The following is a 115,343-nucleotide window of genomic DNA, read 5'->3' as shown; positions in this document are numbered from 1 at the left end:
GCTTCGGCAAGCTTCTTGGCCCGCTCGAGCCGCTCCCAGTTGGCATCGCTATAGAACACACGGACCAGATCTGCGTTGTCCCGCACCTCGGGAGTGAATCGCCCCGTGAAAAATCCTCTGGCCTGCGACGACCAGGACAATAGCGGGAATTGCTCGGCTTCATGCCATGCGCATGTCTCTGCATCCGCAGATACGCAGCCTTTCCAGAAAGGCTCATTCGGTTTCGCAAGGCTCAAATTCGGACTGCTGAAGGAGAAGCCGACGAGTCCGTTCGCTTCCGCATATTGATTTGCCTCCCGGATCCGTTCCCAGGTCCAGTTGGACACGCCGATCGCTTTCACGGTTCCGGATTCGATATATTCGTTGAGCGCCTCCACTACCTCGCCAGCCGGAACATTCGGATCGTCGCGATGCAGTGCGTACAGATCGATATAGTCGGTCTGCAGCCGCTGCAGGCTGTCGGTGATGTCATTCTTGATATCCTTCCGGGTCACGCGCGGTCCGTTCTGGTCGTGGTGAGCGCCCTTGGTCAGAATAACAAGCTGCTCCCGGTTGCCACGCTCCTGCATATAACGACCGATCACTTCCTCGCTTTGGCCGCCGCAATAAATATGGGCCGTATCGATCGAATTGCCACCGATGGCCAGAAATGCGTCCAGATTGGCAGCTGCCCGCTCGTAGGAATCATGGTAGAAGTAGTCCGATCCTTTCATCAGCACGGAGACGGGTTTGTTCAATCCCTTGATTGAAATATACTTCATGTTCATACCTCCTTTAAAAATGTCACAGTACGATTCTTGACCGCTCATGGGCGGATTTCAGACATGCGTCAATGACCCTCATATTACGGACGGCATCTTCTGTTGTGTATCGGAGCGGCTTGCCGTCCAGTACCGCTTCGGCGATACGGTCACCCTGCTCGCTGTATGCGTTGGCGGAAGGAACCTCGATTTCCTTCCGGCCTTCACCGGTCGTCAAGAAGAAATTGGCCCCGTTCTCGGGCAGGCTGTATGCATACGGCACCTCGATTAGCCCTTCGGTCCCCACGATTTCAAGCGGATTACGGTAGGCGGCCCACATGCCGCAGTCAAAGGTCAGCGATACGGCACCTTCAAATTCGACCAGTCCGGATGCCATCATGTCGACATGATCATGCTCCGGCGAGAAGAAGGCCTGGACGGTAACGGCTTCAGGCTCTTTATCGAGCAAAATCCGGGCTGCGTTAATCGGGTAACAGCCGACGTCATAAATGGAACCGCCGCCCCAGTCCTTACGGAACCGGACGTTGCCTTGGTTGGCCGAGCTGTTAAAGGTGAAGGCGCTGCGGATGCCTCGGATCTCGCCGATCGCTCCGGATGCGATATATTCCTTCAAGATATCGTACCGCGGGTGGTAACGGTACATGAACGCTTCGGCCAGAATCACGCCGGCCTTCGCTGCGGCATCAGCCATCTCGGCGGCTTCGGCCTCCGTCAGCGCGATCGGCTTCTCGCAGAGCACATGCTTTCCGGCTTCGGCCGCTCGGATGCTCCATTCTTTATGTAAATGGTTAGGAAGGGGAATGTAGACCGCATCAATGTTAGGATCCTCGAGCAGGGCTTCATAGCTTCCATACGAGATATTTATGTTAAGCTCTTCGGCGAGTTGCCTTGCTTTATCCTCCTGCCGGCTCGCGATGGCTGCAACTTCATTGCGACGGGATTGCTGGAGTCCGGGAATGACCGCACGCTTGGCGATGCTGGCGCAGCCCAAAATGCCCCACCGTAGTTTCTTGCTCATCTTCATCAGTTCCTCCTTCGTTACTTGAGTAAGATTATATTGCGATTATAAGAGAGAATAATTAAAATTAATATAATATTATTTTGTATTGGATTAAAACAATATTGTCATCGAGGAGACCTAGGAATGAAACGCCAAATCCACTTGCTGACCCTGCCGGAGATGCCGTTCTTCTGCTTTCCCGAATCGGTGGGCATTTACCGGGAGGAGCCGGAGCACTCGGTTACGCGGGCTGCCGGGGCACTGAACAATTTCAACATTCATTACGTCGCTTCCGGTACGGGGTATGTGGAAATCGATCAGCAAGTGCATACGCTGGGGCCCGGCGAAGCCGTCCTGTATTTCCCCATGCAGGCACAGCGTTATTACAGCAGCGAAGATGACCCATGGGACGTCCGCTGGTTCCATTTTTACGGGAGCGGGCTGCAAAATTATTTGATCGAACGGGAATTTCATCGCAGTCCGCTGTGGAGTGTCCGTCAGCCTGCTGCATTTGAGGAGGCGCATGAAACGCTGTTAAAGGAGGCGGAGAGGCATCGGATGCTGAACCCGGCCCAGCTGTCGACGCTAACCTATTCGCTGCTGACGGTCTTCGTGGAGCAGGCATCCGCGCTCTCTGACCATAAATCCAGCAACTCGGGCAGCCGTATTCTCGAATTGCTGCCGATCATTCAGCAGGAAGCCGCCAAGCCGTTTATACTGGAGGAATGGGCATCAAGGATCGGGGTAAGCACCTATTACTTCTGTAAGCTCTTTCGAAACGTCATGGAAATGACGCCGATGGAATTCGTCACCAGGTGCCGCCTGCAAATGGCCAAGCAATGGCTGCTGGAACACAAGGACAAGACGATCGGACAAATTGCCGTTGAGGCTGGATATCCGAGCGTCAGCTACTTTAATAAGCGGTTTATGGAGCATGAAGGGATGACGCCGTCTTCCTACCGGCGCTTGCACGGAGGATAGTCTGGTCGTCCTGTTCCCACGTACGGGAACGAGCCCGACTTAGGTCCAGGTTCTAATCACTTCTAGAGTCGGTTTTGGCTTTGGTTTAACCGGATTACAATGGAGTTAACGAGGGATTTGACGAAATCCTGACCGATGATCAAGTTAAACGGGGGAAAGACCAATGTCCGATACAAAGAACTTATATATATTGCTAACCGATACGGGAACGATGTTTACGAGGCTGATCAAGCGAATTACGGCTGCGCCGTATAACCACGCTTCCATTGCATTGGATGGCCAGCTTAATGAGGTGTTCAGCTTCGGCCGGAAATGTGCCGATAATCCTTGGGTGGGAGGCTTTGTGGAGGAAGACGTATATGAAGGAACCTTCAGCCATTTTCCGGGTACGCGATGCGCGTTATTGCGCTTTGAGGTGACTCAGGAGCAATATGATCAGGTCCGCGCGGTGATCCAGCGCTATAAAGACGAGGAGGACGCCTACCGGTATAATCTGATCGGATTGTTCGGTGTTCTAATGAGGCTGGATATTACGAGAGAGCGGTCCTACTTCTGCTCTCAATTCGTTGCCGAGACGTTGCGCCAGAGCGGGATTCGCCTGTGGGACCGTTCGTCCACGCTGGTGACGCCGCATGATTTTCTGCTGCACCCCTCGATGGAGGTAGTGTATGAAGGCATGCTGTACGACTATCCGCTTCTAGATCAGACGAGACTGGCAAGCTTCCATCATCCGCTTCAATCGGCGGCACAGTAGAAGGCATCCTGAGGTGCTTGGCATACAGTTGGATAGGATAACGATCATCCTCTGCCGTCCGGCAGAGGATGATTTATTGTGGCCGCTACTCTCCAATGGGAGTCGAGCCGATCCTCATTCGAATCGTGTCCATACTTTCCTATTGAAGTTGTGTCGATACTTTTCAAGCTTGATTCGTCACTAGCCCATAGACAGGGATGCCGTTATTTGATGTGACCATTAGCCTGCCGGATTATCGTTTCGATCCGCTGTTCGTGTTGGAAAACGCTCTTCTTCTTCGCCAGAATTTGGCCGGAGAGGGTGAGCATCCGTGCCAAGGTATCCGATGTCCGTGACGGATCCTGCGACTTTACGGCGGCTTTAAAGTTCTTCCATTCGGTGTTCAACAGCTTGTTCGGGGTCGAGATCGCACTCTTGTCGCTTTTGATTTTGCTCTTATACGGCTCGATCCCGGATAGCACGGACCGCACTTTGGCCGCCTTGCCGGTACGTTCCTTCTTGGCTGCCGTCAGCGCCGCTTGCTTCTGCTTGATATCCTGCCTCCCAATATTCACCAGCAGCTTCATGCTGTTAGCCTGCGTCTGCAGCATCTTGGATAACGTCTTGTCCTTCAATTTCTTGGCTGCCGCAACCTGCCTGTTTAGCGCCGTGTAGCTGTCGAATAAAGGCTGATATTTACGCTTCGCCGCATTCAGCTGTTCCTCCAGATTGCGGATCTTGTCTTTATCCAGATCGCTGATCCTTCTGCGCACTTCCGAAGCCTTGGCTTCGTTGGCATAATGCAGCGAAGCGATTTTATCATCCCATTCCATGGTCTCTTTCCGTTCGGCTTTAAACGTATCATACTGCTTGAGCAGCCTGGTACCGCCCGACCCGCCGGCACGGCCTGCGGTTTCGCTTAGCTGATGGTTGATCGCATCCGTGAATTCGATCGCTGCGGCCGCGGCCTCCCGGACCGGCACTAGACCAATTATCAATTGCATCGCAAGATAGATCATGAACATTTTCTTCATCATGACAGTAATGCCCCTTCCATCCATTGGATTCGTTCCGAAAAGCCGCTCGTAAGCTCATACGAAGTCCGGGTAACAACGCAAAAAAGCACCCGGGCAGCAGGCGTCAATGCCTGGCTTACGGGTGCTTCCTTCGTAAGAATCCAGAATTAGTTTAGTAAAATATACAATATATAACCTATATTTGTCAATCATGTCTATGGTAAATTCTTTAAAAAGTTTAAGCGAGTCGAATCTTTGACAGAATCGCTGCCCATGCTTCCGTATCGCCTTCCCACGTCCTGCCTTTCGGGATGCGAACAAGCCTGGCATCTTCAGCGAACGAAGGCAGCTCCACGATGTCCGAGTCTTCTCCATGAAGAATAAATAGCATGGAAATATGGGGATTGGCATACGTTTCATGGATGGAGGCATAGATGGCTTCGGCATCCTGCTGATGTTGAATGATCCGCACGAGAAGAACGCTTTGGCCGGATGCCAGGCAATCATTAAACCGTGCGATTCTTCGATCCAGCCGTTCCCGAAATTCGGCATAGTCGTGTAGCGGCGGCTGGTCGGGCGTATTTTTAAAATCGTGAAATGACAAACAGGTTGACTGCCGATCGCGCACATAGTAGGTGTTTACGGATTTGCCGTAGATCTCCAAATGCTCGAGCTGCATAAAGCCTTCAAGCCGTCTGCGGATCATGCCGCAAAAATCGGCGGTCGATGCGAAATTGAACCAATCCCAGGGACCTGCCTGACGCCGCAGACCGTTTCGCTTGAGCTGAGCGGCAACCTGGCAGTTATGCCCTAGGCTGAAAATTGCCTCGTACCGGTACGGTTGTGTCTCCATTTCGAAGACCTCCCTTCCAATCTATCATTTCTTATTCTATGTTGATTGATAGAAAGGGTAAGGGCGCAGGAGAATTACAAGGAGCGCTTTAACCTCCTTAACCAACCGTCACAGGTAATTGTTTCGGTAAGCGGATGCGGACCGTTTCGGGCAATCTTCTTTCATTTCCGGCATTTGCATTATTGTGATAGCGGGAAGCTCCCATATACGGCGGTTTACGGTCTATTACTATGGAGCCGGCTCATTGACAGGAGTAGAGGTCAGGTGATATTCTCCAATCAAACACGGGGTTTATCCGGGAAGACAACGAAACGATCCGAATCTGCCCCCTTGCCGCGGGCCCTGCTCCGGCTTGTGAGGTCGGTTACGGCGGCAGCGAATATACCGTTAACCAGAAGCTCTTCACTTACGAAGAGTTTTTTTCATGGCGGAAGAACCGTGTACTACAGCGAAAAGAATGTGATGACAGATGTTGGTTCGACTACGAACCCGAATGAACGGTTTACTACAAAATCATTTTTCCGGAGAGTCGATGGACTACCGGCAAATCTTTGCACTCATGCTTCCGATTCTGATCGACCAGGCTTTTATCATCGGCCTTAACTTGGTCAACACGGCGATGATCAGTTCCTCGGGAGTGGCGGCGGTCAGTGCCGTCAACATGGTCGATGCGCTGAATATTTTTCTGATCAACGTATTCGTAGCGGTGGCTACCGGAGGTACGGTCGTGGTCGCACAGTATAAAGGCAGCGGCAATGGGCAGATGGTGTCCAGGGCTTCTGCGGCTACGGTCACCTCGGTGACGTTTATTGCACTAGCGATCGCGCTGCTTATCATCGGGCTGCATAATCCGATACTCCAGCTTCTGTTCGGCTCCGCTTCGCCGGAGGTATTGGAGAGTGCCCGGATCTACCTGATCGGCAGCGGAACATCCTTTCTAGGAATTGCGGTCGTACAGGCGGTATGCGGAGCGCTCAGGGGCATCGGAAAGACGCGGGCCTCGCTTGCGCTGTCGCTGATTATGAATCTGCTGTATGTGGTGCTGAATATTTTATTTATTACGCTGCTGCATATGGGGGTCTTCGGCATGACCCTGGCCATTAACATTGCCCGTTTTGCGGGCGCGGCCTGCGCGCTGTATTATTTATTCAAGGTCGACGCAACGCTGCATATCCGGCTGAAGGACTTGTTTCATTTTCCATTGTCGATGCTTCGCAAAATCATGTTTATCGGCCTTCCGTTCGCGGCAGAGCAGATGTTCTTCAACGGGGGAAAGCTGCTGACGCAGGTGTTTATCGTAAGCTTAGGCACCTATGCGATCGCTACGAATGCGATCGGCGGATCACTCGCGATGCTGACGCAAATACCCGCGAGCGCCTTGTCGCTGACGATCGTAACGGTAGTCGGCCAATGTATCGGCCGGGGGGATATTGCGGATGCCCGGAAGTTCATCCGGTCATTTCTATGGCTGGGTGCCATCTCTCTGGCGGTAATGGGACTTATCCTGATCCCGCTGTTCAATCCGCTCGTCGGATTGTTTAATCCGCCGCAGGAAATCGTGCATGAACTGTTCGTTGTCATGCTGATCAACGTGATCATTCAGGTCCCGCTGTGGTCGATCAGCTTCATACTCCCCTCCGCACTCCGGGCGGCGGGAGATTCACGGTTTACTTCCATTACCTCCATGATGACCATGTGGCTGTTTCGGGTCATCCTCGGTTACATCATGGGGATCGTGCTCGGCTGGGGCATTCTCGGCGTCTGGCTCGCCATGAACTGCGAGTGGGGCGTGCGGGGCGCGCTCTTCCTATGGCGGTTCCGCGGCAAAAAGTGGTATGCGCATAAACTGATTTAGCTATCATCCCTATATGAGCTAAGCCCCTATCGCGGGGCTTTTTTTATTTCTTCGGCTGACCTGGATCATTTTTCTAACTTGACTATATACCCGGTGGGGTATATATTATAAGCGTGCCACATCCGTATTCTTAGGCTTAATCCTTGAATTTGGATGGAATAAACCGAGGAGGTATGAGGGTGAGATACGATGATCAGATGAAGAACCGGGTAAAACGGATCGAAGGCCAGCTCCGCGGCATTCTGAGGATGATGGAGGAAGGGAAGGATTGCAGGGAAGTCATTACGCAGCTATCGGCGACGCGCGCAGCGATGGACCGGGCGATCGGCGTCATCGTCAGCGCCAACCTCGTGGACTGCGTCAAAGAGGCTGTGGAGAAAGGCCGGGATACGGAGCAGCTAGTGGTTGAAGCGGTGAATCTGCTCGTCCAGAGCAGATAACGTCACAGGCTATCTAAAAGGGCATTTGACCCAGGGATCAGAATTCGCAAAGGGTTGATGTCCATTTGTTTTATCATATTATATACCCATGGGGGTATAAATTAAATGGTTGAAACTACGAAGGAGGAATTTTGGAATGCGTGCTGATCAAGTATTGGATGCCAAAGGCTTGGCATGCCCAATGCCAATCGTTAAAACGAAGAAGGCAATGAAAGACATGGAGCAGGGACAAGTGCTCGAGATTCATGCTACTGATCCGGGCGTGAAGAGCGATTTGACGGCCTGGGCCCAATCGATGGGGAACGAACTGCTCGAGCACCGTGAGGAGGACGGCGTGTTGAAGTTTTGGATCCGCAAAGGATGATTTTTGTATCAATAAATATACCCATAGGGGTAGAAGATCACATAAAAAGGAGGAAGAGATATCGTGATCGAACAGAAGCGAACGACCATTATCTTATTCAGTGGGGATTATGATAAAGCGATGGCGGCCTACATCATTGCTAATGGCGCGGCTGCGTATGACCATGAAGTGACCATCTTTCACACCTTTTGGGGGCTGAACGCCCTGCGGAAGGATGAGGATGTGCTGCTGCCTAAGAAAAAAGGGTTCATGGAGAAAATGTTTGCCAAAATGATGCCGAGAGGCGCCAACAAAATGGGGCTGTCGAAAATGAATTTTGCCGGCATGGGACCTAAAATGATAAAGGATGTCATCAAAAAGCACAATGCGGTTCCGCTGCCGCAGCTGATCGAGATGGCGCAGGAGCAGGATGTCAAGCTGGTTGCTTGCACGATGACGATGGATCTTCTCGGCCTGCAGGCGGAAGAGCTGATGGACGGGATCGAATACGCGGGAGTGGCAGCCTATTTGGGAGATGCCCAGGATGGGAATGTAAATTTGTTTATTTAATGAATTAGGTTCCGTGGCAATTGCGAAAGTGTTCTGAGAATTAAAGCCGTTTTTCTCTAATGAAATAAGATGCATATTAACATTTTTTTATTCGAAATTATACCCCTAAGGGTATATGAAAATCCGAATGGAGGCTAGATCTTTAATGACTACAATACAATCCGATGCGAAGCTGGACGCGAAGGGGCTGGCATGTCCAATGCCGATCGTACGTACGAAGAAAGCGATGAAGGATCTCCAAGCTGGCCAGGTGCTCGAGGTCGAGGCGACGGATCCGGGATCCAAGGCCGATTTGAAAGCCTGGGCGGAAAGCGCCGGGCATCAGTATTTGGGCACGATGGAGGAAAATGGCGTACTGCAGCATTATCTTCGCAAATCGTCCGAGGAGGAAGGAGGAGAGCTCATGTATTCCAATGTGTGCGAACCTGCTGAACTGCAGAAAATGCTGGATTCCGGCGAGTCCGTTGTCGTCTTGGACGTGAGGGAGGCAGCCGAATATGCTTTCCGACACATTCCAAGCGCGGTTTCGATTCCGCTCGGAGAGCTGGAGTACCATTTAGGCGAGCTGAACAAGGATGACAGGATCTATGTAATCTGCCGGTCGGGCGCCCGCAGCGACTTGGCTTCAAAAAAGCTTGCAGACAGCGGCTTTACGCATGTCGTTAATGTCGTACCCGGCATGAGCAGCTGGAGCGGGCAGACGGCCGGCTTGGACAATGGGCAGATGAAGTAACCGGTATAAGTGACGGGAATGGTAGCTCGCACCTCGGTATTCAAAAACGATAGAGGAACTTGATGAATAACCAAACCTAACAATAGAGAGGAAGATACAGGATGGCAATTAGAGCTATGCTTCCGCAGGAAGCGGCAGAGAAGGCAATTCGCAAGAAGCCGTTATTCATTCTTGATGTTCGCAACCCCGCCGATTTTGCAGATTGGAAGATCGAGGGCGAACGATTCAAGCATCTCAACATTCCGTATTACGAGCTGATCGACGGGGTGGAGGAAATATTGGAGCAACTTCCGGCAGAAGAAGAGATTGTGGTCGTTTGCGCCAAGGAAGGCTCGTCCGTTATGGTCGCCGAATTGCTGGCCGAGCAGGGACGGAACGCTGCTTACTTGAAGGGAGGCATGAAAGGATGGAGCGAGCTTCTCATGCCGCTTAAAATCGGAGATTTGAAGGAAGGCGGCGAATTGTACCAGTTCGTTCGGATCGGCAAAGGGTGCCTGTCGTACATGTTGGTGTCCGGCCATGAAGCCGCTTTGTTCGACGCGACACGGATGACCGAGGTATATACTGATTTCGCTGCAAAAATGAATGTGCAGATCAAGCACGTCTTGGATACGCATCTGCATGCCGATCATATTTCGGGCGGGCGAGCCATCGCCGAGGCTGCAGGCGCAAAGTACTGGCTGCCTGCAAAGGACGCCGGAGAGGCGGCATTCAAGTATGAGCCGCTCGAAGACGGAGACGAGATTCTGCTTGGGAGCAGCGTGATCCGGATCGAAGCGCTCCATACCCCTGGTCATACGGCTGGTTCTACCTCATTCCTAATCGATGATCAATATTTGCTGACCGGAGATATCCTGTTCATCGATTCGATCGGCCGTCCGGACCTTGCTGGACATGCGGAGGATTGGGCGGGAGATTTGAGGAAGACGCTGTACTCCATATATAAGGAGCTGTCCGGGGAGCTAGTCGTGCTGCCGGCTCACTTCATGATCATGGACGAGCTGAACGCGGATGGGACTGTAGCGAAGAAGCTTGGCGAGCTGTTTGAAGAAAACCATGGTCTGAACATCCGGGATGAGGAGGAATTCAGATTGCTGGTCACGAAGAGCCTGCCGCAGCAGCCGAACGCCTACTTGGAGATCCGGCAGACCAATATGGGAATGATGCAGCCGAATGCGGAGCAGCAGCGGGACATGGAGATTGGGCCGAACCGATGCGCGGTTCGGTAATAAGGGCATGGAAATATGACCGTGTAAACGGTCATGCCTGATTGCAAAAGCGAAAAGGGAACCGGATGACGGTTCCCTTTTTTAAAGAATCAAGGGGGCAAGAACATGGAATGGACTGTAACTTACATCTTGGCGATATTCCTTATCGGTTTTATCGGTTCCTATATTTCGGGCATGGTAGGCATCGGCGGTTCCATCATCAAATACCCGATGCTGCTGTATATTCCGCCATTATTCGGCTTTGCGGCATTCACGGCGCACGAAGTATCCGGCATTAGTGCTGTACAGGTGTTTTTTGCCACGATCGGGGGCGTGTGGGCTTACCGGAAGGGCGGGTATTTGAATAAAACCTTAATCTTGTATATGGGTTCGGCGATTTTACTTGGCAGCCTAATTGGAGGCTTCGGTTCCAACCTTATGAGCGAAAGTTTCATCAATATCATGTACGGCATATTGGCATTGCTTGCTGCCGTCATGATGCTGATCCCCAAGAGGGGAGTGGACGAAATTCCGCTGGATCAGGTGACGTTCAACAAATGGCTTGCAGCCGGACTGGCCCTTGCGGTCGGTATCGGCGCAGGGATCGTCGGGGCGGCAGGCGCGTTTTTGCTCGTGCCGTTGATGCTGGTCGTCCTGAAAATTCCGACGCGGATGACGATTGCCACTTCGCTCGCAATCACCTTCATCTCCTCCATCGGGTCAACGGCAGGCAAGCTTGCGACAGGGCAGGTCGATTACGGCCCGGCCGCCATTATGGTCATTGCCAGCCTGATCGCTTCCCCGCTTGGCGCTTCCGCCGGAAAGCGAATGAATACGCGTGTGCTGCAGTTGATCTTGGCCATTCTCATTTTGGCGACAGCTATTAAAATTTGGCTCGATATATTGTAGCTCCGCTGTATCTTAGTATAATGGCAATAACGGATTTACCGCTGAGGAGGGCGAGCTAAATGACCCGATGCAGCTGCAGGGTTTGCTCCTAATTTGGATATGATGGGGGCAGTCCTTCATTGAAGCGGCAAGATGAGAGCGATGGAATCCGAATAAGAAGGCGGGTGGCAGGAGATGAATCCGTGGAACGAGCGTTTCCAAGGAGAGGAATATGTATACGGAACGGAGCCGAACGCTTTTGTGGTCGACATGCAGAACCGGCTTTCATTAACCGGCCAGACACTTGCGATTGCAGAAGGGGAAGGTCGAAATGCGGTATATCTGGCCGAGCAAGGTCACGATGTAACCGTGTGGGATTACGCAGAAGCGGGGCTGAACAAAGCGAATAAGCTTGCGAAGGAGAAGGGCGTTAAGATTGCTGCCCGTCTTCAGGATCTGGAGGATGCGGCGTGGACGCCGGATCAATGGGATCAGATCGTGTGCATATTCGGACATTTTCCGAAGGCGCTGCGCCTGCGAACCCTTCGCGGCGTTAAAGAAGCGGTGAAGCCGGGGGGGTATTTCATAACCGAAGTGTATTCGATGAACCAGATTCCGTATCAAAGCGGCGGTCCACAGGAGATGGACATGCTGTATGAGCCGGAGGATTTTTTGCGGAGCTTTGCGGATTGGAGAATCATTCATTTTTTTATGGGAGAGGTTCATCGCAGCGAAGGAGCGCTGCATCAAGGCTTGTCCCATGTCATTCAATTTGCCGGGCAGAAGCCTGCTTTCACGTAAGCACCGGAGGAAAGGAATGTGAAGGGTGTTTTCAAAGATTAGGCAAGAACCTCATGTGATGATTGAACGTTTGATCCAACAGTTTTGGCCGGAGTGGGTCGGGACGGTCAGTCAAGGCGCGGGCGGCTGGAACAATACGACGCGTTTCATCCATCAAGCAGACCGCGGCTGCGTGCTGCGTATCTATAACACCCACCGCGACAAAGACAAAATCGAATTCGAGCTTGCCGTGCTGGAGTCACTGCGGCAGAGCAAGCTCTCCTTTGACACGCCGATGCCGATCCCCTCGGCAGCAGGGGAACGGATCGTGCAGCTCCCGGACGGAAGCCAACGATATGCGGTGGTGTTTGGATTCCTTGAAGGAGAGCGACCGGAAGGGAACAGCCTCCAAGCGGCTTATTCCTTCGGGGAGAAGACGGGAGAGCTATTGAAAGCATTGGGGCGGATTGACATACCCCGTCCTCCCGCATACCGGCCGTATTATGAACTGCTCCAGTCCTATCCCGCTTGCACGAGGGAAACGATCGAGGCGTTCTGTTTGCAGCCGGAACCGGCATTTCGCGATCTGCACCAGGAGCTTCTGCGGTTACTTGATGCGTACGACGACATCTGCGGCAGACTCGGAGAGCTGAGGAAGCTCCCGCAGCAGCTGGTCCACGGGGACCTCAATTTCTCCAATTTGCTGGTCGATCCCCGTCAGCCCGAGAAGGTTACGGCGCTGCTGGACTTTGAATTTTGCACCCGGGATGTCCGGGTGATGGAGCCGGCGGTGGCGATCTCCGGATTCCTTGGATTCGAGGAGGAGCGGGAGGCCATCAGCCGATTCTGCCAAGGATTCGGGAGCCGGATCCGCTTGAGTCCGGAAGAGATCGAGGCGATCCCGGTGTTAATCCGGCTGCGTATGGTGGATGTATTTCTCCACTTCATGAGCCGGTACCATGAAGGCACGGATAGTGCCGCGGTGCTGCAAGAGCAGGTCCCGATGCTGGCGTCAGGCTTGAGGCAGCTTACGGACAGCATGGCGTGGATCCGGGAAGCTGCGGGGAGGTTTCTGCATTGATTGCTTGAAGACAGGATTTACAGATGCAGGTCCTTCCAGTGTATTCCGCGGGAACGCTATTCAAGACGCGATCCGGAAAGCTCTCCCTCATACACCAGCATTCATTTGCATCCGGGAGCTTCGCTGCGTATGCGCACTGATTGGGCTGCCGGCAAATCGGACAGGTCGTCTGATCGACGCCAGCCTCGTCTTTCGGCTCGACAGGTTTAGTATCCATTGAATAGGAGCACCTCGATTCATGGTTCATCATTCTTAAGCGTATTCGGATACGGCCACGTTGTCCAGTAAGATCTCTGGTATGCGAACCATCACAATAACCCGGCCCTTTACCATGGAAGAGCCGGGTTTCTTAGCATTTCGTCGGTCGGCAGAAGACAAAAGCGTTACGAGAGCCGCTGGGGGAGGGCGTTATTTTTTCAACAAATTGATATGATCCAAATCCGTGCTGCTGTTAAAGATGAACTCCAGCTTGTACGCACCCCGATGATAAGTGAGCTTGGTCTGCGTGATACCGCCGTTCTTGAACGTCGTGGTGGACGCTGGGGCATACCAGTTCTGCTTCAGCATCTTCATCGTAATGCCGCCGATATTCGTTTGCCGTTCCACATTCGTGCCGAAATAACGAATCTCCCGAATCTTGTTCAGCTTATATGAAATTGCGTAACCGGGATTACCCATATTCGCGCTATATAGATCAAAATCATCTGCATGCTTGCGCGAAATGGAAGGTTCTCCGATCGTGTTGATCACGTCCTGACGGGTGCTCTTGCCAACGGTCAGTCGGCCGACCACGCCGGGAAACTGGCCTTTCAAAGCGGGTTTATAGAAGCTGTTCAGCGTCTTTAACGCTTCCTTGGCTGCATAGCTGTCGGCAGCGGCTGCCTCGGTGTGCCCGGCTGCCTCGGCATGTGGCGCGGAAAAAACGGCCGGAGTGAATCCAAGCCCCGCCAAACCGACGGTCCCTGCCACCGTAAGCGCGATGACGGCTTTTGAAATACGCTGTTCGTTGTTCATGATGTATCCTCTCCTTGTAACATGACATTACCACAAGTGATCTTCTTTAAACAAAATCTATGTTTATCGTAGTGGAAGAGAGGAGGGATTGGGTTACGAATCCATGAAAATGAAATTTCAGAATTGTGACCAATGGATAAGGGAGTAAACATAGGTATCGTAGGACTTCCCGTTCTGATGGATGTACTTCCGAAGGAGGCCTTCCTTCTCAAAGCCTAAACGGTTGAGCAAGGCATGGGAAGCTTCGTTGTCGATCAATGCGCTTCCGTTTCGAGGATCGGAAACATGACTAACCTCCCGTTATAAAAAACTGCCGCTCCGCTAAAGAGCGAAGGGCAGTTTGGGTTGAATGAATGTTAAGGCTATGCTATTGCTGCACGATGGCGATAATTTCGTCTTCCAGCTCCAGTCTGACCTGTTCGCTGTATGCACGAATGTTATATTCGGAGTGCAGATAACGGAGGATGGCTTCGATCAGGTTCGCTTCGATCAAATACTGCGTTCTTCCGTTTACCCATACTTCCGCCGTATATCCGGTATCCTCATCCCAGCTCAGCTCAAGCGACACGTCCGTCGGTTTCACGCCTCTGCGCTCCGCCTGATGCAGGCAGACCGCATTGACGATTTCGTCCATGCTAAGAATCATGGCTTAGTACCTATTGTTGTTATTGTTGTAACGGTCATCATCATTACGATGATGCTCGACAGCCGGCTTGCGGCGGTTTCTCACGGCGCGTACAACCATCATGATCACCATGATGAGCGCCCAAATCGCAATGAGGTTGATCAGCAAGCCCATAATCTCGCCCATGAAGCCCATGCCTGCGAACATGCTGCCGAACAGGAGCCCTGCCAGACCGCCGATCATCAGGCCTTTCATCAAGCTGCCGCCGCTGAAGAATCCGCGGTTTGCTGTATTTCCTGCAGTAGTCCCGGATTTATTCGAGTTGCTCGTGCTGTTGGATTGCTGCACGTTGCTATCGTTCTTTTTCGGGGTGTTCGAGTAGGACTTCGTTCCGGATTTGAAGCCGCCTCTGCGGGCATCCACGGAATCGACCGGCGCGAGCGCTACAAAGAACAGGGTAAACGCAACTAGAATCGTAAGTACTTTTTTCATCTTGTACTGTCGTACCTCCCGGTAATTAAAATTAGAGAATAATTCGTAATACGGACGGGTCACGATAAGGTTTCAAAAAATTATTCACCATGCTTCGCTGCCGCTGTACGCTGATGCTCCTTCAGCAAGCCAAGCACCCAGTCGCACCATTTCAGCTCCGTTTCGGCCATCATCAGGCCTTTGGTTGCCAAAATGTAATTGCTGAACGCTTTGCTTCCGATTTCCCGGGTATCCTCGGGGATCCCGGCCAGAATCTGCTCGAAGTAACGCTTCTTCTCTAAATAACTGCTTCTGCGGTCCTCGTAGATATCAATCGCGATGCCGATCTCGGTTAGCCACAGGCAGAAGGTGCGCAGAGAAAGCTCATCCTTGGTGACGGCAGGCGCAATGGGCTGGTACATCCATTCGCGCAGCTTTTGCATGCCTTTCTCCGTAATCGCATAAATCTTTTTGTCCGGTTTGTCGGTCTGCTGAACCCAATGCGAGGATAGCAGCTGCTTCTCTTCCATACTGGCAAGCAGAGGATAGATTTGACTGTGCTTGGCCTGCCAAAACGGTTGGATCCGAAGCATGAGGTCATACCCCGACGACTCTCTTCTGGCGAGCAACCCTAACAAGCCGTATGACAACGTATTCATGGACATAACTCCCTTTGAAACGCATATCGTGGACACAAGGCAATGATGTTCATTGACTAGGGGTCCGATTGATAAAAAGTGTACACTGAAACTGTATGGTTTGACAACAGGGGAGAGGGGTTACGTGATGGTTTTTGGTAAAATTGTGACTAAAAAAGCACAAACGCAGCATGCGTTTGTGCTTGGAATTGACTTTTATTGCTTTATTTGCCTTCGTAACCATCGACAACAAGATCCAAAGCCCCGGTGTTCGGGTCGATGACCATGCCGTGTACCGCCACGCTTTTTGGCAGCAGCGGGTGGTTCTTGATAAGACTAACGGTGTTCCGCACGCCCTCGGTTACGTTATCGAAGCCGCGAAGCCATTTCGTGAGCCGAATGCCTGAATTTTCAAGGGTGGAGAGTACTTCGTCCGAAATGCCGCGCTCCTTCATATGGGAGATCATGACGTCAGCATCCAGCGCAGCCATACCGCAGTCATGGTGACCGACGATGATCACTTCCTCAGCTTGAAGCTCATACAGCGCGACCAGCACGCTTCGCATGACGCTGCCGAATGGCTGGGAGATGATGGCACCGGCGTTCTTTATGATTTTGACATCGCCGTTCTTGAAATTCATTGCTTTCGGAAGCAGTTCAACCAGTCTTGTATCCATACAGGTTACAACGACGAGCTTCTTATCAGGGAAGCGGTCGGTCAGGTAAGGCTCATACTCTTTCTTCTCTACAAAGCTGCGGTTATGCTCCAGAATGCGGTCCAAATGTTTTTCCATAGGGTATCTCTCCTTCTGTATCTAAGAGTTAGGTTTAAACACGGGTGTCGGTTGCTATGATATTTGTTCCATACGTCTGATTGCGGCTTGTGAGACGAAAACTAGCGGTGCCGGCGTGCAAGTCCAGCTTAAGCTCTTCCTCGAAAAAAACCTCCTGCTTGCCATGGATGACCAGAGGGATCGAGGCGTTTGTTTGAATCACGGTATCGCCGTCGGCAGCACCGTCCACGACCTGCAGTCCCGGGACGCCGTTAACGGCACATCCGCAGCCCTCGGTATCATAGATCAGTCTCACGGCCCCAGGCCTGCTCCCGAGCATTTCCTTCAGCTTCAGGTCGGCCTCAGGGGATAGTTGGATGATCACGGTTCTAGGCCTCCCTCTATGCAGCATCTGATTTTGCTGTTTCTGAAAGTTGATTATATACCTAGCAGAACGTATCATCAATAGAGTAGTTATGAATCCAATCCAAAAAAATTTAAAAGAGCAGGTGAGCTGATTATGGAAGTGCAGGTATCTCAGCAATGGGAGCAGTTTCAGCAATTGGTACGCAAAATCATGAGCTATTATGAAGCGCTCGGGGTCCTTCATTGGGATCTGCGGACAGGCGCCCCGCGCAAAGGCACGGACATCCGCTCGGAGACGATTGGCATATTATCGACGGAAGCTTTTAAACTGCAGGTCTCGGAGAAGATGGGACAGTTTCTGCAGTTTTTTGCGGATCCGAAGCACGAGGGGCAGCTGGACGAACGCCAACGCCGCATGGTAGCAGAGATACGCAAGCTCTATGAGCAGAACAAATCGATTCCGCCGGAACGCTTTAAGGAGTACTCCATTCTTGCCTCACAGTCGGAGACGAAGTGGGAGGAAGCCAAGAAGAACAGCGATTTCGCCGGATTCGAACCATACTTAACGAAGATCGTGGCATTCAAGCAGGAGTTTATCGACTATTGGGGAGTGAAAAGCACCCGATATGACACGCTTCTGGATATGTATGAGCCGGATTTGACGGTGGAGAAAGTGGACGCGATCTTTGACCGGCTTAAAGCTCGGCTTGTGCCGCTTGTGCATGCGGTTTCGGAATCGTCCTTCAAACCGGAGACCGGCTTTCTGAAGCAGCTGTTCGATATCGGCCAGCAGGATAAATTCAGCAGGTTCCTGCTTGGGCAGATGGGATATGACTTTGAGGCCGGCCGGCTTGATGAGAGCGTCCATCCGTTCGCTACCGGACTCAATCCCGGCGATGTCCGGATCACGACCCATTATTTGCAGGATGACGTTCTAAGCGCGGTGTTCAGCTCCCTGCATGAAGGCGGTCACGCCTTGTACGAGCAAAACATCGACAAGAGCTTGGCGGGCACGCCGCTGTCTTCAGGGGCATCGATGGGCATCCACGAGTCCCAGTCGCGCTTATGGGAAAACATGATCGGTCGCAGCCGGCCGTTCTGGCGCCGATACTTCGGCGATCTTCAGCAGCATTTCCCTGAACAGCTGAAGGATGTTTCGTTGGAGGATTTCTATCTGGCCGTCAATAAAGTCGAGAACTCCCTGATCCGGATCGAGGCCGATGAGCTGACTTATAATCTCCATATCATTATCCGTTATGAGATCGAGAAGCAGCTCTTTAACGAAGGGCTTTCCGTGAAGGAGCTTCCGGAAGTATGGAATTCGAAGTACAAGGAGTATCTTGGCATCATGCCTCCGAATGACGGACTCGGCGTCCTTCAGGATGTGCATTGGTCCGGCGGGGATTTCGGTTATTTCGCTTCGTACTCGCTCGGCAATATGTACGCAGCGCAAATGCTGCATACGCTCCGCAAGGAAATGCCGAATCTCGATGAGCTGATCGAGCAAGGAAATTTGGCGCCGATCAAGGAATGGCTGACGGAGAAAGTCTACCGGTTTGGAAAAACGGAGACCCCTTCGGAAATTATTTTGCGTGTAACCGGTGAAGAACTGAATCCGGACTACTTGGCCGACTATTTGGAGGCAAAATATAAAGAGATTTATAAGCTTTAATCTCATCATAAACAAGAAGCCGTATCACGGTTCCCGAAGAAATGAGCGTTGACGGTACGGTACGGATGAATTGAATGAAGCATGATAAGAAGCGGCGGTGCATAGGGATGATGTCCCAGCACCGCCGTTTTTTTTATGGTGAAAGAGCACGATTGCGGTCCTTCCACCTCTATGATGGCTAGTTAACCATTGGGCGAGTGGGTGCATATGCTGAAATGAAACGGTAGGTTAAGGGAATGGAGGGGTAGCATGAAGCGTCGAATATGGCGGGCGCTGGCGGCAAGCCTGCTGCTTGTGTGTGCCGCAGCGCTGGCAGGATGCGGAGGCGGCAGCGGCTCGGCAACGAAGGTCAAGGTGGGCGAAGTCACGCGCTCGATTTTCTATGCTCCGCAGTATGTCGCACTGGAGAAAGGTTTTTTCAAGGAAGAGGGGCTTGATGTCGAGCTGCAGACGACTCCCGGCGGCGATAAAACGATGACGGCGCTCCTGTCGGGGGCCATCGACGTTGCGCTTGTCGGGTCGGAAACTTCCATTTATGTGTATCAGCAGGGCTCGGAGGATCCGGTGATCAACTTCGGGCAGGTGACGCAGACGGACGGCACGTTTCTCATGGCGCGGAACGAAGGCGGCGAATTTGATTGGGATCAGCTGAAGGGGAGCGTGTTCCTCGGCCAGCGCAAAGGCGGGATGCCGCAGATGGCCGGAGAATTTACGCTGAAGAAAAAAGGCATCGATCCCCATGCCGATCTGGAGCTGATTCAGAATATTGATTTTGCAAACATCGCCTCGGCTTATGCCTCGGGGACAGGGGAATACGTGCAGCTGTTTGAGCCGCAAGCCTCGATATTCGAGAAAGAAGGGCGCGGCAAGGTGGTGGCATCCTTCGGCGTCGAGAGCGGAAACTTGCCGTACACCGTGTTCATGACCAAGCAAAGCTACATCGATAACCATGAGGCTACAGTGCAAAAATTTACGAATGCTCTATATAAAGCCCAGCAGTGGGTGGACGCAAACAGTCCGGAGGACATCGCCGATGCAATCATGCCGTATTTCAAGGACAGCGACCGGGATATCGTCGTCTCGTCTGTGAAGCGTTATAAGGAGCAGGGCAGCTTTGCGACGGATCCGATCGTGGATGAAGCCGAATGGAACAATCTGCTTGACGTCATGGAACAGGCGGGGGAGCTGAAGGAGCGGGTCGCACCTGACAAAATCGTCAACAACAACTTTGCTGAGAAGGCCAAACAGGCAAAGTAGCGTTTCATCTCCCATCCATGGAATGAAAGGAGAGTGCACCATGGTACCGGTAGTAGAACTGAACGATATCACGCATGTATACGTGACGGATCGGGAAGCCTCTCTGGCTGTGGAAGGAATTGATTTGAGCGTCGAGCCGGGCGAGTTCGTCAGCTTGGTCGGGCCGAGCGGCTGCGGCAAGACAACGATATTGTCCGTCATTGCCGGTCTGCTCCAGCCTACGAAAGGAACGGCGATCGTCAACGGCAAGCAGGTCAGCGGCCCGTCGCCGGAAGTCGGCTATATGCTTCAGCAGGATTACTTATTCCCGTGGCGGACCATCATGGACAACGCCTTGATCGGATTGGAATTGACGGAGCGTCTGAATCCGGACAGCCGGAGCGAGGTGCAAAGCCTGCTGAAGGAGATGGGGCTTGCGGGCAGCGGTCCATTGTACCCGGCCCAGCTGTCGGGAGGCATGAGACAGCGGGTAGCCCTGGTGCGTACGCTGGCGACGGATCCGGGGCTGCTGCTGCTCGACGAGCCTTTCTCCGCGCTGGATTATCAGACCAAGCTGCAGCTGGAGGACCTGATTGTCGAGACGCTGAGGGAGCGGGGAAAAACCGCGATCCTGGTAACCCATGACTTGTCCGAAGCGATCGCCATGAGCGACCGGGTCGTCCTGCTGAACCGCAATCCGGGACGCATTCACCGCATGTTCGCAGTGCCGGAGAACATAAGGGCTGTACAGCCGTTTTATGCCCGCAAGGAACCGGGGTTTAATGAATTATTTCATGAAATATGGGGCGAAATGCAGCGAATCGGGAAGGAGTGAAGCCATTGACAACCAATCGAGAGCGGAAAGAGCCGGCTTCTTCTTCAAACCGCTGGCTCCAGGATATTTATGATAAGCATAGGAGGAAAAAGCGCAGCATCCAGAGCCGGGTGCTCACCGTCCAGCTCAGCTTGCTGCTCCTGTTCTTCGCGTGGTGGGAGGCGGCGGGCAGAATGAAGTGGATCGATGTCCTCCTCTTCAGTTATCCAACCAAAATCTTCTCGAATATTTGGGATAACATCGTGACCGGGGAGCTGTGGGGTCATCTGGGGATTACCGTCGGAGAGACCGTTGTCGGATTTCTTCTCGGGACCCTGGTCGGCACCCTGCTTGCGGTCATCATCTGGTGGTCGCCTTTCTTGAACAAGGTGCTCGATCCTTACATGGTTGTATTCAACAGTATGCCGAAGGTGGCGCTGGGGCCGATATTCATCGTCATGTTTGGCGCGGGATTTACGGCGATTGTCGTGACGACGCTGTCGATCACGGTGATTGTGACGACACTCGTTGTATACAACAGCTTTAATGAGGTGGACTCCAATCTGATCAAGGTTGTCCGCACCTTCGGCGGCACGAAGCGGCAAGTATTCCAGCGCGTCATTCTGCCTGCTTCCTATCCGGCTATCGTATCGACCTTGAAGGTAAATGTGGGCATGGCCTGGGTTGGCGTGATCGTAGGAGAGTTCCTGGTTGCGAAATCCGGGCTTGGATATTTGATTATGTACGGATTTCAGGTATTCAACTTCACGCTCGTGCTGTCGAGTCTCCTCATTATTGCAGTCGTGGCAACGGCGATGTACCAAATCGTCGTATATATTGAAAGAAAGCTGCTGGCCCACAGGTAGCATCACGTTCAAAGACTCGCTTCCACGGCAGAGGCTGAAGCCGGTTGTGAATGACATGAAAATAAGCTAGGATGGAACAAGATTGAACTTGATTATCCACGCTTGGGGGCTTTTGATTTTCATGGGATTTCGTGTCATTAAAACCGCTGTGGCAAGTCTGCTTGCCATCCTAATAACCGATGCTTTCAATATACCGGGGGCTACGTCCGCCGGTCTTCTTGCGATCCTTGGCGTCGACGTCACCCGCAAGCGCAGCGTTATCTCCATCTCGTCGCGTTTCTTTGCGTCGCTGCTGGGGCTGGCGCTGGCTTGTATTTTATTCTATCTGCTCGGGTTCCATTATTGGGTACTCGCGCTATACATACTGCTCGCCTTTCCTCTCATATCGAGGGCGAATTTCAAGGAAGGCATCGTCACCAGCTCGGTTGTTGTGTTCCGGGTGTTCCAGGGAGAAGAGATTGCGCCGGACATTATGCTCACTCAGGTTGCGCTGCTCGTGATCGGCCTCGGCTCCGCAATGCTTGTGAATCTGGTGTACATGCCCAATAGCGAAGGAACCATGATGGACATCCGGCGTAAGGTGGACGGGCTGTTTTCCGTGATCTTCAGTCATTTCTCCCTGACTTTAAGAGATCCGGAGCATATCTGGGACGGAAAGGAAATGATCGAGGCCAACCGTCAGATCGACCGGGGGATTGAGGAGGCGAAACGGGCATCGGAGAACCAGATGATCCATCCGGACGGAGCGTGGAACATCTATTTTTATATGAGAAAGGAACAGATGGAGAATATCCAGAGCATGATGCATCAAATCTCTCAGGTATACGAGAGGCTGCCGCACGGGATTCTCGCTGCCGAGGTATTCGAGCAATTAAGCAAGGATGTCATATCCGAGGGATATACCGGCAAATCGGAAGCTTTGCTTAATGAGCTGGAGGAACGTTTCAAGAAGATGGAGCTGCCGGCCACGAGGGAGGAGTTCGAGGTCCGGTCGGCGATTCTCCAGCTGTGCCGCGAGCTTGCTTATTACTTGAATATTTCAAAGAAATACAAGGCCCCTACGGCCAAAAAACCGCAGAAGCATGCGGGTTCCGCAGGCTGAATGCGATAATTCTGAACGTTTCTTTCAATTTTTTTGGCATCATCCGAATTTATTTGGACCACTTCATTCAACATTCGCCCATGTCGTGCATACACATGTATGGAATGAGTGTAAGGAGGAGGTTCGAAGATGTCATTGAGTCATAAACACCAATGTAGAGAAATCATCACGAAGGCGATCTGCGGCAAGGGTCGTAAGTTCTCTACCGTAACACATACCGTGACTCCGCCTAATAATCCGACCAGTATTTTGGGGGCTTGGATTATAAACCATCAATACGAGGCGGTTGCCGCCGGAGACGGAATTGAGGTTATTGGTACTTACGATGTGAACATCTGGTATTCCTATGACAAAAATTCGCAGACCGACGTGGCTAAAGAGACGGTATCTTATGTAGAGCGCGTACCTCTCTCCTATCTGGATCCGAAGCATCGTGCTTCAACGGTTGAAGTGTCGGCGGAAGCGACACAGGAGCCGAGTTGTGTGGAAGCTAGCGTATCCTCCAATGGCACGAGTGTCATTCTACGGGTAGAGAGAGAGTTCGCGGTAGAGCTTGTTGCCGAGACGAAGGTGGTCGTCAAAGTGTGCAGCCACCATCACGGCGACTATGAAGACAAAGAGTTCGACTACGTCCTGGGAGACGGAGACGACGATTACGAAGACCTGGACTATGAAGGTCTGGAAGATGAATTGTAAGTTAACCCTCCATCAGGGAAGCTTATAATCCAGCATATGCGGTGAAAGCAGCTTTGCGGAGGGCGGATGCCCTCTTTTTTATTTTATTTTTGAGGGGGCCGGCTAATATGGCGCTGACCATGGGAACAGCAGGGGAACAACGCGGATTTGCCGTTCTTGACGGCTCTGCTGCAGCGCGCGCTGCGGCTAGATTGTCGAGAGCCGGCATACCGTGCCGGCTTACCGCAAGGCCCGAGCCGGCAGCCGGCTATGCGGCCAGATACTCGGTGCGCGTACGGGAGCTGACGGCCGAATGGATAAGGCATGATCAGACCGGAGGCGGCAGCACGCGCCATGAGCCGGAGCATGGCAGCGGAGGATATGCCGACGGCCTTCACCGGAGGCTGGAGAAGGCTGCCGTGCGTTCGCTGTACACATTGGGTGCCGAGGAAGGGGAAGTCGTTATCGCGGCTCGGCCCGGCCGCAGATATGTAGTGGAGGAAATTCGGCTCCATGGATCTCCCGGCGGGGCCGTTATGAGCGCCAAGGCTGCTCCAGCAGGACGGTACGATCGCCGGAGCTTGGGAGGTACGGAGGCGGGAGAGGGGAATCTGCTGCTCGGAATGGACCCCGAATTTATTCTGATGAAGGATAACGGGGAGATCGTCCACGCATCGGAGTTTATGCAGCGCGGGGGTCTGGCCGGTAGTGATGCCGTACGGTTTCGCGGAGAAGTCATTTACCCGCTGGCAGAGCTGCGGCCTGATCCCAAGGCGCAGCCGAAGGAGCTGATTCGCGAGCTGCAGCGGGCGATGCGTGAAGCGTATGCCCTCATAACGGACCGGACGCTGTCGTGGCGGGCGGGGGCATTGCCTTATAGGGATTTTCCGCTCGGCGGCCATATCCACTTCAGCGGCGTGCCGCTGAATATATCGCTTCTACAAGTGCTCGATAATTATTTGGCACTGCCACTGGCTCTACTGGAAGACCCGCAGGGACGGCAGCGCAGGCCGCGCTACGGATTTCTGGGCGATTTTCGCCGCCAGCCGTACGGCGGATTCGAATACCGGACGCTCCCCAGCTTCCTGATCTCGCCCTTCGTGACCAAGTTTTCGCTAGCGAACGCATACTTGGCGGCCAAATACAGCGACCTGCTGCCTGCCAGGCCGCTGAATGCCGAGCGGTACCACCGCGCGTACTATGAAGGCGACAAGGCCGTGCTCAGGGAATGTGTTCCCGGCTGGCACCGGGATCTGTCAGCGCTGCCGGAATACCCGCAGTTTGCCTTCGAAATCGAAAAGGCGCTGTCGTATATCGAAAGCGGCCGGACGTGGGATGAGAGCAGGGATATCCGGCCGCTTTGGAATATTCCTTCGATGCCGTGAGACAAAGGATGCATTTCTGTTATAATAGAGTTCAGCTATAAACGGCATGGAGGTAAGTCATGGCTAAATATACGCCGATGATCGAGCAATATTTGAAAGTGAAGGAACAAGCGCAGGATGCGTTTCTTTTTTTCCGTCTGGGCGATTTCTATGAAATGTTTTTTGATGATGCGATTTTGGCTGCCAAGGAGCTGGAAATTACGCTGACCGGCCGCGAGGGCGGAGGCGCCGAGAAGATTCCGATGTGCGGCGTGCCTTATCATTCGGCAGAAGGCTATATTCAGCGTTTGATCGAAAAAGGCTACAAAGTGGCTATATGCGAGCAGATGGAGGATGCATCCGTCACGAAGGGCATGGTCCGCCGGGAGATCGTCCGGGTCGTCACGCCGGGAACGATCATGGAAGGCAAGGCGGTTAGCGATAAATCCAACAACTATATGGTGTGTGTAACGGAGGCGGGAGGTCTTCTGTCTCTTGCCGCATGCGATCTGTCGACCGGGGAGCTGTACGTCACCTCGGTGCCATTCTCCGAGGAATGGCTGAGGGATGAGATTAATATTTACGAGCCGTCCGAAATTATCGGGGATGCCAAGCTGCTGGAGATCATTGCTTCCCAGGCGCTTCCCGGCAGCCGCAACGTGGTGCATACGGCATGGGAACGCCGGGAGGACGGTCTGGTCAAATCGCAATTCGGCGAGGCTGCCTGGGCCCGTCTTGAGGAGGAGCGAAGAGCGTGCATCTCTCTCTTGATCTCGTACCTAAGCGAAACCCAGAAGCGTTCGCTCGGCCAGCTGACCCAGATCGATTCCTATGAACCGGGGCAATTCATGGTTCTCGATCCGTTCACCAGACGCAATCTGGAGCTGGTCGAAACGGTGCGGGAGCGGTCGAAGAAAGGCTCGCTGCTGTGGCTTCTGGATCAAACCGAGACGTCGATGGGAGCGAGGCTGCTGCGCCGCTGGATCGATAAGCCGCTCTTGTCCCGTGCGCGGATCGAGGAGCGGCTAGAGGCTGTTGAGCATCTGTACAACCAGTACATACTGCGTGAAGATTTGCGGATGGCGCTGAAGGAAATTTATGATCTCGAGCGTTTGGTAGGCCGGATCGCATTCGGCAGCGCCAACGGCCGCGATCTGAATGCGCTGAAGCTGTCGCTGCGGCAAGTCCCGGCGCTGAAGGAGCTGTGTGCGCAGTCAACCTCCAGTACGCTTCGCCGATTGGCGGAGGAGACCGATACATGCGAGGAATTGTATCAGCTTATCGAGGATGCCATCGTGGATGAACCGCCGGTTTCGGTGCGGGACGGGGGAATCATTAAGCCCGGTTACCATGAGCGGCTCGACGAGCTGCGGGAAGCGAGCACGAACGGCAAACGCTGGATCGCGGAGCTTGAAGCGAGGGAGCGCGCCGCAACGGGGATTAAGTCGCTTAAGATCGGCTACAACAAAGTGTTTGGCTATTATATTGAGGTCACGAAATCCAATTTGTCCTCATTGCCGGAAGGCCGGTATGAGCGCAAGCAGACGCTGGCGAATGCCGAGCGGTTCGTCACGCCTGAGCTTAAGGAGAAGGAAGGACTGATCCTTGAAGCGCAGGAGAAGATGGTCGATCTCGAATATGCTCTGTTCACCGAGCTGCGGGACAAGCTGAACATGCAGGTGTCCAGATTGCAGAAGCTGGCCGAAAGAATCGCTGAGATGGATGTGTATCAATCGCTGGCTGCGGTCAGTGCGGAGCACCGGTTCGTGAAGCCGGAGCTGAGCGATGGCTATGATTATATCGTCGAAGGCGGACGCCACCCGGTGGTGGAGGCGGTGATGAAGGATTCGGCATTTATCGCCAATGGAACGGAGCTGCGCAAGGAGGGTTCTTCCATCCTGCTGATCACCGGTCCGAACATGGCGGGAAAAAGCACGTATATGCGCCAGGTTGCGCTGCTGTCGATTCTGGCCCAGATCGGCTGCTTCGTGCCGGCGGAGCGCGCCGTCATTCCGCTGGTTGACCGCATCTTTACCCGGATCGGGGCCGCTGACGATCTGATCGGAGGCCAGAGCACCTTCATGGTGGAGATGGCCGATATTCAGGTCATGACCGAGAAGGCGACACCCCGAAGCCTCATCATTATTGACGAGCTGGGACGGGGAACCTCCACGAGCGAGGGGATGGCGATCGCCCAAGCCGTGATCGAATATGTGCATGACCATATCGGCTGTAAGGCGCTTGTGTCGACGCATTTCCATGAGCTGGCCCATCTGCAGGAAAGCCTTAAGGGGCTTAGCAACTATTCGATGGCCGTTCAGGAAAGCGGGGACAAGGTGCATTTTCTGCGCAAGCTGATTCCGGGCGCCGCCGACAGCAGCTACGGCATATACTGCGCACGGCTGGCAGGTCTTCCGGGCAGCATCATCGATCGTGCCTACGGACTGCTGCAGGGCCTGGAGCAGGCTTCCTTGGCCGCTGTCGCTTCCGAGCATGGCGCTGCGCTCCAGCGTATCGAATCAGCACAAGGAGGCACTGTAGGAGGTTATGCCAACACGCGACAGCATGACGTTGTCAGGGAAGCGGTGGAGGCAGCCGAGCCATTGGCGAGGGCAGGATCAGAAAGCCTTGAGAGCCGCGAAAACGGCAGAACCGGAGAGGTGATTCAGCTCTCGATTTTTGACGATGAGGCTGTCAGAGAGCCGCAAAATGCCGCAATCGGCAAGGAGAAAGCGGCTTTTGAGGAGGCAGGCGCCTCCGCTTCGCAGGATCCGTCCGTTCGGGCGCTCATCGAAGCGGTGAAGGGTGCAGACCTGATGAATATGACGCCGCTGCAAGCGATGCAGCTATTAAATGATCTGAAGATGAAGGCGAAGGATATGTAGCGGTGATTAGCCGAATCGCAATCGTAACCAGTCTGCATTGTGATTCAAAGCTGATTTGCATTGTGATTCAAAGCTGATTTGCATTGAGGCTCAAAGTATTAGCAGCTGCACAGAGCTCCATTGTGACCCAAAGCTGTTTTGCAATCTTAGCTACATTGTAGTCACATTGTAGTCACATTCTAGTGAAAGCTGCGCTGTAATTACAGAAGTTTTGTTCACGAAGTAAGTAATGGTAATTGAGCCTGCAGTTTATAAGACGAAATTGCATTTAAATTCAGCAAGGAAACGGAGGTAGGGGATCATGGGAAAAATTCGCGTATTGGACGAGCATATTGCGAACCAGATTGCAGCCGGTGAGGTGGTTGAACGGCCTGCCTCCGTGGTGAAGGAGCTTGTGGAGAACGCGATCGATGCCGGCAGCACGAGAATCGACGTGGCCGTCGAGGAAGGCGGCCTGGACAGCATCCGCGTAACGGATAACGGCTCCGGCATCGATCCCGACGATTGCGAGACCGCCTTCTACCGGCATGCGACGAGCAAGATTGCCGAGGGGCGAGATCTGTTCCAGATCATCAGCCTCGGATTTCGGGGCGAAGCGCTCCCTTCGATCGCGGCGGTGTCCAAGGTGCGCGTCGTGACGTCGAATGAACAGGACGGCCGCGGGCGTAAAATCGAAATCGAGGGCGGCAACCTGCGTGTGAACGAAGAGACCGCTGCGCCTAAAGGGACGGATTTCCTTGTCAGGGAATTGTTTTACAACACGCCGGCAAGGCTGAAATATATGAAGACGATTCAAACGGAGCTGGGCCATATTTCCGATTATATGTACCGCTTGGCGCTGTCGAGACCGGATATCGCGTTCACGCTGCGCCATAACGGCAACACTCTCCTGCAGACGCTCGGAAACGGAGATGCTTTGCAGGTCATCGCGGCCATTTACGGCACGCAATCCGCGAAAGCGATGATGAAAATCGAAGCGGAGAATATGGACTATACTCTTCAGGGGTATATTAGCCGCCCTGATTTTACCAGAGCCAACCGGAACGGCATGTCCTTGATCGTCAATGGACGATATATTCGAAACTACGGTCTGATGCAGGCGGTGCTGAAGGGATACCATACGCTCCTGCCGATCAACCGGTACCCGCTCGTCGTGCTTCAGCTGTCGATGCACCCGTCGCTAATCGACGTAAACGTCCATCCGTCCAAGCTGGAGGTCCGCTTCAGCAAGGAGCCGGAGCTGTTCTCGTTCATAGAAGAAGCGGTTCGGAATGTGCTCCGGCAGGAGATCCTCATTCCGCGCCCGGCTAAGCAAACGATCGGCAAGAGCGATAACGCTTTTATCCAGGAGCAGCTGAATTTTCCTGCTCCATCCTATGGAGCGCCGGCTCGCGGGGAGCGTGCGGAGATCCCTCAAGACGGCTTGGGCGGCAAGCCCCCGGGTGAATCTTCTGGGCGTGAATTCCGGCGGGAGACGGCCCCGAGACCGGATTCGCTGCAAGAATCCGTAACGGGCTCTTCCGGAGACTACAAGGAATGGACTGCACAGCAGCCGCAGATGAGGGAAACGGCTGCGGCGGCCGCGTATCCTTCGAAGCCAAGCTATGAGGACCGTGCGGCGGATCGCAGATCGGCCAATGTGCCGGCCGTCACGAAGGAATGGATGGCGGCGGCATCGGGCCCGGCTCCGGACATTCCGCCGTTTCCGCAGCTAACCTATATCGGGCAGCATCATGGAACCTATATTATCGCGCAAAATGAGACCGGCCTGTATCTGATCGACCAGCACGCGGCTCATGAGCGCATTAACTACGAATACTACTATGAGCAATTCGGCAAGCCTGCGGATGCCTCGCAAGAGCTGCTGCTGCCGATAACGCTGGAGTTCACGCCTTCGGAAACGGAGAAGGTGAAGGAACGCCTGCATTGGTTCGAGAAGGCCGGCGTATACATGGAATTTTTCGGAGGGAACACCTTCCTGGTCCGTTCCCATCCGTTCTGGTTCCCGAAAGGCGATGAGAAAGCGTTGATCGAGGAAATGGCCGAGTGGGTGCTGAACGAGCGGCACATCGATATTGCCAAGCTAAGGGAAGCTTCCTCGATCATGTGCTCCTGCAAAGCCTCGATTAAAGCGAACCAGAAGCTGACCGAGCAGGAGGCCATGACGCTGATCCGGCGTTTGGCCGAATGCCGGCAGCCGTATACCTGCCCGCACGGACGACCGATTGTCGTCTCCTTCTCCCCGTACGATTTGGAGAAAATGTTCAAGCGCGTCATGTAAAAGCAAGGAGGAAATTCATGATTATTACAACTGGAGAAGCGGAAGCGCCTGACATCGTTGAACGCGCCAAGCGCTTAGCCCAGGAAACCGGCTGCCGGTATGTTCCAAGAGGCGGCCAATCGTTAAGAAAGCTGGCCCGCCGGATGGGCGAAGAGGACGTGCTGGTCGTCTTGCACGAGCATGTCCGCTTAAGCGGTCCGGATGGCTCGGTCACGGAGTTTCACCCCAGCATGGGCTTTGTAAGGCTGAAGCGGGTGCTTCGCGGCAAACCGGACCCGATGCTGGAGGCTTCGCGCATGGAGGAGGGCGACTCGGTGCTCGACTGCACGGCAGGGCTGGGCGCGGACGCGCTTGTTTTTTCCGGAAAAGGCGGGCCGAACAGCCGCGTGGTTGCACTGGAGAGCTCCCTGCCGCTGTTCGCGATGCTGAAAGAGGGGCTCAGGACCTATAAGAGCCAGTTCGAGGCGAGTGATCAAGCGATGCGGCGCATTATGGTCAAGCATGGACATCATTTGGAATATTTACGGTCGCTGCCGGACCGAAGCGTCGATATCGTTTATTTTGATCCGATGTTCCGTGATCCGATTACAAGCTCCGACTCGATGAATCCGCTCAGACTCTATGCGAACGGCGAGCCGCTGGATGAGGAAAGCGTGAAGCAGGCGGTCAGAGTGGCCCGCAAAACCGTTGTCATGAAGGAAACGCGGTACAGCGGCGAGTTCGAGCGATTGGGCTTTACGGTCATGCAGCGGGGGCAGTCGAAAACTACGTACGGAGTGATATCCATTGACAGTTGAATCCAAACCGAGATTGCTTGTTCTGATCGGTCCTACAGCCGTCGGCAAAACGAAAATGAGCATCGAGATCGCCAAAGCCTTTAATTGCGAAATTATTTCCGGCGATTCCATGCAGGTATACCGCGGCATGGATATCGGGACCGCCAAAATTACGAAAGACGAGATGGAGGGGGTTCCCCACCACTTGATCGATATCCATGAACCGGATTACCCTTACTCGGTGGCGGAATTTCAGGAGCAGTCCCAGCGCTTGATTACCGAAATTACGGAGCGCGGCAAGCTGCCCTTCATCGTCGGCGGCACAGGGCTTTATGTCGAATCCGTCTGCTACGGCTACCAATTCAGCGAGAGCGGAGCGGATGAGGAATTTCGCAAGGAGCAGTTCCGTTATGCGGATGAATACGGGGCGGAGGCGCTTCACCGGAGGCTTGCGGAAGTGGACCCGGAGAGCGCGGAGCGGCTGCATCCGAACGATCTGCGCCGGGTCGTTCGTGCTTTGGAAGTATTCCATGTGACCGGCATCCCACTTTCGTCCCAGTTGGCCCCTCAGAAGAAGGAGTCTCCGTACCGATTATGCCTGGTCGGTTTGACAATGGACAGGCAAATGCTATATAACCGTATTGAAGAGCGAATCGATCTGATGTTGAAGCAGGGGCTCGTCGAAGAGGTGGCAGCGCTAATGGAGAAAGGGTTCGGCCCCGGGCTTGTTGCGATGCAGGGTCTTGGCTACAAGGAAATCGTTTCGTATCTTCAAGGGGAATGCAGCTATGAGGAAGCGGTGACGCTGCTCAAGCGCGATACCCGCCGGTTTGCGAAGAGGCAGCTATCTTGGTTCCGCCATATGAAGGACATCGAGTGGGTAGACGTCACCGACTCGGGAAATTTTTCTGCGAACTATCAAAAAATCCGTGCTATAATAGCAGGAAAGTTTCACTAATATCTTGAATATATTCTTCAAAACAATCTAATTGAACCATTGGGGGTACGGCTAATGAACAAGTCCATCAACATCCAAGATACGTTCTTGAACCAACTGCGCAAAGAGAACATCCCGGCTACGGTATACCTGACCAACGGCTTTCAGATCCGTGGAACGATCAAGGCTTTTGACAACTTTACCATCGTGATTGACAGCGACGGCCGTCAGCAAATGGTGTACAAGCATGCCATCTCCACGTTCATGCCGCAGCGCAATGTTTCCCTGATGCAGGATAGCAGCAACGATCAATAAAATTCACGGATTTTTGCACGATATGCTTGGGATAATGTCTCTATACCTGGATTTCCCTAATCATCGCTGCAATCATGAGGTCATTAGCGGCCCTGGCTTCTTGGAATGATCGCGTCCTGATTAACTTGAAACTTTTTGGTTTATATTTCGTTTAGTTTATAAGGAGTGCAGAGAGCAACCTGAGAAGGTTGTTCTTTTCTTTCCGAGAGTCTGTAATGTGTACAGAGTTTTGTATCCCGCAAGGGAGCAAGGAGGGGGACAAATGGCTGGAAGAGATAACGAGATGTCCAGGGTGAACAAAAACAAAGATAACCCGAAGGCATCCAAAGGATCCAAATCAGGGTCGAAGAAGAAGAAAAAAGGCAGAGGCAAGCGGATTGCATGGGCTTTGTTTTTTACGGCGGTTATCGCCATATTTTGCGCCCTGGCAGGGTATCTGTTTATCTTGGTCAGCGGCGAGAAGCTTCTGGATCAGAATAAGGATAAACTGACCGCTTACGGTACCTCGAAAGTATATGATCGACAAGGCAATTTAATGGGCGAATTGTCGATCCAGAAGAGCGATCCGGTTGAATACAAGGATATTCCGGAGCAACTGGTTAATGCATTTATAGCAACAGAGGATAGACGATTCTGGGAACATAACGGCGTCGACATTTGGTCGATCGGCCGCGCTGCCGTGAAGGATATTATGGCCCGTTCCATGGTGGAGGGCGGAAGTACGATCACCCAGCAGCTGGCGAAAAATATTTTTCTGACCCGGGACAAAACCTTCTTCCGCAAAGCGACCGAAATGTCGATCGCGCTGGCGCTGGAGCGGAAGCACAGCAAGGAAGAGATCATTGAAATGTATTTGAACCGGATTAACTTCGGCGGACCTTACTACGGCATTAAGGCGGCTTCCGAGCGTTATTTCGGCAAATCGGATCTTAAGGAGCTTGAGTTGTGGGAAATGGCAACGCTGGCCGCCATGCCGAAGGGGCCTTCCCGGTACAACCCGCTGAAAAATCCGGAGCTGTCCAAGGAGCGCCGTGCGGTCGTGCTGACGCTGATGGAGCAGCAGGGCTATATTACGGCCGAAGAGGCCGAGAAGGCGAAGAAAGTCGATTACGACTATACGCCGCCGGAAAGAAAGCAGAAATATACGGCCTTTATCGACTACGTCATGGATGAGGCTGAGGAGAAGTGGGGGCTTACCGAGGACGATTTGAATATCGGTGGCTACCAGATCTATACGACGATGGACGCGAACGCCCAGCAGGCGATGGAGGAAGAATTCAACAATCCGGCCAACTTTGAAGAGAGCCCGGATGAGGAGATCGTTCAAGGCTCCATGGTTATCATTAATCAGGAGAACGGCGGGATCGTGGCGATATCGGGCGGCAGAGAGTATATGCGCGGCGGATTCAACCGTGCGACCGACAGCCGTCGTCAGCCGGGCTCGGCACTGAAGCCGATCGTGTCGTATGCGCCGGCTCTGGAATCCGGCAACTTTACGAAGGATTCCAGGCTGAGCAACAAGAAGCAATGCTTCGGGGATTACTGTCCGAACAATCTGCATGGATACTCCGATACGATCAGCATGCCGGAAGCGATTCAGCGCTCCGAGAACATCCCGGCGGTATGGCTGCTGAACCAGATCGGGGTTAAAACGGGGGTCGAGTTCGCCAAGAGTCTGGGCATCCAGATGACGGAGGCCGACGCGAACCTGTCCCTGGCTCTTGGCGGCATGAATTCCGGAACGAACACGTTCGAGATGGCTCAAGCGTTCAGCGCATTCGCCAATGGCGGCGAGCTGAAGGAAGCATTCGCAATTAAGGAAATACGGAATAATCAAGGCAAAGTCGTGCATGAGAATAAGGGAAGCAAGGGCAAGCGAGTCATGAGCGAGTCGACGGCTTCCCAGATGACGGAAATGATGGAGCGTGTCGTTCAGGACGGAACGGGCCGGAATGCCCGGATCAGCCGTCCGGTTGCCGGTAAAACCGGCACGACGCAAAGCGGCTACGAAGGCATCAGTTCCAACCGTGACGTCTGGTTTGTCGGTTACACGCCGGAACTGACGGCGGCCGTATGGATGGGATACGACAAACCGAACAAGCAGCATCTGCTGAAGCGAAGCAGCTCAATGTCCGCAGCGCTCTGGGGCAAGATTATGGAGAAGGCGGTTCAGTCCTATGAGCCGAAAAACTTCCCGAGCACCGAGCCGGCCCCGCCGGTGGTGGAGACGCCGAAGCTAGAGCCTGTCAGCGGCCTGACCGGATCTTATGACGGCGCGAATCAGACCGTCTATCTGAGCTGGAATGGCGTTCAGGGCAGCGGCATTCAATACCGGATTTACCGCCGGGAAACCTCGGAGAGCGAATTCACGCGGATTCTGAATGCGGTGAACAGCACCTCCACGGATGATATGAGCGCGATGGAGGGGCTGACGTACGAATATTACGTAACGGCCTATGACCCGGCAACGGATCAAGAATCCGAGCGCTCGAACGTGCTGCAGATCGCTGCCGTATCCGAGCTGCCGCCGGATGATCTTGAGCCGGATCCGGGGGATATTGAGGATGTAATTCCGCCGGATGAAGGAGATGCCGGCGATGGCATCGACATACCAAATGGCGAAGACAACGGTAACGGCCAAGATAACGGCAACGGCCAAGGCAATGGAAACGGCCAGGGCAACGGCAATGGTCAAGGCAACGGAAATGGAAACGGTCAAGGCAATGGCCAAGGAAACGGCCATGACAATGGCGGTACCAATCCGCCTGCGGACGGCGGACAGGGCGATGGATCCGGGTCGGATGCGGGTGATGGCACGGGCGGCGAGGATTCGGGAACGATTGAAGGCACCACCGATTCGGGCAACGTCACGACGGTTCCCGGAACCATCGTGGAGCCGGATGTTCCGGCCACCGAGTCTGATCCTAACCAAGTTAGTCCATAATGAACAAAGAAGCCTTCGCGGATAAAGTGATATTATCCCCTTTAAGTAGACAGTGTGTAAAAAGCGCATTAAAGTCTACTTTGGAGGGGATTTTTTCCATGGGCGAAATAAGAAAGACATATGACATCGAATTTAAGCGCAAGGCTGTTGCGATGTTCCTGGAGGAAGGTCTTGGCTACAAGACGGTAGCCAAGACCTTGGGCATCGATGATAGGATGGTTCGAAGATGGGTGGCTCACTACGAGCGAGAAGGAATTGAGGGTCTCAAGGAAAAAAGAGGCACCTCGACGGGTTCGAAGAACGGGAGACCGAAGAAAGCCAAAACATTGGAGGAAGAAGTCCTGCGGCTGCGAGCGGAGAATGCCTTGCTAAAAAAGCTATGGGAACTGCAAAGGGGGCAAGAGCAAAGCGACGTCAAACCTACCAAGCCATCGAAGCGCTAACTAGCAACTTCCCCGTGGCCTTGCTGTGTGAACTGGCAGGTATCGCTCGAAGTAGTTACTACAAATGGGCAGCCAGAAAGAATAATCCAACGCCCAAACAGATCGATGAGCAGGCTCTGAAAGAGAAGATTCTAGAGTGCCATACTCAGCTAAAGGGCATTTACGGATACCCACGGATTCGTGTCTGGCTAAAGAAAACCTTTGGCTTGAACGTCAACCATAAGCGTGTGTACCGGCTGATGAAAGAACTGGGGATTCGTGCGCGTATTAGGCGAAGGAAGCCATACTTTGGCCGTCGGGAGGCAGGGATTACCTCAACCAATGTACTGAATCGGGATTTTAACGCCACGGCACCCAATACGAAATGGGTCACCGATGTGACCTATCTGCCAATCGGCTCTCGCTTTCTGTACCTGTCGGTTATTTTTGACCTGTATAACAACGAGGTGGTTGCCTTTCGGATCGGACGCCACAACAATTTAAAGCTTGTGCTGGAGACCGTACAAGCAGCTGTACATAAACGCAAAGTAGCCAACCTGCTGCTCCACAGCGACCAGGGCTTCCAGTATACTCACAAGGAGTACCATGCTTTTTTGAAGCGTAAGAAAATTAAAGTGAGTATGTCGCGTAAGGGAAACTGCTGGGATAACGCTTGTATCGAGAGCTTCTTTGGACACCTGAAGTCAGAATGTCTTCGACTCGACACTTTCTCGACCGAGGAAGAGCTCGTAAAGGCAATTGAACGATATATCCATTTTTACAACCATGAACGTTTTCAACAAAAACTAAACAACCTTAGTCCGGTTGAGTACCGAACTAGGGTTGCTTATGGCTGCTTTTTTAGGCTGTCTACTTGACAGGGTTAAGTTCAAAGCGAGGGCTTCTTTGTTTTGAGTGTGAAACCTAAATGTGGTAAGCTGGGAATACGATATGGGGAGGAAGAGTTCCATGAAACGTAAATTCGGAGATCGGGCAAATTGGCGCCGTATCACCCGCCGGCACTTCACTTCCCGGTATGTGGATTCCGAGCAATTCACAGGGTACCTGACCTTATACACCATATATGGCCTGAAAGAACCATTATGGAAAACCTATGGCCGCCATACATACCGCATTGCGGACAAAGGCTACTCTTGGCTGCAGTATTATCCGAAGGACAGCCATTATATCGTTACGGCCATGTTTGACGATAAGCGAAACATCGTGCAGTGGTATATCGATATTTGCAAGAAGCAGGGCGTAACCGACCAGGGCGTACCGTGGTTTGATGATTTGTATCTGGACGTTGTGGTCGTCAGCAACGGCGAAGTATTTTTGCTGGATGAGGATGAGCTGGAGGATGCCCTGAACCGCAATGATATTACCCGCGACGACTATCGGTTGGCCAAAGTAACGGCGAAAAGCCTGCTCCGGGCGATCGATGCCCATGAATTCCCCTATTTCATGATGTCTCTGGAGCATCGGCAGCAGCTATTTCATAACGGCGAATTCAGGAGGAAGTCATAATGCGGCAGGAAATAAACGGAGAAGAGCGGGTTATACGTTCCAAGACCGGGAAGAAACTATGGATGAAGAGGGCTCTGTATGCGCTGCTTACCCTCGTTGCGGCTGGCGTATTATGGTCAGGGTATGCGTATTGGAAAATCGAAAGCGCCGTCAGCAATCCGGCTGACAAGGCGGACGTCGGCATCATACTCGGGGCATCCATGTGGGGAGATCAGCCGAGTCCGGGGCTCCGCGAACGGCTTGAGCATGCTCTCACCGAGTATAAGGAAGGGCGGTTTGGCACGTTTATCGTAACCGGCGGACTCGACAAGCCCGGCTATCCTTACACCGAAGCCGAAGGGATGCGCAATTATTTAGTAGCGGCGGGTGTTCCGGAGAGCGACATTTTTTTGGAAAACGAAGCGACCAGCACCTATGAGAATTTGCTGTACAGCCAGGCAATTATGAAAGAGCAGGGATGGAAGACCGCGATCATCATCACGCATGATTATCACGGCACTAGATCGATGGAAGTGGCGGCGACGCTCGGCTATGAGCGGCCAACGGTTTCGCTGACGAAATCTACCGTGCTGCCGATGGCGAAGCATAAATCCAGGGAAGTGCTTGCCTATACGAAATGGACGGCCGATCGGCTTCTGATTGCAGCCGGGCTCCTATGAGGACGAAACTTCTAATAAGCAGGCTGTCAGTAGAATACATTGGAATAGATAGTCAGCCCTTTGGATAAAGAGGTGAGGAGCTATGAACGGGCGAGTAACGGCCGCAAACGGCCGATCTGAAGGACGGCCATCCAGACAGATTAATGTCGTGCTCCGCAGCGCGGAACCTCCGCTTATCAGCAGCGCAGTTCCCGAGCGGGAACCGTCCCCTTCGCCAAACCCTGTTTCCCAGCACAGTCTATTCCAGGAAATACAGAAGGAGCTGGATCAGCTTGTAGGTTTGGATCAAATTAAAGAGCTGGTTTTTGAAATTTATGCCCTGCTTCAGGTGGCCCAGATGAGATCAGAGGCGGGCTTGCTCAGCGGCGGTCATGTATTCCATATGATTTTCAAGGGAAATCCCGGAACTGGCAAAACGACGGTAGCCCGCATCATCGCTAAGCTGTTTCAGAAGATGGGGGTGCTCAATAAGGGGCATCTCGTCGAGGTAGAGCGGGCGGATCTCGTCGGCGAATACATCGGCCATACGGCACAGAAAACGAGAGATTTGGTGAAGAAGGCGCTGGGCGGTATTCTGTTTATCGATGAGGCGTACAGCTTGGCGCGGGGCGGCGAGAAGGATTTCGGCAAGGAAGCGATCGATACGCTGGTAAAAGCGATGGAGGATCACAAGAATCAGTTTGTGCTCATTCTGGCCGGCTACAGCGATGAGATTGATTTTTTTATGAGCACGAATCCCGGCCTGCATTCCCGTTTTCCGATTCAGATGGAATTCCCGGATTATAATTTGGATCAGCTGATCCAAATCTCCGAGCTGATGGCGAAGGAGCGCGATTACATCCTCATGCCCCAGTCGCTCGGGAAGCTCAAGGAGCATCTGCAGAACGAGAAGGAGCAGCGGCTGCATGCGTTCAGCAACGCCCGTTATGTTCGCAATTTGATCGAGAAATCGATCCGCAATCAATCGGTCCGTCTTCTGAATCAGTATGTCACGGGGAACCCCGGAAAGCTGGAGCTGATGACGCTTCGGCCGGAAGACTTTAAATTAAACGGAAAATTACAATGATTTGCCGCGGTTTTTCGGCCATAATGAAGAGGTAACGCAGCATTCGCTTTGAAGGGTTGGTTTAGAAGGGGCGAATGCGGGTTGTATATGTTTTAAGGTACGTTATTGTTCAAAGGAGCTGGATATATGGCAAATATAACACATGATACCTCGACCGAGATTGAAGATAAAGCGATATTGGTGAGCTTGGTGACCGATGCGGTGAAGCGCTCAGGCATCAATCCGGAGCATTCGCTGCAGGAGCTGGTGCAGCTTGCCGAGACGGCAGGCGTGACCGTGCTGGATGTCATCACGCAGAACCGGGAAACGCCGGATTCGAAATGGTTTATCGGTAAAGGAAAAGTAGAGGAGCTGCGCATGGCTGTTGACGGCCTCGGAGCGACTACGGCTATTTTTGACCAGGAGCTTTCAGGGGCCCAGGTTCGTAATCTGGAGGAAGCGCTGGATGTGAAGATCATTGATCGGACCCAGCTGATTCTCGATATTTTTGCACAGCGGGCCAAGACGCGAGAGGGCATCATCCAGGTTGAGCTGGCGCAGCTCACCTATTTGCTGCCGCGTCTGTCGGGTCACGGCAAGAACCTGTCGCGCCTCGGGGCAGGGATCGGGACACGCGGACCGGGTGAAACCAAGCTGGAGACGGACCGCCGGCATATCCGCGACCGGATCAGCGATTTGAAACGCCAGCTGGATGAAGTAACGCGGCATCGCAATCTTCACCGCGAGCGCCGCAAGAAGAGCGGTGCCGTCCAGGTAGCCTTGGTAGGCTATACGAATGCGGGGAAGTCCACCCTGCTGAACCGTCTGACCAATGCCGACGTTTACATTGAGAATCAGCTGTTCGCAACACTCGACCCGACCTCCAGAGTGCTGGAGCTGCCTAGCGGCAAGGAAGTCGTGCTGACGGATACGGTCGGATTCATTCAGAACCTGCCACATGATCTGGTAGCGGCATTCCGCGCAACGCTTGAGGAGGCCAACGAAGCGGACCTGATTCTCCATGTGGTCGATGCGTCCTCCACGATGCGGGAGGAGCAGATGGCGGTCGTCCAATCGATTCTGGAGGACCTCGGAGCAGCGGATAAACCGCAAATTGTCCTGTTCAATAAGAAGGACGCCTGCCAGCCGGAGCAGCTAGAAATGCTGCCTTCCGGAGACGGCTACTTGAAGATCAGCGCTTATGATGACGAAGATTTGACCAGCGTCCGCGAAACGATCCAGGAGCGTTTATCTGGCGGGAACGTGACGTTCCGGATTCCGGCTGACCGGGGCGATTTAAGCTCGGTTGTGTACCGGGTAGGAGATGTCATTGAGCAAACCTTTGACGAGTCCGATATTTTGTACGAGGTGAGGATCAACAAGGCCGATTACGAAAAAATGGGATATCTTCTGGAGGATTATGTCCAGCAATGAGCGGCATAGCGGCAGCGATCGTCTACATGGTTGTTGTCTATAGTCATGGTTGATTGTCTATCGTTAGGCCGCATGCCGGCGGTGAAACCGCGGATGATAGTATGCTTGTTGCGGGATGAAGGACGGATCGTGAAAGTAAGCGAGGCATGAATCAGAATACGAAATCAATTGCAAGTAGAGCCCCAATTCCGGGGCTTTATTTGCGGTTGGGCGGAGTTGGCCGACCCGGATACTCTTAAAAGAAATGGTTGGACCAATGATGGAATCAAGGGGAACCGCGGGTGACAGGGCAGGCCTGTCCGTGCGGCGTTGTAAGGTGGTCCGCTGCCTTATGCCTGAGGAGAGAAGTAGATCATGCAAACGGATCGAGAGGTCAACGGTCGCAACCACCAAGCGAAATATGTTAAGATGTGAGACATGATGTGTTATAGAGGAGAGAGCTGTACGAGATGGTGAAATTTTCGCAAGATTTAATGGATTTAAGCGAGCAGATTGAATGGAACATAGCAGATCGGGTACGTGAGATCGACCGGATCGTAGACTTTAACCAGTGGAAGGTGATCGATGCTTTCCAGAAATACCAGGTGAGCGACTATCACTTCGCGAATTCCACCGGTTATGGATATAATGATCGCGGGCGGGAAGTGCTGGACGAGGTGTATGCGGAAGTGTTCGGGACCGAGTCCGCGCTGGTACGTCCGCATTTTGCTTCCGGGACCCATACGATTTCGGCTGCGTTATTCGGCGTGCTGCGCCCGGGGGATGAGCTGCTGTATATTACCGGACGACCCTACGATACGCTGCATAAGGTCATCGGACAAGCGGGCGACGGCACCGGCTCGCTGCGGGATTTCGGCATCGGGTATGGAGAGGTAGCGCTGACCGAAGAAGGCGGCATCGACTGGGAAGGTGTGGAGAAGGCGATTAAACCGGAGACGAAGGTTATCGGGATTCAACGCTCCAGAGGATATGATTGGCGCTCTTCTTTCACGGTGTCCCAAATTGGCGAGATGGTCAGCCGGCTCAAAGCGATTCGCGAGGATTTGATCGTGTTTGTCGACAACTGTTACGGTGAATTTACGGAAACGATGGAGCCTACCGAGGTTGGCGTGGATTTGATGGCCGGCTCGCTGATCAAAAATCCAGGAGGAGGCATTGCAGAAACCGGAGGGTATATTTGCGGCAAGGAATCCTACGTGGAACTGGCCGCTTACCGCTTGACCGCTCCCGGCATCGGACGCGAAGTGGGGGCTATGCTCGGAACGACGCGCTCGATGTATCAAGGGCTGTTTCTTGCCCCTTCCACGGTTGGACAGGCGGTGAAAGGAAGCCTATATGCAGCGGCTATGTTCGAAGCGGTCGGCTTCATAACCAAGCCAGGCTGGAAAGAGACGCGGACCGACCTGATCCAAGCGGTGTCGTTTACAAGCCCGGAGCATCTGATCGCTTTCGTGCAAGGTATTCAGAGAGCGGCAGCGGTTGACAGTCACGTCGTGCCTGAGCCGTGGGACATGCCGGGTTATGAGCATCCGGTGATTATGGCGGCAGGAACCTTTATTCAAGGAGGAAGCCTGGAGCTGTCCGCAGACGCGCCGATTCGTGAACCCTATATCGGTTATATGCAGGGCGGGCTAACCTATTCTCATGTTAAATACGGGGTACTTATGTCACTTCAACGAATGAAGGATCGCAATCTCTTGTGAGTTATTCTTACATGCGGTTGACGCAGCTGATCAGGAAATGTACAATAAGATCAGAATAGACCACTTGGAAGGTTGATGAGATATGGGTGATGAGATTCGGAGGAATATGGCGTTATTTCCGATTGGCATCGTGATGAAGCTTACGGATTTATCCGCCAGACAAATTCGTTATTATGAACAGCATAATTTGATTGTCCCCGCACGCACATCTGGTAATCAGCGCCTGTTCTCCTTCAATGATGTCGAGCGTCTCCTGGAGATCAAGGCATTGATTGAGAAGGGCGTCAATATCGCCGGCATCAAGCAGGTCATGAACCCTGTCACGAAGGAGTCCGAGGAGGCTACCGTGATCACTGCGGATACGGAAAGCAAACGCCGGGAAATGTCGGAGTCTCAGCTGCGGCGTTTACTGAAGCAGGAATTGATTACCGCTAAAAGACCGGGTCAGGTTTCATTGATTCAAGGGGAGTTATCCCGGTTTTTTAATAAATAAAGAAGCAGTTTAATTCTTGACCAAGCCATTCATGACAAAGGAGAGGGTAAAGTGAGTTATACCAAAGAGGACATACTACGCATTTGCAAAGAGGAAAATGTTCGTTTTATCCGCTTGCAGTTCACGGACTTGCTCGGGACCATTAAGAACGTTGAAATTCCGGTAAGCCAACTGCCTAAAGCGCTTGATAATAAAATGATGTTCGACGGCTCTTCCATCGAAGGTTATGTGCGTATCGAGGAATCCGATATGTATCTGTACCCGGACCTGGATACGTTTATGATTTTCCCATGGGTATCCGAAGATCGCGTTGCCCGTATGATTTGCGACGTGTATCTGCCTGACGGCACACCTTTTCCAGGTGATCCTCGCGGTATACTCAAGCGATGCCTGAAGGAAGCCGAAGAAATGGGCTTCACCTCGATGAATGTCGGCCCAGAGCCGGAGTTCTTCTTGTTCAAGACCGATGAAAAAGGCAATCCGACGATGGAATTGAACGACCAAGGCGGATACTTTGACCTCGCCCCTACAGACCTTGGCGAGAACTGCCGCCGCGATATCGTATTGACCCTGGAAGAGATGGGCTTCGAGATCGAAGCTTCCCACCACGAGGTAGCTCCGGGGCAGCATGAAATCGACTTTAAATATGCAGACGCCGTAAAGGCGGCCGACCAGATTCAAACCTTCAAGCTGGTAGTTAAAACCATTGCCCGCCAGCATGGTCTGATCGCTACGTTTATGCCGAAGCCGCTCTTCGGTGTGAACGGTTCGGGTATGCACTGCAACCAATCGCTGTTCAAAGGCGCGGAGAATGCATTCGTTGACGAGTCGGATGAGCTCGGACTGAGCAAGACGGCGCGGCATTACATGGCCGGTATCCTGAAGCATGCCCGTGCATTCACGGTGATTACGAACCCGACGGTCAACTCGTATAAGCGTCTTGTACCAGGCTATGAAGCTCCTTGCTACGTGGCATGGTCTGCGAGCAACCGCAGCCCGATGATTCGTATTCCGGCTTCCCGCGGACTGAGCACGCGGATTGAGGTTCGTAACCCGGATCCGGCCGCTAACCCGTACCTGGCCCTGGCGGTTATGCTGAAAGCCGGATTAGACGGCATTAAGCGCGAGCTGGCGCTGCCAGCGCCGATTGACCGCAACATTTACGTGATGAGTGAAGAGGAGCGCATCGAGGAAGGCATTCCAAGCTTGCCGGCCGACCTGAAGGAAGCGCTGAATGAGCTGGTCCGCAACGAGGTGATTTGCGAAGCGCTCGGCGACCATGCGCTGGCTCACTTCTACGAGCTGAAAGAAATCGAGTGGGATATGTACCGTACGCAAGTTCACCAATGGGAACGCGATCAGTACATCACCATGTATTAATAGAGGAATCCCTTGCGCCGTATGGCGTGGGGGATTTTTTTGCTTGGGGGCAATTTAATTATTGAGGTTATTTCGAAGGGTGTGCCCCCAAAACACCCCTAGAAAATCTGTTTTCTATGCCTTGTGGCAAATTCAAGCTTGGACGGCATATCCATCCATCTGAGCTCATCAGAACAGGAAAATATTGCTAGAAAATTTGTGAAGATTCTGGGTCGCTCGGAGGATACGGCCTGCACCTGCTAATGACAGTCGTGCTCGCTGCGGGAAGGATAAATTTTTCTTCAATAAAAGGGAACTTTTCGCCCTGAGTTGGACTCTAATTGGATGAGGTGAATCGGTTGGAGTTCGAATACGTCAAGCACATGGCTTCCATGGATACCGACACGTTAGACGCGATCATGGAGCATTACGGCAGTGACATCTGGAATTACGCATACTTTTTGACGGGGCAGCACGCGCTTGCGGACGACATTGCTCAAGAAGTCTTTATCAAAGCTTATTACGGCATACATACCTTTCGCGGACAATCCAGTTTGAAAACTTGGCTGCTTACGATCACGCGGCATACGGCTTTTCGGCACAAGAAGTCATTTTTTCTAAGGCGCGTAACCTTATTGGATCGGATTCAACCGGCAGGGCACAGCATCTCGGCGGAGACGGAGTATCTGGACAGACAATATACGGACGATATCTGGGATATCATCATGGAGCTCCCGGTTAAATTCCGAGAGGTGCTCGTACTGGATCTTCATTATGATATGCCGATTCAACAGATTGCCGAGCTGCTGGGGATTGCGGCCGGAACGGTTAAATCCAGGCTGTATCGGGCTAGGCAAAAAGTACAGAACAAACTGGGGGAGCATCAGATATGAACGAGCATAAACCTGGGTGGTATGAAAGGGCGAAGAATGGGCCGTTTGATGCCGAGTTGTTGCTGCCTGATCTAAAGAGGCGGGTGCATAAGCGTCTGAAGGAGGGGGAGGGCCGGAGTACAAGGACGCTCAAGCGTCGCAGGAATTGGACGGCAGCCATCGCCGGCGTTTTGTTGATTATCGCTATCCTTTGGATGGGGGGAGGAGATCCATTTTCGCCAAAGTCGAAGCCAGAGACGGTTCCGCTGGCGACGGAGGCAGCAAACCGGCAAGCCGGAACGGTTCGTGCGCAAGGGACCGGGCCGGAAGGGAAGCTGCTCGTCGTAGCGGAAGGAAGCGAGGCCGTTCAACGGCTCGGTGCTCCAAGCTGTTTCGGAATTGAAACGGATCTTTCTTTTTCGGGAAGGTATCATGTCATCCACGCAGCTGCAGATGGCAGCGAAACCGAAATCGGAGTGTTGGAAGATCGGACATTTATCCAGCCGAATTCGGAACCGGTTGAAATGATCCGCTTGCCGCTTCAGGATGCGGACGTATTTTTGCTTGCCCCGCAGTATCGGGATTGCCATGCCATCGAAATTTATGCTTTCGCCATGGATCGGGGAACCGGCGAAGCCTTCCCGCTTTCGTTCAAGGAAGGAGTGGGCAGCTTTGTCACTTCCTACTACAAGCCGCTGAGCCAGCCTATGGTAAGAATGAATCGATTGGTGCTGGAATCAACGGAAGGGCCGGGAGGCGAAGGCTCGCCCGATTTTGACGGGGAGCGCGAGTACAGGCTTGATCTCCGGGAGAGAGCCCTTATTCTGGAATGATGTGCAATATATAATGAGCATCCTTCGGGGTGCTTTTTTTAATAACTTTTTTAAACCCGGTTAGCTTTTAGTGCAGATTCCCATGGATATTCAAACTAGAGAACAAAACCCGCATGTGAAACATGCGGTTGATTAAAACGACTAAGAAAATATCGGGATTTGTAACTTTTTTCCTGATCAAAAATCATTGACTCCTTGGATTAGTGTAAGTAAAATCGTATAGTATACAAAGTATATTGAATTAGTCGGATTAATAGATAAGGGGGCATCGAATTTGGCACAAATGATTATCACAGGGTTATTATGCGGTGCTTTACTCGGATTTGTTATGCAGCGGGGTCGCTTTTGTCTGACAGGTGGATTCCGGGACATGTATCTTACAAAAGATAACCGGATGTTCTACGCCTTGCTGATCGCGATCAGCGTACAGAGTATCGGCGTATTCGCATTGATCCAGATGGGACTTATTCAGTTCCAAGCCGGCGAGTTTAACTGGCTGGCTACGATCCTTGGTTCTTTCATATTTGGAATCGGCATTATATTGGCCGGCGGCTGTGCGACAGGAACATGGTATCGGGCAGGGGAAGGGCTTATTGGAAGCTGGATCGCTCTTTTCGGGTACATGGGGATGAGCGCTGTTATGAAATCCGGGGCCCTGTCGCCGGTGAACAACAGCCTCAAAGGAATTTCAACACCAACGAACTCCATTCCGGCCACGTTCGGTTTATCGGTATGGCCATTTATCGCTTTACTTGCTCTGATTACTATTTTTCTTGTCGTCAAGCAGCTGCGCAAGCCAAAAGTGTTTATTCCGTCGCTGCCGCCGAAGCGTAAAGGCCTTAACCATCTATTGTTCGAGAAACGATGGCATCCGTTCGTCACCGCGATTCTCGTCGGATTGGTTGCGCTGTTGGCATGGCCGCTCAGCGAAGCGACAGGCAGAATGTCGGGGCTAGGAATTACCACGCCTTCCGCTAACATTCTTCAGTATCTGGTAACCGGAGATGGCGATAAATATTTGAATTGGGGCGTGTTCCTTGTACTGGGGATATTCCTCGGCTCGTTCATCGCAGCCAAAGGAAGCCGCGAGTTTCGCTTTCGGGCTCCTGATGCCAAGACGGCCGTATCCAGTTTTTCCGGCGGCATTTTGATGGGCTTCGGGGCAAGCTGGGCAGGCGGCTGCTCTATTGGAAACGGTCTGGTCATGACGGCGATGATGACATGGCAAGGATGGGTTTCATTATTCTTCATGATTTTAGGTACGTGGGCAGCTTCTTATTTTGTATATGTGCGACCACGTGCCAGCGCCAAGAAGAAGGCGGCAGTTTATCAAACGACAACGGCTTAGGAGGTTATATTAATGAAACAAAAATTAGCTGTACTTGGAATGGTATGTCCTTTTCCTTTGATAGAAGCGAAAGAAGCGATGGAATCTCTAAAAAGCGGCGACGAACTGGAGATTGATTTTGACTGCACGCAGGCAACGGAAAGCATTCCGCGTTGGGCTGCTGAAGCGGGCCACAAAATTACTAATTTCGTTCAGCTTACGGATGCATCCTGGTCGATTACGGTTCAGAAGAAGTAACGGATCATACTAGGTCGTGACTGAAGTTATCAACGGATAAAAAAATATATATCAAAATGGCCGGTCATTTGTTTGATCGGCCATCCCTATATCAGCCCAACTTGCTAATTTCCTTTCGTCAACGTGGAAATCTCCGCCCGAATAATAAAGCCCGCTCATCCTCTTGTTGAAAGAGGGAGCGGGCTTCTAATGTGTAGATTTTATGCTAGTGAACATCGCGGAACAATCCAATGACTTTGCCGAGGATCGTCACATGATTAAGTCGCAGCGGCTCATAACTAGGGTTCTCCGGCTGCAGCCGGATATGGTCCTTCTCCTTGTAAAAGGTCTTCACCGTTGCTTCGTCCTCTTCGGTCATGGCCACCACAATATCGCCGTTATCGGCGGTCTGCTGTTGACGTACGATCACATAATCGCCGCTGTGGATGCCTGCTTCGATCATACTGTCACCGACGACGGACAACATAAACACCTTGTCGTCCCCGACATAGTGCTGCGGCAGAGGGAAGTAATCTTCGATGTTCTCGGTCGCCGTGATCGGAACACCTGCTGTAACTTTGCCGACCACGGGAACCCGGGCGATGGTGTGGGTAAACAGGTTGCTGCTCTCGGATTCTTCCTGGCCAAGCAGCTCAATGGCTCTTGGCTTCGTAGGGTCGCGGCGGATCAAGCCTTTCTTCTCCAGGCGGTCAAGATGGCCGTGGACCGTTGAACTGGAAGCTAGTCCGACAGCCTCGCCGATTTCCCGGACAGAAGGCGGATAGCCTTTGCTACGAACTTCGTTTCGGATAAACTCTAAGATCGCCAGCTGGCGGCTGGATATTTTCGACATGCCGTATCAACCCCATTTAGTAACGTTTGGGAAAATTATAACATAGAACTGCCGTTCGTACAAACATAAGTTCTAAAATTATTGGAACAAATGTTCGATTGGGTATTGAAACAAACAGGTGTTCGTGTTATTATCGATTTGTAGTTAAGAGAACACTTGTTTGGGGGATGATATTTCATGTTGAAATATAGTACATACCGCAGCATTTATGAGAACATACCGACAGAGACGGATTCCGACTCCGAAGCCTGGATCCATCAGATAAAGTCAAAGATCGTTTCACTTCCATTAACGAAACTGCTGATCATTCTGCTCATCGTTGTATTCGGTTGGACAGGCGCATATTCCGTGTTCGCAGGAGGAACGGAAGAACCCACCGGAGAGAAGCTAGTTATTGTTCAATCGGGTGACTCCTTGTGGAAGATCGCTTCCGTTCATAAGCCAGAGAATGTGGACATACGGGTATATATCGATACCATTCGCAGAAATAACGGGCTGAAGGGTCCGGATATTCAGGCAGGCGACGTATTGTCATTGCCGGTATGGTAAGCGTCCATGCAGGTAACGGCACTCTTAGTCGTTCGGTTTAGATCTTAATATATAGTAGGAAGTGAAATTCGCCATTTCACAGATCGATGAGGTCGTATTTGAAATCTACTATATAATGATTGAATTTGTCGCACTCTTTATGATATAGATCATGACATTCATTCCTTAATATGTTTATATTCGCTGAATGCAAGAGCTTGCAAGGGTGGTCGCCTTGACAAGCTCTTTTTCACATGGTTAAGTTATAATGATATTTGAAATGGAGGAGAAACCATGGACATCGATACTTTGGTAGAACGCATCAATCTATTGGCACGTAAGCAGAAAAGCGAGGGTTTGACCGAAGAGGAAATGAAGGAACGCGCAGAGCTTCGGGAAATCTACCTTAACAATATCCGCAGAAACTTCAGACAGCAGCTGGAATCGATCGAGTGGGTCGATGAGAACGAGCAAAAAGGCGGCCCCCGTCTGAAGCACTAGGTTTTGTCGATACATCCTGAAGGACTCATTAGGGCTTCAAATGATGTTTTATTATCAAGCCGGGATGCTGCATGAACGAAGCACTGCTGCTTCCCGGATATAAATGAGTTGAGTTTAAGAAAACGATGCAGGCAAGGGAGTATATTGCCATAACATCCATTCATTTATTCAACTTTTATAGATAGCACAGGCGATATCAGATTTGGGAGGAACGATATGTCAAGATCTTGGGAACGAAAAGTCAGCAAAAATATGCAACAACTGAACAAAAAACGGAAGAAGCAGGGAATGTCCACCTATCAGGGATCTGCCATTTCCGATACAATGGACGTGTTTAAGGGACGGAAATATGTGCTGCCGATCGTATTGCTTGCCCTTGCGGCTCTTTATGCGCTTCTCGGCTCCGCGGCAGCTAAAGCGACGGGCGATAGCAATGGGGTCCTGAACTGGGTCGGTGTCGGCTTGTACATTCTGCTTGCATTGATGATTTTCCTGCGCAAGCCTTATCTGAAGATCGAACGCGCATCCGTGTCCACCATGAAGTTTAATCGGGAGCGAAGATTGGCCGCTTCGGAGATCGAGAAGATTAAAATTGCTTCTGGCTCTGTCGTCATACAAGGCAAGGGGAAAGCAGGCAACTGGGTGTTTTCGCGTATGATCAATTTGTACGACACTCAGGCGATGGGAGAACGGCTTGAAGAGTTCGCGAAGGCCCATCATATTCCGGTAGAACATCATTAATATATATAGCGCCTAAACGAACAAAGGGAGAGGGAGAACATGCCGATTACTGCCGTATTGTTTGACTTGGATGATACGTTGTTGTGGGATGAACGAAGTGTGGAAGAAGCTTTTGAAGTGACAGCCGAAGCAGGTGCCGCTGCAGCTGGGGTTGATGCCAAGGAGTTGCTGAATGCGGTACGGGAAGAAGCAAGATCGCTGTACGCATCCTATGACACCTTTGCATTTACCCAGATGATCGGGATCAATCCATTCGAAGGGCTGTGGGCGAATTTTACGGCTGGGTCGCAGCCGGAATTCCGGAAATTGCAGGAGCTCGCACCGATGTATCGGAAGGAATCCTGGCGTCGCGGTCTTGCTCGTGTTGGCGTTGAGAATGAAAGCCTTGCCGAAACGCTGGCGGAGCGGTTTGCGTCAGAGCGCAGATCCAGACCCTATGTGTATGAAGAAACATTCGACGTGCTGAAGGAGCTGCAAGGAAAGGTGCAGCTGCTGCTGCTCACAAACGGCAGCCCTGATCTTCAGCAGGAAAAGCTTGATGGTGTTCCCGAGCTGGTTCCTTATTTCGATCACATTGTCATTTCAGGCGACTTCGGCAAAGGCAAGCCGGATGTGTCGATCTTCCAGCATGCGCTTGAACTGCTTGGCGCGAAGCCTGGAGAGGCTGTCATGGTCGGCGATAAGCTGACGACGGATATCAAGGGAGGCAATGCGGCCGGACTGCATACCGTTTGGATTAATCGGGTAGATCGGCCCAAGGATCCGGCCATTGTTCCGGAATTTGAGATTAAGCATCTGTCCGAGCTACACGCCATCCTGGCTGCGCTTTAAAAACGAAAATGTCAATCGATACGTCCGAAGAAGCAAATCGTTAGTGACGAGTACATATGGCACAGCCTGGACGCGGTAATCGCGAATCCGGGCTGTTTTTCTATCGAGATCTTGTCATCACGACCCGTTAAATCCCTGTGAGAAACGTCACACAATTGTAAGCTTCGTGAGATCGAAAAAAAAGGTTCTTGGGATATAATGATGGTGAGCAGATTCTGTAAGATCCGGACCATGGCGTGCAGCATACATAGGCACGATATTGTAAAGAGGTGTAGTGCATGACAAGAAGAAAGATAGCATTGATCGCGGCGATGGTATTGATGGCAGTCGCCCTTGCAGCATGTAACGAAAGTAAGGCCGATATTGATGAAGACACGCTCGCCGAGCCGATTATCGTCGATCTGACGATAAACCCGGAAACGGTTGCAGCAGGGGAGAAGGTTTTTATTGAGGCGAAGGTCACGCAGGCCGGTCAGCCTGTGGAAGACGCGGATTCGGTTGAGATCGAAGTCACCCAGGAAGGCGGAGGCTTGTCGGCAACGGTGCCGATCGAGCATGACCAGGGAGGAATATACAAGCTGGAGAAAACCTTCGACCAGCCTGGGACCTACCGCATCATATCTCATGTAACCGCGAGAGGACAGCATTCCATGCCGCTTAAGGAGCTAACGGTAACGGAATAAACGATCGGAACATTTCAAAAAGGCAGCACCGGTACGCCGTTTTCGGGTCCGTGGGCTGCCTTTTCGTATGGAAGCATTAAAAAGCGTTCATCCATCAAGCGCTGTCGATTATTGGAATTGCGGATCCGCCACCGGTGTAGCAATCCAGCCATTCTCTTCAATAAAGAGACGTACGGCCACAATTTGCTTGTTGTCCATCAGCGTGAAGAAGTGAGGCGTATTTTCCGGAACGGAAATGACATCGCCCGGCTCAAGCTCCACATTGAAATAACCTACGTCCTCGGAGCCTTTGATAATGAAAATACCTTTACCGCCTACAATCGCCCGGATTTCATCCTCGGAGTGCGTGTGTACCTCTTCGAATTTTTGGAGCAGATCCTCAAGATTCGGAGTGGATTCGGAGAGCGTGATGATATCCCAAATTTTGTAGCCGCGTCTAGCAGCCAGGTCACGAATTTCAGGATCGAATGCGTCGAGAATACGCTGCTTATCCTCATCGCTTAGCTGAAATTTCTCTTGAAGATCAGCCGGGAACTTATCCATATTCCAATGCTCGTACAGCACTTCTTGTTTTTTCAGGAATTCACGAACATTTTCTTCCCCGCTAATGCGTTCGTTCGTATTACGAATCACGATTTCTGCCATAGGTCTAACCCTCTTTCTCCAGTTGGTTTAATATGTATTATAGACGCGTCACCGCGTTTTGTCATCTGTAAATCATGAATAATACGCGCTGTGGCGCATATTTCGCCTTTTCTATTGAAAAGGATTCTGATACACTAAGATTTAACGTTTTCCGGGGAGGTTTATGAGTTGAACAAGCCTAGCTTACAGGAAGTACTGAAAGAACGAATATTAATCCTTGACGGTGCCATGGGTACGATGATCCAGCGAGAGGACCTCACGGCTGACGATTTCGGCGGCGCCGAACTGGAAGGATGCAATGAAACACTCGTCATTTACCGGCCGGATGTCATCCAGAACATTCATGAGCAGTATCTGGCTGCAGGTGCCGATTTGATCGAAACCAATACCTTTGGCGCAACGTCGGTTGTGCTGGCGGAATACGATATACCTCAGCTTGCCCGGGAAATCAACTTGGAGGCTGCACGGCTGGCTCGGGCCGCTGCCGATAAATATTCGACGCCCGAGCAGCCGCGTTATGTTGTCGGGGCAATGGGACCTACGACAAAGACGCTGTCCGTAACGGGAGGCGTAACCTTCGCGGAGCTGATCGCAAGCTATGAAGAGCAAGCGATTGCGTTAATCGAGGGCAAGGTGGATGCCCTTCTCCTGGAAACATCGCAGGATACGCTTAATGTGAAGGCAGGCAGCATTGGAATTCGCCAAGCTTTTGAGAAGACGGGCATTACGCTGCCGATCATGATTTCCGGAACGATTGAGCCGATGGGCACCACGCTCGCCGGACAGAATATAGAAGCTTTCTATATATCACTTGAGCACTTAAATCCGATCTCGATCGGTTTGAACTGCGCGACAGGACCGGAGTTCATGCGGGACCATATCCGTTCCCTGTCCGAAATGTCCCGCAGCGCCATCAGCTGCTACCCGAATGCCGGTTTACCGGATGAGAATGGCCAGTATCACGAATCCCCTGAGTCGCTGGCACAAAAAATGGCCGCATTTGCGGAAAAGGGATGGCTGAACATCGCCGGAGGCTGCTGCGGAACGACGCCGGAGCATATTAGCGCGCTTAAAGACGCCATGAGCCGGTTTAACCCGCGCCCGCTGACGGGGACGCATCTGCCGGCGTTGTCGGGCATTGAGCCGGTGTACATTGAGCAGGACAACCGTCCTTATATGGTGGGCGAGCGCACTAACGTGCTGGGCTCCCGCAAATTCAAGCGCTTGATCGTGGAAGGGAAATACGAAGAGGCTTCCGAAATAGCAAGGGCGCAGGTTAAGAACGGTGCGCATATTATCGATATTTGCGTGCAGGATCCCGACCGCGAGGAAGCGGAGGATATGGTTAAATTTTTGGAACTGGTCGCCAAAAAGGTCAAGGTTCCACTCATGATCGATACGACGGATCCGGCGGTCATTGATATCGCGCTGCAATATTCTCAGGGCAAGGCGATTATTAACTCCATTAACCTTGAAGATGGTGAAGAAAAATTCGAAAAGGTCATTCCACTGGTCCATAAATACGGAGCCGCGGTCGTTGTTGGAACGATCGATGAGAAGGGTCAAGCGATTACCCGCGAGGACAAGCTGAAGGTTGCGAAGCGTTCGTATGACCTGCTCGTTCATAAATACGGCGTTTCGCCGGAGGATATTATTTTCGATACGCTGGTATTTCCGGTAGGAACAGGGGATGAGCAGTACATCGGATCCGCGAAGGAGACCATTGAAGGGATTCGGCTTATTAAAGAAGCGATGCCGAAGGTCCATACGATTCTTGGAATCAGCAACGTCTCTTTTGGCTTGCCGGAGGCTGGACGCGAGGTGCTGAACTCGGTATATTTATATGAATGCACCAAGGCAGGTCTTGACTACGCGATTGTCAATACCGAGAAGCTTGAGCGTTATGCGTCGATACCCGAGGAAGAGCGGAAGCTTGCGGAGGATCTGATTTATCGCACCAACGATGAGACGCTGGCGGCATTTGTTGCGGCTTTCCGGGATAAAAAGGTGGAGAAGAAAGAGAAAGTCTCCAATCTAAGCCTGGAGGAGCGCCTTGCTTCCTATGTTGTTGAAGGCTCCAAGGAAGGCTTGATTCCCGATCTCAATGAAGCGCTGAAGAAATACGGACCGCTGGACATTATCAACGGCCCGTTGATGGCGGGAATGACCGAGGTTGGCCGCCTGTTTAACAATAATGAGCTGATCGTAGCCGAGGTGCTCCAAAGCGCTGAAGTTATGAAAGCATCGGTCGCCCATCTCGAGCCTTTTATGGAAAAAAATGAGACGTCGGTCAAAGGGAAGATCATGCTGGCGACGGTGAAGGGCGATGTCCATGACATCGGCAAAAACCTGGTCGAGATCATCCTCTCCAACAATGGTTATGAAATTGTGAATTTGGGTATAAAAGTACCACCGGAGCAAATTATCGAGGCATATCGGCGCGAAAAGCCCGATGCGATCGGGTTGTCCGGACTGCTTGTAAAGTCCGCTCAACAAATGGTCCTAACCGCGCAGGATTTGAAAAACGCTGGCATCGACGTGCCGATCATGGTAGGCGGAGCGGCGTTGACGCGAAAATTCACGAAAACGCGTATTCGTCCCGAATATGACGGCATGGTGCTGTATGCAAAGGACGCGATGGAAGGTCTGGATCTGGCAAACAAGCTGAGCGACCCGCAGCAGCGGGCCGAAATGGCCAAGGATATCGAGGCCGAGATGGAGGCGGATGCCGCCGCCCCGCAGGCCGTTAAGGTTATGCCGAAGCTTTCCCAAGGGCTCCGTTCCAAAATATCAACCGAGGCGCCGGTGTATATCCCGCCGGATATGGAGCGCCATGTGCTCCGCAATTATCCGATATCGCATATTTTGCCGTATATCAACATGCAGATGCTGTTAGGACATCACCTCGGTTTAAAAGGGTCTGTTGAGCAGCTGCTGAAGGCGAATGATCCGAAGGCGGTCTCGCTGAAGGAAACGGTTGACGGAATCCTGAATGAAGCGATCCGATCGGGGATCATTCAAGCGCATGCCATGTACCGCTTCTTCCCGGCACAGGGGAGAGGCAACGACATCATCATCTATGATCCGTCGGATCATTCAAAGATTCTGCATACGTTCACGTTCCCGAGGCAGCAGGTCGAGCCTTATCTATGCTTGGCGGATTTCTTGAAGCCTGTGGACAGCGGCATTATGGACTACGTGGGCTTTCTGGTGGTCACGGCGGGTCATGGTGTCGGCAAGCTGTCCAGCCAATGGAAGGACAAGGGAGATTATCTGCGCTCCCATGCGCTTCAAGCCGTCGCGCTGGAGACAGCCGAGGGGCTTGCCGAGCGGGTCCATCATATGATGCGGGACACGTGGGGCTTCCCGGATCCGGCGGACATGACCATGAAGCAGCGTCTTGGTGCGCGATATCAGGGAATTCGGGTATCGTTTGGGTATCCGGCTTGTCCGGATCTGGAAGATCAAGAGCCGTTGTTCCGCTTAATGCAGCCTGAGGATATCGGCGTGGCGCTGACGGAAGGATTCATGATGGAGCCGGAAGCGTCCGTATCCGCAATGGTATTCAGTCATCCTGAGGCCCATTATTTTAATGTAGATAAAGCTTAACTTGACTATACCGGTGCATCCGGTTCGAAATCCTCCGACCGTTTCGGAGGATTTCTCCGGTTTGCGACCGAAAGGGAGTAGAGAGGGATGGAACTGTATTTTTTGGGAACCAATGCCGGCGTTCCTTCACTCCAGCGCAATGTTACGTCCATTGCCCTGCGTCTCCTTGAGGAACGCAGAAGCTTATGGCTGTTTGATTGCGGGGAAGGAACGCAGCATCAAATATTGAAATCCCCTCTCAAGCTGTCCAAGCTTGAAAAGGTATTCATTACACATATGCATGGGGATCATGTCTTTGGATTGCCCGGATTGCTTTCAAGCCGAGGAGCACAGGGGGTAACCGCACCCCTGACGATCTACGGTCCTCCGGGAATCAAATCGTTCATCGAAACGTCGCTCTCGATCAGCCAATCCCGTGTGCCGTATACAATGGAAATCATCGAGCACACCGGCGGAATTATTTTTGAAGACAAGTACTTCCGCGTGGAGGCCGCAGGGCTTGATCACCGAGCGGACAGCTATGGCTACCGGGTCGTGGAGAAGGATCTGCCCGGAAGCCTCGATCCCAAACGGCTGGAGGCCTATGGTTTGAAGCCGGGTCCGCAATACGGGAAGCTGAAACGAGGCGAAAGCGTAGAGCTAGGGGACGGAAGATGGATTCATCCCGCGGATGTGCTGCTTGCACCCAAGAAGGGTAGAGTTGTGACGATTCTCGGAGATACGCGTCCTTGCCCTGGAGTAGAGGTGCTCGCGAAAGATGCGGACATCCTTGTCCATGAGGCGACCTTTATGGAGGATTTGGCCGAGTTGGCTCATGAGTACTACCATAGTACGGCCAAGCAAGCGGCAGAAGCAGCGGTGCGGGCCGGCGTGAAGTCGCTGTTTTTAACGCATTTCAGCTCAAGGTATAAAGACGTGGAGCATTTGCAGCCGCTGCTGCAAGAAGCGAAGGATGTATTTGAGAATACACGGCTCGCCGAGGATTTCGGCCTGTACCCGGTGCAGCGCAGCACCTAAGCAGGCATTTCCCCAGGAAATGAAGCATTATTTTCCGGGAAAGCGCAGAATATGACAAAGCGATTGCAGAAACGATCAAGCACGGACAGCCTTCGATTTCTTTCGACCGCCCTAGAAGCGGAAGCGAAAAAAACGAAGGCTGGTTTCGTCAAACCCTTGTCGTCTATACATCGTCCATGAGGACGGAAAGGACTCGAACGGAGGATTCCTTGCAACAGGCTGTCCCCTTCTTTACAATGGTACTAGGCTGTTTCAGGATAGCGCGAAGGACAGGACGGAATCCTGCGGGTTCGGCCCAGCTATACATAATCTCATTAAGATTCGAAGAAGCTGACCTTATACGAAATGCCAACGCTTTACGATATGAATCATTCATCGGATGAAAGACAGGAATAAAGAAGGTGCATACATCAATGGAACAACCGAAAGGGATTCTGATTGATTTGGATGGAACCCTATATCATGGAAAGATGCGAATCGAAGGGGCGGATCGACTGATCCTCCGTTTGAAGGAAAGAGGCATTCCGTACTTGTTCGTAACGAATAACTCGTCTAAAACCCCGGAGCAGGTAGCAGCCCATCTTCGGGATATGGGCATACCCGCTTTACCGGAGGAGGTCTGTACCTCATCGCTAGCGGCTGCGAAGCATATTGCGGAGGAGACGCCGGGGGCGAGAGTTGCGATGCTGGGTGAGGAAGGGCTTCGGCAAGCACTGCTCGAGCAGGGGCTTCACATCGTTGAGGAATCGCCGCAGTATGTCGTTCAAGGGATCGATCGTTCGTTTGATTATAACGCGCTTGCCCGGGCCGTTCGCTGGATTCAGGAAGGTGCCGCGTCGGTATTGACCAACCCGGATTTGCTCCTTCCATCCGACGCCGGGCTGATGCCGGGAGCGGGATCGCTTGGAGCGGCCGTGGAAGCGGCGTCCGGTGTGAAGCCGCTGGTCATCGGCAAGCCTTCATCGATTCTGATGAAATTCGCCGCGGATCGTCTCGGGGTTCAGACCGAGGATATTTACGTGGTTGGAGATAATATACGCACGGATATTGCCGCAGGCGTCCACGCCGGATGCAAAACGGTACTTGTGTTAACAGGAATTACGACGGATCAAAATATGCAGTCTCATATCGACGCCGCCGGTGTTTCGCCGGAATATATTTGCCGGGATTTAGATGAAGCGGCCCGGCTGCTGTGTCCGTAGGTAACCTTATTGAATTAGCTGATGATGCTGATGGACGAAAGGGAAGATGAATCATGCCTGAACTGCCGGAAATGGAAAATTACCGAAGATTATTGACTCAGACGATCGTTAATATTCCGATCACGAATGTCGTCGTGAACCGGGAGAAATCGCTCAATGTAACGATGGAGCAATTTACGGAGGCCCTCATGGGAAGCAGGGTTATTTTTGTGGAACGAAGAGGCAAGCATCTCGTGTTTCACCTCAATAATGGTGGCCGTCTGCTGCTGCATCTCATGCTGGGCGGCATGCTGTATTTAGGACGGAAGGATGAGGAGCGCCCATCGCGTTCTACACAGGTTGAGATCACTTTTGGAGACCAGATATTGTATTTCATCGGACTCCGCCTCGGCTATTTGCATTTTCTGACGGCAAGAGAGACCGATGAGGCGCTGAAGCATCTCGGGCCGGAGCTGATGGATCGCCGGATGAACAAAGCTCGCTTTGTCGAGCTGATCGGCAAGCGCCGGGGTGCGCTGAAGAGCACCATGGTCAATCAGCAGGTGATGGCTGGAATCGGCAATTGCTATGCGGACGAAATCGCCTTTGATGCCCGGATTCATCCGCTCTCGAAAATCCAAGACCTGTCTGCAGAGGCGCTGGAGCAGCTGTATGACAGTACGGTTAAGGTGATGACGGAAGCGACGGACGGAGGGGGCTACATGGAAATGCCGTTTCAAGCCGGCGACGCCTTGACCGGATCTTACAATGACAGGTGCAAGGTATATGACCGTGAAGGAGAGCCCTGCGTCCGTTGCGGGACACCGATTATAAAAACGGAGCATACCGGGCGGAAGGTATTCTTCTGTCCGAATTGCCAGCATGAAACCTAAGCTGCGGATCGGAAGCCATGTCAGTACCCGGGGCGGGTTTCTGGCCGCCGCCCAGCATGCCCTTTCCCTGGGATCGCTGTCGTATCAGTATTTTCCGAAAAATCCGCGCAGCCTGCACTTAAAAGCACCTGATTTTACGAATGCCGCTGCATGCGCAAAATTTTGCCGCGAGCAAAATTTGGTCTCGATCGCCCATACGCCGTACCCGACGAACATGGCGACGGGGTTCACGCGCGGTGAAGAGCATTACAGGCTGACGGTGGATTCTCTCAAGAACGACCTGGTAATCGCAGAAGCCTGCGGATCCCTTGGCATCGTCGTTCATTTCGGGCACCTCAAGAGCGATAATCCGCTGGCAGGGTATCAGAATATTATCCAATGCTTGAACGACGTGCTGGCGGATTGGAAGGGACAGACCAAGCTCCTAATTGAGAATCAGGCAGGCGATCATGGTCCCATGGGCATAACGCTGGAGGAGTGCGTGAAGATTAGGCAGCTTGCGAAATACCCTGAAAAAATAGGCTTTTGTCTCGATACCTGCCACTTGTTCGCCGCAGGGGGCTGGGATCCATCCAATACGGAGGAGCTGCTTGCCAGAGGACGCTCGCTGCAGTATTGGGAGCATCTGATTGCAGTGCACCTTAATGATTCAAAATACGGTGCCGGCTCCAGGAAAGACCGCCATGCCCGGATCGGTCAAGGGAAGATCGGTGCGGACGCGCTGAAACAGCTTGCGCTGGCGCCTGAAATTGCCGGCAAGGCACTTGTTCTGGAAAGCGAAAAAGGACCGGACGGTACGCATCGGGAAGATATCGCCACGGTATTGTCCTGGTCTTAAATCAAGGGAGAGTAGGCAATGAAGATCCATCTATATTTGGATGACTGGCGCCCCCATCCGAAAGGATTTGCTTTGGCGCGAAACGGGGAAGAATGTCTGATGATGCTCCGCGAATGTGAAGTGGACGTGCTGTCTCTGGATTATGAGCTGGGACACGATCAGATGAACGGTGGTGACGTGGTGGCGGCCATGATCGCTGAGAAGCTGCGCGCAAAAGAAATATACCTCCATACATCGAGTCCATACGGCCGCCGCAAAATGTACGAAATGCTCTATGAGCATATGCCGGAGGATGTCCGTGTCCATAATGGACCGATGCCGGAAGCGCTGATCCGCGAGATCGCCGAGGGAACGAGATGAAGGCAGTGACGGAGCGGGAATTGCTGGATCGGCTGGAGTGGCTCGAGAGGCTTGCCGGCAGAAAGATGGAAGGCGAGCCGGTCGTAGTCTTTCTGCACACGCCATTCTGCGGTACGTGCGCGGCAGCCCGCAAAATGCTCCATATCGTGGAGCATATTCTCCCGGACGTGGAGATTTTGGAGGCCGATGTCAACTTCCTTCCTGCGGTTGTAAACCGGTATCAGATTCGAAGCGTGCCTGCCTTGATGACGGCCGGCAGCACGCCGAATAAGGAGCCAGAAGTGCTGTACCGGATGGGATCGGTCGAGGATATTTTGAACTTTGTCAGGAGGGTGAAGCCATGATCAAGATGCAGCATGTATCTCTGGTTCGCGGAGAACGCCAAATCCTGCATGATGTTTCGTTGACGGTGCGGCCGGGAGAGCATTGGGTTATTCTGGGGAGGAACGGCTCCGGAAAAACGACGCTCCTCGAGCTGATGACCGGCTATCAGTTTCCCAGCAGCGGTAGGATTGAGGTGCTCGGGAATGTGTATGGTCAATGCGACGTCCGGGAGGTCCGCAAGGAAATCGGCTATATCAGCCAATCGTTAATGGAGAAGCTGACGCTGCATGATCCGGTATGGGAGGTTGTGTCCACAGGCGCCTATGCGTTCTTGCGGTTTTATCAGGAAATCCCGGCAGATGTCCGCGGTAAGGCTTACGCTCTGCTAGAGGAGATGGGCTTTGGACACCTGGCCGAACAGCCGCTTGGCACCTTATCTCAAGGGGAACGGAAAAAGGTGATGCTGGCACGTGCCTTAATGCATGACCCGAAGCTTTTAATTTTGGATGAGCCTTGTGCCGGCCTGGATCTGTACGAGCGCGAGCTAATGCTGGAGGAGATTGGCCGATTAGGAAAACGGGACGTTGCCGTCATTTACGTAACCCATCATATTGAGGAGATTGTCCCGTTATTCACCCATGTAGCGCTAATTAAGGAAGGACGGCTTGAAGGATCCGGCCTGAAGGAAGACGTATTGAACAGCGAACTTATTAAACAAACTTATGATATCGACGCCCGGCTGGAATGGGAAAGCGGTCGTCCCTGGATCAAAGTTATTTCTGGAGGTTAATCCGATTGGACGAATGGAATGTGAATGATGAGCGGGAGCAGCAACAGGATTTCCACAGCAAGCTGGTATGCACGGCGAATCACGGTTTCGCCCCCTATGCCCAAGAGGAGCTGCGCCGGATGTTCGGCAGCTTGAAAAGCTCCGTGTTAATACCCGGCGAAGTATTTCTCGTTACATTGGCAAGATCCGTAGAAGAGGCGGTGAGGATGATTCAATCCCAGCCTCCAATATTTCTGAGGCATCTGTTTCCAGTGAATGTTGAGCTGCCTGCCGGTCAAGCGGAAGAAGCGCTTAACGAGGCGGAGCGGTATTTGCTGAATCGCGATGAGATTGGCAGGAGCCGGGTTGCGATCCAGATCCGGAAGAGTGAAAATAGCTCATGGACGGATAGTCCGGGGGCGTTACGCGATATGCTGCAAAGCCGATTGTCAGCGCTTGAGCTTGAATTTACCGTACAGGAGCCGAAGTGGATCATCTCAATCTTTGCCGATGAAGAAACCTGGTATTTGGGCGTATCGAAACCCGAGGACAATTTGTCCGACTGGAACGGAGGTGCTGTTCGCTTCCAACGCGAGGAGGGTCAGATCTCCAGAGCAAAGTTTAAGCTTCTCGAAGCCGAAAAGCAGTTCGGGATTCCTTTCCGCAGCTTCCGCCGAGCATTGGATATCGGTGCAGCCCCCGGCGGTTGGACCTCGTTTTTACTGGAGCAAGGCTTGGAGGTGACGGCTGTGGATCCGGCGCGCATGCACCCTTCCTTAGAGGGGAACCGGATGCTTCGGGTCATTCATAAAAATGCGGCGGACGTATCCTTTAAGGAGCAGGAGTTCGATCTGTTGGTCTGCGATATGAGCTGGAGTCCGAAGCAAATGGCCAGATTGGTGACAGGCCTGCTGTACAGTCTTCAAACTGGAGGGACGGCCGTCATTACCGTCAAGCTCCTGACCAAGAAGCCAATGGCGCTCATTAAGGAGATTATCGCGGTATTTGAGGAAGCCCGGATGCAGATTCAGGGTGCGAAGCAGCTGTTCCACAACCGGGATGAGATCACGCTCTATATGATTAAGTATTAAAAAAGTCTTTACAAATGAGACCAACCTGGTCTATAATGATTCCAAAATTAACCAAACAACCAAAGGGAAAGCATCCCGTTTCGTATCGATTATCGATACGACGGCGTGCCTTCCCTTTTTTTGTTGCCTATGCAGGGCGAAGGAGTGGACGAAGAATGACGCATGCTTCGAGATTGGTGCACGGCGAAGTGCTGGGCGGACGCTATGCGATTGATCGCGTTATCGGCCAAGGAGGCATGAGCTGTGTATATTTGGCGGAAGATTTGAAGCTCCCAGGAAAACGATGGGCGGTGAAGGAAAGCCAGTCCGAGCCGGCCATGCAGCGCACGGTCGAGGAGGAAGCTCGGCTGCTGGTCAAGCTCAACCATCCCCGCCTGCCGCGGATCGTCGATTTTTTTCGTACTGAAGACACCGGTTGCACCTATTTGGTGATGGATTATATTGACGGTGTAACCTTGGAGAAGTATTTCCGGGAGCGGCGGGCGGATGTCCCGCCCGAGTTTATCATGTCCCTTGCGGATCAGCTGCTGGAAGTCTTGGCTTATTTGCACAGCCATGAGCCGCAGGTCATATTCAGGGACTTAAAGCCATCGAACATTATGTTGACGAGAATGCTGGAGGTCCGATTGATTGACTTCGGGATCGCCCGTAGCTATAAGTCGGCCGGAAGCGAGGATACCGTTAAGCTCGGCACGGTCGGGTTTGCGGCACCGGAGCAGTATGGGGGGAGGCAAAGTGATGCGAGATCAGACTTATACGGTCTAGGCGCATTGCTGCTGTACCTTGCGACTGCAGGCCGATTCAGCGAATGGATCACCGGCGTGGAGCGGCATATTCGGGGAGACTTGCCGAGAGAAATGGTGCCGGTGATCCGAAAGCTGCTGCAGTATGCGCCCGAGCAGCGGTACCAGTCGACAGACGAGGTTCGCAAAGCGTTATTCCGCCAGCGAACGTTTGCGGCCGTTCAGGAGCCCAGCCCGGGGTCTGCAGCCGGAACGCTGGTTGCGGCGGTTCTAGGCGCGTCGCCGGGAGTTGGCACGACGCATACCTGCATCGCACTTGGACATTTCCTGGCAACGAAATACGGTAAAGTCGCAGTCGTAGAGATGAGTGTTAAAGCCAATGCCTTCAGCCGCATTCAGGACATTGCCGAAGGGGGGCAGGGAGGGACTAGCCGAACGTTTGAGCTGAACGGCATAGATTTCTGGCGACAAACCTCCAGGGGCGAAGTGATCCGAGTGCTCGGAGGGTGCTATGAGGCGGTCGTGCTGGACTTGGGAGCCTACCGAGATAGCGAGCGGCTGGAGGAATTTCTTCGCGCGGATTTGCCGATCGTAATCGGCTCGGGGGCGGAGTGGAGGCAGCATGACTTAGTGACCTTGGCCCGGATGCTGTCCAGACATCCTCAGCCGCATCGGATCTACGCGCTGCCGCTTGCAGGTGCGGATTCCGTTCAGCGGGTGAAGCGTGCGCTCGAAACGGAGAAGGTGGTCGGGCTTCCGCTACAGCTGGACCCTTTCGAAATGCTGGAGGATAGCGAGCGTACATACGCCGGAATTTGCCGGGATTTTATACCAACAACCGGGCGGAAACGCAAATTTCTCTTCCGCAAGAAATGACCGGATTATCGAGAAGGAGATGAAGCAATGCCGATAATTAGACGGCGCAGCCGTAAGCTGATCGTAGCCGGACTGGCGGGAGCGGCTGTAATGGGGGCGGTAGGTGGCGGCACCACGATGTATTTTATACAAGACCTGAAGGAGAAGCAGAGTATGGAGCGCTCCAAATACGAGCAGCGGATCACCGAGCTCGAACAGTCCCAGCTGCTGCATTTGAACACGATGAAGACGGCTTGGGTTCCATTGAAGGATATCCCGCCCGGACATCGGATCGAAGCGAAGGACCTAAAGGAGGTTCGCCTTCCAGCCGACGCTGCACCAGCGAATTTAGCGTCGCTTAAGGATGAGGTCGAAGGCAAGGGAGCCAAGATCGGCCTGCTGAAAGGAACACCCATTACCCGATCGATGCTGTTCGAAGAAGCGCCGACGCCGGACGATCTCAGACACCGCGAGATGAAAGCCGTGTACCTGCCGAGCAATTTAATCAAAGGGGACGTTGTTGATATCAGGGTCCAATTCCCGACGGGCCAGGATTACATTGTTTTATCCAAGAAGAAAATTGATAAGCTGCAGACTCCTGCCTTCTGGACGACCTTGAGCGAGCAAGAGATTCTACTTCTATCGAGCGCGCTGGTGGATGCATACCTGCACCAGGCCACCATCTATGCGCTGACTTATGTCGAGCCTGAGCTGCAGGCGAAGGCAATTCCGACCTATCCACCGAATGAGGAGGTGGCGAAGCTGATCGCAAGCGACCCGAATATCGTCCAGAGGGCCGAGAAGCAGCTGGAGACAGCGGTGCGGAGATTACTAGAGGAGGATTTACGCGAAAGGAATACGGAACAGCAGGTTCAAATGAGCGAGATTCATGTTGTACCGGCTTTGGCCGGAACGGCGAGGAGTCCTGATTCCTGGAGCCCAGCAAGCAGCGGCGGGCAGACCACTAGCGACAGGAGCACTGGATCTTTTCCAGCCGGCGGGAGCGAGGAGGTGAATGAGCCTCGTGTCGAGAGGGACGTTGAGGCCGAGCAAATATTGGGAGGCTATGGATTGGAGACTTCCGCAACGACAGCGGCTGAAGGCACCCAAGATGATGAGCTGATATTTTCCGCTCCGTAATCTGGTGGAGTGAACGAGTAAATATGAAGGGGGCAGCATGCGTGAAAAAGTGGATATTTACGGGGATATGCGACAAAAGCGACCTGCTATTGTATATGTGCAAAATACTAGCCCATGGCGACAAAAGGGTTCTGCTTGTGGATGCCGCGCTGGATGCAAAGTATAGGTACTGTATCGGATACCAGCACCCGCAGCTTCCTGTTACGGAGTTCGCCGGGTTCGACGTGGCCGGAGGGTTCGCTACACTTTCCAGTCTTGAGCAACATTTGCTCAATGAGGACGAAAAGGACTACGACTACATCCTTATGGATGTGGAGAGAGCCGATTTTCTACATCCTGGCGATTGGCTGGACGCCGATGCTTGTATCTGGGTTAGCGGATTCGATCTGACGGGTCTGAAGAGAAGCGCGTCTCTGCTGGAGGAATTAAGTGGACAGTGGTCGGATCAAGTCTCCCCCTCGTTTCACCGTGTGTATTTGAATGTGATCGAGGATATGACGGATGAAGCCTATATTGAAGGCTATCTGAATCCGGGCAGGATGGCCTGGCTGGGCCAGCCGGTAAAAATGCCGTGGGACGAGCTGTTCTTTGGCTTGAAAATTCAAAATGAGCATGCGGGGAGATTGGTTCTGAAGCCTCTGTCCAGGCATTACAAGCGCTCCTTGATCGAGCTGATTCTTCAACTGTCCGAATGGGATCGCAGGCATGTGCGACGAGCCATGAGGCATGCGGAGAGGAGACGCGCATGAGTCTAGTTGCTGTTTGGAGTCCGTTGAATGGCGGTACCGGGAGCACAATGCTGGCCGCCGCGCTGCCAATCGTGCTAGCAATGGAATATCAGACGCGAGTCCTGCTGACCCATGGCGGACATGCCGGCGAACGGGTCGAGTTGGCATTTTCCGATCGTAAGGAAATGATGGACAATGCGCTTTCGTTCCACGATAACGGCATGGATGCTCTGGAGCGTCTTAGCACAAGCGGCAGACTGAATCCGGAAAATGTTCGTAATTATTCGGTTCCGCTTATCGCCGGGCGTCTGGATCTGCTGGGTGGGTCCCGGGTATTGAGGACAGACTTAAGTGCGAATGAGCAGGGGGCTACCTTGATGTCGAGGGTTCTGGAGGCATCCCGGCATAGCCATGATGTTACGGTAGCCGACGCAGGCAATGGTGCTCCAGGCGCTGCCGACCGGGCAATCTTAAATGCCGCCGACCTTGTTGTCATCGGTATGAATCAGAACCTGCATCTATTGGAGACGGTTCTTTCCAAGGGAGGATTGCCGGATGAAGTTAAGGAGAAGCCTTGCTTCTACAGCATCGGCCGATATGACCGGGAATGCAGTGCAACCTTGCAGAATATCAAGCGGCGTTTTGGCCTGAAAGGATATGCGGCTGGGGTGCCTTACTGCTCCGGAATGACGGATGCGTGGAATACGAGAAACGTATTAATGTACATGCAGCGCAGCCGCGGAGGATACGGACGAAAAAGATGGAATTCACTGTACTTGGCCATGCAGGGATTGGCACAAGGGATTGCGGAGGAGTGCGGACTCCCAGCCGTTCCGGCGAAAGCGAGGGCTATGCATGCTCTTGGGTAGCGCGATGAATATGGTGTGGATCATCGTTATCCTCCTATTTTTGCTGCTGCTGGTCTATTTGCGGTATCTGGAGAGAAAAGGGGCTCCTTCAGCGGTAGTCCATGACACCGATCCATACTCTATACCGGCGATGACAGCATTCGTGAAAGAAACGCTCCATCAGCTGACCCACAGTCAATTATCCGACCTGGGCTTGCATGAGGAGGAATACCGCCGGAGGTTGAATAAGCGAAGCGAGCTGCGGCGGGCGCTTAAGGGATGCGTAACCGGGGACGTGCTGGATAAAGCCTACGTGAAGGATTTCATGAAGGAGCTGCTCGTGAACAATCTGGGCGTGAACGAAACCAATATCGATCAGGCAATCCCTTTTGAGCACCCAGCCATCCTAACTCCGCAGGACCAGTTTGAGATTATCCTGTATTTGTATAAACAGAATCATGGGCAGGACGCTTTGTCCATGCTGCTCGAGACCTATGATCTTGCACGCCCGCGTGTATTGCCTGGCTATGGCAACGACAGTGTCTATGCCGTCACAGCCGATGATATTGCCTATATCTATGAGTCGGAGCAGCGCCCGCTTCGGTTTCAGGAGAAGCTGGACATTGTGGTGCAGCGTATTTACCAGGAGTATAAGGGCTTTTCCGTCATCGATGAACTCCGGGACCAGCGCATAGACGGGGTCAGCGGAGGGGTCAGCGGCGTACTCGAAGACAGCCGTATGGAAGCATTTCCTTACGGGCACGATGGGTTCGGATGGGGGAGGGGGAACTTGGAACAGGAACAGCAGGCCACCGGCTGTGAAAGCGTCTGGGTGTTCTACCGCGGGATTTCCTTGCATTTATCCTTCCTGTCTTTCGGGAGCATGTTGGAGCTGAAACGGGTCTGCCAAAATATTTATAAATATAACCATCCCGGCCAATTATCGGAGGCAAGCGGGTATAAGGTGAACGAAATGAAGGACGGATCGAGGGTTGTGGTGGTTAGACCTCCTTTTGCAGAATCGTGGGCTTTTTTTGTCCGTAAATTCGATCTGCCCAAAGCCTCGCTGGATCAGCTGATAACAGGAGACGGGTCGGAGCTCGCGGTCGGACTGCTTCAATATTTAATGAAGGGAAGCCGGATCACAGCGATTACAGGTGCGCAAGGCTCCGGCAAAACGACCCTTCTAATGGCAATGGTTGGGCATATCTATGCTACCTACACCCTTCGGGTTCAAGAGATGGCATTTGAGCTTCATTTGCGCAAAATTTACAGCAGACGGAACATTCTCAGCTTTAGGGAAACGGAGCATATAACCGGGCAAGCAGGTCTTGATCTCCAGAAAAAAACGGACGGAACGGTCAATATCCTGGGGGAAGTCGCCAGTGATGAGGTTGCGGCATGGATGATCCAGATGTCGCAGGTAGCCAGCCTATTCACCGTATTTACCCATCATGCCAAGACTTTCAAAGACCTGGTTCAATCTCTTCGCAACTCGCTATTGAAGAGCGGGGTGTTTAGGCAGGAACGAATTGCTGAGGAACAAGTTGCCGGTGTCATAAACTTTGATATTCATCTTAAGCGCGATGCTTTCGGCAATCGATATATCGAACGGATTACCGAGTGCATTCCTCTGGATCGGGGGATTCATCGTAGCGGTCGCCTCACCGCTTCCCTCGATATCGAACAGGAAACGATGGAAGGTCAGCCGGAACCTGAGCTTCAGCTTGATGATGCGGGGGCTTGTTATATATCGCGCAACGTGATCGAGTATCAAAACGGGGCTTACGTACCAGCTGCGCGCTTGACGGATCGCAGCATTCGCGAAATGACCGAGCAGATGCAGTCGGAGGATGCAAGCCGGTTCAGAGCGTTCCTTGCGGCAGGTTGGGGGGAGTCAGTTGGCACTTAAACCTATTTTGATGATTGTGTTCTTGCTGTCGCTGGCCTGCTTCGCAATTGCTTTTGGGATATCGGCTTGGATCAGCCGCAGTAAGCGGCGATCACAGATTGGCCCTTCCAATACAAGCAAGGGCGAAGGCAAAACGCTGCGCGAGTTGTATCGGCAGTGGGCACAGCTTGCCTATCAATACGGGATAAAATTGCCGTTCATCAAATCTTACATCCAGCGCATCCGGCAGCGGATCGTCCTTATCCATCCATATGATGAAATTGCACTTCGCTACGAGACCATGAAGCTGACCTTGGCAATTACAGGAACGATCGGTTTGACGGCGCTGCTGCTTATATGGAGCCGTCCGGATTGGAGCTTTATCGTCATTGTCTTGATGGCTGCGGTCGTTATCAGCAATATGCTGGTTGAAATGTTTATCCTAAGGCTTGAACGGAAACTGTTAGGACAGGCCGTCGAATTGTTTTCTGTCGTCCGCCATCATTACCAGCAGCACGGCATGGTAGAAGAGGCACTGTACGAAGCGGCTGAGAGCGCCGGGCATGAAATCTCCCTGCATGCCAACCGGATCTACAATGCTCTAGTATCGCAAGATCCTGACGACGCGCTTGAGCGTTATTATGAAATTGCTCCGAACCGGTATCTGAAAGCATTTGCCGGGATCTCCCATCTTGTGATGGAGTTCGGAGATCAGGCACGAAAACAAGGCTCGATCTATTTGCAGGGATTGAGCGGATTGTCCAAGGAAATTCAGCTCGATATCTTGAGAAGGGATAAGCTCGACTACCTGATGAAGGGATTGCATGTTATTGCCCTGGCACCGGTTTTTTTTACCAAGCCGATTGAACGTTGGGATAGAAGCAGCTTCCCCTCCATGGATGAATTTTATATGAGCAAGCTCGGCTTTGTGACGAAGATATCCATTTACGTCATTATCGTAATTTCCTATATCCTGCTCCAGAAGCTTCAGCAGCACCGGGAGACGGACTATCGTGCCGGATTGGAACGCCCTTCCTGGGAGGAGCGGTTATATCGAGTTCCTATTGTCAGAGCCCTTGTCCGCATGGCGGCCCCGGGAATCGGGACAAGCATCTTTCACCGCCAGCTGCGCTTATTGAAGGAAAGCAATGCGCGAATCAAATTCGAATGGCTGTATGTGAGGAGATTGATGCTGTTCTTTATGGTTTTCATCCTATCGTTGAGCTTGGCCATTGGTCTGCATGTGCAAGCAAGGCATCATTTGCTCTATACCCCGGTCCCTCCCCATCCATCTTTGTTTGGTCAGATGAACGAAGTGGAGCGCGTTCAAGCAGAGAAGACAGCAGAACAGGATCGGAACGTGATGAGAAGGATAGGCATGTCTCCTGATGCGACCCCTGAACAAGTACGGAATGGGATCAGCCAATCCGGACATACGGGATTATCCGCAGAGCAGATGGATGCCGCGGTGAAGCGCATATTGTCCAAGATTAGCCGATATGAAGGAGAGTATCTAAGATGGTGGGAGCTGCTGTTTTCACTGTGCTTGGGCTGGCTCGCCTATTGCTCGCCGCTGTGGCTGCTGTATTTTCACCGCAAAGTGCGCAATATGGAGATGCGGCATGAAGTATATCAATTCCAGACGGTTATTTCGATCCTTCGCGGAATGGAGCGTATCTCGGTTGAAGGAATCCTCGAATGGATCAACCGTTTTGCTGTCATATTTAAGGTTCCGATCCAGAAATGCCTGCTTCATTATGAGCATGGTGCCCAGATGGCGCTGGAGGAGTTGAAGGAGGACGTATGGTTTCCCGAATTTCAACGATTGGTGGACAAGCTTCTGCTCGCCATGGACAAAGTGCCGATCAAAGACGTGTTTGATGATCTTGAGGGGGAGATGATCTTCAGCTTTGAGCAGCGCAAGCAGCAATATGAGGCCATGATCGACACCAAGGCTGCATGGGCAAGGATGATCGGTTTTACCCCGATGTATGCTCTGATCTTTATGTATCTCGTCATTCCATTAATCGGGATGAGCTTCACCCAGATGGAAGTTTATTATGAACAGATTCAACGGCTTTGAACGAGGGATGGAACGGAGCTCGCAAATGGCTGTCTCAACAAAAGTATAAAAATATGTAAAGAAATGAGGAGAATCAAATGAATAACGCTTCGTCTGCTTTAAAAGTCGCTGCCGGAATTTTTCTGACCATTGCCTTGATCACGATCGTAGTCATCCTGTTTATTTCTGCACAAGAAGCTACCAAAACGGCGCAAAACAACTTCTCGGACATTCAGACCGAGCTGTCGCAAGCCGCATTCACCGTATATGACGGCACGACGATTAGCGGCTCGCAAGTGACAAACGCGCTGCGCAAGTATAAGGATAAAGATCAATTCGGCATATTTATCGCTACTGGCAAGAATAGAGCGGGACAATGGTACGGGAATGTGCTGGATAACAGCGGGATGATTCTGAATCCGGATTCGAGGCAGGGCAATATCAGCTTGACCATGAACGAGAAGAGCGCGGAGTATGTAAATCCAAGCGGGAAGTTTCAGGCGAGTATCGTAAAGGATGATTCCAACGTGATCCGGGGGATCAAATTTATTCAGTAGATTGGGATAGAGGGTGATAGGATTGCGCGAGCAAACGATCCGTGCGATAGAGCTCGCAGCCGGGCTGGGTCTTTTTTTGAGCGCCTGCTTGTATGCCATGACCATGCTGTCCGTACTTGACTCCGGATTGACGGCGGCAGCCGCGATGACGGAGGAGCAAAATGTCGGGGTATCTTCGTTTTCAGCCGTATCTGAATCAATTGAACCATATTTTACGGGCAGTGAGGTGCTGTTTACGCTTCGCGAAGTACAGTCAGGGCAGCTTGAAGCGGTTATAGACGGGTTGCGGTTCGCTCCAGGGACCGAGCTCGAATCGATGGATCTCTCGGTTATCGATTTGGATGGCCGTTATGCGGCGGACTACCACCGGGAAAGCAACGGGGCGGTGGACTTAATTCGGTTTGTTAAAGTGAGGTAGGGCGAAGTGTCGAACTCGGTATCGAAATGGTTTGCAGCTTTTCTCGCACTGCTGCTTTTGTACATCGTCCCTGCAGGGGAGCTGGCCAGAAGGCAGGATGACCTATCTCGGATCGTCGTTTACCAGGCGGTGACCAAATTTGTGGATAGTGTCCGTACGAAAGGGTATATCACGCCGACCATGTATCAGGATTTTCTACAAGAGCTTGCAGCGACAGGCAATGAATATGACGTCCAGATGGAGCATCGCCATAAGAAATACCAGCCGGAGTATGCGGATCCCGCCGACCCGGACACATTTCTTAACCGGTATGTCGTTGTATATGATGCTTACTATCAGGAAGACCTCGCAGCCTATCTGTTTCCGCAGACGGATATGCCAAGGGATGACGAACGGCGGGTGTATCGTCTGACAGCCGGGGACTTGTTTCAAGTCCGGGTACAGAGCCTAAACAGAACGCCGGGGATGCTGATCATGGATGCGTTAACCGGGACGGATTCGAGTGGAAAAGCAGCCATCGTTTTTCCTTACGGAGGGCTTGTGCTTAATGAAGATTACTGACCTGGCGATCGTGTTCACAGCCATATTCTTTCCGCTTCTTCTCATCCTTGGCTTCCGTTACGAAAGCCTGGAGGATATCCGCTATGTTGAAATGAAATATACCGCCGCACTGCGATCCGCTGTGCAGGACGGCAGTACAAATTTAAACAGGAACGAAACCCAGTCTTTCGAAGCAGCCTATGATTCGAAGAAATTCATGCGGGCAGATAAAGATCAGGCAATGAAGGCGTTTGCCCAAACATTGTACATGAATATGGGCATAGAAGACGGCGATTCGGCGTCACAGGCTGCTCTATGGTGGTATATCCCCGCTCTCGTCGTATTGGACTATGACGGGTATTTCATCTACGCCTTACAGAGCTATACCAATGCAACCGGTGAAGAGGAGATGCGCCACCAATGGACTCCGAAGCTGCCGTATGCATGGTCGGATGGCGAGGGCAATAGCGTGCAGTTCACTTTGGATTCGTTTGTTCGCGTCTATGAATCAAGCTCTTCCCGCTGGTACGCCGGGTGGCGGCATGAATTGGCCGGTCAATCGGGCGTGTCCCTGCTCCAGAATGAGGAGACGTTTGAACATATTCGGCGAATCACGATCGTGAACGCCGTTCAGGATCGGCTGGCGTATTACATACAGCGTCATAATGAATCGGCTCTGCGCAACGGCATGACCTACATCTTTACGCTACCCGTCATCTCGCAGGAGGAGTGGGTGAATACGATCGATGATGTCGGCATGCTGGCCTTTGTTCAGGGAATTCCGCTGGGGGATCGCTATTATAACAACTATGCAATTGGCGGGGCAAGACTGGTTAAGTCCCCGGTATATTTCGGTGGTGTTGACGAGCGGGGGCTGAAATATTATTTCCGGGATGACTGTTCGTTTCCTTTCCAGGTAGAAGAGACGTTTTCCCATCCGAAAGAGGCGGCCGCAGCAGGTTATCGAGAGCGGAGCTGCCGTAATCCGGGGGTTCTGGCCCCCTGAAAGTTGTAGTTTCAGGGGAGAGGCTTGGTGTGATACAATAAATTCTTGACTGTGTACTTTTCGCTAACTACCAAGAAAGAATTTCATATTATACAGACAGGAGTTACTATAGCCATGAGTTTATTGACTGTAGAGAACGTATCGCATAACTTCGGGGACAGGACTCTTTTCAAAAATGTGTCCTTCCGCTTGCTGGCTGGAGAGCATGTCGGTCTTGTCGGAGCCAACGGGGTTGGCAAATCGACATTGATGAATATTTTAACCGGACAGCTGTTAAAGGACAGCGGCAAGGTAGAGTGGACGCCAAAGGTGCGCTACGGCTATCTGGACCAGCATACGAAGCTTACGCCGGGCAAGACCGTGCGTGATGTTCTTAAGGATGCGTTTCTTCCTCTGCTAGAGCTGGAGAAGGAAATGATGGAAATTACGAACAAGATGGCTGATGCCTCTCCCGAGGAGCTTGAACTGCTGCTTGAGCAAATGGGCGAGATTCAGGAGCAGCTGGATATGGGGGATTTTTATCTGCTGGACGTGAAGGTAGAAGAGATGGCCAATGGACTGGGCCTGTCTGCCATTGGACTCGACCGCGACGTCGCGACGCTGAGCGGCGGACAGCGGACGAAGGTGCTGCTCGCGAAGCTATTGCTGGAGAAGCCGAATGTGCTTCTGTTAGACGAGCCGACGAACTATTTGGATGTGGAGCATATTGAGTGGCTGACGCAATATTTAAAGCAGTATCCCTATGCTTTCATCCTGATTTCACACGATACGGAATTTATGAATCAAGTCGTGGATGTCATCTATCATTTGGAATTTGCTAAATTGACCCGTTATACCGCCAACTATGAGAAATTTCTCGAGATGGCGGATATTAACAAGAACCAGCATATCGATGCGTACGAGAAGCAGCAGGAGTTTATTAAGAAGCAAGAGGATTTCATACAACGGAACAAAGCCCGGTATTCCACTTCAGGGCGGGCCAAAAGCCGGGAGAAGCAGCTTGAGCGTCTTGAGCGGATTGACCGGCCGGAGGAAGCGGCCAAACCGGTCTTCAATTTCAAAGAAGCTCGTGCCAGCGGCAAAACCGTATTCGAAGGAATCGAGTTTGAGATTGGCTATGACCGCCCACTGCTGCCAAAAATGAGCATGACCATTGAGCGCGGAGAGAAAATTGCGATCGTGGGCTGCAACGGCGTCGGTAAATCGACCCTGCTGAAAACGATTTTGGGCAAGCTTGAGCCTTTCAGCGGCAAAACGTATCAAGGGGATTTCCTGTATCCGGCATATTTCGAGCAGGAGGTGCGCCCAGGCAACTTGACGCCGATCGATGACGTTTGGAACGAGTTCCCGCATTTGAACCAGCACGAGGTACGAGCCCATCTTGCGCGCTGCGGCCTGAAGAATGAGCATATTACCCGTCCGTTAAAGGCGCTCAGCGGCGGCGAGCAGGCCAAGGTGCGTTTGTGCAAGCTGCTGATGCGTGAAAGCAATTGGATATTGTTTGACGAACCGACAAACCACCTGGACGTAGCTGCAAAGGATGAGCTGAAGCGGGCTTTGAAGGAGTATAAGGGAACGATCCTGCTCGTCTCCCACGAGCCGGACTTTTACGAGGATTGGGTCACGAAAATCTGGAACGTCGAGGACTGGTCCAACCAGCAGGCTTAATCACCGCGTTCTTACATGAAACATTCAGGAGCGTAAAATTGCCGATCTTGAGAGGGAAATTCGCAATGGGTGTTTCGCTTGAAGGAAGGACCAGTAGATTAACAATCCATGATTTCAACATAGAAGTAGGCGGTGCTAAGGATCTCGATGTCCCTGCACCGCTTTTTCTTGTTCTCATTATTAATGAGCAAGTGTTTGATCCGATGAAATCGCTGAGATTAATGTGTGATGGATCATGTCGTACCTTCACGCAGTTTGTGATATGCTAAAGTCAATTTAACGAAGAACGGAGGGATCGTGCATGGAAGAGTTGGATCCATGTTGGGGGCTGTCATCATTATGGGGGTTCCGCATTACTAGCCCCTGCCAGACCGTGCGGATATCCCCGCCGAAAGGGGAATGACCTTGGAATCGAATAAGAATGGAAATGATGGAGAGAACGTCCTCCTTTCCGAGGAGAAGTCGGTGGTCCTTCGCGGCGGCGTGGTCTACCGGCCGGCGGGTCCGTGGACACCCAGTATACATGCCTTGCTAAGGCATTTGCGGGCGGCGGGCTTCGAATCGCTGCCGACTGTCATTGGTGCCGGCACCAATGAGGAAGGACAAGAAACGGTAAGCTATATTGAAGGAGAATTCATCCATCCCGGACCTTGGAGCGATGATGCGATCGTGGAGGTAGGCCGAATGGTTCGAAGGCTCCATGATGCTTCGGCTTCATGGAGCCCGGGTCCGCATGCGTTGTGGAAGCCCTGGTTTCTAAGGAGACTCGGGGGATCCAACCTGGTCTACAGCCATGGGGATATTGCACCGTGGAACATGGTAACGAAGGATGGTCTGCCTGCCGCCTTGATCGATTGGGAATACGCGGGGCCGGTCGATCCGCTGGTTGAGCTTGCCCGCGTGTGCTGGCTGTTTCCGCAGCTGCATGACGATGACGTCGCTATGATGAACGGACTGCCTTCACCGGAAGCGCGTGCAAGACAGGTTCGGCTGCTCGTGGACGCTTACGGTCTGGAGCCTGGCGGTAGAGCGGCTTTGCTTGATTTGATCGTTGCCGTCGTCGTCACGGAAACGGCAGAGGAAGCGATTGAAATGAAGGTCACGCCCGATAGTCTGGGGCCTCTTTGGGGGCTGGCTTGGAGAGCGAGAAGCGCAGCCTGGATATTGCGTCATCGCCGTTTGATCGAGCAAGCGTTCGAGTAAGGCGGATAAGCTCGGAACAGTCGAATGGAATCTACGGTTTAGGGATGCTTGAGAAATTGCAGGAGGGGTCTACTTGAACGGTGCGGATGAGAACAACGGAACAGTTCAGAGCAGCAAGGATATAGAGGTGGAGGGCGAAAAAGACAAGGAATATCCGGGTTCGGATCACAGCCAGCGGTATTCAAGGCAGGAACGGTTTGCTCCTTTCGGCAGAGAGGGGCAGAAGCAGCTCCTAGCCAGCCATGTTCTGGTCGTTGGAGCAGGAGCCCTTGGCAGCGCCGTGTCGGAAACGCTCGTTCGTGCGGGTGTGGGACGCGTTACGATCGCCGATCGCGATTATGTGGAGTGGAGCAATCTGCAGCGTCAGCAGCTGTTTACCGAGCAGGATGCCGAGGAACGCCTGCCTAAAGCTATTGCGGCACAAAGGCGCCTTTCCCGGATCAACTCCGGTGTCGAGGTGATCGGGAAGGTAACCGACGTTCGGGCTCAGGAATTAGCGGAGCTTTCCCAAGGTGTTCATGTGATCATGGATGCTACCGATAACTTTGAGACACGGCTGATCATAAACGACATCGCTTATAAACGCGGAATCCCATGGATCTATGGCGGCTGTGTGGGAAGCTCCGGCATGAGCTTTACGTTTTTGCCGGAGGAGACGCCTTGCTTGAACTGCCTGCTCGGTACGATTCCAATGGGCGGCGATACATGCGACGTTCATGGCATTCTTCCACAAGCGGTCCAGATGGTTGCTGCACATCAGACGATGGAGGCGATGAAGCTGCTGGCCGGGCAGCGTCACGTCCTCCGAAAGAAGATGCTTTCTTTTGACGTGTGGCGCAACGAGCGCGTGGAATTCGGTGTGGAGCGGGCAAGGAGAACGGACTGTCCCACTTGCGGCGAGCATCCGGTATATCCGTATTTGTCGGCAGCCAATGTTGAAAAAAGCGAAGTGTTGTGCGGGAGAGATACCGTTCAAATCCGGCCGGCCAGACCGAAGCGGCTCGCCCTTCGACAGCTGGCGGAGCAGCTGAACAGCCTTCGGGAAGGCAACGCGACAGCGACTCCTTATATGGTCATGTATCGGGTTAACGGGCACCGCCTAGTTATTTTTGAAGACGGGCGAACCTTAATACACGGCACATCCGATATAGCCGCAGCCAGAACGCTGTACAATAAATATGTCGGAGGCTAAGGGCCGGCAGGGGTTTGCTTGCAGAAAGGTGCAACAGTCGGGTGTAGTGGCAAGTTTGCTGGCAGAACAGTGGAACAGTCGGATGTGGTGGTAAGCTAGCTTGCGGAACAGTGCAACAGTTGGGTGTAGCGGTAGGTTTGCTTGTGGCGTTTTGGCATATCGCATGTGTTGAGGATACATGTCGTCGCTGCGACCGCATGCAGAACAGTGCAACGGTCGAGTGTAGTGGTCGTGGTAAGTTTGCCTTCAAAAGGGTCAAGAGCCGCGTGTACCAGTAATCTGCTGAATAGAATTGCTGCGCATACGTATCCTAGGCCTATGATTGATAAGGAAGTGGAGTGTTCAAGGTCGTTGGACCTTTGGGCACTCCTTTTTCGTTTTGGGTGAAATTAAAGCCGCCTCAACGCCATGCCATAGAGTAGAGAGCCTGGCAGCATAGCCATTCATGAGTGAAAACGGCGGAAATCAGACATACTTACTGTATGAAGCAGGGAACGAGTGGGAGGAGGAATTGTGGAAATATTGATCCTTATTGCGGCAGATCCATCGGATCGCTCCCGGGCGGTGTCCGGAATGCTTGAAGAGGCGGGATACCAGATCGCATTCGCTCATCATTATTCCGAAGTGGTCTCTGCCATCGAGCGCATGGACCCGGACATTCTGCTAATCGACAGCAAGCTGCCGGGGATGAGCCGGTTTAATCTGGTGGAACGGTTGACGGGGAATGGGAAGGCTGTTCCGATTATGGTGTTAGGGAATGACGGACCGGAAGAGGCGGTGCAAGCACTGGAGGCCGGCGCCCATGATTACATCCCGCAAGAATGGGATCCAAAAGAGATGCTCGCGCGCATCGCGAATTTGCTCCGCATCTTCCAGCCGGTTCAACGCGAAAATAACGAGGCAATCCAGATCGGCGATCTTGCAATCGACCCGTTAAAAAGGAGCGTTGTCCGGGGAGAGGAGCCCGTCGAGCTGACGCAGCGCGAATTCGACCTGCTGCTTTTTTTGGCTAAGCGGGCGGGACAGGTCTGTACACGTGAAGATATTTTGCGGTATGTTTGGGACTATGATTTCCATACCGGAACGAATGTGGTAGATGTATATATTCTCCATTTAAGAGAAAAGGTCGACAAAGGAAGGAAATTAAAACTGCTGCGAACGATTCGGGGCGCAGGCTATAAGCTGATGGCTCAGGATGAGATTGAAGAGACCGCAAAAAACCGCCTTCCTTGATTAGGAAGACGGTCGGTCGCTTGCTATTCAGCTATATTAAAGTACGCGGCGTGCTTTCAGGTAAGTCTTCTTCCAGTTGCCCGAGTTCAGGTTAGAAATCGTAACGCCCGGCTTGCCATAGGTGTGCAGGATTTTACCATTGCCCATGTATACGGCCACATGCGTTACGTTTCTGCCGTTAGCGCGGCTTCCGCTGGAGAAGAATACCAAATCGCCGGCTTTCAGGTTGGACTTGGAAACAGCTTTACCTACTTTGGACTGTGCAGCAGATGTCCGCGGCAGATTTACGCCATACTTCTTAAAGATATGCTTCATGAAAGAAGAGCAGTCAAACACTCTTGTTGTGGATGTGGATGCTCCGAATTTGTAAGGTGTTCCCATATATTGTTTGCCGTAGTTGACGACTTGACTTCCCTTGCTGACGGATGCGGCTTCTACAGGAGCCGGTGGAGCAACGGTAAGCACCGCCCCTACGCCCAAAGTTGCGCTCAAGCTAACGACTACAGCTTTCTTAATCCAATTCTGTCGATTCATGTTGTATAGTACCTCCATGCGTTTTTGTTTTTTGCGATGAACCGAGTATAGCAGATTTGAAACCGACTAAAATGTGGATAATCGGCGCAATCGCTTGGTGCGCATGGAATGAAAGCGAATTATTAAAAAACGATTAAAAGTTACAAAAAATTAAGAAATAGCAGTTGGGCCAAGCTGAAAAATTAAGAAAAACCCTTGCGGGGCAAGGGTTTTATCGATTGTTACGAATGGGTTAAATCCACCGAATAAAGATGACAAAAAAGTAACGATTACTGATCTTTGCTCTGGATGATGAGAAGCAGCCCGCCTTCGATATGCACGATGCCTTTTTCCTGGGACAGCCGGTTGCTGACCCCGAGTGATTGTCCCATGCGAAGCGAAGCGTTATGAAGCGGATATTCAAAGCCTTCCAGTTCGATGCCTGTGACCTCGGTGGTGAGGGGGAGCAGAGAGACGTACTTAAACCCGCGATCCTCCACAACGCAGCTTGAGCCTGTTAAGGTGATGTAATTGTTCTTATCTAATATGGAGCATGGAATGTGGTGCTGCAGCCCGCGGATCAGCATATGGATGTTAGCCAACGTATGATCCAGCCGGGTGCCGCTTGCTCCCATGATCAAGATGGATTCAGGCGACTGTTCGAGCGCCAGGTCAAAGGCAAGTTCGGTATCGGTTAGGTTTTTATCGATCGGATCGCATTCGATGATTTTTCCGCTCATCGCTTGAACCTTCGCCAATTCTTCGGGGGTGATGGAATCGAAATCCCCGACCGACAAATCCGGTTTGATCCCGTGCTCGATTAAAAACAAAGCGCCGCGATCTGCGCCGATAATGAAATCCCCGCTTCGGATCTCCTCTAAAAATTGTGCAGACAACTCCCCTCCGGTAAAGATCAGAGCGCGTGCAGGCAACATGTCATTTCCTCCTTTATTAAGAGAATTGCCATTTCATCTAGTATATAGCAGGATTCATACTTGCACAATTTAATAGGCGTGACTACAATGTAGTAGGTAATTTTTCGCGGAGCGGGGGAATCGGGAATTGTGGACATGCATGTGTTTGATGTATTCAGTATTATTGGGACGATAGCGTTCGCCATGTCCGGAGCCGTTGTGGCAATGGAAGAGGATTATGATATTCTGGGAGTTGTGGTCCTTGGTCTCGTAACCGCCTTCGGCGGAGGCATCATTAGAAACGTGCTGATCGGGGTTCCCGTGACGACCCTGTGGGGCCAAAGCGATCTGATTATACTGGCCTTGATTTCGGTATTTTGCGCGTTCGTGCTTCCTCTCGGATGGCTCCACCATTGGAAGAGAACCGAAGCGTTATTCGATGCGATCGGATTGTCCGCCTTCGCGATTCAAGGGGCGCTCTATGCGACGCAAATGAATCACCCGCTAAGCGCAGTTCTTGTCGCAGCCGTGCTGACAGGAAGCGGGGGCGGCATGGTCCGCGATCTGCTTGCCGGGCGCAAGCCGCTTGTCCTGCGGGACGAGATCTATGCAGTCTGGGCGATGGCGGCAGGAGCGGCCGTCGGTCTCGGCGCTGCGACGACGACGTGGCAGTTGTTGACGTTGTTCGTGGTCGTCATTGTATTCCGAATGCTGTCCGTTCATTATAAATGGAGACTGCCCAGAAGATCGCTTTCGCATGGAGGCGCATCGGGCGGCGGCATGAGTGCCGGCAGCTGAGAATCACTCGGGTGACAACTTTGGAGAATGATCGAATATCATCCGTTTAAACGATGTTTTTAAGGTATGATTGATGACGAGGAGGTGGAAGCGATGGTATCCGTCTTGTTTGTATGCTTGGGCAATATTTGCCGCTCGCCGATGGCGGAAGCGGTGCTTCGACACAAGATCTCTGCAAAGGGCTTGCAGGATAAAGTTAAGGTGGATTCGGCAGGCACCGGAGACTGGCATGTCGGCAAAATCCCCCATGAAGGGACACGCAAGCTGCTGGACAGCTGGAACATCAGCTATGAGGGGATGACGGCACGGCAGGTGATGAGCAAGGACTTGGAGGTGTTCGATTACGTGATCGGGATGGACGACTCCAATGTAGCTAATATGCGGAAGCTGCCAGGCGGCGGTGATGCAAGCATCATGAAGTTTATGGATTTGCTGCCTGACGAAAAGCTGAGAGAGGTGCCGGATCCTTATTTCACAGGGAATTTCGAAGAGGTGTACCGTCTCATCGATGCCGGATGCGACATCCTGCTGGACAAGATCATCCAAGAAAAGCTATAATCGATTCGAATAAAGCGGTCTGTTTTCTAAGCCGCTTATTCAACGAACCGGATTGATAGCGTAACCAAGAAGGATGTTCCATAAGATGAACAATGCACATTCCATAATAATGCGCGGTTGTTCATCTTTTTTTACAGACGAAAGCGAGGGTAAGATGCGGCAGGACCTCCCTAAATTTTTTGCCGGAATGAATCAGTCAGAACAGCCATGCAGAACGTAAAATGGCCCGACTCCCTGTAGAAGGGATCAGGCCATAGCCGCAAAGCGTAACGAATCCTTATGGATAGTCTGTACCTCTTAAGGAACGACCATCATGTCAGCCCGAGTTAGCCCAAAAAGTACATAAGGGCAGCAGGCAGCTCTTTTTGCCAGAAGCCCCAAAGGTGACGCCCGTCTTTCTCATAATAGGCTACTTTAGCCCCGCGATCTTCGAGCAAAGCCTTGGTCTGACGATTCAATTCTACGAAATTGTAGACGCCCGTATCGGTAGCGTAATTGTCTTCTTGCAGACCTACGATCATATAGATGTCGAGCCATGACAAATCCTGCTCCTGCTTGATGATGCTCTGGGACATCTCGTAGAAGGCACCGGACAAGCTGATCACTCGCGTGAACAGATGCGGGTAGCGGAGCGCCAGATGCACGGATACGCTGCCGCCAAGGGAGTCGCCTGCAAGCAGCCGCTCGCCAGCTTCTCTTCGAACAGGATAATTCTGTTCAATGAAGGGAATAATCTCTTCGGCGAAGCAGGATACGTAGGCATCGAACCGGTTGCCGAACGGTGCGTATTCTTCGGTACGGACTTTGGTATTCACTTCGACTCCGACGATAATAAAAGGTTCAACCCCTTCGTCAAGGATCAGCTGGTTAGCCCAGGTTGCAATCCGGCCGAAGTTGAAAAATTCCTCGCCGTCCTGGCAGTAGACAACAGGATAGCTGAGAATTTCGTTATAGCCGGGTGGAAGGTAGATGCGCAGCGTCCGTGATTCTTGAAGAAACCGGCTTTCAATCGTTTCCTTCACAATGGTTCGCTTCAATAGTCGTTCATTCGTCATCACTCGTCACCTTTTTCGGGTTAGTTTTTGAAATGGAGTACACAATAAGTTAAAATTACCCTATTCGTACATTCCTGTCTGCTGTACTATGATGTTTGTCATACTGTTATAGTGTTATACACCCGCTGTTATACATACAAACGTTAAGAAATCTGAAATTTTATGAGGTATTTCTTTGACGAATGGAGTAAAACAGGTGTATAATAATTCTATAACAGCGGAACTTGATATTCAAATATTTATTGAGGTGAAAAAAATGACCAAGGTTCCTTATGAAGTATATACCGAGGAAGTGGATACTCTATCTGTACTTTCCCCGGATGGCGAAATCGTAAACCAGGATCTTCTGCCAGAACTGTCGGACGATCAACTGAAAGAAATTATGTACCGCATGGTGTTTACCCGTACTTGGGACGATCGTGCCGTTAACCTCGGCCGCCAAGGTCGCCTCGGCTTCTACGCGCCGGTTTCCGGTCAAGAAGCAACGATGGTCGGCAGTGAATTTGCAATCGAGAAAGACGATTTCATCTGCCCGGGCTACCGTGATATGCCGCAGATCGTATGGCATGGTCTTCCGCTTTACCAAGCGTTCTTGTATTCCCGTGGACATCAGCATGGCGGACAAATTCCGGAAGGCGTTAACGTCCTGATGCCGCAAATCATCATCGGTGCGCAAATTTTGCACGCGATGGGTATTGCTATGGGTTATAAATTGAAGAAGCAAAAGCAAGTTGTTATTACTTACACCGGTGATGGCGGTTCGTCCGAAGGTGATTTCTATGAAGGCTTGAACTTCGCTGGCGTTTACAAGCTGCCTGTCATCTTCTTCGTACAGAACAACGGCTACGCGATTACGACTCCGTTCTCCAAGCAAACAGCAGCGCTGTCCATCGCGCACAAAGCGGTAGCTGCCGGCATCAAGGGCGTTAGAATTGACGGCATGGACGTGTTCGCGGTTATCAAAGCGGTTCGTGACGCTGCTGAGCGCGCTCGCAACGGCGAAGGCGCAACGCTGATTGAAGCCGTAACCTACCGTTTCCGTCCGCATTCCCTTTCCGACGATGCAACCAAATACCGCACGAAGGAAGAAGAGGGCGAATGGAGCGAGAAGGATCCGATCGCGCGTCTTGCGAAATATCTGGAGAAGAAGGGTCTTTGGACAGAAGAAGATACGGCTCGCGTGAAAGAAGAAGCGAAAGCGAAAGTCAACGAGCAGATCAAGAAAGCAGAACAAACGGAGAAAATGACGGTCCCAGGATTGATCGACAGCATGTTCGAGCAAACTCCGAAGCATCTTGAAGAGCAAAAAGCCGATTTCCAATAAGGAAGCTTAACCGATAATTGTTCACGGCCAATGAACGGACAATTATTCGGTTTTGTCATGGGTGCAAAGGATCAGGGATTGAATATAGCGTAAACGGCGCCTAAGTCGCTGGAATAGTGAACTGTAACACTTAAGGAGGAAATCAAGCAATGGCACAAATGAACATGAAAGAAGCGATTCGCGACGCCATGCGCGTTGAATTGAGCCGCGATCCGAACGTTGTCATCTTCGGTGAAGACGTGGGTAATGTCGGCGGTGTGTTCCGGGTAACAGAAGGCCTTCAGAAGGAGTTTGGCGAGGAACGCGTATTTGATACGCCGCTTGCCGAATCCGCGATCGGCGGTCTTGCGGTAGGTCTGGGTATTCAAGGCTTCCGTCCGATTGCCGAGATTCAATTCGTCGGTTTTATTTTCGAAGCGCTGGACCAAATCGCCGTACAGGCTGCCCGTATGCGTTACCGTTCCGGCGGACGCTACAATTCTCCAATCGTATTCCGCACACCGTTCGGCGGCGGGGTTAAAGCGGCTGAGCTGCATACCGACGCTTTGGAAGGTTTGCTTGCACAAACACCGGGTATTAAAGTTGTAGTTCCTTCCAATCCTTATGATGCAAAAGGACTTATGATCGCAGCGATCCGCGACAACGATCCTGTATTCTTCATGGAGCACTTGAACCTGTATCATGCGTTCCGCGCTGAAGTTCCGGAAGGCGAGTATACGGTCGAGCTCGGTAAAGCGAATGTGGTTCGCGAAGGCTCCGACGTAACGATTATTGCGTACGGTTTGATGGTTCACACCGCAACGAAGGCGGCTGAAGAGCTCGAGAAGAACGGAATCAAAGCGGAAATCATCGACCTGCGCACCATCGCGCCGATCGACATCGACACGGTGATTGCTTCGGTTAAGAAGACCAACCGCGCGATCGTCGTGCAGGAAGCTCAAAAATCCGCCGGCGTGGCAGCAGAAGTCATTGCACAGATCAATGAAAAGGCAATTTTGCACCTGGAAGCTCCAGTTCTGCGTGTAGCACCTCCGGACACCGTGTATCCGTTCGCTCAGATCGAGGATGCTTGGCTCCCTACCCCTGCGCGGATTGTAGATGCCGTTAATAAAGTCATGAATTTCTAATTGCAGCAAATATTTAGGGAGGTTTTTCAGTTGGCAAAATTTGAATATCGTTTTCCAGAGCTGGGCGAAGGTTTGCATGAAGGTGAAATCATCAAAATGCATATCAAGCCGGGCGACAAAGTAACAGACGACGACATCATCATGGAAGTGCAGAACGACAAAGCGGTCGTAGAAGTTCCTTGTCCCGTGAACGGTACGGTTCAAGAAGTTTTTGCCAAGGACGGCCAGGTTTGCCGCGTCGGTGAAGTGGTTGCGATCATCGATGCCGAAGGCGACATTCCTGAGCAAGCAGGCGGCCATGCGGAAGAGCAGTCCGCTCAAGAAGCTGATGCTGCAAAAGGAAGCGCGGATACCACTTCCTCGCCTGCACAAGACGCTCCGGCTGATGCGAAGCAGGGCGGAAACGGCAGCGCTAGCGCGCCTGCAGCTCCGAACCGCGAAGTGCTTGCAACGCCTAGCGTGCGCAAGTTCGCTCGTGAGCAAGGTGTGGATATTACACAAGTGCAAGGCTCCGGCAACAATGGCAAAGTGACCCGCGAAGATGTGGAAGCCTTCAAGAACGGCGGCGGTCAAGCGGCAGCAGCTCCTGCACAAGAAGCGGCTTCCGAGACGAAAGCAGCTCCTGCAGCAGCATCCGCAGCAGTGGATCCACGTGCCGAAGAAGAGCGCGTACCATTTAAAGGCATCCGCAAAGCGATCTCGAATGCCATGGTTAAATCGGCTTACACTGCTCCGCACGTAACAATCATGGACGAAGTGGACGTAACCGAGCTTGTGGCATTCCGTACCCGCATGAAGCCGATTGCCGAGAAGAAAGGCACGAAAGTTACGTATCTGCCGTTCATCGTGAAGGCTCTTGTTGCGGCTTGCCGCCAGTTCCCTGCCTTGAACGCGATGATCGACGAAGAAGCGAACGAAATTGTGTACAAAAAGTACTACAACATCGGTATTGCAACCGACACCGATAACGGCTTGATCGTACCGGTTATCAAGGATGCCGACCGTAAGAGCATCTGGATGATCGCCGACAGCATCCGTGATCTGGCGGCACGCGGCCGCGAAGGCAAGCTGGCTCCTAACGAAATGAAAGGCAGCACGATTTCCATCACGAACATCGGTTCCGCAGGCGGCATGTTCTTTACGCCGATCATCAACTTCCCAGAAGTTGCGATCCTCGGTACCGGCCGCATCAGCGAAAAAGCGGTCGTGAAGAACGGTGAAATTGTAGCGGCACCTGTCATGGCGCTGTCCCTCAGCTTTGACCACCGCATCATCGACGGCGCTACGGCTCAAAACTTTATGAACTATATTAAACAACTGCTCGCTAACCCTGAGCTGCTTGTTATGGAGGTGTAACTAATGGTAGTTGGAGATGCTTCTTTGGATATTGATACATTAGTCATTGGTGCAGGACCTGGCGGTTACGTGGCGGCGATTCGCGCCGCCCAGCTGGGCCAGAAAGTTCTGATCGTGGATAAGTCCGAGCTCGGCGGCGTCTGCTTGAACCGCGGCTGTATCCCTTCGAAAGCGCTGATCTCTGCTGCTCATCAGTATGAGGCTGCCAAGCATGCCGATGCATTCGGTATTTCCGTGGAGAACGTAAAGGTTGACTTCGCGAAAACCCAAGAGTTCAAAAACGGCGTCGTTAAAAAAATGACCGGCGGCGTTGCCGGCTTGCTGAAAGGCAACAAGGTCGAAGTATTTAACGGCGAGTGCATGTTCATCAACGAGAACGAAGCGCGAGTATTCAACGATCATGAATCTCCGCGTTACCGTTTCAAAAACTGCATCATCGCTACCGGCTCCCGTCCGATCGAGCTGAAGCCATTCCCATTCGGCGGCCGCATCCTGTCGTCCACCGAAGCGCTGAACCTGCAAGAAGTGCCTAAGAGCCTGATCGTTATCGGCGGCGGCTACATCGGCGCAGAGCTTGGCCAAATGTACTCCAAATTCGGTGCGAAGGTAACGATTATCGAAGGTATGGACAGCGTCCTTGCCGGATTCGATAAGGATATGACGAGCCTCGTAACGAAAAACATGAAGAAAACCGGCATTGAGATCATCACCGGTGCAAAAGCTGAAAGTGCGGAGCAAAACGATAAAGAAGTTACCGTTAAATACTCCGTAAACGGCGAAACCAAAGAAGTAACGGCTGAGTACCTGCTCGTAACGGTTGGACGTCGTCCAAACACCGATGGCGAGCTTGGTCTTGACCTCATCGGACTTGAGCTTGACGAGCGCGGCTTCGTGAAAGTTGACCATCAAGGCCGCACCAGCATTCCGCATATCTTCGCAATCGGCGATATTGTTGCCGGACCTGCGCTTGCCCACAAAGCTTCCTATGAAGGCAAAGTGGCTGCCGAAGTTATCTCCGGAATGCCATCGGTTGTCGATTACAAGTGCATCCCTGCCGTTGTATTTACGGATCCTGAGTGCTCCAGCGTAGGTTACACCGAAGCCCAAGCGAAGGAAAAAGGCCACAAAGTGAAGGCCGGTAAATTCCCTTACGCTGGCAACGGACGTTCCGTATCCCTGAACCACCCTGAAGGCTTCGTGAAGATCGTTGCCGAAGAAGGAACAGGACTTGTACTCGGCGCGCAAATCGTAGGTCTGGAAGCTTCCAACCTGATTGCCGAGCTTGGCCTTGCGATCGAGATGGGTGCTACGCTTGAGGATCTGGCATTGACGATCCATGCACACCCAACGCTTGGCGAAATCGTAATGGAAGCTGCGGAAGTTGTTATGGGTCATCCGATCCACATTATCTCCCGCTAATCCGTTCGAATTTTAACGGGTCATCATATATTTGCCAAGGAGGCAGAGAACGCTATAAAGGCGCGATCTGCCTCCTTTTTTAGATAACAGAAAGTATAAACCTCGGAGGAGCGGGAGGAATTTTCGTCTGCCCAACCTGCCATGAACATGATAGACTATGCATATGAGATACCAGAGAGGTGAGTTTGAAGATGAAGCAATATTTGGAGCTGCTGCAGGACATTCTGGAGCATGGAGTAGAAAAGGAAGACCGGACGGGAACAGGGACGTTGTCCGTCTTTGGAAGGCAGCTGAGGTTCGACCTGTCGCAGGGCTTTCCTCTCGTCACAACGAAACGGATCCATCTAAAATCGGTCATTCACGAGCTGCTGTGGTTTTTGAGCGGCGAAACGAATATCCGGTATTTAAAAGAAAACGGCGTGCGGATCTGGGACGAATGGGCGGATGAGAACGGTGATTTGGGTCCGGTATACGGCTCGCAATGGCGTGCGTGGAAAGCGCCGGATGGCCGCCGAATCGATCAGATCGCGAACGTCATCGAATCAATCAAGACGAATCCGGATTCGCGCCGGCATATCGTCAACGCCTGGAATGTGGCGGAAATCGACAACATGAAGCTGCCGCCGTGCCACTTCGTATTTCAATTTTACGTGGCGGGAGGCAAGCTCTCCTGCATGCTGACGATGCGCTCGGTAGACAGCTTCCTCGGCCTGCCGTTCAATATTGCGAGCTATGCGCTGCTCACGCATATGGTAGCCCAGCAGTGTGACTTGGAGCCAGGCGAATTCATCTGGTCCGGCGGGGACGTCCATATTTATTCGAATCATTTGGAGCAGGTTAAAACCCAGCTGCAGCGGGAGCCGTACGATCTTCCGAAGCTGATTATCAAACGCAAACCGGAGAGCATCTTCGACTATACCTTCGATGATTTCGAATTTGAAGGCTACCGGCATCATCCAACGATTAAAGCGACGGTTGCGGTCTAGTGGATTAGCCGGGCATCCAGTTGCCGGAAATGCAGGACAGACCGGAGGAATGGACAGTATTGCATCGGAGGGGGCAAGCATTGGGCCCCCGAAGAAAGGGGGATGGCTGACATGATTTCGATGATATGGGCCATGGGCAAGGATCAGGTGATCGGACGCAATGGAACGATGCCTTGGCATTTACCGAGGGACCTTGCCTTTTTCAAGGAGAAGACGCTTGGCAAGCCGATCGTTATGGGAAGGAAAACATGGGATTCATTCGGAAGCAAGCCGCTTCCGAAACGAACGAATATCGTACTGACCCGGGATGAGAGCTTCGCGCTTCCGCCGGAGCAGGGGATCGTCATTCACGATCTGCAGGACGCGTTGCCCTATGCCCGGGAGCAGGAGCTGATGGTGATAGGGGGCTCCCAGATATACGAGCAGATGCTGCCGCTGGCCGATCGCTTATACTGTACTTTTATCGACGAAGAGTTTGAAGGCGACACCTTTTTCCCGGAAATTGACTGGGAGCAGTGGCAGGTTGTTGAGGAAACGCCGGGAATTACGGATGAGAAGAACCCGTACGCGTACCGATTCGTCATTTATGACCGTAAGCGATAAGCGATAATCGATCATATAGATATCCTATTCTCTCCCATCTATTACCCTTGTTCGATTATGGCAGGATAGTACAAATGATCATGCATATAATCCATTTAATTGGCGAAAAGCGAAATGCTACTATATTTTTAATGTTTGTAGGTACAATTGCTTGAATTGCCTTATACTGCGCGGATTTCGGAACTGATACAAACTTTTATTAAGGATAATAAAAAAGATGAATCAGGAAAAGTGCCGTTTCTAGGCAGATTTGACGCTCGTTAGTATGCGATTATGATATGATATTTTGTGCATGGAAATCAGAATAGATAGAACGGATGGGGGAAAAGCAGGATGTCTACACCAACAGGCTTTATGGAATATCAGCGTCAGCTTCCGGCAGACCGGGACCCGGCAGAACGAGTAAAGGACTGGGAAGAGTTTCATAAACATCTAGAAGAAGAAGAGCTCCAAACCCAAGGAGCGCGCTGTATGGATTGCGGCACGCCATACTGCCATACGGGAATTGACATGATCGGGGGCACCTCGGGCTGTCCGATCCACAATCTGATCCCTGAATGGAACAACCTGGTGTATCGCGGACTGTGGAGAGAGGCCTTGGAACGTCTTCACAAAACGAATAATTTCCCTGAATTTACAGGCCGGGTATGTCCGGCGCCATGCGAAGGCTCTTGTACGGTCGGACTGATCGGCGAGCCGGTTACGATAAAATCGATTGAGCAGGCGATCATCGACAAGGGCTTCGAGGAGGGCTGGGTCGTACCTGAGCCGCCCGAGAAGCGCACAGGGCGACGGGTAGCGGTTGTAGGCTCTGGTCCTGCCGGTCTTGCGGCTGCTGCCCAGCTCAACAAGGCAGGGCATAGCGTAACCGTATACGAGCGTGCAGACCGGATTGGCGGGCTGCTGACGTATGGCATTCCCTCGATGAAGCTCGATAAGGGAGTCGTTCAGCGACGCGTTGACTTGCTGCGGGCCGAGGGGATCGAATTTGTGGTAAACACCGAAATCGGTAAAGACATTCCGGCGCAGAAGCTCACTCAGGACTACGACGCCGTCGTATTATGCGGAGGGGCGACGAAGCCTCGCGAATTCAACATCGAGGGCAGCGATCTGAAGGGCGTCCATTATGCGATGGACTACCTCAACGGAACGATTAAGAGCTATCTTGATTCCGGTCTTGCCGACGGCAACTATATCTCTGCAAAAGACAAGGACGTTATCGTCATTGGCGGAGGCGACACCGGCTCCGACTGCGTGGCCACAGCCCTCCGCCACGGCTGCAGAAGCGTGACCCAATTCGGTACGCATAAGCGGGCGCCGCTTACACGGGATCCGATCGCGAATCCTTGGCCGCAGTTCCCGAATGTGTATACGCTTGACTATGCGCATGAAGAAGCCAAAGCGCTGTTCGGCAGCGATCCGCGTGAATTTTCCATCATGACCACGAAATTTGTCGGTGATGAGGAAGGCAATTTGAAGGAGCTCCATACCGTTCAAATCGAGCGGATTGTCGACGAAACCGGTCGCAAAATCTACCAGCCGATCCCGGGAACCGAGAAGGTGTTTCCTGCCCAAATGGCACTGATTGCCATCGGATTTGACGGACCGGAGCAGACGCTTGTGCAGCAGCTCGGTCTGGAAACGGATCGCCGCTCCAACGTAAAGGCTCCGTATGGCAAATATACGACGAATGTGGATAAGGTCTTTGCAGCCGGCGATATGCGCCGCGGTCAAAGCTTGGTCGTATGGGCCATCAACGAAGGCCGCGAGGTTGCCCGCGAAGTGGATAAATATTTGATGGGTGCAACCGTTCTGGTTTAAAAACATTCTTAAATATGCTATAGTTTGTATTAGAAGAAGGACTTCGCAGCCGCGAAGTCCTTTTTGGAGTTAGCGGCCTATAGCATATTGCTGCGAACTCGGCCGGGAGGAGAATGTCAGATGAAAACACTGGTCATTGCCGAAAAGCCGGATATGGGACGGAATATCGCGGCGGTGATCGAGCCACGGGCGAAGAATCACCGCACCTATCTGGAGGGCGAGCAGTATATTATCACTTGGGCAATCGGACATCTCGTAGGTCTGGCGGAGCCGGATGCCTATGATCCGAAATACAAGCGATGGAATTTAAGAGATTTGCCAATCATACCGGAGCAATTCAAAATCGTTCCGAATCCGAAAACGAAGGATCAGCTGAAGGTCATCGGGGAAGTGGCCAAGCGTTGCAGTCACATCGTCAATGCATGCGATGCGGGGCGCGAAGGACAGTATATCTTTGCTCTGATCCAGCAGCAGCTGAAGTTAAGACAGCCTGTCAAGCGGCTGTGGATATCGGACTTAACGCCGGAAAGCATCGCTAAAGGCTTCGCCGAGCTGAAGGACGGGGCGGAATTCGAGGATTTGACGCAAGCGGCGCGTGCCCGCAGCGAGGCGGATTGGCTGATCGGCATGAACGCATCCCGTGCGTTCACCACACGCCATCAGACCCTATTATCCGTCGGACGGGTGCAGACGCCGGTGCTGGCTTTGATCTATGACCGGCAGAAGGAGATCGAGGCATTCGAGTCCCAGACCTTCTATGAAGTCAAAGCCTTGTTTCGTCAGGAAAAGCTTGAATATACGGGAACATGGCAGGGGGAACGGCTAACCTCGAAGGAGAAGTCGGACGCGATCGCTGCAAAGGTTCAAGGCAAGCAAGGGGCGGTCGCCAAATATGAAGTCAAGGAAACGAAGGAATACCCGTTCAAGCTGTATGATCTGACCTTGCTTCAGCGCGAGGCCAATGCGAAGTATGGCTATTCGGCCAAGAAGACGCTGGACCTCGCACAAGCGCTGTACGAGCGGCATAAGGTGATTTCTTATCCGCGTACCAATTCCAACTATGTGAACGAGCAAAATATCGAAGGCATGCACAAGGCGCTCCATATGCTGAAATCGACCTCCTACGGACAGATGGCGGAAGGAGCGGATCCAAAGCGTGTCCATATCAATAACAAGGCGGTTTGTAATCCGCAGCGGGTAGAGGATCACCATGCAATCCTGCCGACGCTGAAGCGGCCCGGCAATCTGAGCAAGGAAGAAGCGCATATTTACGACCTGATCATCATCCGCTTTCTTTCGCACTTTTATCCGCCTGCATTGTACAAGCAGCATACGGTGTTGACCGAGGTTGAAGGCGAAACGTTCAAGACCGGGATCAAGGAGCTGCTGTCATTAGGCTGGAAGGTGCTTATCGAGAAGGATAAGGAACAGAAGAAGTCGAAGGGATCGTCCCGCAAAGGTAAAGACGAGGAGGAGGACGAAACCCAGGAATGGAACGACCGTTCATTTGATATCGCACCGGACCGTCCGGTGTTTTGCCGGAAATCGGAAGTAAAGGAGAAGGCCACACAGCCGCCGAAGAGCTATACCGAAGGAACCTTGCTTAAAGCGATGGAGAGTGCCGGCAAGTCCATTGAGGACGATGAGCTGAGGGATGCAATGAAGGACAGCGGCCTCGGAACGCCGGCCACCCGAGCGGCAACGATCGAACGGCTGAAGAAGGTCGGTTATATTACGATGCAGGGCAAGAAAATCACGGTTACGCAGAAAGGGAGGACTGCCGTCGAGCTGATCCGCCACGCCGGCGTCGAGCTTCTTGCTTCGCCGGAAATGACCGGGCAGTGGGAGCGGAGGCTTCACCAAATATCCAAGGGAGAGGCGTCTGCAGAAACGTTCATGCAGAATGTCCAGAAGTTTACGGTTTCCATAATCAATAAAGTGTCTTCGCAGCCGCCGGCACCGCCCTCCCTGTTTGGCGGAGATGAGGACAAGCCGAAGGGAAAAGGCAGGGGAAGAAGCAGTAAGGCGGCCGCCGGGAATCCTTCGGCGGCTCGAAAGCGTCCGGAGCGGTCGCCGAATAAGCCGGATACTCCGGTTCCGTCCATTCGCGAGCCTCTTGGCCGTTGTCCAAGGCCTGGCTGCGGCGGTCAAATTATTGAGGGCCGGAAAGGATACGGCTGCGCCAACTTCAAGTCCGGATGCTCATTCGTCATCTGGAAGGAGTTTGCCGGCAAATCGATATCCCAGGCCATGCTGAAATCACTGCTCGAGCAGGGCAGAACGAAGCTGCTGGCATTTAAACGCGAGGACGGAAGCACGTATAAAGCCCGAATGGTGTTGTCATCCGGAGGCGACGGCAAGCTGTCCCTCGAAACCGAGGCGGGGACAGCGGTTCGACAGTAATAATAGCATCGATGTTAGTATAGGGATAGAATCGACTTTTAAAATAATGAAAAAAAAGGGGTACCCTGCTTAAGGTTTGTAACAACCTTCAGGGTACCCCGATTGAATTTACATGAAATGATGATGAATGACATCCGGGACTTCGGTCAGCGCGGACACCGTATACAGAACGTTATGAGGCTCTTGCTTCAGCTCTACGAGATTGTATTCCCATTCCCGCTGCTGCTTGAGATAGATGCTGTTGATGCCGGCGGTAAGTGCAGGCACGACATCGGTGCGAAGGGAATTGCCGATCATCCAGGTATGGGAGCGGTCAAAGCTTCCGGCACTGACTATTTCCTCAAGGGCTTCTATATTTTTATGCCGGCGGATGTAGATCCGGTCTCCGAAATAGTCGGCGAGCTTCATCTGCTCGATTTTACGCTGCTGAATGCGTGCTTCCCCGCCGGTATACAAGTACAGTCGATGCCCGTCGGCTTGAAGCCGCTCCAGCGTTTCCACCATACCGGGATAAGGTTCAACCTCCTGATCATAGACGCTCATGCCGAGAACGAATAGCTGCTCTTCCTCGATAGTCGACAGAGTCCGTCCGTGAGCTTCGCAGTAATGCCGATAAGTGGCGATCAAGGATTGCGGGAAGTTCGTACTGGCGAAGCCGAGCTGTTTCGTTCCGGCAATATCGATTTCGATTTGCTTGCTCCGGACCTCCTCGGTCGTCAAGCCAAAGGGTGAAAACCAATCGGTCATCCATTCGAAAAAATCCCCGAGTATCAAATCGAAGTATTTATTGCAGTGGATCAAGGTATCATCCATATCGAAGATGATATGCTGTGGTGTTATGCTCATGGTTGTCTCCTTCTTGCGGTTATTTCATGTACATCGTCGTCCGCGTCACCTTACGCGGGATCACGTCAAACGGATATAATCCTCCAGGAACATCTGAAGCTCGGAGGCTCCATCCGGACGCAGGCTGAACCGCTCGTTGTTCTCGGATTTCAAGTGGGAGCGCAGCAGCCCCGCCGCCCGAAGAATCATCAGATGATGCATCAGCTCTTCGTAAGGCTGGTTCAGATCAGCAGCCATCTCCGACACGGCCTTCGGCTCATCGGCGATGTAGCGGAGCAGGCGCAGACGCTCCGGATCGGCCAACGCTTCGGTCATGCGCAGCAGGACGACAGGCGGCTCGTCCTCATCCTCTTCCGGAATATCGATCGGATACTGAAGCAGCAGCGTATTTTCATAGAAGCAATATGTATTGATCGGGCGGAAATGGGTGCCGGGGAACAAAACGACGTTCTCTTGTGGCACCTGATCCAGAATAACGCCGCTCGTCGCGTATTCGATCAGATGCTCATCGTCCATCTTTGGAAGCAGCGTTTGTTTCTCTTCGGCATCCTCCTCAAGCAGCTGACGCAGCTCGTTCTCGACGGAGGAGAAGTAATGCGTATGCCAGAGCTTCATTAGCGGTATATAGCTTTCGCGGATTCTTGCGATTTCATCCCGGGACAAGGACGGAAGATGAGGATACAGCAGCTCGCCTAATGCATCGATTGAAGAGTTTTCGATCCAGTCCAGGAAATCGGGGATCTCCTGATGATCACCCCGGAGCATGACCAGCGCATACAGCACGTCGTAATCGGATAAAGGCCACTGCCGGGCCGCGATGAACCGCACCCTTGCATCCTCCGGCATGCGCTCGTCCATTTCGGTGATGAGCCGCTTGCCGATGTCCAGGTTATCGGTCCATTTTCTCGTTGCATATATCATGAAGCTGCCCAGCAGCTCGTATACCATGGATACATCGATACGCACTTTATATTTCATTTACAGATACCCTCCCAATTGATGGCATTGTTATTATTATGGCTTGTATCGATTGGGCTTGTCCACTATAATGTTCATTTGGCTGTTTAAATTCATTGTTTTTTCTACATAGAGGAGGCCTTGTTTTACGTGACAGAAGCTGCACAACCCCGTCAAGGGAGAACTCATTATTTCATATTAATTGCCGTCGTTGTAGCGGCGGGCCTGAGCCAGGGACTGCTGCTGCCCGTGCTGGCGATATTTCTAGAACGAATGGGGATATCATCCTCGATGAACGGCTTGAACGCCGCTGCGCTGTACGTCGGCTCTTTCGCGATGACGCTGGTTGCGGAGAGGTTGCTGGGCTTGATCGGCTTTAAAAAGCTGATCGCGTCCGGACTTGTTTTGGTGATGCTGTCGCTGCTTGCGTTCCCGCTGATCCCAAGCGTTGCGTTTTGGTTTGTGCTTAGATTGCTAGTCGGAATCGGTGACAGCGCTCTGCATTATGCAGCCCAGCTATGGGTGCTGATGATGTCAACGTCTAAGAACCGGGGCAGGAGCATCTCCTTCTACGGCATGTCTTACGGGCTAGGCTTCAGCATCGGCCCGCTTGGGATTCCGCTCCTCAAATACGGAGAGGCCGTTCCATTCGTGGTCCTTGCGGTGCAGTTTCTGTTCATACTGATCATTGTGCTGGTCAAGCTGCCGAACATCAAGCCTGAAAAAGTCGAAGGCGGCGATCAGACGTCATCCGGAAGATATATGAGAAGCTACCGTTTGGCATGGTACGCTTTGCTGCCGGCATTCCTGTACGGGTATATGGAAGCCGGTATGAACAGCAATTTTCCCGTTTACGGGTTAAGAAGCGGGTTTACGCTGGACGAAATATCGATGCTGCTGCCTTTTGTCGGGATCGGAGGGCTGCTGCTCCAGCTCCCGCTCGGCATATGGAGCGATAAGTTCGGCCGCAAGCGCGTACTGGTGATCGCAGGGATCTCCGGCGGACTGTGTTTCGCGCTCATTCCGCTGGCAGGAACGAATTTTTGGGCAACTCTCATATTGTTAACGGCTGCCGGAGGCCTCGTCGGCTCCTTCTTTTCGCTAGGACTTGCTTACGCGGCTGATATATTGCCGAAGCTGCTCCTTCCGGCAGCGAACGTCGTCGCCTCTTTTCACTTTAATGTCGGGAGCATTGCGGGCCCTAATGCGGGCGGAGCATTAATGGAGACCGGGTGGAATGGCGGCATATTTTTCCTGCTCGGAGGACTGTACATTCTATTTGGATGTGCGGGTGCGCTGTTTAAACCTGCTGCCGATTCAAAGCTGTAAATGCGAATGTTTGTTCTCATGGCAATTGCCCTCGCTTTCTTCTAAACTAGAGAGTAGGAATACGCACTTGACGGGAGAGACGATAACATGATTAAAGTGGATCGGCTGAAGAAAACGATAGGTCCTGACCGCACGCCGGTGCTGAAGGATATCACCTTTCAGATGGAGCGCGGGGAAATGATCGGACTCATCGGTGCGAGCGGAAGCGGAAAAAGCTTGATGATGAGCTGCCTGTCCATGCAGGAAAAATGGGACGGCGGCAAATTGACGATTGACGGCGAAGATATGATGAATCCCGCGGGTAAACGTAAAATTCGCCGGGAATGGGCGTATCTCGAGCAAAACCCTTCCTTAAACGTCAATCGCACTGCACTTAAAAACGTGCTGATCGGACAATCGAGCCAGACGCCATGGTGGCGGATGCTTACCGGCATGGTCCGCTCGGATGATTATATGGGAGCCATGGATACGATCGAGCATTTGGGGCTTTTGGACAAGGCCCACCGCAAAGCAGGGGAGCTAAGCGGGGGAGAAAGACAGCGGATCGCAATCGCCCGGGCGCTTGTGCACGGAGCGAAGGTGATTCTTGCGGACGAGCCCGTCACGGGCCTGGATCCGGGATCGGCCGAGCACGTGCTCAAAACGTTAAAGACCCTATGTGATGAAGAAAGGCTTACGGTCGTTACGGTGATCCCGCTGGAGCTGGCGGAAAAATACTGCACCCGCGTGATGGGGCTCGCCGGCGGAGAGCTTGTCGTCGACGTGACGGGACGGCGTTTAACTCATGGCGAGAAGTCAAGACTGTAATTATCTGTAGGTTTTATAAATGAGGCTATGGAATAGAAATGAGATGATCTGGATTGAAATATAGAGTGATACAAGCCTTGCTGTCCGGCTTGCTGCTGTTTCTGCTTAGCGGCTGCACGTTTATTCAGGATCCGGTCTCGCTGATGAAGAAGCCGGAACTGCCTGCGGATAAAGCGACGCTGCACGGCGCGATCCAGACAGCCCTTCAGAAACGGAAGACCGATACCGGGGCAATCATCAGACCAAGGAGCGACGTGGACAGCAGCTCGATCCGCATTCAGGATCTGGACAATGACGGTGTGCTGGAAGCGGTCGTCTTCTATCAGACGCCGGATGAAGAAGTGAAGATCCACGGCATGATCATGCAGCAGCAGGGAGATGCCTGGGTCAAGCTGCTGGATTTTGACGGGGAAGGGACCGTGCTGGAATCGTTTGATTTCGTAGATTTCACGAATGACGGCAAGGTCGATATCGTTGCAGGCTTCTCCCGCGGCGAGGAGAATCTTCAGAACCTGTTGATCGTCTATTCGTTCTCGGGCAACTCGCTCGAGAAGGTAGCTCCGCTGCCTTATACCCACTTTAATATCGGGGATTTGAACGGCGACAAGATCAAGGATATTACCGTCGTTTATCTCCAGCAGAAAGAGCTGTCGTACGTCAGCACGTATCAATATGACAAGTTCGAGGAAGCCTTCGTTGAGCTGGATAAGCTGGATCTCGGACCGAATATTGAAAGTTATTACAATGTTGTCGCAGGGAAAGTGGCTAAAAATAAAGAAGGTATAATTCTCGATGCTTCGGTTATATCCAATTCCTCCTATTCGAAGCTGATCATCATGGAGGATAATAAGTTTGTCGATATCCTGCAGGATGAGCTGCTGACCTTCAAAGAGCTGCCGATCGAGAGCGAAGACGTGAACGATGACGGCACTCTGGAGATTGGATTGCTGGAAAGACCGGCAGGCTGGGAGGACCGGCTCTTCGAGGAAATCCCTTACTTTACCACCTATTATCAGTGGGACGGAGAAATTCGCGAAGTGAATGAAAATGAAGGACTGCAATTCGTGCTTCAAAGATACTATGATATCAATAACCACTTCTATTTGGATTTCCCGGCCGACCTGTACAACCAGATTACGATTACCCCGGAATCCAACAAAGATTCCTATCTGAATTTCGTGATGATCGATTCTGGTGAATCAGTGGCGGAGATTAAATTTTTCACGATGGCCCAGTGGGCGGAGGCTGAGTCCGATTGGGAGATTTTAGTGAAGGAAAAAAGCCGCGTTATCGCGTACCGAAGCCACGGCGATCTAAAGCTTAGCAAAAAAGAGAACAAGCCAAGCAACAATGTGGCTCCTATCGAAAGAAAGGGGAACTAGATCTTGAGTAAAGTACTCATATTGGAAGACGAAGAATCCATTCGCAGTTTTATCGTGATCAATCTTAAACGCAACGGGTTTGAAGTTCTCGAGACCGGAGACGGTAACGAAGCGCTGCGCCTGTTGCAGTCGACGCCAGACATCGATATCGCATTGCTGGACGTCATGGTTCCCGGGATCGACGGGTTCGAGGTGTGCCGGAGAATTCGGGAGACGAATGAGCGAATCGGCATTATCTTTCTGACCGCCAAGGTTCAGGAGCAGGACAAGGTATATGCGCTGTCCGTCGGTGCCGACGACCATGTCAGCAAGCCGTTCAGTCCGACGGAGCTGATTGCAAGGCTTCAGTCCCTGCTGCGCCGGGTCAACGTTCAGCGAGCCGGAGCCGCTAAGGTATCGTTCCAGTCCGGTCCGTTCACGCTTGACCTGATATCCAAGCAATTCAAGAAGAACGGCCAGTCCGTCGAGCTGACACCGACCGAGTTTTCGCTGGTGCAGTTTTTCCTGGAAAAAGAAAATACGCCGCTTAGCCGTGATGTCCTGCTGGACCATGTTTGGGGCAAAGAATATATGGGCGACCCCAAAATCGTGGACGTCAATATTCGGAGACTGCGCCAAAAAATCGAGAGCAATCCTTCCGAGCCGGAATATCTCCAAACGGTATGGGGACACGGCTATAAATGGAAGGGTCAGGGCTAATGATCAAAAAAGGCATTCGGCGGCAAATCGTGCTGCACTACTTCCTGGTAGTGTTCATCGCCTTGCTGCTGGTTGAAGTAATCTTTCTAATCGCAATCCGAACCTATTATTACGATACGGTGTATAACCATGTCAGCAACCATATCCGCCTCTCGAACGAGTTCTATCAGCCGTTCCGGGTCACGTCGTCGGATAATGTGAATCAGCTGAGCGAGATGGTTCGGCATTTTGAGCTCTACAATACCGAGTTGCAAATTTTGAACACGTCCGGGCAGGTGCTGACGACATCGGCCGGCTTCGATCTGGAGCAAACGATCAAGACAAGTGACGTGACGCAGGCGCTCGCGGGCGACACCAGCCGTTGGGTCGGCAAACAGCCCGGTACCGGACAAATCGTAATGGCTGTTTCCCAGTCGATTCAGAACGGCTTCGATCAAACGTATATCCTTCGTTACGTAACGTCGCTGGATCTCATTAACGATCGACTGCTCAAGCTGACGTTATTCGCCGTCAGCATCGGGGCAGCGGTGCTTGCGATCGTGCTGGCGTTCAGCATCGGTCTGGCCAACTCGATCGTGAAGCCGATCAATAATATTACGACGGTATCCACCCAGATGGCCAAGGGCAAATTTAATGTCCGCATCAAGGGGGATTACAAATACGAGCTTGGCGAGCTGTCGTCTACCCTGAACTACATGGCCCAGGAAATCGTGCGGAGCAACCAGGTCAAGGATGATTTTATCTCCTCGATCTCCCATGAGCTCCGGACCCCGCTCACCAGCATCAAGGGCTGGAGCGAAACACTCGACTCGGGCGGCTATGATCCGGAGGAAACAAAGATCGGGATGCAGATTATTGCCAAGGAGACCGACCGCTTGATCGGGCTTGTGGAAGAGCTGCTGGACTTCTCCAAGCTCCAGCAGAATGAAATGAAGCTGGTGAAGGGGATCGTCAATCTGCGGGAGCTGCTGCAGGAGATCATTTTGAATCTGTGGGCGAAGGCCGAGAAGAAGGGCGTCACCATCAAGCTGGAGTCGGAAGAGAAGCCGATCATATACGGCGATGCCAACCGGCTGAAGCAGGTGTTCCTCAATATTGTGGACAATGCGGTGAAATTCTCGCATGAGAACGGCGTCATCAACCTGTACTTTACGATGGAGGAGAAGTTCGTCACGGTGACGGTCAGGGATTATGGGATCGGCATTTCGGAGGAGCATCTGCGCAGGGTGAAGGATCGCTTCTTCCAGGTCAATCCGCTCAACGGCGGCACCGGTCTTGGCCTTGCGATCACACAGCAGCTCGTTGAGCTGCACGGCGGTACGATGGAGATGGAGAGCGAGCTCGGGCACGGAACATCCGTCATTGTCAAACTGCCGCTTCCGGAAGGGAAAATTCCGGTGGCCGGCGGGCTGGAAAACGGGGAGGAAGGCAATCCCGGCCCGACCGTATAAGGCTTTGCCGAAGCGATTCGGCAAAGCCTTTTTTTAGATGACTATGAGAACGGGGGAGAACAGGATGTCGAATAAGGCATTGAGGATTTTTACCACGGCAAAAGGCAGCTTTCAGCTCGGGATGGCTGTGCAGGAGGACGCCGGCGATATGCTGTCTATGCTGCGGGAGACAGCAGAGCTGATGGTGAAGCAGGGGCTTGGGCAATGGACGCCATCCCTGTTCACGATGGAGCTTATGCAGCAGTATTTGAAGGAGCGCGAGGTTTTTCTGCTGCGGCAAGATGGTGAAGCGGCCGGGATGTTCACCCTTCAATACGGTGATCCCTCGTATTGGGGGGAGCGGGATGATCCGTCGTTCGGTTATTTGCATCGATTGACCGTTCGGCCGCAATTCCGGGGATTATCCCTCGGAGCGGGCATGCTGTCGTTCGCGGAGGAGAAGCTGCGCGCAGAGGGCAGGGCAGGCTTTCGCCTGGACTGCGTGTCCCATCTCCCGGGGCTGAACCAGTTCTATGTGGGGCAGGGATTTCAATTTGTGGCCGAGCAGGATATGGGCGGCCGAATCGTGAATTTGTACGAAAAGGTATTTGTCTGATCACGGGCTTCATGCTTAGGTAAAACAGGAAGCGGCATTGAGCTGAGCTGAAAGCACTGGGGCAATTGCGCGAAATCGGCGAAAGTATGTTTAATATCAAAAAAAGCGATCCGGCCGGATCGCTTTTTGATTATTATGGCTGGCTGCATCTATCGTCCATGGGAACGATACGATGTTAGGAAGAAGAGACGTTGGCCCGCAGCCGTCCCTTTTCGTATACATCCTGCAAAAGGCGGCTTGGCTGGGTCCGGATCGTCGGCTTTGGAAGCACGGTTTCGTAAGGGCCGACAACCACGACGTTGCCCGGCGAGCCTTTGACGACGGCGCCATCTCTGATTACGGCTCCTTCGCCAACGATGGCATGCTCAATATGGACGCCCTTTCCCACCCTGGCATTCGGCATAATGACGCTGTCCTTGACGATGGAATATTTGCCGATTTCCGCGCCGCAGAATACGACCGAATTCTTCGCCTTGCCTTCGAACGAGCAGTGCTCGTGTATAAGGCAGTCGGCGTACTCGTGATTACGGGTGCGGGTCGTGGAAGGCTTCGACATCCACGGGCGGGTGTACATTGGCCAATCGGTTCGTTCCAGCACGAGTTCGCTGGCGCGCAGCACATCCATATGGGCTTCCCACAGGCTTTCGACCGTGCCGACATCGCGCCAATAGCCCTGGAAACGGAAGGCCAGCAAGGATTCATGGCCGGACAGCATTTTAGGGATGACGTCTTTCCCGAAGTCATGGCTGGAGTTCGGGTCGGCGGCATCCTCGAGCAGGTGCTGCTTCAGATAGTCCCAACGGAACAAATAAATTCCCATCGAAGCCAGATTGCTTTTCGGCTTTGCCGGCTTCTCCGCAAATTCGATAATATTCAGATTGTCGTCCACACTCATGACGCCGAACCGGCTTGCTTCTTCCCATGGAACCTCCATCACAGAGATCGTTGCAGGCGCTCCCTGCCGCTTATGGGCCTCCAGCATCTCGCGGTAATCCATCTGATAAATGTGGTCCCCGGACAAGATCAGCACATGCTCCGGATCCTGCTCGTCAATGAATGGTATGTTTTTATATATGGCATCTGCAGTCCCTAGATATTCCTGAGTTTCCGTGTTGTGCGAAGGAAGGAGCGCAATGCCATTTGCGTTTGTACGGGCCATGCCCCAAGGCTCGCCTTCTCCGATATGCTCGTGCAGCGATTCTGCCTCGTACTGCGTCAAAACTCCGACAGTGTCAATACCGGAATTGGCGCAATTGCTGAGAGGAAAATCGATTATGCGGTAGCGGCCGCCAAATGGAACAGCGGGTTTTGCCAGCTTCGAAGTCAGAGGAGCCAATCGTTTGCCCTCACCTCCGGCTAAAAGCATAGCAATACAGTCTTTTTTCTTCATCACGTTTCCCTCCCAATGTATTTTCGAGCGTTGTACATACATAAACGTCATTTCCGGGGTTTGAAACGATTATATTGAAATGTGAAATTGAAAATTACAAAATTATTTTTCAAGGACATTTTTTATTTTCAACATGGTTAGAATGGGGTAATAGCATTAATAATCTATGGATTTTTATGACAAAGCAGGTGAAGAGTATTGAGCCAAGCAATTAGGGAAGGAAACATGACTCCGGAACAAGTGTACTTGTTTCATGAAGGAACCTGGTTCCACAGCTACCGATGCATGGGAGCGCACCCCACCCGGGAAGAAGGGGAGGAGGGCGTCCGGTTTACCGTGTGGGCTCCGCACGCTAAGCAAGTCGGGCTTGCCGGTGATTGGAACGGTTGGGACGGCAGCAAAGACACGTTATATAGGATACCCGATTCGGGAATTTGGAGTCGTTTTTTCCCCGGCATGCAAGCTGGAACATTTTACAAATACCAGCTTATGGGCCCTTATGGTGAAACATTCCTGAAGGCCGATCCTTACGCTTTCCAAGCCGAAGTCAGGCCGGCAACGGCTTCGGTGGTCACGGATTTGTCCGGTTACCGATGGAATGATGGGGCGTGGCGCCGCAGGGGCAAGTCCCCGTTTAACAAGCCATTGAACATCTATGAGATGCATATGGGCACATGGCGGCAAAAGGACGACGGCTCTTTTTATACATACCGGGAAATGGCAGAGCTTTTAATCCCTTATTTGCTGGAAATGAGCTACACCCATGTGGAATTCATGCCGCTTGCAGAGCATCCGTATGATCTTTCATGGGGGTACCAAGGCACCGGCTTTTACGCGCTGACCAGCCGGTACGGATCGCCTCACGATTTCATGTATCTGGTCGACAAGCTGCATCAGGCCGGAATCGGCGTGCTGCTGGATTGGGTGCCGGCCCATTTCGCCAAGGATGCTCACGGTCTTCGCCAATTTGACGGGACGCCGCTGTACGAATACGAGGACCCTCAGAAAGCGGAGAAGCCCGGATGGGGAACATTGTCTTTCGATTATGCCAAGCCGGAAGTCATTTCATACTTGATTTCCAATGCATTATTCTGGATGGATATGTATCACATCGACGGGCTGCGCGTGGATGCGGTGACAAGCATGATCCGGCTTGATTTCGAAAAGCCCGCAGGCCAGTACAGCATGAATGCGCAAGGGGGCTTGGAAAATCTGGAGGCGATCTCGTTTTTGCAGCAGCTGAACAAAACGGTGTTTCACTATTACCCGAATGCGCTCATGATGGCGGAGGAATCAAGCGCATGGCCGGGCGTCACCGCCCCCGTACACGAAGGCGGACTAGGCTTCAACTATAAGTGGAACATGGGCTGGATGAACGATACCCTCTCCTACATCGAGCACGATTTTGATCAGCGGCCTTCGAAGCATAACTTGCTGACTTTTCCGATGATGTACACCTACTCCGAAAATTTTACGCTGCCGCTTTCCCACGATGAGGTAGTGCATGGCAAAAGATCGCTGCTGAACAAAATGCCGGGGAGCTACGAGCAAAAATTTGCCGGACTCCGGATCTTGCTCGGATATCTCATGACCCACCCGGGCAAAAAGCTGCTGTTCATGGGCGGCGAGTTCGGCCAGTTCATCGAATGGAAGGATGAGGAGCAGCTGGATTGGCTGCTGCTGGATTATGAAAGCCATCGCAAGCATATGTATTACACAGCAGCTTTAAACCGGTTATACGTTAATGAGAAAGCGCTGTGGGAAATGGATCATGACATTCACGGATTCGAGTGGCTGAGTGCGGACGATGACAGTCAAAGCGTGATTTCCTTTATGCGAAAAGGGAAGAAGCCGGGCGATACCCTGCTCGTTGTCATCAACTTTCAGCCGCGTTCCTATGCAGCCTACCGCATCGGTGCCCCGCGTCCGGGGCAGTACATCGAAATCTTTAACTCGGATCATGCCGATTTCGGAGGAGAGGGTCTGCTGAATGTCGGAGAGATCAAAACGGAGAAGCTGGCGTGGCATCAGCAGGCGCAAAGCCTGGAGATTAAGCTGCCGCCGCTCGGCATGGTGATCTTGAAGAAGAAGCCGCCTAAGACGCGCAGGATGAAGGAGACGAAAGAGGCGAAAGAGACGAAAGCAGTTAAAACAGCTAAAGCAGCCAACACTGCGGTAACCGCAAGGGCGGGAGCTAAGGTAAAGCCGTCCGGACGGCTAATAACAAACAAGAACAGCAAGAGGGGGGAGCAGGCATGAAGCTATTATACGCCGCTTCGGAATGCGGACCATTCATCAAGACCGGAGGCTTGGCGGACGTCATCGCCGCCCTGCCGAAGGCATTGCGCAGCCTCGGCACCGAAATTCGGGTCGTGCTCCCGAAATACAAGGATATCCCCGCAGAATACCGGGAACGCATGACCCATCTCGGGGAGACCCGGGTACAGGTCGGCTGGAGACAGCAATACTGCGGGATCGAGTCTTTGGTGGAGGACGGAGTCACGATTTATTTCATCGACAATGAGTATTATTTCGGACGGGACGGCATTTACGGTTATATGGACGATGGCGAACGGTTTGCGTATTTCAACCGGGCGGTGCTCGATATGCTGCCGGTTATCGACTACCAGCCCGATGTGCTCCACTGTCATGATTGGCACACGGCGATGATCCCGCTCTTACTCGAGGACGTTTACCGCCATGACCCGTTTTACTCGGGCATTAAGACCGTCTTCACGATCCATAATTTGCTGTATCAAGGTGTGTTTCCTTATGAGGTGCTTGTGGATCTGCTGGGCATTCACAGCCGTTATTTCACGGCGGACGGCGTGGAATACTATGGGAACCTGAACTTCATGAAAGCCGGGATCATTTATTCCGATCATGTAACCACGGTGAGCCCGACCTACGCATCCGAGATCCAAACCGGATATTACGGCTACGGGCTTGACGGGCTTCTATCGGCACAAGGTGCCCGGCTCAGCGGCATCGTGAACGGGATCGATACGAAAAGCTACAATCCGGCAAACGATCCCCATCTGGCCGTCAAGTACCGGAGCGATTTGCAGAAGAAAACCCAAAATAAAATCGAGCTCCAGCAGGAGCTCGGCCTGCCGGTGGCTCCGCATGTACCGATGATATCTATGGTGACCCGCCTCGTGGATTCCAAGGGGCTCGATCTGGTGATCCGGATCCTTGATGAGCTTTTATATTACGACGAGGTTCAGTTCATCGTCCTGGGAACCGGCGATCCTTCCTATGAGCATTGGTTCCGGGAGGCGGCGAACCGCTATCCGAACAAAATGTCGGCCCAGATCCGCTTCAACGAGCCGTTATCCCGGCGGTTTTATGCCGGCAGCGATCTGTTTCTTATGCCCTCCAAATTCGAGCCTTGCGGCATCAGCCAGCTGATTGCGATGCGGTACGGCAGCGTGCCGATCGTTAGGGAAACGGGCGGGTTGAACGATACGGTCCAGTCATATAACGAGTTTACGGGAGAAGGCAACGGTTTCTCCTTCAAGAATTATAATGCGCATGATATGATGCATACGATCCGCCGCGCGGTATCCTTGTACCGTCAGCCGGAGCACTGGCGCAAAGTGACGAAGAATGCCTTGAGCGGCGATTACAGCTGGAGCGCTTCGGCCAAGCAGTATATGGATATTTATGAGCGGATCATAACCGGTTAAGTAGGCTGTACGAGCAAATCGAAAGGGACTGAATGAACAGGCGGTTGATGGCAACCTGCCTGCGATTCAGTCCCTTTCTTTTTGTTAAAATGGGGTGGATCAGTTTAGTTCTTCAGCTTTCTTCGTATAATCCGGAATCCGAACGGCTCAAGCTCGATATGCATGGTTCCTTTCTCAGGCTTGACCGGCTCTTCCGTCAAGGCATCCACCCAATCCGTCGTGACGATGGGATGGGAGAGGGTACGCGGACGGTCGCTGTTGTTCATCCAAATGATGAAGTGCATCTTATCATCCGCACGCTCATAAACGATGCTCGGGTCATGGTGCCGTGCTTGAAGGAATCGGAAGCGTCCTTGCCGCAGGGCGGGGTGTTTTTTTCGCAGAGCGATCATGCTCCCGTAGAACTCATACAGATCCCGGTCCTGCTTGTCCGGATCCCACTCCATGCATTTGCGGCAGTCCGGATCCCCGTCTCCGGTCAAACCGATCTCGTCCCCATAGAAGATGCAAGGCGTTCCCATGAACGTGAACAAAAATGCCACCGTCAGCTTCATCCGGCGTGTATCCCCGCCTACGCGGGTTAGCAGCCTCGGCGTGTCGTGACTGCAGAGCAGGTTGAAGACGACTTCGTTCGTTTGCTGAGGGTACCTCATCAGCAGCGCTCCGATCCGGTTCGCGAAGGTAAGGCCGTCCATTTGTCCGTTGAAGAACTCAAGCACCTTGTCGGCAAACGGATAATTCATGACGGAATCGAACTGATCCCCGATCAGCCACAGCAGGGAGTCGGACCATACCTCGCCTACGATGTAGGCATCCGGGTTGGCCTTTTTTACCACCTGTCTGAAATCTCTCCAGAAATGATGATCAATTTCGTTGGCCACATCCAGGCGCCAGCCGTCCAGCTTGATCTCCTTGATCCAATATTCCGCCACATCGAGCAGATACGCCTTCACCTCGGGGTTAGCGGTATTGAACTTAGGCATATTGCCGAAAAATCCGAAGGTGTCATAAGTCGGTATGCCGTCCCGGATTTCACACGGGAAATCATTCACATGAAACCACTCTGCATATCTGGATTTTTCGCCATTCTTCAGCACGTCCTGAAACGGCGGGAATTGGTCGCTGCAATGGTTGAACACCGCATCAAGCATGACACGGATCCCCTTGGCATGGCAGGTGTCGACGACCTTTTTAAGCAGCTCATTATCCCCGAAATGCGGATCAACTTGTTTGTAATCAACGGTATCGTATTTATGATTGGAAGGGGAGCGGAAGAGCGGGGTGAAGTAAATCGCATTGACTCCGAGGTGAACGAGATCATCCAGATGATCCAGCACCCCCTGCAGATCGCCGCCAAAAAAATTGTCAACCTTCGGCTGGCCTCCCCAAGGCTCCGTTCCTTCCGGGTCATTGCCGGGATCCCCGTTGGCGAAGCGTTCGGTCATAATTTGGTAAAATACCGCTTCCTTCGCCCATTCCGGTACCTTGAATACATCGATTTCATGTATGTAAGGGAACTCGAAATAACCAGCCGGGGGATGAGGATAATCCCAGCCGATGCCGCTGTCGACCATATAAACCGTTTCATCGCCGGCATGAATGCGGAAGCCGTAGGATAATCGTTTATACTTAGGTTTGACGTGACATTCGTAATAATCAAACATATCGTCGGAGGCGGACTTCTCCATGGTGATTTCGAAGTACGTCCGGTCCCAATCGTATTTGTCTCCGGTCATGGCCACAACCGAATCGATATCGTTTTTCTTGGTTCGCACCCTTAAATGGATGGTATGAGGATCATAGGCATAAGCCCATTTATCCCTTGGAACGTGATACAGCGCTTCTAACAGCATGGCTACACCTCCTTGAATTTAGCTATTAAATAACCATTCGACCAATAAAATGAAACAAAGTAGGAAAGCGCGGCTGTGCCGGTGCTGCTGCATCCCGGTGCTGCTGTCAAGAAGCTCAAGCACCCATGCGGTGCTCGTCCAACATGCGGATCCACCCTTCATGCGAAGCGGCTTACCGATCGAACGATTATAAGATGAAGCACGCCAGGGCAGATTATGCATCAAGATACTGATGCTTAAGAGACCGTGCGTTAAACGAGCGGATGCAGGATCGTTGTGCTGATGATTCAGGACATGACTCAAGAACTAGTCCTTGCTGCTTGACAAGAAAACAGTTTTCAGAAACTAAATCATCGTCCTGCTCTAATTTATCTGTGAATATATGGAATTAAATAAATGTTCTGCCTGTGCTGCTTGTCTCAAAAATGATTTATGTTAGCACAATATCTTTAATGGTATATGTACCAGCCTAAATTACATATTAACCGTTGTATGATAATTTTGCGGTATGAAGCGCGTTTGAAAACATAGCAGCTATGGAAAAATCCATGAATTTTCATTGCATATTCATGCATCGTGTTTTATAATGTCTCAGTCGCAGGTTTAAGGAAGGGAATTATGAATTGGATCAGTTAGGGGAGAAAGCACTCAAATGAAACGTAAATTTATAGCTTGGATGACCCTGTGCATGGCGGTTGTGCTTGCTTTCGGAAGCATCGTGCATGCAGAGGGCGAGAAGAAGACCATCATTCTCGGCACCAGTGCCGACTATGCGCCTTATGAATTCCACAAAACGATCGACGGCGTAGATACCATCGTCGGATTTGATATCGAAATCGCGAAGGAAATCGCCAAGGATCTTGGCTCAGAGCTCATCATCAAGGATACGTCCTTTGATGCGCTGCTGCCGGAGCTGACAAGCGGCCGGGTCGATTTCGTGATCTCGGGCATGAACCCGACGGAGGAACGGCGCAAGAGCATCGATTTTTCCGATCCGTATTATGCTGCCGAGCAGTCGGTCGTTGTCCGCAAGGGAGACGAGCAGAAATACAACACCGTTGAGAGCCTGGCAGGCGCACGAATCGGCGTTCAGAAGAGCTCGATCCAGGAAACGATCGCGAAAGAGATTCCGAATGCCCAGGTCGTCTCCCTGGATAAAATACCGGATCTGATGCTCCAACTGGACAGTGAACGCGTCGACGTCGTCTTGGCGGAGTATCCGATCGCCTTTACGAACATGAATGTCGAAACGATGGCGATTACGGATGCTAAGCCGACGACAGAGAATGACGAGTATGCCATCGGCGTCCGCAAAGGCAACCAAGAGCTTCTGGACAGCATTAACGCAACGCTCAAACGCCTGAAAGAGAATAACCAGATCCAGAAGTTCGTTGACGAAGCCAGTGATCTTGCCGCCGGACGAACGAAGGAGAACCTCAATACCTTCGAATTTTTCTGGAAGTACCGGGATTATTATGCGCAAGGCATTCAATTTACGCTGCTCATATCGGCTCTCGGCGTATTCTTCGGATTTATTCTCGGTCTCGTGATCGCGCTGCTGCGCATGTCCGGCGTCGGCATCCTGAAGTTCTTAGCTACAGCTTATATTGAAATTATGCGCGGCACGCCGATGCTCGTTCAGCTGTTTATTATCCATTACAGCCTCGCCGCGTTTGACATCAAATTTACGCCGATTCAGTCCGGGATTTTGACGCTGTCGCTGAACAGTGCGGCGTACTTGGCCGAAATTTTCCGGGCAGGTATTCAAGGCGTCGACCGCGGACAGCTGGAAGCGGCCCGTTCGCTCGGGATGACCAAGGGCAAGGCAATGCGTCATATCATTCTGCCGCAGGCATTGAAAGGGGTACTCCCGGCGATCGGCAACGAGTTCGTGGTCATTATCAAGGAATCGTCCATTGTCTCGTTCATCGGGGTATTCGATATCATGTACCAGGCTCAGATTTTGCGCGGGATGACGTATGCCGCACTGAATCCGCTGCTTGTTGCCGCATTGATTTACTTTATACTGACATTCGTTCTTTCGAAGCTTCTGGGTGTCTGGGAAAGGAAGTTGAGTGCAAGTGATAACCGTTAAGGGACTTCATAAATCGTTTGGCAAGCTGGAAATTTTAAAAGGCATCGACGTTGAAATTGCAAAAGGGGAGGTCGTCGTGGTCATCGGTCCCAGCGGCTCCGGCAAAAGCACGTTCCTTCGCTGTCTGAATCTCCTGGAGATGCCGACCAGCGGCGAGATTTCGTTCGAGGGCGAGCTGATTACGGCCAAGAACCACAATATTAACGCAACCCGCGAAAAAATGGGCATGGTATTCCAGCAGTTCAATCTGTTTCCGCACAAAACAGTGCTGCAAAACATCACGCTGGCTCCAATGCAAGTAAAGGGCGTCTCCGCCAAAGAAGCTGAAGCTACCGCCGACGAGCTTCTAAAATCTGTGGGACTGCTGGACAAGAAAAAGGCATATCCTGCCCAGCTGTCCGGCGGACAGAAGCAGCGGATCGCGATCGCAAGGGCACTCGCCATGCAGCCGCATGTCATGTTGTTCGATGAGCCGACCTCAGCGCTTGATCCGGAAATGGTCGGCGAGGTGCTTGAGGTCATGAAGAAGCTGGCAGAGGGCGGGATGACCATGGTCATCGTCACGCATGAGATGGGCTTTGCACGCGAAGTCGGCGATCGGATTTTATTCATGGACGGCGGAAAAATCATCGAAGAGGGAACGCCGGAGGAATTGTTCGGCCAGCCTTCCCATCCGCGCACAAAGGAGTTTCTAAGCAAGGTTTTGTAACTTTTTTTAATGAATCGAAAATTTCGATAACAGCGTCATACCTGAATTATTGAGGTATTGACGCTGTTTTTTTGTGCCTGTTGGTAACAATTGCATGCGCTATTGGTTACAAAATTGTGATATATTCAGTTCCGTCAGATTAACCATCGAAAAATGCTTGATTCATACATAGGAGGCATCGACATATGACACCATTGAAACAACGACCATTTAAAAAAGCACAACATGATAAGATTACCCGATTCGCCGGAAAAACGGCAAAGTGGTTCACCATGACCGCACTGGCGATTGGACTGACATTCAGCGGTGGTATGCTCCAAGCCCATGCAAGCTCTGTTCATGTCGCTAAGCAAGGAGATACCTTCTACTTCCTGTCGAAGCAGTACGGCGTGAAGCTGGACAAGCTGATGAACGCGAATCCGACCATCAAAGCGACGAATATCTACCCGGGCCTCAAGATCAAAATTCCGGGCACCGTATCCGCTAAATCGGTTGCTTCGGCAGCTCCGGTGACAGGGTTCTCGCCAACCCTGAACGTATTCCATGAGAAAAACATCGTCGAAGCTTGGGGCAAGACCTTCAACTACAGCAAGACCTTGTCCGTAAAGGCTACCGCATACTCCGCAGCAGCCAGCGAGAACGGCGGATGGGGAGCGGTGGATTACTTCGGCAACAAGCTGGAGATCGGTACGATCGCCGTTGACCCGAAGGTCATCCCGCTCGGCACGAAGGTGCTCGTCACCGGACATGAGCATCCGGGGCTTCCGAAAAAAGCTTTTGTCGCGGAAGCGCGCGATATCGGCGGAGCCATTAAAGGAAACAAGATTGATATCTTTATTCCAGGCTCGCAGTCTTTCGTCAGCAAATTCGGCATTCAGGATATCAAATTGTACATTATCGAATAGAGGTTTAACCCGTTGAATAGGGGATTGTAAATGAACATGAAAAAGGCGGCGCTGCAGGGAGATCTCTGCAGCGCCGCCTTTTTATGCGATAGGGCGCTCGGAAATCGTGGCAGGCTGGTGTCCATGATTCCAAGTGTCTCTTGAACTGTTCTATGCTTGTCGCTTGCGAACCAGAGCGGAAGCATTGCGATACTAGAGGCTTTCTAATGCTTGAAGCTCTCAGGCAATCCGAGCATTTCCGGGAGGGTGACGAAGGTATACCCCTTGTTTCGGAGCTCTTTAATGATACCGGGGAGCGCCTCGATCGTTCCGGTCAGATCGGAGCCGACTCCGCCCCCTGCGTGCTGCAGAACGATCGAGCCCGGCCCGACCGTGGATAGAATATTGCTCATGACCTCATCCTTCCCAAGACCCTTCCAATCCAATGAATCTACGTTCCAGTTTACGACTTTGAAGCCGTTCTTCCGGGCCCATTGGAGCTGCTCCTCGTTAATCTCGCCATATGGCGGACGGATAAGCCTTGGCTCGATTCCTGTAATTGATTTGATGACTTGATTGGTCCGCTCGATCTGATCCTTGAATTTATGGAGGCTCAGCTTGTTAAGCTGTGCATGGTTATAGGAATGGTTCCCGATGGCATGCCCTTCTTGATGCATGCGTTTGACCAGACCCGGATGTTTCTTGGCCCGCTCGCCGACGGCAAAGAAAGTAGCTTTAACATGATGTTCCTTCAGAACATCCAGCACTTTTCCGGTAAATCTGGGATCGGGGACGTCATCGAACGTCAAGGCGATTTTTTTTACGCGGGGCCCGCTGGTCCGGAAGGTATCCGGGTATTTTTTCATTAATTGGCTTAGCGACAGGGGTTCTCTTGAACCGCCGCCAGCGCGTTTCGCATGGTCTTCGATGGATGTGCGGGATTCGGACATGACGGAGGAAGTTTCATCCGGCTGCGAAGTCAGTCCGTTCAAAGCCGCGGCATGTCCAGGGAGAGCCGGCATGGCGAGCAGGATGCAAATCATCATCCCAAGGATGCGAAACCCTGCATGAATTCGGTTGAACATCTCGATCAGCCCCCTATAGCATTTTCTGTATGGTATTCCCAACCACCTTGAACTTTATCCATGCAGGCCTTTCGAGGCCCCTTTTTAGTTTTTGGGCGAAAAAGGTGTATAATAACGGTTGAGTGTTCATCACATACTTGGATTCGGAAGGGAGATATTCGATTGGCAGACTTATTTACACCCTATAACTTTAAAAATTTGACGCTTAAGAACCGGATCGTGATGCCACCGATGTGTCAATATTCCGTGAAAGCGGAGGACGGAATCCCGAACGACTGGCATTTCGTCCACTATGTCAGCCGCGCCGTAGGCGGTACCGGCCTGATCATTGTTGAGATGACAGGGGTCCATCCTGACGGACGTATAACGAACCAGGATACAGGCATTTGGAGCGATGAACATATTCCCGCCTATCGCCGGCTCGTTGAAGCCGTGCATTCCTACGGCACGAAGATCGGCATTCAGCTCGGCCATGCCGGAAGAAAAGCGCAGGATGCGGAGCCGTCGGTAGCACCGTCGGCCATCGCGTTCAGCTCCCAATATAAAATACCGAAGGCGCTGTCGGCCTCCGAGATCGAAGAGCTGATCCAGGCGTTTAAGGACGCGGCCCGCCGGGCGGTTGAAGCCGGATTCGACACCATTGAGATTCATGGAGCCCACGGCTATTTAATTCACCAATTCCATTCCCCGCTGACCAATCAGCGAAGCGATGAATATGGACAAGATCTTCCCCTGTTCGGCGAACGGGTCGTTCAGGCTGTGAAGGAAGTGGTTCCGGAAGGCATGCCGGTCATCATGCGCGTGTCCGCGAAGGAGTATGTCGACGGAGGCTATGACGTGGAATACTGCGCCGAGGTTTGCACGAGATATAAGGACGCCGGGGTGGACATCTTTCATATTTCCTCAGGCGGCGAGGGCCCGATCGGATCAGGCGGAGGGCCGGAGGCAGCGCCGGGATATCAAGTGGACTTGGCTGCGGATTTCAAGCGATTGCTGAAGGTACCCGTCATTGCCGTCGGACTGCTGGATGATTATGAAGTCGCCCAAGATGTAATTTTGTCAGGCAAAGCGGATTTGGTTGCGATCGGCAGAGGCATGTTGAGAGATCCATATTGGGCCGTGCATGCTGCGAAGGCGCTCGGCGGGGAGCAGAAGGTTCCGAAGCAATATCAAAGAGGTTACTAAAAAATTTTTGAAACGTTTTGACGCGGACGGCGTAAATAATAACCATACAGCGATTATTAATGTAAAAGCGGGAGGAAGAATAAGATGTCCATATTTAAACGATTGCGCGATTTGACCATGTCCAATATTAACGCCATTATCGACAAGGCCGAAGACCCGATCAAAATGACGGATCAATATATTCGGGATATGACGGAAGACCTTGAGGATGCGGAGAAGGCCGTCGCCGCTCAGATTGCGATCGAGAAGCGCTTCAAGGCGCTATACGAAGAGCAGGCAGCTCTTGTCGAGAAGCGTACGCAGCAAGCGCATACGGCCGCCCAGGCCCAGAACGTGGAGCTTGCCCGCCGGGCGCTTGAAGAGAAGAAAGCGGCTGAAGCCAAGCGCGACGAATACAAGGCCAGCTACGATCAGAATAAACTCGCGGCAGACAACCTGCGCTCCAAGCTGGAGGAAATGCGCAAGCAGCTGACGGCTATGAAGAATAAGCGCGAAACGCTGGTTGCCCGTTACAATGCAGCCAAAGCGCAAACCGAAATCAACAAGGCGATGAACGGCTTTGGCTCCGATACGGCAGCTGCCGGCCTTAAGCGAATGGAAGAGAAGATGCTGGCAATGGAAGCAAGAGCGGAAGCGAGCAATGAAATGTCCCAGCGCGAAAAGTCCCTGGATGAAGAGTTTGAAAACCTCGGCAAAGACAAAGCGGTTGAAGATGAGCTCGCCGCTTTGATGAAGCAGTACGAGAATAAGCAATAACACATTCCGGGCAACGACATTGGAATGACTAGGCGGGGGAGGAAGAGCTAAAGCTTGAAACAGCTTGGCTCCTCCTTCGTTTTTGTTTTCGAGATGTCGTTATCGATGAATGATCATGTGGAGGTTTGGGCGATGGATTTTGAGATGATCTTGAGCGTTCTGGTTTGGACCGCTGTTGGCGCTCTGCTGCTGTTCGTACTGATGTTCGTGGATTCCCTGTTTACGAAGTACAATGATCTGGAAGAGGTCAAGGCCGGCAACATGGCCGTAACGACCCGATTGGTCCTAAAGCTTGCGGCTCAGGGATATATATTGTCCGTGTCCATCGGAACATCCTACCATCTGCTTGAGGCGATCATGGTATCTGTGGTTTCTTTTGTCATTTTATTCGTGCTTGAGGCCTTGACGGAAAGGCTGCTGCGCCACTTTGCCAACCTCAACCTGGATAAGGGGACTCGTGATGGAAAAACGGGATACGGCTTGTTTGCAGGTTCGCTTCATGTGGTAGGCGCGTTAATCATTACCGCTTGCTTATAGAACGCATAATGGAGATTGGAGACAGGAAAGATGAGTGTGTGGAAACGAATCAGCAACTTATTTGCGAAACCTGAACCGCCCAAAGCTGAGAAAAGCATGCTGCAGCTGGCGCCGGGGGATATATGCGAAGTATCTTTGGTAACGTACGAAGTAACGGGCCGGGTACATAACCGGGGCCGGAATGCGGTTGTCCTGACGCTTCAGGATGGCGCCCGTATCGCGTATTTGCACATTGAAGAACGGGAAACGGTGCAATACGCGCTATATACGCCGATTGACGGACGCCTTGACTCTCCGGATGAAGTACCGTCCATCATTGACCTGGACGATCATGTCTTCCATCTGGAGGAGGAATACGGCGG

Annotated in this window: 111 protein-coding genes (2 of these 111 cut by a window edge); 90 read left to right on the top strand and 21 right to left on the bottom strand. The window is 52.3% G+C overall.

Features of this window, described 5'->3' with window-relative positions; translation table 11 throughout:
* A protein-coding gene (locus tag NST44_RS24400) for an aldo/keto reductase (protein ID WP_007129921.1) crosses the window boundary here: on the bottom strand, nucleotides 1-761 show its 5' portion. 193 nt of this gene lie to the left of the window's left edge; 761 of the gene's 954 nt are visible here — the first part of the coding sequence; the start codon lies at nucleotides 759-761; its stop codon lies beyond the left edge, outside the window.
* Between the two features lie 22 nt (nucleotides 762-783).
* Complete coding sequence (locus NST44_RS24395; RefSeq protein WP_040738639.1) at nucleotides 784-1,779, bottom strand: Gfo/Idh/MocA family protein; 996 nt, start codon at nucleotides 1,777-1,779, stop codon at nucleotides 784-786.
* A 126-nt stretch (nucleotides 1,780-1,905) separates the two neighbouring features.
* Between NST44_RS24395 and NST44_RS24390 the strand changes: the two genes are divergently transcribed.
* Together NST44_RS24390 and NST44_RS24385 are read left to right on the top strand one after the other, a co-directional pair.
* A complete protein-coding gene (locus tag NST44_RS24390) occupies nucleotides 1,906-2,742 on the top strand; it encodes a helix-turn-helix transcriptional regulator (protein WP_007129923.1) in 837 nt (278 codons plus the stop codon).
* Nucleotides 2,743-2,905: 163 nt separating this feature from the next.
* On the top strand, nucleotides 2,906-3,496 hold the full coding sequence (locus NST44_RS24385; RefSeq protein WP_007129924.1) for a hypothetical protein: 591 nt from the start codon (nucleotides 2,906-2,908) through the stop codon (nucleotides 3,494-3,496).
* A gap of 203 nt (nucleotides 3,497-3,699) precedes the next feature.
* Here the strand turns inward: NST44_RS24385 and NST44_RS24380 are convergent, their stop codons facing one another.
* Together NST44_RS24380 and NST44_RS24375 are read right to left on the bottom strand one after the other, a co-directional pair.
* On the bottom strand, nucleotides 3,700-4,512 hold the full coding sequence (locus NST44_RS24380; protein WP_007129925.1) for a hypothetical protein: 813 nt from the start codon (nucleotides 4,510-4,512) through the stop codon (nucleotides 3,700-3,702).
* 217 nt (nucleotides 4,513-4,729) lie between these two features.
* Nucleotides 4,730-5,344 (bottom strand): DUF1796 family putative cysteine peptidase, encoded by a 615-nt coding sequence (locus NST44_RS24375; protein ID WP_007129926.1) that lies wholly within the window; start codon nucleotides 5,342-5,344, stop codon nucleotides 4,730-4,732.
* A gap of 469 nt (nucleotides 5,345-5,813) precedes the next feature.
* Here NST44_RS24375 and NST44_RS24370 point away from each other — a divergent pair, with 469 nt between their 5' ends.
* From NST44_RS24370 to NST44_RS24330, 9 genes are all read left to right on the top strand, one after another.
* Nucleotides 5,814-7,199 (top strand): MATE family efflux transporter, encoded by a 1,386-nt coding sequence (locus NST44_RS24370; protein WP_040738595.1) that lies wholly within the window; start codon nucleotides 5,814-5,816, stop codon nucleotides 7,197-7,199.
* Nucleotides 7,200-7,378: 179 nt separating this feature from the next.
* Nucleotides 7,379-7,639, top strand: a complete 261-nt coding sequence (locus NST44_RS24365; RefSeq protein ID WP_007129928.1) for a metal-sensitive transcriptional regulator — start codon at nucleotides 7,379-7,381, stop codon at nucleotides 7,637-7,639.
* Between the two features lie 136 nt (nucleotides 7,640-7,775).
* The gene (locus NST44_RS24360; RefSeq protein ID WP_007129929.1) at nucleotides 7,776-8,003 is read left to right on the top strand and encodes a sulfurtransferase TusA family protein; all 228 of its coding nucleotides are present in this window, start codon (nucleotides 7,776-7,778) and stop codon (nucleotides 8,001-8,003) included.
* Nucleotides 8,004-8,066: 63 nt separating this feature from the next.
* On the top strand, nucleotides 8,067-8,552 hold the full coding sequence (locus tag NST44_RS24355; protein WP_007129930.1) for a DsrE/DsrF/DrsH-like family protein: 486 nt from the start codon (nucleotides 8,067-8,069) through the stop codon (nucleotides 8,550-8,552).
* Nucleotides 8,553-8,697: 145 nt separating this feature from the next.
* Nucleotides 8,698-9,285, top strand: coding sequence for a sulfurtransferase TusA family protein (locus NST44_RS24350; RefSeq protein ID WP_007129931.1), 588 nt, complete (start codon nucleotides 8,698-8,700; stop codon nucleotides 9,283-9,285).
* A gap of 101 nt (nucleotides 9,286-9,386) precedes the next feature.
* Nucleotides 9,387-10,514, top strand: coding sequence for an MBL fold metallo-hydrolase (locus tag NST44_RS24345; RefSeq protein WP_007129932.1), 1,128 nt, complete (start codon nucleotides 9,387-9,389; stop codon nucleotides 10,512-10,514).
* 105 nt (nucleotides 10,515-10,619) lie between these two features.
* Nucleotides 10,620-11,402: a sulfite exporter TauE/SafE family protein gene (locus NST44_RS24340; protein WP_007129933.1), complete on the top strand. Its 783-nt coding sequence runs from the start codon at nucleotides 10,620-10,622 to the stop codon at nucleotides 11,400-11,402.
* 174 nt (nucleotides 11,403-11,576) lie between these two features.
* Nucleotides 11,577-12,182 carry a methyltransferase domain-containing protein gene (locus NST44_RS24335; protein WP_340900821.1) on the top strand — a complete coding sequence of 202 codons (606 nt, stop codon included), beginning with the start codon at nucleotides 11,577-11,579 and terminating at the stop codon, nucleotides 12,180-12,182.
* Between the two features lie 58 nt (nucleotides 12,183-12,240).
* Complete coding sequence (locus NST44_RS24330) at nucleotides 12,241-13,242, top strand: phosphotransferase (RefSeq protein ID WP_340900819.1); 1,002 nt, start codon at nucleotides 12,241-12,243, stop codon at nucleotides 13,240-13,242.
* On the opposite strand, the gene NST44_RS24325 is transcribed toward NST44_RS24330, so the two are convergent.
* The 7 genes from NST44_RS24325 to NST44_RS24295 all read right to left on the bottom strand — a co-directional run bounded on the left by NST44_RS24325 (nucleotide 13,190) and on the right by NST44_RS24295 (nucleotide 17,148).
* Nucleotides 13,190-13,459 (bottom strand): cysteine-rich CWC family protein, encoded by a 270-nt coding sequence (locus NST44_RS24325; protein ID WP_340900815.1) that lies wholly within the window; start codon nucleotides 13,457-13,459, stop codon nucleotides 13,190-13,192. The genes NST44_RS24330 and NST44_RS24325 overlap by 53 nt on opposite strands.
* A 191-nt stretch (nucleotides 13,460-13,650) precedes the next feature.
* Nucleotides 13,651-14,256: a YjgB family protein gene (locus NST44_RS24320; RefSeq protein WP_007129936.1), complete on the bottom strand. Its 606-nt coding sequence runs from the start codon at nucleotides 14,254-14,256 to the stop codon at nucleotides 13,651-13,653.
* Nucleotides 14,257-14,623: 367 nt separating this feature from the next.
* Nucleotides 14,624-14,902, bottom strand: a complete 279-nt coding sequence (locus NST44_RS24315; RefSeq protein WP_007129937.1) for a YxcD family protein — start codon at nucleotides 14,900-14,902, stop codon at nucleotides 14,624-14,626.
* A 3-nt stretch (nucleotides 14,903-14,905) separates the two neighbouring features.
* Complete coding sequence (locus NST44_RS24310; protein WP_213615132.1) at nucleotides 14,906-15,373, bottom strand: hypothetical protein; 468 nt, start codon at nucleotides 15,371-15,373, stop codon at nucleotides 14,906-14,908.
* A gap of 80 nt (nucleotides 15,374-15,453) precedes the next feature.
* Nucleotides 15,454-16,011 (bottom strand): PadR family transcriptional regulator, encoded by a 558-nt coding sequence (locus tag NST44_RS24305; protein WP_007129939.1) that lies wholly within the window; start codon nucleotides 16,009-16,011, stop codon nucleotides 15,454-15,456.
* A gap of 203 nt (nucleotides 16,012-16,214) precedes the next feature.
* A complete protein-coding gene (locus NST44_RS24300) occupies nucleotides 16,215-16,784 on the bottom strand; it encodes a beta-class carbonic anhydrase (protein WP_007129940.1) in 570 nt (189 codons plus the stop codon).
* 34 nt (nucleotides 16,785-16,818) lie between these two features.
* A complete protein-coding gene (locus NST44_RS24295) occupies nucleotides 16,819-17,148 on the bottom strand; it encodes an iron-sulfur cluster biosynthesis family protein (RefSeq protein WP_007129941.1) in 330 nt (109 codons plus the stop codon).
* Between the two features lie 135 nt (nucleotides 17,149-17,283).
* Here NST44_RS24295 and NST44_RS24290 point away from each other — a divergent pair, with 135 nt between their 5' ends.
* From NST44_RS24290 to NST44_RS24165, 26 genes are all read left to right on the top strand, one after another.
* Nucleotides 17,284-18,801: a carboxypeptidase M32 gene (locus NST44_RS24290; protein ID WP_213615130.1), complete on the top strand. Its 1,518-nt coding sequence runs from the start codon at nucleotides 17,284-17,286 to the stop codon at nucleotides 18,799-18,801.
* A gap of 249 nt (nucleotides 18,802-19,050) precedes the next feature.
* The gene (locus tag NST44_RS24285) at nucleotides 19,051-20,058 is read left to right on the top strand and encodes an ABC transporter substrate-binding protein (RefSeq protein ID WP_007129943.1); all 1,008 of its coding nucleotides are present in this window, start codon (nucleotides 19,051-19,053) and stop codon (nucleotides 20,056-20,058) included.
* Nucleotides 20,059-20,098: 40 nt separating this feature from the next.
* Nucleotides 20,099-20,872: an ABC transporter ATP-binding protein gene (locus NST44_RS24280; RefSeq protein ID WP_007129944.1), complete on the top strand. Its 774-nt coding sequence runs from the start codon at nucleotides 20,099-20,101 to the stop codon at nucleotides 20,870-20,872.
* A 65-nt stretch (nucleotides 20,873-20,937) separates the two neighbouring features.
* Complete coding sequence (locus NST44_RS24275) at nucleotides 20,938-21,717, top strand: ABC transporter permease (protein WP_373872050.1); 780 nt, start codon at nucleotides 20,938-20,940, stop codon at nucleotides 21,715-21,717.
* 121 nt (nucleotides 21,718-21,838) lie between these two features.
* Nucleotides 21,839-22,819: an aromatic acid exporter family protein gene (locus NST44_RS24270; RefSeq protein WP_028403553.1), complete on the top strand. Its 981-nt coding sequence runs from the start codon at nucleotides 21,839-21,841 to the stop codon at nucleotides 22,817-22,819.
* 129 nt (nucleotides 22,820-22,948) lie between these two features.
* Nucleotides 22,949-23,515, top strand: coding sequence for an outer spore coat protein CotE (locus NST44_RS24265; RefSeq protein ID WP_007129947.1), 567 nt, complete (start codon nucleotides 22,949-22,951; stop codon nucleotides 23,513-23,515).
* 107 nt (nucleotides 23,516-23,622) lie between these two features.
* A complete protein-coding gene (locus tag NST44_RS24260) occupies nucleotides 23,623-24,879 on the top strand; it encodes a putative amidoligase domain-containing protein (RefSeq protein WP_340900803.1) in 1,257 nt (418 codons plus the stop codon).
* Between the two features lie 59 nt (nucleotides 24,880-24,938).
* On the top strand, nucleotides 24,939-27,743 hold the full coding sequence (gene mutS / locus NST44_RS24255) for a DNA mismatch repair protein MutS (protein ID WP_007129949.1): 2,805 nt from the start codon (nucleotides 24,939-24,941) through the stop codon (nucleotides 27,741-27,743).
* A 301-nt stretch (nucleotides 27,744-28,044) separates the two neighbouring features.
* A complete protein-coding gene (gene mutL, locus NST44_RS24250; RefSeq protein ID WP_007129950.1) occupies nucleotides 28,045-30,024 on the top strand; it encodes a DNA mismatch repair endonuclease MutL in 1,980 nt (659 codons plus the stop codon).
* A 17-nt stretch (nucleotides 30,025-30,041) separates the two neighbouring features.
* The gene (locus NST44_RS24245) at nucleotides 30,042-30,821 is read left to right on the top strand and encodes a class I SAM-dependent methyltransferase (protein WP_007129951.1); all 780 of its coding nucleotides are present in this window, start codon (nucleotides 30,042-30,044) and stop codon (nucleotides 30,819-30,821) included.
* Nucleotides 30,811-31,758 (top strand): tRNA (adenosine(37)-N6)-dimethylallyltransferase MiaA, encoded by a 948-nt coding sequence (gene miaA, locus NST44_RS24240; RefSeq protein WP_007129952.1) that lies wholly within the window; start codon nucleotides 30,811-30,813, stop codon nucleotides 31,756-31,758. The genes NST44_RS24245 and miaA overlap by 11 nt, the downstream gene beginning before the upstream one ends.
* Before the next feature lie 54 nt (nucleotides 31,759-31,812).
* Nucleotides 31,813-32,052 carry an RNA chaperone Hfq gene (gene hfq, locus NST44_RS24235; protein WP_007129953.1) on the top strand — a complete coding sequence of 80 codons (240 nt, stop codon included), beginning with the start codon at nucleotides 31,813-31,815 and terminating at the stop codon, nucleotides 32,050-32,052.
* A gap of 262 nt (nucleotides 32,053-32,314) precedes the next feature.
* A complete protein-coding gene (locus NST44_RS24230) occupies nucleotides 32,315-34,996 on the top strand; it encodes a transglycosylase domain-containing protein (RefSeq protein WP_213615126.1) in 2,682 nt (893 codons plus the stop codon).
* 98 nt (nucleotides 34,997-35,094) lie between these two features.
* Nucleotides 35,095-35,439, top strand: a complete 345-nt coding sequence (locus NST44_RS24225; RefSeq protein WP_007128026.1) for a transposase — start codon at nucleotides 35,095-35,097, stop codon at nucleotides 35,437-35,439.
* Entirely contained in the window at nucleotides 35,376-36,296 is a 921-nt protein-coding gene (locus NST44_RS24220) for an IS3 family transposase (RefSeq protein ID WP_340900801.1), read from the top strand. The genes NST44_RS24225 and NST44_RS24220 overlap by 64 nt, the downstream gene beginning before the upstream one ends.
* Before the next feature lie 91 nt (nucleotides 36,297-36,387).
* Entirely contained in the window at nucleotides 36,388-36,945 is a 558-nt protein-coding gene (locus NST44_RS24215) for a DUF402 domain-containing protein (RefSeq protein ID WP_028403546.1), read from the top strand.
* Nucleotides 36,945-37,604: a YdcF family protein gene (locus NST44_RS24210; protein ID WP_028403545.1), complete on the top strand. Its 660-nt coding sequence runs from the start codon at nucleotides 36,945-36,947 to the stop codon at nucleotides 37,602-37,604. The genes NST44_RS24215 and NST44_RS24210 overlap by 1 nt, the downstream gene beginning before the upstream one ends.
* 82 nt (nucleotides 37,605-37,686) lie before the next feature.
* Entirely contained in the window at nucleotides 37,687-38,670 is a 984-nt protein-coding gene (locus NST44_RS24205; protein ID WP_213615124.1) for an AAA family ATPase, read from the top strand.
* Between the two features lie 126 nt (nucleotides 38,671-38,796).
* Nucleotides 38,797-40,083, top strand: coding sequence for a GTPase HflX (hflX, locus tag NST44_RS24200; RefSeq protein ID WP_213615122.1), 1,287 nt, complete (start codon nucleotides 38,797-38,799; stop codon nucleotides 40,081-40,083).
* A 449-nt stretch (nucleotides 40,084-40,532) separates the two neighbouring features.
* Nucleotides 40,533-41,786, top strand: coding sequence for a methionine gamma-lyase family protein (locus NST44_RS24195; RefSeq protein WP_213615120.1), 1,254 nt, complete (start codon nucleotides 40,533-40,535; stop codon nucleotides 41,784-41,786).
* Nucleotides 41,787-41,868: 82 nt separating this feature from the next.
* The gene (locus NST44_RS24190; protein WP_007129961.1) at nucleotides 41,869-42,279 is read left to right on the top strand and encodes a MerR family transcriptional regulator; all 411 of its coding nucleotides are present in this window, start codon (nucleotides 41,869-41,871) and stop codon (nucleotides 42,277-42,279) included.
* Nucleotides 42,280-42,330: 51 nt separating this feature from the next.
* Nucleotides 42,331-43,659: a type I glutamate--ammonia ligase gene (glnA, locus tag NST44_RS24185; RefSeq protein ID WP_007129962.1), complete on the top strand. Its 1,329-nt coding sequence runs from the start codon at nucleotides 42,331-42,333 to the stop codon at nucleotides 43,657-43,659.
* A 329-nt stretch (nucleotides 43,660-43,988) separates the two neighbouring features.
* Nucleotides 43,989-44,531, top strand: coding sequence for an RNA polymerase sigma factor (locus tag NST44_RS24180; protein ID WP_321184922.1), 543 nt, complete (start codon nucleotides 43,989-43,991; stop codon nucleotides 44,529-44,531).
* Nucleotides 44,528-45,343: a hypothetical protein gene (locus NST44_RS24175; protein ID WP_007129964.1), complete on the top strand. Its 816-nt coding sequence runs from the start codon at nucleotides 44,528-44,530 to the stop codon at nucleotides 45,341-45,343. The genes NST44_RS24180 and NST44_RS24175 overlap by 4 nt, the downstream gene beginning before the upstream one ends.
* A gap of 283 nt (nucleotides 45,344-45,626) precedes the next feature.
* Nucleotides 45,627-46,691, top strand: a complete 1,065-nt coding sequence (locus tag NST44_RS24170; RefSeq protein WP_034272143.1) for a YeeE/YedE family protein — start codon at nucleotides 45,627-45,629, stop codon at nucleotides 46,689-46,691.
* 12 nt (nucleotides 46,692-46,703) lie between these two features.
* Complete coding sequence (locus NST44_RS24165) at nucleotides 46,704-46,928, top strand: sulfurtransferase TusA family protein (protein ID WP_007129966.1); 225 nt, start codon at nucleotides 46,704-46,706, stop codon at nucleotides 46,926-46,928.
* A 205-nt stretch (nucleotides 46,929-47,133) separates the two neighbouring features.
* Here NST44_RS24165 and lexA read toward each other — a convergent pair whose 3' ends face one another.
* Entirely contained in the window at nucleotides 47,134-47,760 is a 627-nt protein-coding gene (lexA, locus tag NST44_RS24160; protein WP_007129967.1) for a transcriptional repressor LexA, read from the bottom strand.
* Nucleotides 47,761-47,937: 177 nt separating this feature from the next.
* Here lexA and NST44_RS24155 point away from each other — a divergent pair, with 177 nt between their 5' ends.
* The 5 genes from NST44_RS24155 (at nucleotide 47,938) to NST44_RS24135 (ending at nucleotide 51,044) form a co-directional block, all read left to right on the top strand.
* Entirely contained in the window at nucleotides 47,938-48,309 is a 372-nt protein-coding gene (locus NST44_RS24155) for a LysM peptidoglycan-binding domain-containing protein (protein WP_007129968.1), read from the top strand.
* 273 nt (nucleotides 48,310-48,582) lie between these two features.
* Nucleotides 48,583-48,789 (top strand): DUF896 domain-containing protein, encoded by a 207-nt coding sequence (locus NST44_RS24150; protein WP_007129969.1) that lies wholly within the window; start codon nucleotides 48,583-48,585, stop codon nucleotides 48,787-48,789.
* A 216-nt stretch (nucleotides 48,790-49,005) separates the two neighbouring features.
* Nucleotides 49,006-49,530 carry a hypothetical protein gene (locus NST44_RS24145; protein ID WP_007129970.1) on the top strand — a complete coding sequence of 175 codons (525 nt, stop codon included), beginning with the start codon at nucleotides 49,006-49,008 and terminating at the stop codon, nucleotides 49,528-49,530.
* A gap of 39 nt (nucleotides 49,531-49,569) precedes the next feature.
* Nucleotides 49,570-50,361, top strand: a complete 792-nt coding sequence (locus NST44_RS24140; RefSeq protein ID WP_007129971.1) for an HAD family hydrolase — start codon at nucleotides 49,570-49,572, stop codon at nucleotides 50,359-50,361.
* A gap of 278 nt (nucleotides 50,362-50,639) precedes the next feature.
* Nucleotides 50,640-51,044 carry a FixH family protein gene (locus NST44_RS24135; RefSeq protein WP_007129972.1) on the top strand — a complete coding sequence of 135 codons (405 nt, stop codon included), beginning with the start codon at nucleotides 50,640-50,642 and terminating at the stop codon, nucleotides 51,042-51,044.
* Between the two features lie 108 nt (nucleotides 51,045-51,152).
* Here the strand turns inward: NST44_RS24135 and NST44_RS24130 are convergent, their stop codons facing one another.
* A complete protein-coding gene (locus tag NST44_RS24130) occupies nucleotides 51,153-51,689 on the bottom strand; it encodes a cupin domain-containing protein (RefSeq protein WP_007129973.1) in 537 nt (178 codons plus the stop codon).
* A gap of 168 nt (nucleotides 51,690-51,857) precedes the next feature.
* Here NST44_RS24130 and metH point away from each other — a divergent pair, with 168 nt between their 5' ends.
* The 23 genes from metH (at nucleotide 51,858) to NST44_RS24015 (ending at nucleotide 77,855) form a co-directional block, all read left to right on the top strand.
* Nucleotides 51,858-55,298: a methionine synthase gene (gene metH, locus NST44_RS24125; RefSeq protein WP_007129974.1), complete on the top strand. Its 3,441-nt coding sequence runs from the start codon at nucleotides 51,858-51,860 to the stop codon at nucleotides 55,296-55,298.
* A gap of 87 nt (nucleotides 55,299-55,385) precedes the next feature.
* Nucleotides 55,386-56,315, top strand: a complete 930-nt coding sequence (gene rnz / locus NST44_RS24120; protein WP_007129975.1) for a ribonuclease Z — start codon at nucleotides 55,386-55,388, stop codon at nucleotides 56,313-56,315.
* A gap of 413 nt (nucleotides 56,316-56,728) precedes the next feature.
* A complete protein-coding gene (locus NST44_RS24115) occupies nucleotides 56,729-57,517 on the top strand; it encodes a TIGR01457 family HAD-type hydrolase (RefSeq protein ID WP_007129976.1) in 789 nt (262 codons plus the stop codon).
* A 53-nt stretch (nucleotides 57,518-57,570) separates the two neighbouring features.
* Nucleotides 57,571-58,389 carry a DNA-formamidopyrimidine glycosylase gene (gene mutM, locus NST44_RS24110; protein WP_007129977.1) on the top strand — a complete coding sequence of 273 codons (819 nt, stop codon included), beginning with the start codon at nucleotides 57,571-57,573 and terminating at the stop codon, nucleotides 58,387-58,389.
* On the top strand, nucleotides 58,379-59,227 hold the full coding sequence (locus NST44_RS24105) for a deoxyribonuclease IV (protein WP_007129978.1): 849 nt from the start codon (nucleotides 58,379-58,381) through the stop codon (nucleotides 59,225-59,227). The genes mutM and NST44_RS24105 overlap by 11 nt, the downstream gene beginning before the upstream one ends.
* 18 nt (nucleotides 59,228-59,245) lie before the next feature.
* Complete coding sequence (locus NST44_RS24100) at nucleotides 59,246-59,587, top strand: cyclic-phosphate processing receiver domain-containing protein (RefSeq protein ID WP_007129979.1); 342 nt, start codon at nucleotides 59,246-59,248, stop codon at nucleotides 59,585-59,587.
* Nucleotides 59,584-59,931 (top strand): thioredoxin family protein, encoded by a 348-nt coding sequence (locus NST44_RS24095; protein WP_007129980.1) that lies wholly within the window; start codon nucleotides 59,584-59,586, stop codon nucleotides 59,929-59,931. The genes NST44_RS24100 and NST44_RS24095 overlap by 4 nt, the downstream gene beginning before the upstream one ends.
* Nucleotides 59,928-60,701, top strand: a complete 774-nt coding sequence (locus tag NST44_RS24090; protein WP_028403539.1) for an ABC transporter ATP-binding protein — start codon at nucleotides 59,928-59,930, stop codon at nucleotides 60,699-60,701. Before NST44_RS24095 ends, NST44_RS24090 begins: the two co-directional genes overlap by 4 nt.
* 5 nt (nucleotides 60,702-60,706) lie before the next feature.
* Nucleotides 60,707-61,771, top strand: coding sequence for an SAM-dependent methyltransferase (locus tag NST44_RS24085; RefSeq protein WP_340900796.1), 1,065 nt, complete (start codon nucleotides 60,707-60,709; stop codon nucleotides 61,769-61,771).
* A gap of 155 nt (nucleotides 61,772-61,926) precedes the next feature.
* Nucleotides 61,927-63,390 carry a serine/threonine protein kinase gene (locus NST44_RS24080; protein WP_340900794.1) on the top strand — a complete coding sequence of 488 codons (1,464 nt, stop codon included), beginning with the start codon at nucleotides 61,927-61,929 and terminating at the stop codon, nucleotides 63,388-63,390.
* 27 nt (nucleotides 63,391-63,417) lie between these two features.
* On the top strand, nucleotides 63,418-64,509 hold the full coding sequence (locus NST44_RS24075; RefSeq protein WP_007129984.1) for an SAF domain-containing protein: 1,092 nt from the start codon (nucleotides 63,418-63,420) through the stop codon (nucleotides 64,507-64,509).
* 41 nt (nucleotides 64,510-64,550) lie between these two features.
* The gene (locus NST44_RS24070; protein WP_007129985.1) at nucleotides 64,551-65,258 is read left to right on the top strand and encodes a ParA family protein; all 708 of its coding nucleotides are present in this window, start codon (nucleotides 64,551-64,553) and stop codon (nucleotides 65,256-65,258) included.
* Nucleotides 65,255-66,106, top strand: a complete 852-nt coding sequence (locus NST44_RS24065) for a hypothetical protein (RefSeq protein ID WP_007129986.1) — start codon at nucleotides 65,255-65,257, stop codon at nucleotides 66,104-66,106. The genes NST44_RS24070 and NST44_RS24065 overlap by 4 nt, the downstream gene beginning before the upstream one ends.
* Nucleotides 66,093-67,997, top strand: a complete 1,905-nt coding sequence (locus NST44_RS24060; protein ID WP_210094602.1) for an ATPase, T2SS/T4P/T4SS family — start codon at nucleotides 66,093-66,095, stop codon at nucleotides 67,995-67,997. The genes NST44_RS24065 and NST44_RS24060 overlap by 14 nt, the downstream gene beginning before the upstream one ends.
* The gene (locus tag NST44_RS24055; RefSeq protein WP_340900792.1) at nucleotides 67,987-70,059 is read left to right on the top strand and encodes a hypothetical protein; all 2,073 of its coding nucleotides are present in this window, start codon (nucleotides 67,987-67,989) and stop codon (nucleotides 70,057-70,059) included. Before NST44_RS24060 ends, NST44_RS24055 begins: the two co-directional genes overlap by 11 nt.
* A gap of 77 nt (nucleotides 70,060-70,136) precedes the next feature.
* On the top strand, nucleotides 70,137-70,595 hold the full coding sequence (locus tag NST44_RS24050; protein WP_007129989.1) for a hypothetical protein: 459 nt from the start codon (nucleotides 70,137-70,139) through the stop codon (nucleotides 70,593-70,595).
* A 22-nt stretch (nucleotides 70,596-70,617) separates the two neighbouring features.
* Nucleotides 70,618-71,013, top strand: a complete 396-nt coding sequence (locus tag NST44_RS24045; RefSeq protein WP_028403531.1) for a hypothetical protein — start codon at nucleotides 70,618-70,620, stop codon at nucleotides 71,011-71,013.
* A gap of 6 nt (nucleotides 71,014-71,019) precedes the next feature.
* A complete protein-coding gene (locus NST44_RS24040) occupies nucleotides 71,020-71,574 on the top strand; it encodes a hypothetical protein (RefSeq protein WP_007129991.1) in 555 nt (184 codons plus the stop codon).
* On the top strand, nucleotides 71,561-72,559 hold the full coding sequence (locus tag NST44_RS24035) for a hypothetical protein (protein ID WP_007129992.1): 999 nt from the start codon (nucleotides 71,561-71,563) through the stop codon (nucleotides 72,557-72,559). Before NST44_RS24040 ends, NST44_RS24035 begins: the two co-directional genes overlap by 14 nt.
* Nucleotides 72,560-72,673: 114 nt before the next feature.
* Nucleotides 72,674-74,227, top strand: a complete 1,554-nt coding sequence (locus NST44_RS24030) for an ABC-F family ATP-binding cassette domain-containing protein (RefSeq protein ID WP_007129993.1) — start codon at nucleotides 72,674-72,676, stop codon at nucleotides 74,225-74,227.
* Nucleotides 74,228-74,626: 399 nt separating this feature from the next.
* Nucleotides 74,627-75,430, top strand: coding sequence for a phosphotransferase enzyme family protein (locus NST44_RS24025; protein ID WP_340900789.1), 804 nt, complete (start codon nucleotides 74,627-74,629; stop codon nucleotides 75,428-75,430).
* A gap of 127 nt (nucleotides 75,431-75,557) precedes the next feature.
* The gene (locus tag NST44_RS24020; protein ID WP_100085223.1) at nucleotides 75,558-76,622 is read left to right on the top strand and encodes a ThiF family adenylyltransferase; all 1,065 of its coding nucleotides are present in this window, start codon (nucleotides 75,558-75,560) and stop codon (nucleotides 76,620-76,622) included.
* 513 nt (nucleotides 76,623-77,135) lie between these two features.
* Nucleotides 77,136-77,855, top strand: coding sequence for a response regulator transcription factor (locus NST44_RS24015; RefSeq protein WP_007129998.1), 720 nt, complete (start codon nucleotides 77,136-77,138; stop codon nucleotides 77,853-77,855).
* Between the two features lie 36 nt (nucleotides 77,856-77,891).
* Here the strand turns inward: NST44_RS24015 and NST44_RS24010 are convergent, their stop codons facing one another.
* Nucleotides 77,892-78,389, bottom strand: coding sequence for a C40 family peptidase (locus tag NST44_RS24010; RefSeq protein ID WP_007129999.1), 498 nt, complete (start codon nucleotides 78,387-78,389; stop codon nucleotides 77,892-77,894).
* A 269-nt stretch (nucleotides 78,390-78,658) separates the two neighbouring features.
* Nucleotides 78,659-79,303 (bottom strand): thiamine diphosphokinase, encoded by a 645-nt coding sequence (locus tag NST44_RS24005; protein WP_007130000.1) that lies wholly within the window; start codon nucleotides 79,301-79,303, stop codon nucleotides 78,659-78,661.
* Between the two features lie 135 nt (nucleotides 79,304-79,438).
* Between NST44_RS24005 and NST44_RS24000 the strand changes: the two genes are divergently transcribed.
* Nucleotides 79,439-80,080, top strand: a complete 642-nt coding sequence (locus NST44_RS24000) for a trimeric intracellular cation channel family protein (RefSeq protein WP_007130001.1) — start codon at nucleotides 79,439-79,441, stop codon at nucleotides 80,078-80,080.
* 93 nt (nucleotides 80,081-80,173) lie between these two features.
* Nucleotides 80,174-80,638: a low molecular weight protein-tyrosine-phosphatase gene (locus NST44_RS23995; protein ID WP_210094696.1), complete on the top strand. Its 465-nt coding sequence runs from the start codon at nucleotides 80,174-80,176 to the stop codon at nucleotides 80,636-80,638.
* Nucleotides 80,639-80,964: 326 nt separating this feature from the next.
* On the opposite strand, the gene NST44_RS23990 is transcribed toward NST44_RS23995, so the two are convergent.
* Nucleotides 80,965-81,693 (bottom strand): alpha/beta hydrolase, encoded by a 729-nt coding sequence (locus tag NST44_RS23990; protein ID WP_007130003.1) that lies wholly within the window; start codon nucleotides 81,691-81,693, stop codon nucleotides 80,965-80,967.
* 256 nt (nucleotides 81,694-81,949) lie between these two features.
* Between NST44_RS23990 and pdhA the strand changes: the two genes are divergently transcribed.
* From pdhA to NST44_RS23950, 8 genes are all read left to right on the top strand, one after another.
* The gene (gene pdhA, locus NST44_RS23985) at nucleotides 81,950-83,017 is read left to right on the top strand and encodes a pyruvate dehydrogenase (acetyl-transferring) E1 component subunit alpha (RefSeq protein WP_028403525.1); all 1,068 of its coding nucleotides are present in this window, start codon (nucleotides 81,950-81,952) and stop codon (nucleotides 83,015-83,017) included.
* Nucleotides 83,018-83,166: 149 nt separating this feature from the next.
* Complete coding sequence (locus tag NST44_RS23980; protein WP_007130005.1) at nucleotides 83,167-84,144, top strand: alpha-ketoacid dehydrogenase subunit beta; 978 nt, start codon at nucleotides 83,167-83,169, stop codon at nucleotides 84,142-84,144.
* Nucleotides 84,145-84,174: 30 nt separating this feature from the next.
* Entirely contained in the window at nucleotides 84,175-85,500 is a 1,326-nt protein-coding gene (locus tag NST44_RS23975) for a dihydrolipoamide acetyltransferase family protein (RefSeq protein WP_007130006.1), read from the top strand.
* Between the two features lie 3 nt (nucleotides 85,501-85,503).
* Entirely contained in the window at nucleotides 85,504-86,919 is a 1,416-nt protein-coding gene (gene lpdA / locus NST44_RS23970; protein WP_007130007.1) for a dihydrolipoyl dehydrogenase, read from the top strand.
* A gap of 191 nt (nucleotides 86,920-87,110) precedes the next feature.
* The gene (thyA, locus tag NST44_RS23965) at nucleotides 87,111-87,905 is read left to right on the top strand and encodes a thymidylate synthase (protein ID WP_040738612.1); all 795 of its coding nucleotides are present in this window, start codon (nucleotides 87,111-87,113) and stop codon (nucleotides 87,903-87,905) included.
* Nucleotides 87,906-88,016: 111 nt separating this feature from the next.
* Entirely contained in the window at nucleotides 88,017-88,508 is a 492-nt protein-coding gene (locus tag NST44_RS23960; protein ID WP_210094601.1) for a dihydrofolate reductase, read from the top strand.
* A gap of 333 nt (nucleotides 88,509-88,841) precedes the next feature.
* The gene (locus tag NST44_RS23955; RefSeq protein WP_007130010.1) at nucleotides 88,842-90,329 is read left to right on the top strand and encodes a glutamate synthase subunit beta; all 1,488 of its coding nucleotides are present in this window, start codon (nucleotides 88,842-88,844) and stop codon (nucleotides 90,327-90,329) included.
* 120 nt (nucleotides 90,330-90,449) lie between these two features.
* Nucleotides 90,450-92,732: a type IA DNA topoisomerase gene (locus tag NST44_RS23950; RefSeq protein WP_028403521.1), complete on the top strand. Its 2,283-nt coding sequence runs from the start codon at nucleotides 90,450-90,452 to the stop codon at nucleotides 92,730-92,732.
* A 108-nt stretch (nucleotides 92,733-92,840) separates the two neighbouring features.
* Here the strand turns inward: NST44_RS23950 and NST44_RS23945 are convergent, their stop codons facing one another.
* Both NST44_RS23945 and NST44_RS23940 read right to left on the bottom strand, forming a co-directional pair.
* On the bottom strand, nucleotides 92,841-93,578 hold the full coding sequence (locus NST44_RS23945) for an HAD family hydrolase (protein WP_028403520.1): 738 nt from the start codon (nucleotides 93,576-93,578) through the stop codon (nucleotides 92,841-92,843).
* Between the two features lie 60 nt (nucleotides 93,579-93,638).
* A complete protein-coding gene (locus NST44_RS23940; RefSeq protein ID WP_028403519.1) occupies nucleotides 93,639-94,556 on the bottom strand; it encodes an ArsR/SmtB family transcription factor in 918 nt (305 codons plus the stop codon).
* A gap of 129 nt (nucleotides 94,557-94,685) precedes the next feature.
* Between NST44_RS23940 and NST44_RS23935 the strand changes: the two genes are divergently transcribed.
* The 6 genes from NST44_RS23935 to NST44_RS23910 all read left to right on the top strand — a co-directional run bounded on the left by NST44_RS23935 (nucleotide 94,686) and on the right by NST44_RS23910 (nucleotide 100,798).
* Nucleotides 94,686-95,864: an MFS transporter gene (locus NST44_RS23935; protein WP_210094600.1), complete on the top strand. Its 1,179-nt coding sequence runs from the start codon at nucleotides 94,686-94,688 to the stop codon at nucleotides 95,862-95,864.
* Nucleotides 95,865-95,951: 87 nt separating this feature from the next.
* Nucleotides 95,952-96,671 carry a phosphonate ABC transporter ATP-binding protein gene (locus NST44_RS23930; protein WP_007130015.1) on the top strand — a complete coding sequence of 240 codons (720 nt, stop codon included), beginning with the start codon at nucleotides 95,952-95,954 and terminating at the stop codon, nucleotides 96,669-96,671.
* Nucleotides 96,672-96,724: 53 nt separating this feature from the next.
* Complete coding sequence (locus NST44_RS23925) at nucleotides 96,725-98,053, top strand: hypothetical protein (protein ID WP_210094599.1); 1,329 nt, start codon at nucleotides 96,725-96,727, stop codon at nucleotides 98,051-98,053.
* A 3-nt stretch (nucleotides 98,054-98,056) separates the two neighbouring features.
* Nucleotides 98,057-98,752: a response regulator transcription factor gene (locus NST44_RS23920; RefSeq protein ID WP_007130017.1), complete on the top strand. Its 696-nt coding sequence runs from the start codon at nucleotides 98,057-98,059 to the stop codon at nucleotides 98,750-98,752.
* Nucleotides 98,752-100,203 (top strand): sensor histidine kinase, encoded by a 1,452-nt coding sequence (locus NST44_RS23915; protein ID WP_340900787.1) that lies wholly within the window; start codon nucleotides 98,752-98,754, stop codon nucleotides 100,201-100,203. Before NST44_RS23920 ends, NST44_RS23915 begins: the two co-directional genes overlap by 1 nt.
* A 64-nt stretch (nucleotides 100,204-100,267) precedes the next feature.
* Nucleotides 100,268-100,798, top strand: a complete 531-nt coding sequence (locus tag NST44_RS23910) for a GNAT family N-acetyltransferase (RefSeq protein WP_007130019.1) — start codon at nucleotides 100,268-100,270, stop codon at nucleotides 100,796-100,798.
* A gap of 175 nt (nucleotides 100,799-100,973) precedes the next feature.
* On the opposite strand, the gene NST44_RS23905 is transcribed toward NST44_RS23910, so the two are convergent.
* Nucleotides 100,974-102,188, bottom strand: coding sequence for a glucose-1-phosphate adenylyltransferase (locus NST44_RS23905; protein ID WP_028403513.1), 1,215 nt, complete (start codon nucleotides 102,186-102,188; stop codon nucleotides 100,974-100,976).
* A gap of 225 nt (nucleotides 102,189-102,413) precedes the next feature.
* Here NST44_RS23905 and glgB point away from each other — a divergent pair, with 225 nt between their 5' ends.
* Together glgB and glgA are read left to right on the top strand one after the other, a co-directional pair.
* On the top strand, nucleotides 102,414-104,447 hold the full coding sequence (gene glgB, locus NST44_RS23900; protein ID WP_232239197.1) for a 1,4-alpha-glucan branching protein GlgB: 2,034 nt from the start codon (nucleotides 102,414-102,416) through the stop codon (nucleotides 104,445-104,447).
* Complete coding sequence (gene glgA / locus NST44_RS23895) at nucleotides 104,444-105,877, top strand: glycogen synthase GlgA (protein WP_210094598.1); 1,434 nt, start codon at nucleotides 104,444-104,446, stop codon at nucleotides 105,875-105,877. Before glgB ends, glgA begins: the two co-directional genes overlap by 4 nt.
* A gap of 104 nt (nucleotides 105,878-105,981) precedes the next feature.
* Here glgA and NST44_RS23890 read toward each other — a convergent pair whose 3' ends face one another.
* Nucleotides 105,982-107,730 carry an alpha-glycosidase gene (locus NST44_RS23890; protein WP_210094597.1) on the bottom strand — a complete coding sequence of 583 codons (1,749 nt, stop codon included), beginning with the start codon at nucleotides 107,728-107,730 and terminating at the stop codon, nucleotides 105,982-105,984.
* Nucleotides 107,731-108,382: 652 nt separating this feature from the next.
* On the opposite strand from NST44_RS23890, the gene NST44_RS23885 reads away from it, so the two are divergent.
* From NST44_RS23885 to NST44_RS23875, 3 genes are all read left to right on the top strand, one after another.
* Complete coding sequence (locus NST44_RS23885) at nucleotides 108,383-109,825, top strand: ABC transporter substrate-binding protein/permease (protein ID WP_340900786.1); 1,443 nt, start codon at nucleotides 108,383-108,385, stop codon at nucleotides 109,823-109,825.
* Nucleotides 109,812-110,534, top strand: a complete 723-nt coding sequence (locus NST44_RS23880; protein ID WP_028403508.1) for an amino acid ABC transporter ATP-binding protein — start codon at nucleotides 109,812-109,814, stop codon at nucleotides 110,532-110,534. Before NST44_RS23885 ends, NST44_RS23880 begins: the two co-directional genes overlap by 14 nt.
* A gap of 185 nt (nucleotides 110,535-110,719) precedes the next feature.
* On the top strand, nucleotides 110,720-111,439 hold the full coding sequence (locus NST44_RS23875; protein ID WP_007130026.1) for a 3D domain-containing protein: 720 nt from the start codon (nucleotides 110,720-110,722) through the stop codon (nucleotides 111,437-111,439).
* Between the two features lie 203 nt (nucleotides 111,440-111,642).
* Here the strand turns inward: NST44_RS23875 and NST44_RS23870 are convergent, their stop codons facing one another.
* Nucleotides 111,643-112,503 (bottom strand): polysaccharide deacetylase family protein, encoded by an 861-nt coding sequence (locus tag NST44_RS23870; protein ID WP_007130027.1) that lies wholly within the window; start codon nucleotides 112,501-112,503, stop codon nucleotides 111,643-111,645.
* A gap of 162 nt (nucleotides 112,504-112,665) precedes the next feature.
* On the opposite strand from NST44_RS23870, the gene NST44_RS23865 reads away from it, so the two are divergent.
* The 4 genes from NST44_RS23865 to NST44_RS23850 all read left to right on the top strand — a co-directional run.
* Entirely contained in the window at nucleotides 112,666-113,688 is a 1,023-nt protein-coding gene (locus NST44_RS23865; RefSeq protein WP_340900784.1) for an NADH:flavin oxidoreductase/NADH oxidase, read from the top strand.
* 84 nt (nucleotides 113,689-113,772) lie between these two features.
* Complete coding sequence (locus NST44_RS23860) at nucleotides 113,773-114,444, top strand: PspA/IM30 family protein (RefSeq protein ID WP_007130029.1); 672 nt, start codon at nucleotides 113,773-113,775, stop codon at nucleotides 114,442-114,444.
* A 132-nt stretch (nucleotides 114,445-114,576) separates the two neighbouring features.
* Nucleotides 114,577-114,981 carry a DUF350 domain-containing protein gene (locus NST44_RS23855; RefSeq protein ID WP_028403504.1) on the top strand — a complete coding sequence of 135 codons (405 nt, stop codon included), beginning with the start codon at nucleotides 114,577-114,579 and terminating at the stop codon, nucleotides 114,979-114,981.
* A 30-nt stretch (nucleotides 114,982-115,011) separates the two neighbouring features.
* On the top strand, nucleotides 115,012-115,343 hold the 5' portion of the coding sequence (locus tag NST44_RS23850) for a DUF4178 domain-containing protein (RefSeq protein WP_007130031.1). Its footprint extends 175 nt past the window's final position; only the first 332 of its 507 coding nucleotides appear in the window; the start codon lies at nucleotides 115,012-115,014; its stop codon lies off the right edge, out of view.

It is taken from the genome of Paenibacillus sp. FSL W8-0919, assembly GCF_038003785.1.
Taxonomy (GTDB): Bacteria; Bacillota; Bacilli; order Paenibacillales; family Paenibacillaceae; genus Paenibacillus_AQ; species Paenibacillus_AQ lactis.
The sequence above is the reverse complement of the archived record's forward strand: the minus strand, read 5'-3'. Positions and strand labels throughout refer to the sequence as shown.

Coding starts and splice junctions, on each gene's coding strand:
- NST44_RS24395 (WP_040738639.1), bottom strand. CDS start 1,779: ATGAGCAAGAAACTACGGTGGGGCATTTTGGGCTGCGCCAGCATCGCC.
- NST44_RS24390 (WP_007129923.1), top strand. CDS start 1,906: ATGAAACGCCAAATCCACTTGCTGACCCTGCCGGAGATGCCGTTCTTC.
- NST44_RS24385 (WP_007129924.1), top strand. CDS start 2,906: ATGTCCGATACAAAGAACTTATATATATTGCTAACCGATACGGGAACG.
- NST44_RS24380 (WP_007129925.1), bottom strand. CDS start 4,512: ATGATGAAGAAAATGTTCATGATCTATCTTGCGATGCAATTGATAATT.
- NST44_RS24375 (WP_007129926.1), bottom strand. CDS start 5,344: ATGGAGACACAACCGTACCGGTACGAGGCAATTTTCAGCCTAGGGCAT.
- NST44_RS24370 (WP_040738595.1), top strand. CDS start 5,814: ATGTTGGTTCGACTACGAACCCGAATGAACGGTTTACTACAAAATCAT.
- NST44_RS24360 (WP_007129929.1), top strand. CDS start 7,776: ATGCGTGCTGATCAAGTATTGGATGCCAAAGGCTTGGCATGCCCAATG.
- NST44_RS24350 (WP_007129931.1), top strand. CDS start 8,698: ATGACTACAATACAATCCGATGCGAAGCTGGACGCGAAGGGGCTGGCA.
- NST44_RS24345 (WP_007129932.1), top strand. CDS start 9,387: ATGGCAATTAGAGCTATGCTTCCGCAGGAAGCGGCAGAGAAGGCAATT.
- NST44_RS24340 (WP_007129933.1), top strand. CDS start 10,620: ATGGAATGGACTGTAACTTACATCTTGGCGATATTCCTTATCGGTTTT.
- NST44_RS24335 (WP_340900821.1), top strand. CDS start 11,577: ATGAATCCGTGGAACGAGCGTTTCCAAGGAGAGGAATATGTATACGGA.
- NST44_RS24330 (WP_340900819.1), top strand. CDS start 12,241: ATGATTGAACGTTTGATCCAACAGTTTTGGCCGGAGTGGGTCGGGACG.
- NST44_RS24325 (WP_340900815.1), bottom strand. CDS start 13,459: ATGGATACTAAACCTGTCGAGCCGAAAGACGAGGCTGGCGTCGATCAG.
- NST44_RS24320 (WP_007129936.1), bottom strand. CDS start 14,256: ATGAACAACGAACAGCGTATTTCAAAAGCCGTCATCGCGCTTACGGTG.
- NST44_RS24315 (WP_007129937.1), bottom strand. CDS start 14,902: ATGATTCTTAGCATGGACGAAATCGTCAATGCGGTCTGCCTGCATCAG.
- NST44_RS24310 (WP_213615132.1), bottom strand. CDS start 15,373: ATGAAAAAAGTACTTACGATTCTAGTTGCGTTTACCCTGTTCTTTGTA.
- NST44_RS24305 (WP_007129939.1), bottom strand. CDS start 16,011: ATGAATACGTTGTCATACGGCTTGTTAGGGTTGCTCGCCAGAAGAGAG.
- NST44_RS24300 (WP_007129940.1), bottom strand. CDS start 16,784: ATGGAAAAACATTTGGACCGCATTCTGGAGCATAACCGCAGCTTTGTA.
- NST44_RS24290 (WP_213615130.1), top strand. CDS start 17,284: ATGGAAGTGCAGGTATCTCAGCAATGGGAGCAGTTTCAGCAATTGGTA.
- NST44_RS24285 (WP_007129943.1), top strand. CDS start 19,051: ATGAAGCGTCGAATATGGCGGGCGCTGGCGGCAAGCCTGCTGCTTGTG.
- NST44_RS24280 (WP_007129944.1), top strand. CDS start 20,099: ATGGTACCGGTAGTAGAACTGAACGATATCACGCATGTATACGTGACG.
- NST44_RS24270 (WP_028403553.1), top strand. CDS start 21,839: ATGGGATTTCGTGTCATTAAAACCGCTGTGGCAAGTCTGCTTGCCATC.
- NST44_RS24265 (WP_007129947.1), top strand. CDS start 22,949: ATGTCATTGAGTCATAAACACCAATGTAGAGAAATCATCACGAAGGCG.
- NST44_RS24260 (WP_340900803.1), top strand. CDS start 23,623: ATGGCGCTGACCATGGGAACAGCAGGGGAACAACGCGGATTTGCCGTT.
- mutS (WP_007129949.1), top strand. CDS start 24,939: ATGGCTAAATATACGCCGATGATCGAGCAATATTTGAAAGTGAAGGAA.
- mutL (WP_007129950.1), top strand. CDS start 28,045: ATGGGAAAAATTCGCGTATTGGACGAGCATATTGCGAACCAGATTGCA.
- NST44_RS24245 (WP_007129951.1), top strand. CDS start 30,042: ATGATTATTACAACTGGAGAAGCGGAAGCGCCTGACATCGTTGAACGC.
- hfq (WP_007129953.1), top strand. CDS start 31,813: ATGAACAAGTCCATCAACATCCAAGATACGTTCTTGAACCAACTGCGC.
- NST44_RS24230 (WP_213615126.1), top strand. CDS start 32,315: ATGGCTGGAAGAGATAACGAGATGTCCAGGGTGAACAAAAACAAAGAT.
- NST44_RS24225 (WP_007128026.1), top strand. CDS start 35,095: ATGGGCGAAATAAGAAAGACATATGACATCGAATTTAAGCGCAAGGCT.
- NST44_RS24220 (WP_340900801.1), top strand. CDS start 35,376: ATGGGAACTGCAAAGGGGGCAAGAGCAAAGCGACGTCAAACCTACCAA.
- NST44_RS24215 (WP_028403546.1), top strand. CDS start 36,388: ATGAAACGTAAATTCGGAGATCGGGCAAATTGGCGCCGTATCACCCGC.
- NST44_RS24210 (WP_028403545.1), top strand. CDS start 36,945: ATGCGGCAGGAAATAAACGGAGAAGAGCGGGTTATACGTTCCAAGACC.
- NST44_RS24205 (WP_213615124.1), top strand. CDS start 37,687: ATGAACGGGCGAGTAACGGCCGCAAACGGCCGATCTGAAGGACGGCCA.
- hflX (WP_213615122.1), top strand. CDS start 38,797: ATGGCAAATATAACACATGATACCTCGACCGAGATTGAAGATAAAGCG.
- NST44_RS24195 (WP_213615120.1), top strand. CDS start 40,533: ATGGTGAAATTTTCGCAAGATTTAATGGATTTAAGCGAGCAGATTGAA.
- NST44_RS24190 (WP_007129961.1), top strand. CDS start 41,869: ATGGGTGATGAGATTCGGAGGAATATGGCGTTATTTCCGATTGGCATC.
- NST44_RS24175 (WP_007129964.1), top strand. CDS start 44,528: ATGAACGAGCATAAACCTGGGTGGTATGAAAGGGCGAAGAATGGGCCG.
- NST44_RS24170 (WP_034272143.1), top strand. CDS start 45,627: ATGATTATCACAGGGTTATTATGCGGTGCTTTACTCGGATTTGTTATG.
- NST44_RS24165 (WP_007129966.1), top strand. CDS start 46,704: ATGAAACAAAAATTAGCTGTACTTGGAATGGTATGTCCTTTTCCTTTG.
- lexA (WP_007129967.1), bottom strand. CDS start 47,760: ATGTCGAAAATATCCAGCCGCCAGCTGGCGATCTTAGAGTTTATCCGA.
- NST44_RS24155 (WP_007129968.1), top strand. CDS start 47,938: ATGTTGAAATATAGTACATACCGCAGCATTTATGAGAACATACCGACA.
- NST44_RS24150 (WP_007129969.1), top strand. CDS start 48,583: ATGGACATCGATACTTTGGTAGAACGCATCAATCTATTGGCACGTAAG.
- NST44_RS24145 (WP_007129970.1), top strand. CDS start 49,006: ATGTCAAGATCTTGGGAACGAAAAGTCAGCAAAAATATGCAACAACTG.
- NST44_RS24140 (WP_007129971.1), top strand. CDS start 49,570: ATGCCGATTACTGCCGTATTGTTTGACTTGGATGATACGTTGTTGTGG.
- NST44_RS24135 (WP_007129972.1), top strand. CDS start 50,640: ATGACAAGAAGAAAGATAGCATTGATCGCGGCGATGGTATTGATGGCA.
- NST44_RS24130 (WP_007129973.1), bottom strand. CDS start 51,689: ATGGCAGAAATCGTGATTCGTAATACGAACGAACGCATTAGCGGGGAA.
- rnz (WP_007129975.1), top strand. CDS start 55,386: ATGGAACTGTATTTTTTGGGAACCAATGCCGGCGTTCCTTCACTCCAG.
- NST44_RS24115 (WP_007129976.1), top strand. CDS start 56,729: ATGGAACAACCGAAAGGGATTCTGATTGATTTGGATGGAACCCTATAT.
- mutM (WP_007129977.1), top strand. CDS start 57,571: ATGCCTGAACTGCCGGAAATGGAAAATTACCGAAGATTATTGACTCAG.
- NST44_RS24105 (WP_007129978.1), top strand. CDS start 58,379: ATGAAACCTAAGCTGCGGATCGGAAGCCATGTCAGTACCCGGGGCGGG.
- NST44_RS24100 (WP_007129979.1), top strand. CDS start 59,246: ATGAAGATCCATCTATATTTGGATGACTGGCGCCCCCATCCGAAAGGA.
- NST44_RS24095 (WP_007129980.1), top strand. CDS start 59,584: ATGAAGGCAGTGACGGAGCGGGAATTGCTGGATCGGCTGGAGTGGCTC.
- NST44_RS24090 (WP_028403539.1), top strand. CDS start 59,928: ATGATCAAGATGCAGCATGTATCTCTGGTTCGCGGAGAACGCCAAATC.
- NST44_RS24080 (WP_340900794.1), top strand. CDS start 61,927: ATGACGCATGCTTCGAGATTGGTGCACGGCGAAGTGCTGGGCGGACGC.
- NST44_RS24075 (WP_007129984.1), top strand. CDS start 63,418: ATGCCGATAATTAGACGGCGCAGCCGTAAGCTGATCGTAGCCGGACTG.
- NST44_RS24065 (WP_007129986.1), top strand. CDS start 65,255: ATGAGTCTAGTTGCTGTTTGGAGTCCGTTGAATGGCGGTACCGGGAGC.
- NST44_RS24060 (WP_210094602.1), top strand. CDS start 66,093: ATGCTCTTGGGTAGCGCGATGAATATGGTGTGGATCATCGTTATCCTC.
- NST44_RS24050 (WP_007129989.1), top strand. CDS start 70,137: ATGAATAACGCTTCGTCTGCTTTAAAAGTCGCTGCCGGAATTTTTCTG.
- NST44_RS24035 (WP_007129992.1), top strand. CDS start 71,561: ATGAAGATTACTGACCTGGCGATCGTGTTCACAGCCATATTCTTTCCG.
- NST44_RS24030 (WP_007129993.1), top strand. CDS start 72,674: ATGAGTTTATTGACTGTAGAGAACGTATCGCATAACTTCGGGGACAGG.
- NST44_RS24025 (WP_340900789.1), top strand. CDS start 74,627: ATGACCTTGGAATCGAATAAGAATGGAAATGATGGAGAGAACGTCCTC.
- NST44_RS24010 (WP_007129999.1), bottom strand. CDS start 78,389: ATGAATCGACAGAATTGGATTAAGAAAGCTGTAGTCGTTAGCTTGAGC.
- NST44_RS24005 (WP_007130000.1), bottom strand. CDS start 79,303: ATGTTGCCTGCACGCGCTCTGATCTTTACCGGAGGGGAGTTGTCTGCA.
- NST44_RS24000 (WP_007130001.1), top strand. CDS start 79,439: ATGCATGTGTTTGATGTATTCAGTATTATTGGGACGATAGCGTTCGCC.
- NST44_RS23995 (WP_210094696.1), top strand. CDS start 80,174: ATGGTATCCGTCTTGTTTGTATGCTTGGGCAATATTTGCCGCTCGCCG.
- NST44_RS23990 (WP_007130003.1), bottom strand. CDS start 81,693: ATGACGAATGAACGACTATTGAAGCGAACCATTGTGAAGGAAACGATT.
- pdhA (WP_028403525.1), top strand. CDS start 81,950: ATGACCAAGGTTCCTTATGAAGTATATACCGAGGAAGTGGATACTCTA.
- NST44_RS23980 (WP_007130005.1), top strand. CDS start 83,167: ATGGCACAAATGAACATGAAAGAAGCGATTCGCGACGCCATGCGCGTT.
- lpdA (WP_007130007.1), top strand. CDS start 85,504: ATGGTAGTTGGAGATGCTTCTTTGGATATTGATACATTAGTCATTGGT.
- thyA (WP_040738612.1), top strand. CDS start 87,111: ATGAAGCAATATTTGGAGCTGCTGCAGGACATTCTGGAGCATGGAGTA.
- NST44_RS23960 (WP_210094601.1), top strand. CDS start 88,017: ATGATTTCGATGATATGGGCCATGGGCAAGGATCAGGTGATCGGACGC.
- NST44_RS23955 (WP_007130010.1), top strand. CDS start 88,842: ATGTCTACACCAACAGGCTTTATGGAATATCAGCGTCAGCTTCCGGCA.
- NST44_RS23950 (WP_028403521.1), top strand. CDS start 90,450: ATGAAAACACTGGTCATTGCCGAAAAGCCGGATATGGGACGGAATATC.
- NST44_RS23945 (WP_028403520.1), bottom strand. CDS start 93,578: ATGAGCATAACACCACAGCATATCATCTTCGATATGGATGATACCTTG.
- NST44_RS23940 (WP_028403519.1), bottom strand. CDS start 94,556: ATGAAATATAAAGTGCGTATCGATGTATCCATGGTATACGAGCTGCTG.
- NST44_RS23930 (WP_007130015.1), top strand. CDS start 95,952: ATGATTAAAGTGGATCGGCTGAAGAAAACGATAGGTCCTGACCGCACG.
- NST44_RS23915 (WP_340900787.1), top strand. CDS start 98,752: ATGATCAAAAAAGGCATTCGGCGGCAAATCGTGCTGCACTACTTCCTG.
- NST44_RS23910 (WP_007130019.1), top strand. CDS start 100,268: ATGTCGAATAAGGCATTGAGGATTTTTACCACGGCAAAAGGCAGCTTT.
- NST44_RS23905 (WP_028403513.1), bottom strand. CDS start 102,188: ATGAAGAAAAAAGACTGTATTGCTATGCTTTTAGCCGGAGGTGAGGGC.
- glgB (WP_232239197.1), top strand. CDS start 102,414: ATGACTCCGGAACAAGTGTACTTGTTTCATGAAGGAACCTGGTTCCAC.
- glgA (WP_210094598.1), top strand. CDS start 104,444: ATGAAGCTATTATACGCCGCTTCGGAATGCGGACCATTCATCAAGACC.
- NST44_RS23890 (WP_210094597.1), bottom strand. CDS start 107,730: ATGCTGTTAGAAGCGCTGTATCACGTTCCAAGGGATAAATGGGCTTAT.
- NST44_RS23885 (WP_340900786.1), top strand. CDS start 108,383: ATGAAACGTAAATTTATAGCTTGGATGACCCTGTGCATGGCGGTTGTG.
- NST44_RS23875 (WP_007130026.1), top strand. CDS start 110,720: ATGACACCATTGAAACAACGACCATTTAAAAAAGCACAACATGATAAG.
- NST44_RS23870 (WP_007130027.1), bottom strand. CDS start 112,503: ATGTTCAACCGAATTCATGCAGGGTTTCGCATCCTTGGGATGATGATT.
- NST44_RS23860 (WP_007130029.1), top strand. CDS start 113,773: ATGTCCATATTTAAACGATTGCGCGATTTGACCATGTCCAATATTAAC.
- NST44_RS23855 (WP_028403504.1), top strand. CDS start 114,577: ATGGATTTTGAGATGATCTTGAGCGTTCTGGTTTGGACCGCTGTTGGC.